General features: G+C 69.7%; 103 protein-coding genes, 2 tRNA genes and 1 pseudogene (2 of these 106 only partly in view). 52 read left to right on the forward strand and 54 right to left on the reverse strand.

Annotated features, from left to right (window positions below; all coding sequences use genetic code 11):
- From AC1HIL_RS27705 to AC1HIL_RS27715, 3 genes are all read right to left on the reverse strand, one after another.
- Positions 1-85, reverse strand: partial view of a taurine ABC transporter ATP-binding protein gene (locus AC1HIL_RS27705; RefSeq protein WP_057595008.1) — the 5' portion only. Its footprint begins 704 nt before the window's first position; the window shows 85 of its 789 coding nt (coding positions 1-85); the start codon lies at positions 83-85; the stop codon falls past the left edge of the window.
- Positions 86-111: 26 nt separating this feature from the next.
- Positions 112-1,128, reverse strand: coding sequence for a taurine ABC transporter substrate-binding protein (tauA, locus tag AC1HIL_RS27710; RefSeq protein ID WP_057595009.1), 1,017 nt, complete (start codon positions 1,126-1,128; stop codon positions 112-114).
- A 307-nt stretch (positions 1,129-1,435) separates the two neighbouring features.
- Positions 1,436-2,587, reverse strand: coding sequence for an IS481 family transposase (locus AC1HIL_RS27715; RefSeq protein WP_479670522.1), 1,152 nt, complete (start codon positions 2,585-2,587; stop codon positions 1,436-1,438).
- A 656-nt stretch (positions 2,588-3,243) separates the two neighbouring features.
- On the opposite strand from AC1HIL_RS27715, the gene AC1HIL_RS27720 reads away from it, so the two are divergent.
- The 4 genes from AC1HIL_RS27720 to AC1HIL_RS27735 all read left to right on the forward strand — a co-directional run bounded on the left by AC1HIL_RS27720 (position 3,244) and on the right by AC1HIL_RS27735 (position 5,303).
- Complete coding sequence (locus AC1HIL_RS27720) at positions 3,244-3,759, forward strand: N-acetyltransferase family protein (protein WP_479670523.1); 516 nt, start codon at positions 3,244-3,246, stop codon at positions 3,757-3,759.
- Positions 3,760-3,798: 39 nt separating this feature from the next.
- A complete protein-coding gene (locus AC1HIL_RS27725; protein WP_057597764.1) occupies positions 3,799-4,077 on the forward strand; it encodes a DUF2277 domain-containing protein in 279 nt (92 codons plus the stop codon).
- Positions 4,078-4,223: 146 nt separating this feature from the next.
- Positions 4,224-4,625: a GFA family protein gene (locus AC1HIL_RS27730; protein WP_057597766.1), complete on the forward strand. Its 402-nt coding sequence runs from the start codon at positions 4,224-4,226 to the stop codon at positions 4,623-4,625.
- Between the two features lie 51 nt (positions 4,626-4,676).
- Positions 4,677-5,303: a LysE family translocator gene (locus tag AC1HIL_RS27735; RefSeq protein WP_057597767.1), complete on the forward strand. Its 627-nt coding sequence runs from the start codon at positions 4,677-4,679 to the stop codon at positions 5,301-5,303.
- Between the two features lie 4 nt (positions 5,304-5,307).
- Here the strand turns inward: AC1HIL_RS27735 and AC1HIL_RS27740 are convergent, their stop codons facing one another.
- On the reverse strand, positions 5,308-5,529 hold the full coding sequence (locus tag AC1HIL_RS27740) for a hypothetical protein (protein ID WP_057597769.1): 222 nt from the start codon (positions 5,527-5,529) through the stop codon (positions 5,308-5,310).
- 340 nt (positions 5,530-5,869) lie between these two features.
- Between AC1HIL_RS27740 and pbpC the strand changes: the two genes are divergently transcribed.
- From pbpC to AC1HIL_RS27770, 6 genes are all read left to right on the forward strand, one after another.
- Positions 5,870-8,167, forward strand: a complete 2,298-nt coding sequence (gene pbpC, locus AC1HIL_RS27745) for a penicillin-binding protein 1C (RefSeq protein ID WP_057597771.1) — start codon at positions 5,870-5,872, stop codon at positions 8,165-8,167.
- Positions 8,164-9,660 carry a TPM domain-containing protein gene (locus tag AC1HIL_RS27750; protein ID WP_479670524.1) on the forward strand — a complete coding sequence of 499 codons (1,497 nt, stop codon included), beginning with the start codon at positions 8,164-8,166 and terminating at the stop codon, positions 9,658-9,660. The genes pbpC and AC1HIL_RS27750 overlap by 4 nt, the downstream gene beginning before the upstream one ends.
- Positions 9,661-9,757: 97 nt before the next feature.
- Positions 9,758-10,474 carry a FadR/GntR family transcriptional regulator gene (locus AC1HIL_RS27755; RefSeq protein ID WP_479670525.1) on the forward strand — a complete coding sequence of 239 codons (717 nt, stop codon included), beginning with the start codon at positions 9,758-9,760 and terminating at the stop codon, positions 10,472-10,474.
- Positions 10,471-11,781 carry a CynX/NimT family MFS transporter gene (locus AC1HIL_RS27760; protein WP_413762708.1) on the forward strand — a complete coding sequence of 437 codons (1,311 nt, stop codon included), beginning with the start codon at positions 10,471-10,473 and terminating at the stop codon, positions 11,779-11,781. The genes AC1HIL_RS27755 and AC1HIL_RS27760 overlap by 4 nt, the downstream gene beginning before the upstream one ends.
- 182 nt (positions 11,782-11,963) lie before the next feature.
- Entirely contained in the window at positions 11,964-12,359 is a 396-nt protein-coding gene (locus AC1HIL_RS27765) for a hypothetical protein (protein WP_057595271.1), read from the forward strand.
- Between the two features lie 129 nt (positions 12,360-12,488).
- Entirely contained in the window at positions 12,489-14,483 is a 1,995-nt protein-coding gene (locus AC1HIL_RS27770) for a putative bifunctional diguanylate cyclase/phosphodiesterase (RefSeq protein ID WP_422096241.1), read from the forward strand.
- Between the two features lie 3 nt (positions 14,484-14,486).
- Here AC1HIL_RS27770 and AC1HIL_RS27775 read toward each other — a convergent pair whose 3' ends face one another.
- The 3 genes from AC1HIL_RS27775 to AC1HIL_RS27785 form a co-directional block, all read right to left on the reverse strand.
- Positions 14,487-15,014: an ATP-binding protein gene (locus AC1HIL_RS27775; protein WP_261215766.1), complete on the reverse strand. Its 528-nt coding sequence runs from the start codon at positions 15,012-15,014 to the stop codon at positions 14,487-14,489.
- Between the two features lie 7 nt (positions 15,015-15,021).
- Positions 15,022-15,336: a hypothetical protein gene (locus tag AC1HIL_RS27780; protein ID WP_057595273.1), complete on the reverse strand. Its 315-nt coding sequence runs from the start codon at positions 15,334-15,336 to the stop codon at positions 15,022-15,024.
- A gap of 74 nt (positions 15,337-15,410) precedes the next feature.
- The gene (locus AC1HIL_RS27785; RefSeq protein WP_057595274.1) at positions 15,411-16,568 is read right to left on the reverse strand and encodes a porin; all 1,158 of its coding nucleotides are present in this window, start codon (positions 16,566-16,568) and stop codon (positions 15,411-15,413) included.
- Between the two features lie 177 nt (positions 16,569-16,745).
- On the opposite strand from AC1HIL_RS27785, the gene AC1HIL_RS27790 reads away from it, so the two are divergent.
- From AC1HIL_RS27790 to AC1HIL_RS27800, 3 genes are all read left to right on the forward strand, one after another.
- Positions 16,746-17,417 carry a nuclease-related domain-containing protein gene (locus AC1HIL_RS27790; protein ID WP_479670526.1) on the forward strand — a complete coding sequence of 224 codons (672 nt, stop codon included), beginning with the start codon at positions 16,746-16,748 and terminating at the stop codon, positions 17,415-17,417.
- A 65-nt stretch (positions 17,418-17,482) separates the two neighbouring features.
- A complete protein-coding gene (gene bamA / locus AC1HIL_RS27795; RefSeq protein WP_413762704.1) occupies positions 17,483-19,882 on the forward strand; it encodes an outer membrane protein assembly factor BamA in 2,400 nt (799 codons plus the stop codon).
- A 5-nt stretch (positions 19,883-19,887) separates the two neighbouring features.
- Positions 19,888-20,571, forward strand: coding sequence for a response regulator (locus AC1HIL_RS27800; RefSeq protein ID WP_057595277.1), 684 nt, complete (start codon positions 19,888-19,890; stop codon positions 20,569-20,571).
- Between the two features lie 3 nt (positions 20,572-20,574).
- Here the strand turns inward: AC1HIL_RS27800 and AC1HIL_RS27805 are convergent, their stop codons facing one another.
- Together AC1HIL_RS27805 and AC1HIL_RS27810 are read right to left on the reverse strand one after the other, a co-directional pair.
- Positions 20,575-20,886, reverse strand: coding sequence for a hypothetical protein (locus tag AC1HIL_RS27805; RefSeq protein WP_057595278.1), 312 nt, complete (start codon positions 20,884-20,886; stop codon positions 20,575-20,577).
- Positions 20,883-21,035 carry a hypothetical protein gene (locus AC1HIL_RS27810; protein WP_479670527.1) on the reverse strand — a complete coding sequence of 51 codons (153 nt, stop codon included), beginning with the start codon at positions 21,033-21,035 and terminating at the stop codon, positions 20,883-20,885. Before AC1HIL_RS27810 ends, AC1HIL_RS27805 begins: the two co-directional genes overlap by 4 nt.
- Before the next feature lie 167 nt (positions 21,036-21,202).
- Between AC1HIL_RS27810 and AC1HIL_RS27815 the strand changes: the two genes are divergently transcribed.
- A complete protein-coding gene (locus AC1HIL_RS27815; RefSeq protein ID WP_261215747.1) occupies positions 21,203-22,777 on the forward strand; it encodes an ATP-binding protein in 1,575 nt (524 codons plus the stop codon).
- A gap of 7 nt (positions 22,778-22,784) precedes the next feature.
- Positions 22,785-23,495 carry a response regulator gene (locus AC1HIL_RS27820; protein WP_413762702.1) on the forward strand — a complete coding sequence of 237 codons (711 nt, stop codon included), beginning with the start codon at positions 22,785-22,787 and terminating at the stop codon, positions 23,493-23,495.
- Between the two features lie 9 nt (positions 23,496-23,504).
- Here AC1HIL_RS27820 and AC1HIL_RS27825 read toward each other — a convergent pair whose 3' ends face one another.
- On the reverse strand, positions 23,505-24,287 hold the full coding sequence (locus AC1HIL_RS27825) for a hypothetical protein (RefSeq protein WP_057595281.1): 783 nt from the start codon (positions 24,285-24,287) through the stop codon (positions 23,505-23,507).
- A gap of 98 nt (positions 24,288-24,385) precedes the next feature.
- On the opposite strand from AC1HIL_RS27825, the gene AC1HIL_RS27830 reads away from it, so the two are divergent.
- Complete coding sequence (locus tag AC1HIL_RS27830) at positions 24,386-25,783, forward strand: coniferyl aldehyde dehydrogenase (protein WP_479670528.1); 1,398 nt, start codon at positions 24,386-24,388, stop codon at positions 25,781-25,783.
- A gap of 274 nt (positions 25,784-26,057) precedes the next feature.
- A complete protein-coding gene (locus AC1HIL_RS27835; protein ID WP_261215741.1) occupies positions 26,058-26,840 on the forward strand; it encodes an SDR family oxidoreductase in 783 nt (260 codons plus the stop codon).
- A gap of 1 nt (position 26,841) precedes the next feature.
- Here AC1HIL_RS27835 and cynS read toward each other — a convergent pair whose 3' ends face one another.
- Together cynS and AC1HIL_RS27845 are read right to left on the reverse strand one after the other, a co-directional pair.
- On the reverse strand, positions 26,842-27,285 hold the full coding sequence (gene cynS / locus AC1HIL_RS27840; protein WP_479670529.1) for a cyanase: 444 nt from the start codon (positions 27,283-27,285) through the stop codon (positions 26,842-26,844).
- A gap of 179 nt (positions 27,286-27,464) precedes the next feature.
- Positions 27,465-27,896: a nuclear transport factor 2 family protein gene (locus AC1HIL_RS27845; protein WP_057595284.1), complete on the reverse strand. Its 432-nt coding sequence runs from the start codon at positions 27,894-27,896 to the stop codon at positions 27,465-27,467.
- A 126-nt stretch (positions 27,897-28,022) separates the two neighbouring features.
- On the opposite strand from AC1HIL_RS27845, the gene AC1HIL_RS27850 reads away from it, so the two are divergent.
- Positions 28,023-28,631, forward strand: coding sequence for a TetR/AcrR family transcriptional regulator (locus AC1HIL_RS27850; protein WP_479672447.1), 609 nt, complete (start codon positions 28,023-28,025; stop codon positions 28,629-28,631).
- Here the strand turns inward: AC1HIL_RS27850 and AC1HIL_RS27855 are convergent.
- Entirely contained in the window at positions 28,609-30,270 is a 1,662-nt protein-coding gene (locus tag AC1HIL_RS27855; protein WP_057595285.1) for an L-lactate permease, read from the reverse strand. The two genes, AC1HIL_RS27850 and AC1HIL_RS27855, sit on opposite strands and share 23 nt — an antisense overlap.
- A 257-nt stretch (positions 30,271-30,527) precedes the next feature.
- Between AC1HIL_RS27855 and AC1HIL_RS27860 the strand changes: the two genes are divergently transcribed.
- From AC1HIL_RS27860 to AC1HIL_RS27880, 5 genes are all read left to right on the forward strand, one after another.
- A complete protein-coding gene (locus AC1HIL_RS27860; RefSeq protein WP_057595286.1) occupies positions 30,528-31,412 on the forward strand; it encodes a LysR substrate-binding domain-containing protein in 885 nt (294 codons plus the stop codon).
- 180 nt (positions 31,413-31,592) lie between these two features.
- Entirely contained in the window at positions 31,593-32,750 is a 1,158-nt protein-coding gene (locus tag AC1HIL_RS27865; RefSeq protein WP_479670530.1) for an alpha-hydroxy acid oxidase, read from the forward strand.
- A gap of 151 nt (positions 32,751-32,901) precedes the next feature.
- Complete coding sequence (locus AC1HIL_RS27870) at positions 32,902-34,242, forward strand: MFS family transporter (RefSeq protein ID WP_422096236.1); 1,341 nt, start codon at positions 32,902-32,904, stop codon at positions 34,240-34,242.
- Between the two features lie 169 nt (positions 34,243-34,411).
- The gene (locus tag AC1HIL_RS27875; protein WP_296735370.1) at positions 34,412-34,894 is read left to right on the forward strand and encodes a type VI secretion system amidase effector protein Tae4; all 483 of its coding nucleotides are present in this window, start codon (positions 34,412-34,414) and stop codon (positions 34,892-34,894) included.
- The gene (locus AC1HIL_RS27880; protein WP_422096235.1) at positions 34,891-35,121 is read left to right on the forward strand and encodes a hypothetical protein; all 231 of its coding nucleotides are present in this window, start codon (positions 34,891-34,893) and stop codon (positions 35,119-35,121) included. The genes AC1HIL_RS27875 and AC1HIL_RS27880 overlap by 4 nt, the downstream gene beginning before the upstream one ends.
- A gap of 198 nt (positions 35,122-35,319) precedes the next feature.
- On the opposite strand, the gene AC1HIL_RS27885 is transcribed toward AC1HIL_RS27880, so the two are convergent.
- Genes AC1HIL_RS27885 through AC1HIL_RS27895 form a run of 3 tightly spaced genes read right to left on the reverse strand, consistent with a single transcriptional unit; the run spans position 35,320 to position 40,419 of the window.
- Positions 35,320-36,312 carry a tripartite tricarboxylate transporter substrate-binding protein gene (locus AC1HIL_RS27885; protein WP_479670531.1) on the reverse strand — a complete coding sequence of 331 codons (993 nt, stop codon included), beginning with the start codon at positions 36,310-36,312 and terminating at the stop codon, positions 35,320-35,322.
- Between the two features lie 40 nt (positions 36,313-36,352).
- Positions 36,353-37,723, reverse strand: coding sequence for an alpha/beta hydrolase family protein (locus AC1HIL_RS27890; RefSeq protein ID WP_261215785.1), 1,371 nt, complete (start codon positions 37,721-37,723; stop codon positions 36,353-36,355).
- A gap of 2 nt (positions 37,724-37,725) precedes the next feature.
- Positions 37,726-40,419 carry a tannase/feruloyl esterase family alpha/beta hydrolase gene (locus AC1HIL_RS27895; RefSeq protein ID WP_479670532.1) on the reverse strand — a complete coding sequence of 898 codons (2,694 nt, stop codon included), beginning with the start codon at positions 40,417-40,419 and terminating at the stop codon, positions 37,726-37,728.
- A 216-nt stretch (positions 40,420-40,635) separates the two neighbouring features.
- Here AC1HIL_RS27895 and AC1HIL_RS27900 point away from each other — a divergent pair, with 216 nt between their 5' ends.
- Positions 40,636-41,568: a LysR substrate-binding domain-containing protein gene (locus tag AC1HIL_RS27900; RefSeq protein ID WP_413762697.1), complete on the forward strand. Its 933-nt coding sequence runs from the start codon at positions 40,636-40,638 to the stop codon at positions 41,566-41,568.
- Positions 41,565-42,560, forward strand: coding sequence for a Bug family tripartite tricarboxylate transporter substrate binding protein (locus AC1HIL_RS27905; RefSeq protein WP_057595295.1), 996 nt, complete (start codon positions 41,565-41,567; stop codon positions 42,558-42,560). The genes AC1HIL_RS27900 and AC1HIL_RS27905 overlap by 4 nt, the downstream gene beginning before the upstream one ends.
- A 27-nt stretch (positions 42,561-42,587) precedes the next feature.
- Here the strand turns inward: AC1HIL_RS27905 and AC1HIL_RS27910 are convergent, their stop codons facing one another.
- The 3 genes from AC1HIL_RS27910 to AC1HIL_RS27920 all read right to left on the reverse strand — a co-directional run bounded on the left by AC1HIL_RS27910 (position 42,588) and on the right by AC1HIL_RS27920 (position 44,368).
- Complete coding sequence (locus AC1HIL_RS27910) at positions 42,588-43,148, reverse strand: putative glycolipid-binding domain-containing protein (RefSeq protein WP_057595296.1); 561 nt, start codon at positions 43,146-43,148, stop codon at positions 42,588-42,590.
- A gap of 69 nt (positions 43,149-43,217) precedes the next feature.
- Entirely contained in the window at positions 43,218-43,496 is a 279-nt protein-coding gene (locus AC1HIL_RS27915; RefSeq protein ID WP_479670533.1) for a contact-dependent growth inhibition system immunity protein, read from the reverse strand.
- 23 nt (positions 43,497-43,519) lie between these two features.
- A complete protein-coding gene (locus AC1HIL_RS27920) occupies positions 43,520-44,368 on the reverse strand; it encodes an RNase A-like domain-containing protein (protein WP_057598104.1) in 849 nt (282 codons plus the stop codon).
- A 420-nt stretch (positions 44,369-44,788) separates the two neighbouring features.
- On the opposite strand from AC1HIL_RS27920, the gene AC1HIL_RS27925 reads away from it, so the two are divergent.
- Both AC1HIL_RS27925 and AC1HIL_RS27930 read left to right on the forward strand, forming a co-directional pair.
- A complete protein-coding gene (locus AC1HIL_RS27925) occupies positions 44,789-45,979 on the forward strand; it encodes a Y-family DNA polymerase (RefSeq protein ID WP_422098185.1) in 1,191 nt (396 codons plus the stop codon).
- Between the two features lie 4 nt (positions 45,980-45,983).
- The gene (locus AC1HIL_RS27930; RefSeq protein WP_479670534.1) at positions 45,984-46,670 is read left to right on the forward strand and encodes a TIGR02117 family protein; all 687 of its coding nucleotides are present in this window, start codon (positions 45,984-45,986) and stop codon (positions 46,668-46,670) included.
- Positions 46,671-46,806: 136 nt separating this feature from the next.
- On the opposite strand, the gene AC1HIL_RS27935 is transcribed toward AC1HIL_RS27930, so the two are convergent.
- Positions 46,807-47,859 (reverse strand): purine-nucleoside phosphorylase, encoded by a 1,053-nt coding sequence (locus tag AC1HIL_RS27935; protein ID WP_479670535.1) that lies wholly within the window; start codon positions 47,857-47,859, stop codon positions 46,807-46,809.
- 134 nt (positions 47,860-47,993) lie between these two features.
- Here AC1HIL_RS27935 and AC1HIL_RS27940 point away from each other — a divergent pair, with 134 nt between their 5' ends.
- Positions 47,994-49,298, forward strand: a complete 1,305-nt coding sequence (locus tag AC1HIL_RS27940; protein ID WP_057592923.1) for a DNA topoisomerase IB — start codon at positions 47,994-47,996, stop codon at positions 49,296-49,298.
- Here the strand turns inward: AC1HIL_RS27940 and AC1HIL_RS27945 are convergent.
- From AC1HIL_RS27945 to yaaA, 11 genes and pseudogenes are all read right to left on the reverse strand, one after another.
- Positions 49,244-49,921, reverse strand: a complete 678-nt coding sequence (locus tag AC1HIL_RS27945; protein WP_057592922.1) for a hypothetical protein — start codon at positions 49,919-49,921, stop codon at positions 49,244-49,246. The two genes, AC1HIL_RS27940 and AC1HIL_RS27945, sit on opposite strands and share 55 nt — an antisense overlap.
- 187 nt (positions 49,922-50,108) lie before the next feature.
- Positions 50,109-50,288, reverse strand: coding sequence for a DUF3606 domain-containing protein (locus tag AC1HIL_RS27950; RefSeq protein ID WP_203204764.1), 180 nt, complete (start codon positions 50,286-50,288; stop codon positions 50,109-50,111).
- A gap of 131 nt (positions 50,289-50,419) precedes the next feature.
- The gene (locus AC1HIL_RS27955) at positions 50,420-51,121 is read right to left on the reverse strand and encodes an arylmalonate decarboxylase (protein ID WP_057592920.1); all 702 of its coding nucleotides are present in this window, start codon (positions 51,119-51,121) and stop codon (positions 50,420-50,422) included.
- Positions 51,122-51,304: 183 nt separating this feature from the next.
- Complete coding sequence (locus AC1HIL_RS27960) at positions 51,305-52,312, reverse strand: Bug family tripartite tricarboxylate transporter substrate binding protein (protein ID WP_479670536.1); 1,008 nt, start codon at positions 52,310-52,312, stop codon at positions 51,305-51,307.
- 3 nt (positions 52,313-52,315) lie between these two features.
- The gene (locus AC1HIL_RS27965; protein ID WP_261215690.1) at positions 52,316-53,470 is read right to left on the reverse strand and encodes a mandelate racemase/muconate lactonizing enzyme family protein; all 1,155 of its coding nucleotides are present in this window, start codon (positions 53,468-53,470) and stop codon (positions 52,316-52,318) included.
- A 101-nt stretch (positions 53,471-53,571) separates the two neighbouring features.
- Positions 53,572-54,459, reverse strand: a complete 888-nt coding sequence (locus AC1HIL_RS27970; RefSeq protein ID WP_057592917.1) for a LysR family transcriptional regulator — start codon at positions 54,457-54,459, stop codon at positions 53,572-53,574.
- Positions 54,460-54,604: 145 nt separating this feature from the next.
- A tRNA-Gly gene (locus AC1HIL_RS27975) sits at positions 54,605-54,680 on the reverse strand.
- 85 nt (positions 54,681-54,765) lie between these two features.
- Positions 54,766-55,644: an NADPH-dependent 7-cyano-7-deazaguanine reductase QueF gene (gene queF, locus AC1HIL_RS27980; protein WP_057592916.1), complete on the reverse strand. Its 879-nt coding sequence runs from the start codon at positions 55,642-55,644 to the stop codon at positions 54,766-54,768.
- Positions 55,641-56,537, reverse strand: coding sequence for an alpha/beta fold hydrolase (locus tag AC1HIL_RS27985; protein WP_479670537.1), 897 nt, complete (start codon positions 56,535-56,537; stop codon positions 55,641-55,643). The genes queF and AC1HIL_RS27985 overlap by 4 nt, the downstream gene beginning before the upstream one ends.
- Before the next feature lie 22 nt (positions 56,538-56,559).
- Positions 56,560-57,405 (reverse strand): 2OG-Fe(II) oxygenase, encoded by an 846-nt coding sequence (locus tag AC1HIL_RS27990; RefSeq protein ID WP_057592914.1) that lies wholly within the window; start codon positions 57,403-57,405, stop codon positions 56,560-56,562.
- Positions 57,406-57,445: 40 nt separating this feature from the next.
- Positions 57,446-58,232 (reverse strand): annotated as a pseudogene (yaaA, locus tag AC1HIL_RS27995) (peroxide stress protein YaaA).
- A gap of 130 nt (positions 58,233-58,362) precedes the next feature.
- On the opposite strand from yaaA, the gene AC1HIL_RS28000 reads away from it, so the two are divergent.
- Both AC1HIL_RS28000 and galU read left to right on the forward strand, forming a co-directional pair.
- Entirely contained in the window at positions 58,363-61,272 is a 2,910-nt protein-coding gene (locus AC1HIL_RS28000; RefSeq protein ID WP_479670538.1) for a valine--tRNA ligase, read from the forward strand.
- Between the two features lie 146 nt (positions 61,273-61,418).
- Complete coding sequence (galU, locus tag AC1HIL_RS28005) at positions 61,419-62,309, forward strand: UTP--glucose-1-phosphate uridylyltransferase GalU (RefSeq protein ID WP_413762688.1); 891 nt, start codon at positions 61,419-61,421, stop codon at positions 62,307-62,309.
- Positions 62,310-62,386: 77 nt separating this feature from the next.
- Here the strand turns inward: galU and AC1HIL_RS28010 are convergent, their stop codons facing one another.
- From AC1HIL_RS28010 to cysM, 3 genes are all read right to left on the reverse strand, one after another.
- Positions 62,387-62,614: a sulfurtransferase TusA family protein gene (locus AC1HIL_RS28010; RefSeq protein ID WP_057592910.1), complete on the reverse strand. Its 228-nt coding sequence runs from the start codon at positions 62,612-62,614 to the stop codon at positions 62,387-62,389.
- Between the two features lie 2 nt (positions 62,615-62,616).
- A complete protein-coding gene (locus tag AC1HIL_RS28015; protein WP_479670539.1) occupies positions 62,617-63,198 on the reverse strand; it encodes an NUDIX domain-containing protein in 582 nt (193 codons plus the stop codon).
- 75 nt (positions 63,199-63,273) lie between these two features.
- Positions 63,274-64,182 (reverse strand): cysteine synthase CysM, encoded by a 909-nt coding sequence (gene cysM, locus AC1HIL_RS28020; RefSeq protein ID WP_057592908.1) that lies wholly within the window; start codon positions 64,180-64,182, stop codon positions 63,274-63,276.
- 129 nt (positions 64,183-64,311) lie between these two features.
- On the opposite strand from cysM, the gene AC1HIL_RS28025 reads away from it, so the two are divergent.
- A tRNA-Leu gene (locus AC1HIL_RS28025) sits at positions 64,312-64,396 on the forward strand.
- A 49-nt stretch (positions 64,397-64,445) separates the two neighbouring features.
- Here AC1HIL_RS28025 and AC1HIL_RS28030 read toward each other — a convergent pair.
- On the reverse strand, positions 64,446-65,378 hold the full coding sequence (locus AC1HIL_RS28030; RefSeq protein WP_261215678.1) for an SDR family oxidoreductase: 933 nt from the start codon (positions 65,376-65,378) through the stop codon (positions 64,446-64,448).
- A 64-nt stretch (positions 65,379-65,442) separates the two neighbouring features.
- Between AC1HIL_RS28030 and AC1HIL_RS28035 the strand changes: the two genes are divergently transcribed.
- Together AC1HIL_RS28035 and AC1HIL_RS28040 are read left to right on the forward strand one after the other, a co-directional pair.
- Positions 65,443-66,507: a CDP-6-deoxy-delta-3,4-glucoseen reductase gene (locus AC1HIL_RS28035; RefSeq protein WP_422096221.1), complete on the forward strand. Its 1,065-nt coding sequence runs from the start codon at positions 65,443-65,445 to the stop codon at positions 66,505-66,507.
- A gap of 73 nt (positions 66,508-66,580) precedes the next feature.
- Positions 66,581-67,564: a Bug family tripartite tricarboxylate transporter substrate binding protein gene (locus tag AC1HIL_RS28040; RefSeq protein WP_209547380.1), complete on the forward strand. Its 984-nt coding sequence runs from the start codon at positions 66,581-66,583 to the stop codon at positions 67,562-67,564.
- 85 nt (positions 67,565-67,649) lie between these two features.
- Here AC1HIL_RS28040 and AC1HIL_RS28045 read toward each other — a convergent pair whose 3' ends face one another.
- The 8 genes from AC1HIL_RS28045 to AC1HIL_RS28080 form a co-directional block, all read right to left on the reverse strand.
- On the reverse strand, positions 67,650-68,426 hold the full coding sequence (locus tag AC1HIL_RS28045) for an ABC transporter ATP-binding protein (protein ID WP_057595015.1): 777 nt from the start codon (positions 68,424-68,426) through the stop codon (positions 67,650-67,652).
- A gap of 1 nt (position 68,427) precedes the next feature.
- Entirely contained in the window at positions 68,428-69,204 is a 777-nt protein-coding gene (locus tag AC1HIL_RS28050) for an ABC transporter ATP-binding protein (protein WP_057595043.1), read from the reverse strand.
- 17 nt (positions 69,205-69,221) lie between these two features.
- Positions 69,222-70,430 (reverse strand): branched-chain amino acid ABC transporter permease, encoded by a 1,209-nt coding sequence (locus tag AC1HIL_RS28055; protein ID WP_057595016.1) that lies wholly within the window; start codon positions 70,428-70,430, stop codon positions 69,222-69,224.
- A gap of 14 nt (positions 70,431-70,444) precedes the next feature.
- On the reverse strand, positions 70,445-71,374 hold the full coding sequence (locus AC1HIL_RS28060) for a branched-chain amino acid ABC transporter permease (protein WP_057595017.1): 930 nt from the start codon (positions 71,372-71,374) through the stop codon (positions 70,445-70,447).
- A 241-nt stretch (positions 71,375-71,615) separates the two neighbouring features.
- Positions 71,616-72,908 (reverse strand): replication-associated recombination protein A, encoded by a 1,293-nt coding sequence (locus tag AC1HIL_RS28065; protein ID WP_057595018.1) that lies wholly within the window; start codon positions 72,906-72,908, stop codon positions 71,616-71,618.
- A 28-nt stretch (positions 72,909-72,936) separates the two neighbouring features.
- Entirely contained in the window at positions 72,937-73,575 is a 639-nt protein-coding gene (gene lolA, locus AC1HIL_RS28070; protein WP_296740949.1) for an outer membrane lipoprotein periplasmic chaperone LolA, read from the reverse strand.
- A 155-nt stretch (positions 73,576-73,730) separates the two neighbouring features.
- Positions 73,731-76,166: a DNA translocase FtsK gene (locus AC1HIL_RS28075; RefSeq protein ID WP_261215669.1), complete on the reverse strand. Its 2,436-nt coding sequence runs from the start codon at positions 76,164-76,166 to the stop codon at positions 73,731-73,733.
- Positions 76,167-76,302: 136 nt separating this feature from the next.
- Positions 76,303-76,977 (reverse strand): Crp/Fnr family transcriptional regulator, encoded by a 675-nt coding sequence (locus AC1HIL_RS28080; RefSeq protein WP_479670540.1) that lies wholly within the window; start codon positions 76,975-76,977, stop codon positions 76,303-76,305.
- 188 nt (positions 76,978-77,165) lie between these two features.
- Here AC1HIL_RS28080 and trxB point away from each other — a divergent pair, with 188 nt between their 5' ends.
- The 3 genes from trxB (at position 77,166) to rpmG (ending at position 78,780) form a co-directional block, all read left to right on the forward strand.
- Complete coding sequence (gene trxB / locus AC1HIL_RS28085) at positions 77,166-78,125, forward strand: thioredoxin-disulfide reductase (RefSeq protein ID WP_057595022.1); 960 nt, start codon at positions 77,166-77,168, stop codon at positions 78,123-78,125.
- Positions 78,126-78,361: 236 nt separating this feature from the next.
- Positions 78,362-78,595 carry a 50S ribosomal protein L28 gene (gene rpmB, locus AC1HIL_RS28090; RefSeq protein ID WP_028251282.1) on the forward strand — a complete coding sequence of 78 codons (234 nt, stop codon included), beginning with the start codon at positions 78,362-78,364 and terminating at the stop codon, positions 78,593-78,595.
- Between the two features lie 11 nt (positions 78,596-78,606).
- Complete coding sequence (gene rpmG / locus AC1HIL_RS28095) at positions 78,607-78,780, forward strand: 50S ribosomal protein L33 (RefSeq protein ID WP_007830291.1); 174 nt, start codon at positions 78,607-78,609, stop codon at positions 78,778-78,780.
- A gap of 142 nt (positions 78,781-78,922) precedes the next feature.
- Here rpmG and AC1HIL_RS28100 read toward each other — a convergent pair whose 3' ends face one another.
- The 3 genes from AC1HIL_RS28100 to AC1HIL_RS28110 form a co-directional block, all read right to left on the reverse strand.
- Complete coding sequence (locus tag AC1HIL_RS28100; protein ID WP_057595023.1) at positions 78,923-80,137, reverse strand: DesA family fatty acid desaturase; 1,215 nt, start codon at positions 80,135-80,137, stop codon at positions 78,923-78,925.
- A gap of 133 nt (positions 80,138-80,270) precedes the next feature.
- Positions 80,271-81,542 carry an RsmB/NOP family class I SAM-dependent RNA methyltransferase gene (locus tag AC1HIL_RS28105; protein ID WP_057595024.1) on the reverse strand — a complete coding sequence of 424 codons (1,272 nt, stop codon included), beginning with the start codon at positions 81,540-81,542 and terminating at the stop codon, positions 80,271-80,273.
- A 27-nt stretch (positions 81,543-81,569) separates the two neighbouring features.
- Positions 81,570-83,423, reverse strand: a complete 1,854-nt coding sequence (locus AC1HIL_RS28110) for a M48 family metallopeptidase (protein WP_057595025.1) — start codon at positions 83,421-83,423, stop codon at positions 81,570-81,572.
- A 70-nt stretch (positions 83,424-83,493) separates the two neighbouring features.
- On the opposite strand from AC1HIL_RS28110, the gene AC1HIL_RS28115 reads away from it, so the two are divergent.
- On the forward strand, positions 83,494-83,733 hold the full coding sequence (locus AC1HIL_RS28115; RefSeq protein ID WP_057595026.1) for a DUF1653 domain-containing protein: 240 nt from the start codon (positions 83,494-83,496) through the stop codon (positions 83,731-83,733).
- Between the two features lie 15 nt (positions 83,734-83,748).
- On the opposite strand, the gene AC1HIL_RS28120 is transcribed toward AC1HIL_RS28115, so the two are convergent.
- Both AC1HIL_RS28120 and purN read right to left on the reverse strand, forming a co-directional pair.
- Entirely contained in the window at positions 83,749-84,018 is a 270-nt protein-coding gene (locus AC1HIL_RS28120) for an I78 family peptidase inhibitor (protein WP_479670541.1), read from the reverse strand.
- Positions 84,019-84,100: 82 nt separating this feature from the next.
- Positions 84,101-84,697, reverse strand: a complete 597-nt coding sequence (gene purN, locus AC1HIL_RS28125) for a phosphoribosylglycinamide formyltransferase (protein ID WP_057595028.1) — start codon at positions 84,695-84,697, stop codon at positions 84,101-84,103.
- 185 nt (positions 84,698-84,882) lie between these two features.
- Between purN and AC1HIL_RS28130 the strand changes: the two genes are divergently transcribed.
- From AC1HIL_RS28130 to AC1HIL_RS28145, 4 genes are all read left to right on the forward strand, one after another.
- Positions 84,883-86,064: an acyl-CoA dehydrogenase family protein gene (locus AC1HIL_RS28130; protein WP_261215643.1), complete on the forward strand. Its 1,182-nt coding sequence runs from the start codon at positions 84,883-84,885 to the stop codon at positions 86,062-86,064.
- A 12-nt stretch (positions 86,065-86,076) separates the two neighbouring features.
- On the forward strand, positions 86,077-87,192 hold the full coding sequence (locus tag AC1HIL_RS28135; protein ID WP_413762681.1) for an acyl-CoA dehydrogenase family protein: 1,116 nt from the start codon (positions 86,077-86,079) through the stop codon (positions 87,190-87,192).
- Positions 87,193-87,286: 94 nt separating this feature from the next.
- Positions 87,287-88,666, forward strand: a complete 1,380-nt coding sequence (locus tag AC1HIL_RS28140; RefSeq protein ID WP_479670542.1) for an alpha/beta fold hydrolase — start codon at positions 87,287-87,289, stop codon at positions 88,664-88,666.
- Positions 88,667-88,682: 16 nt separating this feature from the next.
- Complete coding sequence (locus AC1HIL_RS28145; protein ID WP_413762679.1) at positions 88,683-89,468, forward strand: enoyl-CoA hydratase; 786 nt, start codon at positions 88,683-88,685, stop codon at positions 89,466-89,468.
- A 4-nt stretch (positions 89,469-89,472) separates the two neighbouring features.
- Here the strand turns inward: AC1HIL_RS28145 and AC1HIL_RS28150 are convergent, their stop codons facing one another.
- Positions 89,473-90,033: an HNH endonuclease gene (locus AC1HIL_RS28150; protein WP_057595044.1), complete on the reverse strand. Its 561-nt coding sequence runs from the start codon at positions 90,031-90,033 to the stop codon at positions 89,473-89,475.
- Positions 90,034-90,201: 168 nt separating this feature from the next.
- On the opposite strand from AC1HIL_RS28150, the gene AC1HIL_RS28155 reads away from it, so the two are divergent.
- From AC1HIL_RS28155 to AC1HIL_RS28200, 10 genes are all read left to right on the forward strand, one after another.
- Positions 90,202-91,314: a bifunctional riboflavin kinase/FMN adenylyltransferase gene (locus tag AC1HIL_RS28155; protein WP_057595033.1), complete on the forward strand. Its 1,113-nt coding sequence runs from the start codon at positions 90,202-90,204 to the stop codon at positions 91,312-91,314.
- A 122-nt stretch (positions 91,315-91,436) separates the two neighbouring features.
- Positions 91,437-94,289 (forward strand): isoleucine--tRNA ligase, encoded by a 2,853-nt coding sequence (gene ileS / locus AC1HIL_RS28160; protein WP_479670543.1) that lies wholly within the window; start codon positions 91,437-91,439, stop codon positions 94,287-94,289.
- Positions 94,289-94,801, forward strand: a complete 513-nt coding sequence (lspA, locus tag AC1HIL_RS28165; RefSeq protein WP_093355750.1) for a signal peptidase II — start codon at positions 94,289-94,291, stop codon at positions 94,799-94,801. Before ileS ends, lspA begins: the two co-directional genes overlap by 1 nt.
- 155 nt (positions 94,802-94,956) lie before the next feature.
- The gene (locus tag AC1HIL_RS28170; protein ID WP_057595036.1) at positions 94,957-95,976 is read left to right on the forward strand and encodes a LacI family DNA-binding transcriptional regulator; all 1,020 of its coding nucleotides are present in this window, start codon (positions 94,957-94,959) and stop codon (positions 95,974-95,976) included.
- A gap of 51 nt (positions 95,977-96,027) precedes the next feature.
- The gene (locus tag AC1HIL_RS28175; RefSeq protein WP_057595037.1) at positions 96,028-97,041 is read left to right on the forward strand and encodes an ABC transporter substrate-binding protein; all 1,014 of its coding nucleotides are present in this window, start codon (positions 96,028-96,030) and stop codon (positions 97,039-97,041) included.
- Between the two features lie 15 nt (positions 97,042-97,056).
- Positions 97,057-97,908, forward strand: coding sequence for an ABC transporter permease (locus AC1HIL_RS28180; protein ID WP_412179952.1), 852 nt, complete (start codon positions 97,057-97,059; stop codon positions 97,906-97,908).
- 7 nt (positions 97,909-97,915) lie between these two features.
- Positions 97,916-98,716 (forward strand): ABC transporter permease, encoded by an 801-nt coding sequence (locus AC1HIL_RS28185; RefSeq protein ID WP_479670544.1) that lies wholly within the window; start codon positions 97,916-97,918, stop codon positions 98,714-98,716.
- Positions 98,706-99,779, forward strand: a complete 1,074-nt coding sequence (locus AC1HIL_RS28190; RefSeq protein ID WP_479670545.1) for an ABC transporter ATP-binding protein — start codon at positions 98,706-98,708, stop codon at positions 99,777-99,779. The genes AC1HIL_RS28185 and AC1HIL_RS28190 overlap by 11 nt, the downstream gene beginning before the upstream one ends.
- Positions 99,776-100,639 (forward strand): phosphodiesterase, encoded by an 864-nt coding sequence (locus tag AC1HIL_RS28195; protein WP_296741004.1) that lies wholly within the window; start codon positions 99,776-99,778, stop codon positions 100,637-100,639. The genes AC1HIL_RS28190 and AC1HIL_RS28195 overlap by 4 nt, the downstream gene beginning before the upstream one ends.
- 93 nt (positions 100,640-100,732) lie before the next feature.
- A complete protein-coding gene (locus tag AC1HIL_RS28200) occupies positions 100,733-102,394 on the forward strand; it encodes a Na/Pi cotransporter family protein (RefSeq protein ID WP_057595041.1) in 1,662 nt (553 codons plus the stop codon).
- Between the two features lie 128 nt (positions 102,395-102,522).
- Here the strand turns inward: AC1HIL_RS28200 and AC1HIL_RS28205 are convergent, their stop codons facing one another.
- The 5 genes from AC1HIL_RS28205 to AC1HIL_RS28225 form a co-directional block, all read right to left on the reverse strand.
- Complete coding sequence (locus AC1HIL_RS28205; RefSeq protein ID WP_413762712.1) at positions 102,523-103,653, reverse strand: IS481 family transposase; 1,131 nt, start codon at positions 103,651-103,653, stop codon at positions 102,523-102,525.
- Between the two features lie 645 nt (positions 103,654-104,298).
- The gene (locus AC1HIL_RS28210) at positions 104,299-105,948 is read right to left on the reverse strand and encodes a rhodanese-related sulfurtransferase (protein WP_479670546.1); all 1,650 of its coding nucleotides are present in this window, start codon (positions 105,946-105,948) and stop codon (positions 104,299-104,301) included.
- Positions 105,945-106,577 carry a cysteine dioxygenase family protein gene (locus AC1HIL_RS28215; RefSeq protein ID WP_479670547.1) on the reverse strand — a complete coding sequence of 211 codons (633 nt, stop codon included), beginning with the start codon at positions 106,575-106,577 and terminating at the stop codon, positions 105,945-105,947. The genes AC1HIL_RS28210 and AC1HIL_RS28215 overlap by 4 nt, the downstream gene beginning before the upstream one ends.
- A complete protein-coding gene (locus AC1HIL_RS28220; protein ID WP_479670548.1) occupies positions 106,574-107,554 on the reverse strand; it encodes an ABC transporter substrate-binding protein in 981 nt (326 codons plus the stop codon). The genes AC1HIL_RS28215 and AC1HIL_RS28220 overlap by 4 nt, the downstream gene beginning before the upstream one ends.
- Positions 107,551-108,786, reverse strand: coding sequence for an acyl-CoA dehydrogenase family protein (locus AC1HIL_RS28225; RefSeq protein WP_479670549.1), 1,236 nt, complete (start codon positions 108,784-108,786; stop codon positions 107,551-107,553). The genes AC1HIL_RS28220 and AC1HIL_RS28225 overlap by 4 nt, the downstream gene beginning before the upstream one ends.
- A gap of 141 nt (positions 108,787-108,927) precedes the next feature.
- Between AC1HIL_RS28225 and AC1HIL_RS28230 the strand changes: the two genes are divergently transcribed.
- A protein-coding gene (locus AC1HIL_RS28230) for an LLM class flavin-dependent oxidoreductase (protein ID WP_479670550.1) crosses the window boundary here: on the forward strand, positions 108,928-109,833 show its 5' portion. It continues 216 nt past the right edge of the window; only the first 906 of its 1,122 coding nucleotides appear in the window; it begins with the start codon at positions 108,928-108,930; its stop codon lies off the right edge, out of view.

A 109,833-nucleotide genomic window follows, 5' to 3' on the forward strand; every position in this document is an offset into this window, starting at 1 on the left:
GCAGGTTGACCGGCGCGAGCGCCTGCAGGGTGCCGCCCTTGACGGCGTAGTTGACCGTGAGGTCGCGGATGTCGAGCGTGGGCATGGGCTTTTTTGTTTACCGGGCCGCGCTCACTTGGCCGCCAGGGCCTTCTCGACGTAGGTGGTGGTCACGTAGGCCGAGTAGTCGGGCTTGACCTCCTGCACCCGGCCCTGTTCCTTGAGGAACACCGCCGTGTTGGCCATCGCCTTGGCCGCGCCGCCGCCGAGCCAGGTCGGCGAGAGCTGCTCGGACAGGGTCGGGAAGCTGTAGAGCGCCATCGCCGGGCCCACGTCCTGCGGATTGGCCTTGGTCCACTTGGCCATTGCCTTGGTCTGCGGCGAGTCGGGCGTCCAGCTCTTGCCCGAGGCCTTGTACTCGTCGTTGGCACGGTTGAGCGCCTTCACGAACGCCACCATGAAGGCCTCGTTCTCGGCCGCCCACTTGGCGTTGACCACGATGCCCTCGAAGGTCGGCGCGCCGCGCTTGCCGATGCTGCCCGAGGTGGCGATCACCTTGCCGCTGGAGCGGATCTTGGAGAGCACCGGGTCCCAGATGAAGGTGGCGTCGATGTCGCCGCGCTCCCAGGCCGCCGCGATCTCGGGCGGGCGCATGTTCATCACGTTGACCTTCTTCGCGTCCACGCCGTCCATCTTCATCGCGGCCATGAGCTGGTAGTGGGCGGTGGAGACGAAGGGCGTGGCGACCTTCTTGCCCGCGAGGTCCTTGAGGCTCGCGATGCCCGAGGCATTGCGCGCCACCAGCGCCTCGGCGTCGGCGATGTCGGCCGAGATCCAGAACAGCTTGATGTCCTGCCCCTGGCTGGCCGCGGCCGTGAGCGGGCTGGAGCCGGTCTCGCCCATCTGCACGTCGCCCGAGGCCATGGCGCGGATCACGTCGCCGCCGCCCGAGAACATGCGCCAGTTGATCTTGTAGCCGGTGGCCTTCTCGACCTCGCCCGACTCCATGACCAGGCGCAGCGGGACGAGCATGTCCTGATGGGCGAAGGTGAGCTCCTTGGCCTTCTGGGCGAAGGCGGTGCCGGTGGTGGCCAGCATGAGCAGCGCTGTGGCTGCGATTGCACGGTGCAGGGATCGACGCGTGTTCATCCGGGTTCTCCTTGTCTGTTGCGGGCGGCGCTGGCCGAGGCTTCGGGGCGAGGGGTACTGTGCATGGTTGGGGGTGGGGTGCAAAGTGCCAGGGGTGGGAGGGGGGAGGTGCCAGTGGACTGGGACTTACCCTTGTTTGGTGCCTTGGGGCACGGGGGAGGTGCGCTTTTTGTTTTTGGGTTGTTTTCTTTGGTGAGGCTGTTGGCCGGGTCTCGCCCCGGCGGGCGAGTCACTTTCTTTTGCTTCGCTGTATGGACCGGGGACCTGGGTAACAGGTGTGCGCGGACATGGGAAACACGTTGTCAGGTTAAGGCTTCGTGGGGATCGATTTCAAGTCGATCTGCATGAATGGGTGGTGGCAGAACAGCACGTTGAAGCGCCCGTCGTGCGCGGGATCTGCCCGGAACGCGATGGGCAGCTTGAGCAGGCAGTTGGGTACCTTGAGCCTGTGGCCTCGGAAGTTGGCTTCCCCGTTGTGCTTGACGGCGACCACCGTGTCGCCGCGCTCGTACTCGATGGGCGGCAAGTGCTTCGGATAGGGTCTTGGGCTGACCGTATAGCGCTTGGCCGGGGTGAGCAGACCCAGCGCATCGTGCGGGCGCTCATGGTTGTAGATGCCGCGCCAGCGCTCGAAGGCTGCCTGGGCCTGGTTCAGATCGCTGAAGCTGCGTCCTGCGAGCAGCTCGGCCTTCAACGAGCGATGGAAGCGCTCGATCTTGCCGTTGGTCTGTGGGTGGTACGGCGCGCTGTGGCTGACGCGGATGCCCAGCCTGATGAGCCACACGCTCAGCTCGGACAGGCCGTGCTCGGGCTGGCGCGGAGCGCCCCAAGGCGCACCGTTGTCGGAGTTGATGCGAACCGGCAGCCCATAGCGGCTGAAGGCCTGCACCAGGTGGGGTCGAACGCTATCTATGCCCACGCTCGCACAGGCCTTCAGGGCCAGGTTGAAGCGGGAATGGTCGTCCAGCAGGGTCAGGGGATAGCAACGAGCCGTGGCCATGCCGAAGTCGCCCTTGAAGTCGATCTGCCACAAGGCGTTGGGGTGTTCGTGCTCGAAGCGATGCCAGTGTTCGCTGGCCAGGCTGGCCTCGGGCGTGATGAGCCCGTGGCGATGCAGGATGTTGGTCACGGTGCTGGGGGCGGGAACGTCGCTCATGCCCAAGTCGGCCAGTCGGCGGGCGATCTTGCGTCCGCCCCAGGTGGGATGTGCGTGGCGCAGCTCGATGACGGCCTGCTCGAGTTCGTGAGGGCTGCGCGTGGGCGAGTTCAGCGGCCGCGTGCTGCGCGGGGTACATGCCTGGGCGATACCCTGCTGCGCATAGCGCTTGAGCAGCGCATAGCCGGTCTTGGGGCTGATGCCGAATCGCCGGCACAGCTCACGCCGATTGGCTCCGTCTTGCAGGGCCAGTTCCACGAACTCTCGCTTGGTGTCCATCAGGTCTCTCGGCTGCCAGGGCATAGGGCACTTCCTCGGGCGTATCGACCCAGAAAGTGTTTCCTATGTCCGCGCACACCTGTTACCCAGGTCCCCGGTCCATACATCTCGCCAAGAGAAAGTAACCAAAGAGAAGGCGACCCCGCTGTCTGTGTCCCTCCGCTTCGCTGCGGGCAACCTGCGGTGCTCGGAGAAAGCGGGGGGCCGCAGAACTCGCTCCACTTCGTTGCGCTCAGACAGCTGCGGCCCTTATCCCGCTTTCTCCTGCGCTCCTCGGCACAGCCAGAGGGGATCAGGGTCAACGCGCCAGGGCGCGTCCTTGTGTGGGGCGGTGAGGGTGCAAAGGCCCTGGGTCTTCTTCCACCTGGGCCGAGCGAAGCGATGGCCCGACCCACCCCCTCTGGCTGCGCCGAGGAGCGCAGCGGTTCGCGGATAAGGGCTCGCAGCTGTTTGAGCGGAACGAAGTGGAGCGAGTTCTGCGAGACCCCGCGAAACGCGAGCACCGCAGGTTGCCCCGGAGCGCAGCGCAGGGGTCGCAGACAGTGGGGTCGCCTTCTTTTGCTTACTTTTCTTGGCGAGACAAGAAAAGTGAGTCGCCCGCCGGGGCGAGTCCCGGCCGACAACCTCAACAAGAAGAGCACCGTCACACAACCAAGACCGCTGGCAAACTGCCCCACACCATGCCTCAAGCCGTCATCCTCCCCGCAGAAGCGCATCACTACCCTTCCCTCCACCAGACCCTCGACACGGTGGCCCGAGAAAAAAAGTACCTGGCCCTCACCGAGGCCCCGCCCTACGACTCGACCACCGACTTCTACCGCCACCTGCGCGCCACCCACTCCCCTCACTTCGTAGCCGTAGAAAACAACCAGGTCATAGGCTGGTGCGACATCGCCCCCACCTTCGGCCAGACCCGCGCCCACGCAGGCACCCTCGGCATCGCGATGCACCCCCAGGCACGCGGCCGCGGACTCGGTCCGCAGCTGCTGCGCACCGCCATCGAAGCCGCCTGGCTCAGGGGCCTCACCCGCATCGAACTCACGGTGCGCGACGACAACCTCCCCGCCAAGGCCCTCTACGAACGCTTCGGCTTCCAGCACGAAGGCCTGCAACGCCAGGCGATGCGCGTCGACGGCATCTACCACGACGTCCACGCCATGGCCCTGCTCGCCACCGAGGCCACCGCGCCCCACTAGACTGCTCCGTACCCGACAAGAGCCCGGAGACACGACACCATGTGCAGGAGCATCAAGACCCTCTACAACTTCGAGCCGCCCGCCACCGAGCAGGAGATCCGCGCCGCGGCCCTGCAGTTCGTGCGCAAGCTCAGCGGCTTCAACGTCCCCTCGCGCGCCAACGAGGCCGCGTTCGAACGCGCCGTCGAGGAAGTCAGTGCCAGCGCCGCGCGGCTGCTCGAATCGCTGGTGACCACGGCCGAGCCGCGGGACCGCGAGATCGAGGCCGAGCGCGCCAGGGCCCGCTCGGCCGCGCGCTTCGGCACGCAGCTTTCCTGACCGCCACCGGCGCACGCGCCCGAGCCCGCCGCGTTCGGCCTTTGCCGCGCACGGTTTTTGCGCCTGCCGCGGCGCAGGTCCAAAAGGCCTTTGGTATCGTGCCTTGCAAGCCGAAACACATTCCAGAAGACGCGGACATCGACCGAATGAGAAAGACCTATATCGGAGGCTGCCACTGCGGCGCCGTGCGCTTCGAAGCCGACATCGACCTGAGCCTGGGCACGCTGCGCTGCAACTGCGCGATCTGCACCCGCACGCGCTTCTGGCCAGCCATCGTCGAGCCCGGGGCCTTCCGCCTGCTCGAGGGCGAATCCGAGCTCAGCGAGCAGATGCTCGACACCCGCAACAGCCACTACATCGTCTGCAAGCTCTGCGGCGTGCGCTCCTTCGGCGTGGGGCATTCGCCCGAGACCGGCGCCCATGCCTACGGCGTGAACGTGACCTGCCTCGACGACGTGGACCTCGACGACCTCGTCAACTCGCCGCTGCAGTACGTGGACGGCCACCGCGGCACCTGGCACGTGGCGCGCACGGCCATCGATCCCTGAGACGACGATCAACAGACAGACAGACAACCACAATCCACAGGAGACACCCTCATGCCTTTCGAACTCTGGCTCGCCTTCGTGGCCGCCTCGGCTGTGCTGCTGGTCATTCCAGGTCCGACCATCCTCACGGTGATCAGCTACTCGATGTCGCACGGCCGCCGCGCCAACGTGCCGCTGGTGGCCGCGGTGGCGCTCGGCGACTCGACCGCGCTGGTGGTGTCGCTGCTGGGCCTGGGCACGCTGCTCGCGGCCTCGGCCTTCTGGTTCAACGCGGTGAAATGGGTGGGGGGGCTGTACCTGCTGTACCTGGGCATCAAGCTGCTGCGCGCGGGCGTGTCGAGCGCCGAGATCGCGACACCGGAAGCACCCGCCTCGCGCTGGCGCCTGTTCGCCAACACCTACCTGGTGACGGCGCTCAATCCGAAGGGCATCGTGTTCTTCGTGGCCTTCCTGCCGCAGTTCATCAGCCAGAAGGCCGCGGTCGCGCCGCAGATGTGGGTGCTGGCGCTGACCTTCGTCGCGATGGCCACGCTCAACGCCACGCTCTACGCGGTGTTCGCGGGCTCGGCGCGGCGCCTCCTGTCGTCGCCGCGCGCGCAGCGCCGCTTCAACCTCGGCGGCGGCGCATTGCTGAGCGCCGCGGGCCTGTGGGCGCTGATGGCGCGCCGGCCGGCCTGATCGCTCAGTTGCGCGTCGGATCGCCGGGGCGGCGGTCGTAGCGGTTGGGCACGCCATCGCCGTCGCGATCGCGGTCGTAGCGGTTCGGCACGCCGTCGCGGTCACGGTCGCCGTAGCCGGCGCGCGGCGGCGGCGGACGGTCGTAGCCGGGGGCGACGACGCAGCCGGCCAGCACGGCCGAGGCCGACAGCACGACGGCCAGGGTGGCGAGTCTGTTGTTCTTCATGATGCATCTCTCCTTGGAATGGTTGTGGAACACCGCACCGGCTTGCCTCTGGGCGCCGCGGCGGTAGCGCATTGAAGGCCACGCAGGTCGGGCCGCGATGTCGCGATGGCTGCGCCTCGGTGAAGTCTTGTGACCGGATGTGGCCGCTGCCGCAGACTGTGAACGACCCACCCGCCTTCGGTATGGCGGCGCGCCCCGCGTCCGTGGGTAGGCGCATGCCGCGCGGCACGGGTTCGAACTTCCGTCTACATCTTTCGGCAGGACGGCAGCCCGATGCGCATGGCCGAGAATGGCTGCCGCTTTCCAGCCCCGCGCATTCCCCGCGCGCACCCCTGCCCTGATGCCGACGCCCATCGCCCTGTTTCATTCCCCCGCGCTCCCGCGCCTCACGCTGGCGCTCGCCGCGCTGATGCTGACGGCGCAGGCCGCATGGGCCGTGCCGAGCTTCGAGGAGGTGAAGCGCGACTTCCGCTCGTCCGACACCGCTGTGCTCGACCGCAACGGCGAGCTGCTGCAGCGCGTGCGCACCGACGCCAGCGTGCGGCGCGGCCAGTGGACGGCGCTGGCCGACATCTCGCCGGCCTTGCGCACGGCGATGGTGCTCAGCGAGGACCGGCGCTTCTACGAGCACAGCGGCGTCGACTGGCGCGCGGTCTCGGCCGCGGCCTGGGGCAACCTCTGGAACACGCGCACGCGCGGCGCCTCGACCATCACGATGCAGCTCTCGGGCCTGCTCGACGAGGACCTGCGGCGCGGCGGCGGCGGCCGCAGCCTGACGCAGAAGCTCGGCCAGACCGTGGCCGCGACCCAGCTCGAGCGCCAGTGGCGCAAGGACCAGATCCTCGAGGCCTACCTCAACAGCGTGCCGTTCCGCGGCGAGATCGTGGGCATCGACGCGCTCTCGCGCACGCTGTTCGGCAAGGCGCCGAGCGGCCTCGACGCGCGCGAGGCCGCCGTGGCCGCCGCGCTGGTGCGCGCGCCCAACGCGCGGCCGGCCCTGGTGGCGCAGCGCGCCTGCGAGGTGCTGCGCACCATGGAGCCGCAGCGCAAGGCCGACTGCGAGGCGCTCGACATGTTCACCAGCGCCGCGGTGCAGCGGCGCGCCTTCGAGGCCAGCGAAGGCATCGCGCCGCATGCCGCGCGGCGCGCGCTGCGCCAGGCGCGCGAGGGCCGCGAGCCCGGGCAGGAAGACACGCCGCCGGGCGAAGCCAGGGCGGCGGCGAAGGACACCGGCGACGGCAGCGTGCGCACCACGCTGCGCGCGCCGCTGCAGCGCTTCGCGCTCGGCACCCTGCAGCGGCATCTGCGCGAGCTGCGCGGCCGGCACGTGGAAGACGGCGCGCTCGTGGTGCTCGACAACGCCACCGGCGAGGTGCTGGCCTGGGTCGGTTCCTCGGGGCCGCTGAGCCAGGCGGCCGAGGTCGACGGCGTGATCGCGATGCGCCAGCCGGGCTCGACGCTCAAGCCGCTGCTCTACGGCCAGGCGATCGCCGAACGGCGGCTCACCGCGGCTTCGCTGATCGAGGACTCGTCGGCGCAGATCAACACCGCGAGCGGCCTCTACATCCCGCAGAACTACGACCGCCGCTTCAAGGGCCCGGTGTCGGCGCGCACCGCGCTCGCGGCCTCGCTCAACGTGCCGGCCGTGCGCACGCTGGTGATGGTGTCGCCCGAATCCTTCGCGCGCGGGCTGCGCGCGGCCGGCCTGCCGCTGCGCGAGAGCGGCGACTACTACGGCTACAGCCTCGCGCTCGGCAGCGCCGAGGTCACGCTGCTGTCGCTGACCAATGCCTACCGCATGCTGGCCAACGGCGGGCGCTACGGCACGACCACGCTGCTGGCGCCGGCGGCGCCCGACAAGTCGAGGAAGACCACCGCCGCCACCGCGAAGAGCCCCCCGGCGCCGGTGCTCGACCCGCGCGCCGCCTTCATCGTCGGCGACATCCTGTCCGACCCCAACGCGCGCACCCGCACCTTCGGCCTCGACAGCATCCTCTCGACCCGCTTCTGGAGCGCGGTGAAGACCGGCACCAGCAAGGACATGCGCGACAACTGGGCGGTGGGCTGGTCGCAGCGCTACACGGTCGGCGTGTGGGTCGGCAACGCGAGCGGCGAGTCGATGTGGGACGTGAGCGGCACCAGCGGCGCGGCGCCGGTCTGGGCCGAGGTCATGCGCTTCCTGCACGCGCGCGAGCCGAGCCGGGCGCCCGCGCCGCCGCCGGGCCTGGTGCGCACGCACATCGACTTCGGCCCCGGTCCCGACGGCAATGCGCTCGAGGCCGCGCGCGACGAATGGTTCGTGCAGGGCACGGAGCAGCCGCTGTTCGCGCTCGCGAACGAACCCGGCGCCGCGGGCACGGCCGCCATCGCGCGCATCACCGCGCCGGCCGACGGCACGATCATCGCGCTCGATCCCGACATCCCGCCGCTGCGCCAGCGCGTGCGCTTCGAATCGGAAGGCCGCGGCGTGCAATGGCGCATCGACGGCAAGCACTTCGCGCGCGGCAACAGCGCGCAGTGGCTGCCCTGGCCGGGCCGCCACCTGATCGAGCTGGTCGATGCGGGCGGCAAGGTGGTGGACCAGCGCCGGCTCGAGGTGCGCGGCGCGGGCGTCGTGACGAAGAGCGCCCAGCGATGAAGGCGACGACCCCGAACTTCCGGCCCGGCCTGCACCTCTGGCTCTGTCTGGTGCTGCTGTTCGCCGCGGTATTCGGCGCGCAGGCCAAACCCGTGCCCGTGCCGGCGATGAAGTCGCGCGTGATCGACCAGAACAAGACGCTCGACGCCGCGCAGGCCGAGGCGCTGCGCGAGCGCATCGCCGACATCGAGCGCGAGACCCGGGCCCAGCTCGCGGTGCTGATCGTGCCGACCACCGGCGAGGACAGCATCGAGCAATACGCCACGCGCGTGTTCGCGCAGTGGAAGCTCGGGCGCAAGGACGAGGACGACGGCGTGCTGCTGCTGGTGGCGATCCGCGACCGGCGCATGCGCATCGAGGTCGGCCGCGGCCTCGAGGGCCGCATCACCGACATCCAGGCCGCGCGCATCATCGACCAGGAGATGACGCCGCGCTTTCGCGCCGGCGATTTCGATGGCGGCCTCCATGCCGCGGTCGACGGCATCGCGCAGCTGATCCGCGGCGAGCCGATGGCCATGGCCCAGGAGCTGCCGCTGATCGATCCGGGCGAGCCCGTCGAATCGACGCCGCCCGAGCCGCGCGGATGGCACGTCACGCCCGAGGGCTGGGCCTTCTTCGCCGTGATCGGCTGGTCGGCGCTGGTCGGGCTCTGGCAGAGCCGGCAGAAGAAAAGCGCGGCCGAATTGCGCACCGACGCCGAGCAGCTCGCGCGGCGGCGCGCGCGCCAGGCGCGCAGCAACGCACGGCGCGCGACGAAGCGCGCGCGCCGCGCGCAGGCCGGCGTCGCGGCCGAGCTGGAAAGCGCCTCGGCCCTTGCCGCGGCCGCGCCCGGCAGGACGCTGCGGCGCTGGCCCTGGACCTTCGGCGCGCTCGCGGTCGCGCCGGTCGCCGCGGCCGCCACGCTCGGCGAACCGATGTTCGCGATCGCGCTCGGGATGATGCCGGTGCCGATGGGCTTCGGCATCGGCTATGGCTGCGGCCTGTGGCGCACCATGCGCCTCGTCGTCGCCGGCATCGCGCTGCTGATCGCGGGCGTGGCGGTCGTGGGCCAGCAGCTGGGCTGGGAGCGCGTGGGCTGGTCGCTGCTCGGCATGCTGGCGCTGGGCGCGGCCGTGCTGGTCGGGCTGCTGATCGTGACCGGCATGCGCAAGGCCTGGGGCAGGGGCGTACGGAGCTTCGTCACGCGCTGGATCGTGGTGTGCGTGCTGGTGGGCCTGTTCGTCGGGATGGCGCACGACGAGCTCGAGCCGCAGCTGTTCCTGCTCGTGCTGGCGGCCGTCACGGTGGTGGCGCTGCTCGTGGCCTTCTTCCCGGCCGACGGCGGCGGGGGCGGCGGGCACGGCAACGACTACGGCGACAGCGGATGGGGCAGCAGCAGTTCCTCGTCCTCCTCTTCGTACGAGTCCTCGTCCTCCTCGTCGTCGGATTCGTCGTCGTCCTCGTCGGACTCGGGCGGCTCGAGCAGCGGCGGCGGCGCCTCGGGAAGCTGGTAGCGGACCCGGGGGAACGCCCCGGCCCAAGCCCCTCCCGCCACAAGGCCTACCGACCCTCGGCCACAATTCATCCGATGATTCAATGAATTAGCGCCTCATGCTAGCCCAAGCCCCCCGCACCTCCCTGGTCGAAGCCGCCGCCAACGGCATCCGCGCCGAGATCTCCGCCGGCCGCTGGCCCGTCGGCGCGCGCATCCCCATCGAGCCGCAGCTCGCCCAGTTGCTCGGCGTGAGCCGCGGCACCGTGCGCGAGGCCGTCAAGACGCTGGTCTCGCGCGGCCTGCTCGAGGTGCGCCAGGGCTCGGGCACCTATGTGCGCTCGGGCTTCGATCCCGGCGCCAGCCTGCAGAAGCTGCGCCTGGCCAGCCTGCTCGACCAGTTCGAGGTGCGCTGCGCGCTCGAGGTGCAGGCCGCGCGGCTGGCCGCGCTGCGCCACACGCCCGAGGACCTGCGCCAGCTCCACGCCCTGCTCGACCGCCGCGGCACGCCCGCGCCCGACGACGGCGGCAAGGCCTTCATCGAGCGCGACCTCGCCTTCCACCTGGCCATCGTCGACATCGCGGGCAACCTCGCGCTCGCCGAGACGGTGCGCTTCATCGGCGGCTACATCAAGGACACGATCGCCAGCACCATGGGCACGCTGCTGCCCGAGCCCGACGACGCCGCGCACCGCGCCGTGGTCGAGGCCATCGCCAGCCGCGACCCCGAGCGCGCCGACGCCGCCGTGCGCGCCTTCATGACGCCCATGATCGCGGCCCTCGCCGCCGGCTCCGACACCCCCACCGGCGCCCCGCGCGCGCCGTCCCGTCCATGACCGCCACCAGCACCTTCCCTTCCGCCGCCACGGCCACCCTGCGCCACGCGCCCGCCGCCGAGGCCGGCCAGCTGCTGATCGACGCCGAGATCGACAGCCAGCCCGCGCCGCCGCCCACCCCGGCACCGAGCCGCGGCCGCCGCATCCTGCTGGGCGCCAGCGTGGTACTGATCGCCTTCAACCTGCGGCCGGTGTTCGCCAGCCTCTCGGTGGTGTTGCCCGAGATCGTCCGCGCCACCGGCCTGTCGGCCACCGCCGCCAGCCTGCTGACCACCCTGCCCGTGCTGTGCCTGGGCCTGTTCGCGCCGCTCGCGCCCGGCCTCGGCCGGCGCTTCGGCACCGAGCGCACGCTGCTGGGCTGCATGGCGCTGATCCTGGTCGGCACGCTGCTGCGCGGCACCGGCAACGTGCCGCTGCTGTTCCTCGCCTCGGCGATCGCCGGCAGCGGCATCGCGGTCGCCAACGTGCTGCTGTCGGGGCTGGTCAAGCGCGACTTCGCCGGACAGGCGGCGCTGATGATGGGCCTCTACACCATGGCCGTGTGCGGCGGCGCCGCGAGCGCGGCCGGTCTCACGGTACCGATCGAGCATGCGCTGGGCGGCGGCTGGACCGCGGCGCTCGCGGTCTGGGCGCTGCCGGCCGCGCTGGTCACGCTGCTGTGGGCGCCGCAGGCGCTGGCGCGCAAGCCTATCGCCAGCGAATCGGGCTTCACCGTGCGCGGCCTGTGGCGCGACCGGCTGGCCTGGCAGGTCACCTGCTTCATGGGGCTGCAGTCCGCGCTGGCCTACATCGTCATGGGCTGGCTCGCGCCGATCCTGCGCGAGCGCGGCCTGGCCAGCGACGTCGCGGGCTACGTGGTCTCGGTCTCGGTCATCACGCAGGTCGTGACCTGCCTCGTGGTCCCCGCGCTCGCGGTCCGGCTGCGCAACCAGATCGGCCTGGCGGTGGCGCTCGCGCTGCTCACCGTGGCCGCCATGCTGGCCCAGCTGTTCGCCCCGCTCGGCGGCGTGTGGGTCTGGGCCGTACTGCTGGGCATCGCGCAGGGCGGCACTTTCGCGCTGGCGCTCACCATGATCGTGCTGCGCTCGCCCGATTCGCACGTGGCGGCGCACCTGTCGGGCATGGCGCAGGGCGTGGGCTACGTCATCGCGGCCTTCGGCCCGCTGCTGGCCGGGCTGCTGCACGGCTGGACCGGCAGCTTCGGCGCCGCCTCGTGGCTGTTCGTCGCGGTCGGTGTCGCGCTGGTGATCGCGGGCATCGGCGCGGGCCGCACCCTGCACGTGGGCGCGGTCACGGTACCACGCTAGCGTGGTGCTGGCGCGACGCGGTACCCGGGTCCGCGCGCGCCTACAGCAAGAAGCTCGCGCGTCCGAAGGGCGATGGGTCCGGAGCATGAGAAACTTCGTCCCATGCCGACGGTCAGACTGCGGCCCCAAGCAGGCACCGCCCCGATCCACCCGCCTCACGGCTTCTCTTCGACGAGCGCACCATGAAGAAACTTGCCGCCCTGGCCTTGCTGGGCCTGATCCAGACCGCCCCCGCGCTGGCCCAGCGCGACATGGACGTCTATGAAGCCGACCGCCGCTACTGCGCGAGCGGCCGCTCGGGCATGGACTTCCACTCCTGCATGGACCGGCTGCGCTTCGACCGCCAGCGCGACCGCGACCGCTGGGAACGCGAGCGCTGGGAACGCAGCCGCGACGACCGCAGCCGCTGGGAATACGAACAGCGCCAGCGCTATGCCGCGCCGCCGCCCCCGCCGGTCTACCGCGGCGAACCGCCGAAGCTCAGCGACATGCAGCAGCGCGCGCTCGACAACTGCGTCCTGCTCGCACCGCGCGACCAGCCGCGGTGCCGCGCGACCGTGATGTCGACGGTGCGCTGAAAAAGCGTGCCGTTGCGCTTGCTTTCCCGCGCGCGGTGACCCCGAGGGGACCGCGCAGGCCGCCCGCGGCGGCCGTGCCGCGCTGCGCGATGCGGCGGACCGGTGCATGATGCGTCGCCGATCCATTCCATGAACGCCTCCTCCCCTCCGCAGGAAGAAGAAACCGCCGGCTCGCCCGACGGCCTCGCGCTGTCGCGCATGGTGCGCACCGAGCAGATGCTGGCGGTGCGCCGCAGCGTGCTCGCCGCGATCCCGGTCAACCTGGTGCTGAGCCTCACGGTGGCGCTGCTGGCCCACCACTCGGAGCTGACCGCGCTCGGCCTGGCCTGGCTCGCGCTCTCGCTGGCCGTCAACGTCACGCGCATCTTCGTCTGCCGCCGGCCCTTCGTGCCCGCGCCCAACGCCGACGGCACCGATCCCTCGGTCGACCACGAGCTGCGGCTGGCCTGGCTGTTCGCGCTGCTGTCGGGCTCGGTCTGGGCCCTGATCCCGATCCTCTGCGAGGGCTACACCTCGCCCGAGACCCTGTTCTACCTGACCGTGGTCTGCGGCATCTGCGCCGGCTCGGTCACCTACGGCATCGCCTACGCGCCGGTGCCGGTCAGCTTCATCACGCCGGCCCTGCTTTCCGTGATGGGCTGCCTGGTCTGGGCCGGCGGCTTCGACCGCCTGATGCTGGCCGCGATGGTGCTGGTCTATCTCGCGGCGCTGATGCGCGCGGCGCTGCAGAGCGCACGCGGCTTTCGCGAAGGCAGCCGGCTCAAGAACGAGGCCGTGTCGATGGCCGCGCGCCTGCGGCAGTCGCATGCGCTGTCACTCGAATCGACGCGCCAGCTCGCCTTCCGCGTCGCGCACGACGCGCTCACGGGCCTGCTCAACCGCGAGGGCTTCACGCAGGCCTCGAGCCTGCGCATCGATGCCGGCGGCAAGGAGCGCGAGCACGGCCTGCTGATCCTCGGCATCGACGGCTTCAAGGCCGTCAACGACGCCTTCGGCCACAAGATGGGCGACCGCGTGCTGCAGGACGTGGCGCAGTGGCTGCAGCGCGAGCTGGCCGGTCGCGACGCCATCCTGGGCCGCTGGGGCGGCGACGAGTTCGCGGCCCTGTTCGTCGCCGGGGATGGCGGCCCCTCGCCCGAGCAGGTGGCGCAGGCGCTGATCGAATCGATCGCCTCGGCCACCGCGCAGTACGGCGGCAAGCTGAGCGCGAGCGTGGGCCTGTGCGTCGAGCGCGGCGTGCCGATCGCCGACATGCTGAGCTCGGCCGACGAGGCGCTGCACGAGGCCAAGCGCGCGGGCCGCAGCCGCTGCCGCCGCTTCGACGAGGCCCTGCGCGAACGCCTGGTGACGCGGCGCGACGTGGAGCGCGACCTGCCCGCCGCGGTCGCCTCGCGCGCCATCGGCGTCTGGTACCAGCCGATCCTGGCCGACGGCGGCCGCCGGCTGCACAGCCTCGAGGCGCTGCTGCGCTGGCAGCATCCGCGCCATGGCTGGATCCCGCCCGAGGACGTGATCCGCGCGGCCGCGAGCACCGGCCTGGCCGAATCGCTGCTGCGCCACATCCTGGCCGAGATCTGCGTCGGGCTGCAGGAGCTCGCCGCGGCCGACCCGCGCTTCGAGGCCGTGCCGGTGGCGATGAACGTGTCGCCGCGCGAGATGTCGCAGCTCGCGCTCGACCGCATCGTGCTCGGCGAGATCGCGCGCCACGGCATCGGGCCGCACCGCATCCAGATCGAGATCACCGAGGAGATCGCGCTCGACACCTTCGCCGCCAGCGCGCGGCTGCATGCGCTGGCCGACGCGGGCGTGGCGATCGTGGTGGACGATTTCGGCGTCGGCTATTCCTCGCTGGCCTCGCTGCGCAGCAAGTACGTGCGGCAGGTCAAGATCGACCGCAGCTTCATCTTCGGGCTGGCCGCCTCGCCGGGCAACCGCGTGCTGGTCGAATCGGTGATCCGCCTCGGCCATTCGCTGCGCATCGACGTGGTGGCCGAGGGCGTGGAGACCGTCGAGGAGCTCGAGGCGCTCAATGCGCTCGGCTGTCCTCTGATGCAGGGCTACCACCTCGCGCGGCCCGGACCGCTCGACGTGATCGTGCCCTGGGCCCGGCGCCTGCCGGGCTGAGCCTCAGCGCGAGGCCGGGCCGCCGTGCAGCGGCAGCCGCAAGGTGAGTCCGAGCGGACCGCCCGCGTGCGAGGCCGCATAGAGCCGCCCGCCCAGGCCGGCCGCGATGCGCTCGCAGGCCCGCAGCGGCGCCGCGCCGACATCGCGCCAGTGCACCACCGCCTGCGTGCCCTCGATGCGCGCATGCACGCGCGGCGCGGCGCCCGTCGAGGCCGAGGCGGCCTGCGCAGCCACTTGCGCGAGCAGCTCGCGCAGCTCGCTCTCCACCGCCAGCACGGGTACGGCCTGCGACGGCAGTTCGACGGCGGCGCGCGGCAGCGCCGCGCCGAGCAGCGCGCGCAAGTCGTGCACCGCGCTGCGGCCGAACCGCTGCAGGGCCTCGTCGCGCGCGCGTGCCGCGGCCTCGCGCGCCCGCGCACCGTCGCGCAGGTTCGCGACCAGCAGCGAGCCCATGAGGCCGAACACGCCCGCGAAGCCGAGCCCGATGACGCTCGCGATGGCGAAGCCGAGGTTGCCGGTCTGCATGGCCATGCCGGTTTCAGCGCGGCGCGCCCGGCCGGTATTCGAGCGAGCCCGAGGGCGTGCGCTCGCAGCGGCCCGCGAGCGCGTCGCCGCGCGGGCCCGGCGGCACCGGCCGCGCGCCCTCGGGCTCGCCCTCGCACATGTCCCAGGCAGGCAGCGCGCGCGTGTTCATCGCGCCGGGCAGCGCCATGTGCAGGGGCATCGGCGGCGGCGGACCTTCGCCCCGAAAGGCCGGCGGCGGGCCGTAGGGCATGGGCGGCGGCAGCACGATGCAGCCGCCGAGGCTGGCCACGGCGAGCGCGCCGGCCAGGTGCTTGATACGCAAGGTCATGAAAGCTTCTCCTCTTCTTTTTCTGCATTCGCGCAGGACCCGCGCGCCGCGAGGCACGCGGGCGCGCGGCGGCGTCAGAACGCGTGGCGGATGCCGAAGTCGTAGCCGGTCGAGGACTTGGGCAGGCCGGTGTAGCCCACGCCCGTGCTGCCGTAGCCGGTGGTGCTGGCGGCCGTGAGGCTGCCGGTGTAGGCCGCGTCGTTGCGGTTGCTCACGCGTGCCACGGTGGCGTAGAGCGCGGTGCGCTTCGACAGGTTGTGCACGTAGCCCAGCGCGAGCTTGTTGACGCGCGGATCCTCGCCGTAGAGGCCGGTGGCGCCCTCGTTGTAGCGCACCGCCGAATACGAGGCGCGGATCAGGCCCGGGCCCACCGGCACGGTGGCGCCGATCAGGTAGCCCTTGTAGCTGTCGTGCGTGTTGGTCAAGCCGGTGTCGAACTTGTTCTGCACGTTCGAGAGCTCGCCGAACAGCTTGACCGGGCCGAAGTCGTACGAGGCGCCGAGGTTCACGGTCTGCACCTTGCGCGTGAGCGCGGTGGTGTCGACCGCCACGTTCTGGCCCGCGGCCAGCGCGACGTCGAGCGGCCCGTTGGCATAGCCGAAGCGCCCGCCGATGTAGCGGCCCGCGCTGCTGCTGGTGGCGGCCGTGAGGTCGGTGGCGCTGGTGCGCACGTTCTCGTTCAGGCTGTACTGCACCTGGCCGTAGAAGCCGCCGAGGTTGGGCGGCAGGAAGTACGCGACCATGTTGCTGGCGCGCGCATAGTTGCTGTTGCCGATGCCCGTGCTGCCGCCCACGGTGCTGATCACGTTGGTGCCCGAGCCGTTGGTGCCGAAGGGATCGAACACGGTGTCGTTCCAGAAGGTGGCCGTGTAGTCGCGGCCCAGCCGCACTTCGCCGAAGCCGCCCGAGAGGCTCACGGTGGAGCGCCGGTTGAAGTTGGCGATGCCGGTCGCGCCGTCGTCGTTGGTGATCGGTGCCTCGAGCCAGAAGCTCGCGGCCAGCCCGCCGCCCAGGTCCTCGGTGCCCCTGAAGCCGATGCGGCTGGAGTTGTAGCCCGAGTTGGCCAGGCTCCATTGGCTCTGCTTGCTGGTGATGCCGGTGATCGCGTTGCGCGAGGTGGCCGACTGGTAGCTCACGCCGGCGTCGACGACGCCGAACAGGGTGACGGACGATTGGGCACAGGCCAGGCCGGTGACGGTCAGCGCGGCCAGGGCCGTGAGGGATTTCTTCATTCAGGTTTCTCCGGTTTCGGCGCTCTTCATCGAGCGGCCGGAACGGATGCTCCCGTCCAAATTCGGAGGAATCTGGTGCATGGGGGCGAATGTTGTTTTTGCGCGCAATCCCCGATCGCTCGCCTTACCAGAAGTCTCCCAAAAGCCAGGCAATGCTCGCGCTCTGAAGGAGCCACCATGACCATCGCATTGCAAAGCAACCTCGCCGCCTCGCTCGGCGTGCAACAGCTCGCCAACGCATTCCGCCCCGCGTTCGAGCACCTGCGCATTCTTCGCAACCTGATCATCCCGATGCCCGAGGGCTGCGCGGTGCGCACCGCGCGCATCGACGCGGTGGTGGTCTGCGAGACCGGCATCTACCTGTTCGAGATCAAGGCCTGGCGCAACGCCTTCGTCTACCGCAAGAAGTCGGACCAGGCGCCGCCGCGCTGGTTCCTGCGGCTGCAGGGCTGCAACCGCGCGCGCGAGGTGAAGGACCCGGCCTGGCAGGGCGGGCGCAAGACCACGCAGCTGCGCAGTCTGCTGCCCGACGACCTGCGGCTGCAGTACTTCGTGCTGCTGCCCTGCGAGGGCGTGGAGCTCGAGGGCGTGATGCCCGCGGCCGTCATCACGCAGCAGGACCTGCCCTATATCGCGCGGCTGGTGCGCAACAACGGCCGCACCGCGCGCAGCTATCCGCTGCTCGACGCGCAGGCGGTCGAGCGCACGGTGCAGCGGCTGCTCGAGATCCAGGGCGACCTCGACCTGGAGGAGCACCTGCGCAACTGCCGCGCCTGCACCGGCCCCGGCATGCGGCCCTCGCTCGCGGCCCCGGGCTGGCTGTCCGCCAACGCCATCGGACTGCAATAAAGGAGAGAAAGTGAACTCGGCGCGGCGTCCCAAATTTCTCCGACATTGGACGAAACCATGCGCCGATGAAATCTCCGAAGTCCCTCGCGGGCCTGGCGCTGCTCGCCGCGCTGATCGCACCTTCCACCCGGGCCGCCGAGCCCTTCGCCGTGCAGGACATCCGCCTGGAAGGCCTGCAGCGCGTGGAGGCGGGCACCGTCTTCGCGACCCTCGGCCTGCGCGCCGGCGATACCTACAGCGACGAACGCGGCAGCGAAGCGATCCGCGCGCTGTTCGCGCTGGGCCTGTTCAAGGACGTGCGCATCGACGTCAGCGGCCGCGTGCTGGTGGTGATCGTCGAGGAACGCCCGACCATCGCCGACGTCGACTTCACCGGCACCAAGGAATTCGACAAGGCGGCGCTGCAGAAGGCGCTGCGCGAGGTCGGGCTGGCCGAGGGCCGGCCCTACGACAAGGCGCTGGCCGACCGCGCCGAGCAGGAGCTCAAGCGCCAGTACCTGGGCCGCGGCCTCTACAACGCGCAGGTCGTCACCACCGCCACGCCCACCGAGCGCAACCGCGTGAACCTGAGCTTCGGCGTGACCGAGGGCGAGCCCGCGCGCATCCGCGAGGTCCGCATCGTCGGCGGCAGGGATTTCAGCGAGAGCACGCTGCTCGACCTGTTCGACCAGGACAGCGGCGGCTGGCTCAGCTGGTACACCAAGTCGAACCAGTACTCGCGCGCCAGGCTCGACGCCGACCTCGAGACCCTCAAGAGCTACTACATCACGCGCGGCTACCTCGAGTTCCGCGTCGACTCCACCCAGGTCGCGATCTCGCCCGACCGCCAGGACCTCGCGATCACCGTCAACATCACCGAAGGCGAGAAGTTCACGGTGGCCGGCGTGAAGCTCGCGGGCGACTACCTGGGCCGCGACGATGAATTCAAGACCCTGGTCACGGTCCGGCCCGGCGAGCCCTACAACGGCGAGCAGGTCGCGGCCACCACCAAGGCCTTCACCGACTACTTCGGCACCTTCGGCTATGCCTTCGCGCGCGTGAAGGCCGAGCCCGAGATCGACCGCGCACGCCACCGCGTGACCATGGTGCTGCGCGCCGAGCCCGCGCGCCGCGCCTACGTGCGGCGCATCCACATCGGCGGCAACGCGCGCACGCGCGACGAGGTGATCCGCCGCGAGTTCCGCCAATACGAGGGCGCCTGGTACGACGGCAACAGGATCAAGCTCTCGCGCGACCGCGTGGACCGGCTGGGCTTCTTCACCGACGTGAACGTCGAGACGCAGGAGATCCCCGGCTCGCCCGACCAGGTCGACATCGCGGTGACGGTGGCCGAGAAGCCCACGGGCTCGCTGCAGCTCGGCGCCGGCTATTCGTCCACCGACAAGATCTCGCTGAGCTTCGGCATCACGCAGGAGAACGTGTTCGGCTCGGGGAACTACCTGGGCCTGCAGGTCAACACGAGCTCCTACAACCGCACGATCTCGGTGACCGCCACCGATCCCTACTTCAGCAAGGACGGGATCTCGCGCACCTTCAACCTGTTCCACACCACCACCCGCCCCTACTACGAGGCCGACGGCAACTACAAGCTCGCGAGCGACGGCGGCTCGGTGCGCTTCGGCATCCCGGTCGGCGAACTCGACCGGATCTACCTGGGCATCGGCGTGGAGCGCTATGCGTTCACGCCCGGCAGCAACGGCAGCTACACGCTGGTCGACGGCTCCTATGTCTACACCGCGACGCCGCAGGCCTACCTCGACTACTTCCAGTGCACCGGCACGGCGCCGAGCGTGAGCTGCGCCAACCGCAACGTGGTGGCCTTTCCGGCCACGCTGGGCTGGTCGCGCGACGACCGCGACAGCGCGCTGATCCCGACCCGGGGCCGGCTGCAGAGCGCGAACCTCGAGGTCGGCGTGGGCGGCGCGCTGCGCTACCTCAAGAGCAACTACCAGTACCAGCAGTACTTCCCGCTGTCCAAGCAGTACACGCTGGCCTTCAACGGCGAGCTCGGCTATGCGCGCGCGCTCGGCGACTCGGCCTTTCCGATCTTCAAGAACTTCTACGCGGGCGGGCTGGGCTCGATCCGCGGCTTCGAGCAGAACTCGCTGGGGCCGCGCGACGCGGTGACCGAAGGCGCGCTGGGCGGCACGCGCAAGGCGATCTTCAACCTCGAGTTCAGCACGCCGTTCCCGGGCGCGGGCAACGACCGCTCGCTGCGGCTGTACAGCTTCCTCGACGCGGGCAACGTGTTCGCGAGCCGCACGGCCAGCATGAGCGATGCGCAATGGAAGGCGCAGAACAGGTTGCGTGCCTCGGCCGGCCTGGGCATCAGCTGGATCTCGCCGCTCGGGCCGTTGCGACTGGCCTATGCGGTGCCGCTGCGCTACCAGAAGGAGGACACGGCCAACGGCATCGCGGCCGACCGCACGCAGCGGCTGCAGTTCCAGATCGGCACCGCGTTCTGAGCGCCATGGCCCGCATCCTGCTGGTGGAAGACGCGCGCCACGACAGCGCCGCCGCGCTGCACGGCCTGCTGCACGCGGCCGGCCACGAGGTCGAGCGGATCGGCGACGGCGCGGCCGCGCTCGAGCGCATCCTGCAGGCGCCGCCCGCGCTCACGCTGCTCGAGGTGGCGCTGCCGCGCATCGACGGCCTGCGGGTGCTGGAGGCCGTGCGTTCGCTGAGCGACCATCCGATCATCATGCTGACGGCGCGCACGCGCGAGGCCGACCGGCTGCGCGGGCTCGACCTCGGGGCCGACGACTACGTCTGCAAGCCCTTCTCGCCGCGCGAGGTGGTGGCGCGCGTGAACACGGTGCTGCGCCGCCATGCGCAGCGCCGGCACGCGGCGCGGCCCTCGGCGGCCGTGGCCTTCGATGACGCCGGGGGCGGGGCGCGGCTCGAGGGCCGGCCGCTGGCGCTGACGCGGCGCGAGCTGCTGCTGCTGCGCGCGCTCTCGGGCGACCCGGGCCGGGTGTTCAGCCGTTCGACGCTGCTCGAGGCCGCGTTCCCCGAGGCGCTCGAGGTGAACGAGCGCGCGGTCGACGGCCACATCAAGAACCTGCGCCGCAAGCTCTCGGCCGCGGCGCCCGCGCACGACTGGATCCGCTCGATCTACGGCGTGGGCTTCAGCTTCGCGGAGCGGCCGGCCTGAACTTCAACGGGCCTGGTAGCGGCAGGCCCCCGCGCCGCGGCGCGCGCCCGGCTTCGGCGCGGCGGGACTGTAGCTGTCGAAGGGCTGGCCGGGCCGGGGACGGGCCTGCTGCGGCAGTGCCGCGCGCTCGATCTCCATGATCGGCGCGAGCGTGGAGACCGGCGTGCGGCGCACCGTGCCGCGCCCGCCGGTCTCGGGCGGGCACTCGTCGCGCACCGCGACCACCGTGCCGGCCGCGAGGCCGCAGAAGGCCAGCGCGCCCGCCAGGCGCTGCATGCGCTTGCCGCGGCGCTCGGCGGGCGCGGCAAGGCTCACGTCGACTCCTCCCCGAGGGCCGTGCCGCCGACCACGCAGGGCCGCGTGGCGCGGCCCTCGGCCCAGTGGATCGCGAAGATCCAGGCGGGGGCGAACAGCCCGAACAGCGCGAGGAGCGCGAGCCACAGGAGGTCGATGCACGGTGTCATGGCAGCCATCGTGCGTGCCGATTCGGGAGAAAAATGGGAGATGGGCCCTCCCAGATTCCTCCACATTTGGCGGTCATGATCGGCGGCTTGCCGATGACGCTCCCGTCCGCCCTGCCCGCGCCACCCGCGTCGCCTGTCGCAGAATGCGGCCCTCACCTCCCGAGACCATGCCGCGCCTGCGCCTGACCCTCTCCCGCAAGATCTTCCTCGCGCTCGCCGCGCTGCTGATCGTGCTGCTGCTGAGCTTCGCAGGGCTGTCGATCCTCGCGCTGCAGCGCGGCCTCGGCGCCTACGTGGCCGAGATCGAGATCCGCCGCATGGACTGGCTCTCGCAGCTGGTGCTCAAGCACTACGTGCTCAATGGCGACTGGAAGAGCCTGCGCGACAACGACGAGGCCTGGCACCGGCTGCAGATGGGCCGCGTGGCGACGGTGCTCGACAACGCGAGCACGCCCGACGACCGCCGGCTGCCGCCCTGGTACGAGTACCGCACGCGCGGCGCCCCGCCCGAGGGCTCGGCCGACAACGGCCCGCCGCCGATGCCGCCGGGCCAGCTCGAGCTGCTGCCGCGGCGCGCGGCGCCGGCGATGCCGCCGCCCTTCTTCTTCGCCGATCCGCGCGCGATGGCCGACTCGATCTACCAGCGGCTCGCGGTGCTCGACGCGCAGGGTGCGCGCGTGGTGGGCGCGACCATCGACCCCGAGAACGCGGCGCGCCTGCCGATACGGCGCGGCCGGGCCGTCATCGGCTACCTCGCGCTGGCGCCGCTGCAGGGCCTGGAGAGCGAGGCCGACCGCGCCTTCCTGGCGCGGCAGTCGGGCGTGATCGTGCTCACGGGCCTCGCGGGCCTGGTGTTCGCGCTGGCGCTCTCCTACCTGCTGGCGCGGCGCTGGTTCAAGCCGGTCGACGACCTGACGCAGGCGGCGCAGGACGTGGCGCGCGGCCGGCTGTCGACGCGCGTGGTGGTGCAGGGCTCGGACGAGCTCGCGCTGCTGGGCAAGACCTTCAACGACATGGCGCAGCGGCTCGACACGGTGGAGGCCTCGCGCCGCGCCTGGCTGGCCGATGCCGCGCACGAGCTGCGCACGCCGCTGGCCGCGATGCGCGCCGAGATCGAGGCGCTGCAGGACGGCGTGCGCACCTTCGACGAACGCACGGCGCTGCGGCTGCACCGCCAGGTGATCCGGCTCGGCCAGCTGGTGGACGACCTGCGCAGCAGCATGCGCGCGCCGCAGAGCGACCTGCCGACCACGACGGTGTATCCGCTGTCGCTGCTCAAGGAGGCGCTGGACCACACGCGCGACCGCTTCGCGCAGCGCGGCATCGCGGTCGACCGGCGCGCCATCGACCTGATCGCGGCACGCAAGCAGCCGGCGATCGAGGGCGACGCGCACCGGCTGCACCAGGTCTTCATGAACCTGCTCGAGAACACGCTGGCCTACACCGACCCCGGCGGCGTGCTGCGCATCGACGTCACGGTGGAGGGGCCGTGGACCGGCCACAGCCTCACGCTGCTGTTCGACGACAGCGCACCGGGCGTGCCCGAGAGCGAATTGCCACGCCTGTTCGACCGCCTGTTCCGCGGCGAGACCTCGCGCAGCCGCGAGCACGGCGGCTCGGGCCTGGGCCTGTCGATCTGCCGCACCACCATCGAGGCGCATGGCGGCACCATCGACGCCTCGCCCTCGCCGATGGGCGGGCTGCGCGTCACCCTCACCCTGCCGCTGGCCACTTCACCATGAGCCGCCCATGACCCGCATCGTGATCGTCGAGGACGAAGCCGACATCGCCTCGGTGGTGCAGGACTACCTGCGCCACGCGGGCTACGAGACCACGCATTTCGCCGATGGCCAGAGCGCCCTCGAGAGCATCGTGGCCGCGCCGCCCGACCTGACCCTGCTCGACATCATGCTGCCGCGGCTCGACGGCATCGAGGTGCTGCGGCGCGCACGCGAGCACACGGCTCATCCGATCATCATGCTGACGGCGCGCATCGAGGAGGTCGACCGGCTGCTGGGCCTGGAGCTCGGCGCCGACGACTACGTCTGCAAGCCCTTCTCGCCGCGCGAGCTGGTGGCGCGCGTGCGCGCGGTGCTGCGTCGCGCCGCGCCGGGCCTGTCCGACCCGGGAGGGCCGGGGCGCGCCGCGACCGACGCGGCGCCCGGGCTGGTGCTCGACGACGTGCACTGGCGCGCCTCGCTCGAGGGCACGCCGCTGAACCTCACGCGGCGCGAGTTCGGGCTGCTGCAGGTGCTGTCGCGCCATCCGGGGCGCATCTTCTCGCGCGCGCGGCTGCTCGAGCTGGCCTACGACGACACGGTGGACGTGACCGAGCGCGCGATCGACAGCCACGTGAAGAACCTGCGCCGCAAGCTCGGCGCGGTGACGCCCGGGCACGACTGGATCCGCTCGGTGTACGGCGTGGGCTTCGCGTGGGAAGCACCGCCGCCCGCGGACTGAGCCGCCCCGCTACTGCGGACCGCCGCAGAAGGGCACGGCCGAGGTGTCGGCCGCGGTGAAGCGCATCGTGCTGGCGCGCCGCGCGCTGCGCGGCTTGTTCGCGGGCCATTCGCTCTCGGTCCAGCTGAAGCTCCAGCCATAGGCGGCGCCGGGCCGCGCGGCGTCGGCATAGGCGATGCGCAGGCTGCCGGCGGTCTCGTCGTGGCAATGCGGCGAGGTCTTGTATTCCTTCTCGGAGAAGCAGGCGCGGATCATCTGCGAGCACCAGAACGGGATGTCCTCGTAGGCGGCCCTGGCGCCGGCCGGGTCGCCGTCGATCGGCACGAAGTCGGCCACCACGAAGCTGGCGCCACCGCCCGAATACATGTCGCTGAAGGCGCTCTGCACCGCGACCGCCCAGCGGCCGTCGGCCAGCGGATAGAGCGCGGGCGCGAGCGAGCGCTGCGCCTCGCGGCCGCCACCGAGCTTCGAGGGCGTGCCCTGGTAGGCCGAGAAGTCATGCAGCCGCTGCAGGCGCCAGCTTCCGTCCGCATTTCTCTGGACGCGCGCCATGGCGAGCGGCTTCACCGACAGCACCACGTACTCGCCCTCGGCACTGCCGCGCGGCCGGTAGAGGCCAAGCTCGCCGGCGTTGCAGGACGTCGAGAGCAATGCGCACAACGTGGGGCGCCATTGGGCGTCGACCGATTCCGGCTTGGCGACGCGGTCGAAGACCTGGGCTGTGGGGGCGGCGATCGCTGCCGTTGCGGCGAGGAACGAGAGCGCGGCGATGGCGGGACGGATGAAGGGCATGGGGCGATCTTAGGGCTGGCTTGCTGCGGTTCGGGGTGCGGGCGGTTCGACGACCGGCATACTTGCCGCCGCCCTTCCCCCGACACGCCGAGGCCTCCATGACCCCAGAGCTGCGCCCCCTCTTCGACGCCCAGCGCGCCGCCAGCCTGCGCGACCAGGCCCCGCCCTGGAGCGTGCGCGCCGACCGCCTGCGCCGGCTGCGCGCGCTGGTGCGCGAGCACCGCGCCGCGATTGCCGCGGCGATCAGCGCCGACTTCTCGAACCGGCCGCGCCAGGAGACCGAGCTGGCCGAGGTCTTCCCCACGCTCGAGGGCATCGACCATGCGCTGCGCCACGGCAAGCGCTGGATGCGCGTGCGCCGCCGCAGCACCGGGCTGTGGTTCAAGCCCGCGTCCTCGCGGCTGATGCCGCAGCCGCTCGGCGTGGTCGGCATCGTCGTGCCCTGGAACTACCCGCTGTACCTCGCGGCCGGGCCGCTCACGGCCGCGCTGGCCGCGGGCAACCGCGCGATGCTCAAGCAGTCGGAGTACACGCCGCGCTTCGCCGAACTGTTCGCGCGGCTCGTGGGCGAGGCCTTCGCGCCCGACGAGATCGCGGTGGTCAACGGCGACGCCGAGGTCGCGCGCGCATTCGCGAGCCTGCCCTTCGACCACCTGCTGTTCACCGGCTCGACCGAGGTCGGCCGCCACGTGATGCGCGCCGCGAGCGAACACCTGACGCCGGTCACGCTCGAGCTCGGCGGCAAGTCGCCGGCCATCGTGGGCCGCGGCGCCGCCTTCGACAAGGCGGTGGAGCGCATCCTCGTGGGCAAGACGCTCAACGCCGGCCAGACCTGCATCGCGCCCGACTACGTGCTGGTGCCGCGCGAGCAGCAGGCGCGCTTCGTCGAGACCGCGCGGCGCGTGTTCGCCTCGCTCTACCCCGACCTGGGGCGCAACACCGACTACACCAGCATCGTGAGCCCGCGCCATTTCGCGCGGCTCGCGTCGCTGGTGGACGAGGCCCGGGCGCAGGGGGCCGCGGTGGAACGGCTGGGCGACGCGCCGGCCGATGCCGCGTCGCGGCGGCTGCCGCCGGTGCTGCTCACCGGCGTGGACGACGGCATGCGCGTGATGCAGGAGGAGATCTTCGGCCCCGTGCTGCCGCTCGTGCCCTACGACACGCTCGAGGAGGCCATCGGCTACGTCAACGCCCGGCCGCGGCCGCTCGCGCTCTACCTGTTCGAGAAGCAGCGCGCGGACATCGACCGCGTGCTGGCCCGGACCGTGGCCGGCGGCGTGACCGTCAACGACACGCTGTTGCACATCGCGCAGGACGACCTGCCCTTCGGCGGCGTCGGCGCGAGCGGCATGGGTGCCTACCACGGCGAGTTCGGCTTCCAGACCTTCTCGAAGATGAAGCCGGTGTTCCACCAGTCGGGCCTCAACGGCCTCGGCCTGTTCAAGCCGCCCTACGGCAAGACCTTCGAGCGCATGCTGAAGCTGCTGGCGCGCTGAGGCCGCCACCGCGGCCGCGAAGGATCGGGCAAGAACCGGCAAACGCAGGGCCGGAAACGGCCAGCCCCGAAGCGCCCGCGCACCGAAGATGGGCCCATGCGAGAAGAAAGTTCGCCTGCCAGCCGGTGTCGCCGGCGCGACGCCCTTGTTTCGGAGAAAAAGGCAAGAACCGCGTTCGATCCGGATAACGCCCGAGGCGGCAGCGGCGCGACACTTCCAAGCATGCCGGGAGCCCCTTGGCAACCGTGCATCCCCCAAGCATGAGGAGTTATCCATGACCGCAATCCAGGACAAAGTCGTTCTCATCACCGGCGCGAGCAGCGGCATCGGCGAAGCGACCGCGCGGCTGCTCGCGCGTCGCGGCGCGCATGTGGTGCTCGGTGCGCGCCGCACCGACCGGCTCGCGGCGCTCGCGGCCGAGATCCGGGCCACCGGCGGCTCGGCGAGCTTCCAGCGGCTCGACGTCACGCTGCGCCCCGAGATGGAGGCCTTCGCCGAACTGGCGCTCGAGCGCCACGACCGCATCGACGCGCTGGTCAATGCCGCGGGCGTGATGCCGCGCTCGCCGCTGTGGATGCGCAAGATCGAGGAGTGGGAGCTCATGATCGACGTCAACCTGCGCGGCGTGCTGCTCGGCATCGCGGCCGTGCTGCCGACCATGCAGGAACAGGGCTGGGGCCACATCGTGAACCTCGCGCCGGTGTCGGTCACGGGCGTGACGGCCGAGTCGGCCGTCTACCACGGCACGCAGTACGCGGTGGACGCGATCTCCGAGGGCCTGCGCCAGGAGCATGCGGGCCGCGTGCGCGTGAGCGTGCTCCATCCCGAACTCGCGCCGCCGGGCGATCCGCGCCTGGAGCGCATCGCGGCGGGCCTGGCGGGCGAACGCATGTCGACGCGGCGGCGCCTGCTGGCGCCGGCCGACGCGGTGGCGCGTTCGATCGCCGGCGCGATCGAGGGCGGCTACTACGCGGCGCATCCCGTGCCCGCGCTGCTGCGCTCGCCGGGCGGCCGCTCGGACAGCGCGCCCGAGGAGCCGGCCGAGTACGCCTTCTGATTCAGTAAGCCTTGTAGGGCAGGAACTTGCCCGAGAGCACCACGTTCACGCGGTCGCCCTTGGGATCGGGCTCGCGCTGGATGTCCATGCTGAAGTCGATGGCGCTCATGATGCCGTCGCCGAACTCCTCGTGGATCAGTTCCTTGATGGTGGTGCCGTAGACGCTGACGATCTCGTACCAGCGGTAGATCAGCGGATCGGTCGGCACCGCCGAGGGCAGCGAGCCCTTGTACGGCACCACCTGCAGCCACTTCTGCTCCTCGGCGCTGAGGCCGAAGATGCGCCCGACGATCCTGGCCTGCTTCTCGTCGAGCGTCATCTGGCCGAGGCAGGCGGCGGTGGTCCATTCCTTCGAGAGGCCGAGCTTCTTCGCGACATCGGCCCACTGCAGGCCCTTGGCCACCTTGGTGGCGATGATCTTCTCGGTGACGTCGTTGCGGTTCATGGTTGGCTTGCTCCTGTGGTGTGCATGGGTACAAGCAACAGGCATGCCGAAAAACACGGGCAGCCGAACGCAGAGGTCGCGAAGGTTGCGCAGAAGTCGCAGAAGAAAACCACCAAAGGGTTCTGCTTCTGCGGCTTTCGCGTTCCTTTGTCTTCCTTCTGCGTTCGGCTGTCCGTGTTTCAGGCGCGTTCCCAGCGGAACTTGCGCTCCGACTCCGCGATGGGCTGGTCGTTGATGCTCGCGTAGCGCCGCTGCATCAGGCCGTTGGGCGCGAACTCCCAGTTCTCGTTGCCGTGGCTGCGGAACCAGTGGCCCGAGTCGTCGTGCCATTCGTACTCGAAGCGCACCGCGATGCGGTTGTCCATGAAGGCCCAGAGCGTCTTCTTCAGGCGGTAGTCGAGCTCGCGCACCCACTTGCGCTGCAGGAACTGCACCACCTGCTCGCGGCCGTTGACGAAGTCGGCGCGGTTGCGCCATTCGGTGTCGGGCGTGTAGGCCAGGCTCACGCGCACCGGGTCGCGCGTGTTCCAGGCATCTTCGGCGGCCTGGACCTTCTTGAGCGCGGTCTCGAGCGTGAACGGGGGCAGCGGCGGGCGGGATTCGGATTCCATGGCGGTCTTTCGGTGAAGAGGAGAAGGTTGGAAAAAGGCAGAGGCGGTGTAGCCCGGCCGCAATGTGCCACATGTAGACAGACCTGTCTACATGGCGACGGGAGTGCCTACAATCGCGCCATGGACCTGGACCTTTCCGCCCTGCCCGCGCGCGAGCGCATCCTGCTCACGGCGCACGACCTCTTCTATGCCGACGGCATCCGCGCCACCGGCATCGACCGCGTGATCGCGGCCTCGGCCGTGACCAAGGTCACCTTCTACCGCCACTTCCCCTCGAAGGACGACCTGGTGCGCGCCTTCCTCGACCACCGGCATGCGCGCTGGATGGCCTGGTTCGTCGATGCGCTGGGGCGGCGCGGCGCGCACGAGCGCAGCGGCGACGCGCAGGCCCTGCTGCTGCTGGCCGAAGTGATGGCCGAATGGTTCGCCGACCCGGTGTTCCGCGGCTGTGCCTTCATCAATGCCGTGGCCGAGGTCGGCGGCAGCGTCGAAGGCGCGGCCGAGCGCGCGCGCGATCACAAGCGCGAGATGGTCGAGGTGATCGCCGACCTGCTCCCCGCCACGCTGCCGCAGCGCATGGCGCTCGCGCAGGCCGCCGCCATCGGCATCGACGGCGCGATCGTCAAGGCGCAGATGGGCGGCGCCGAGCTGGTGCGCGAGGCGGTCGAGGACCTGCGCCGGCTGCTGCGCGCGCTGGCCGACGCCGCGGCGCCTACTTCACCACCATCGCGGTGAACGGCCACACATAGGCCTGCAGGGTCACGAGGATGCCGACCAGGCAGGCCAGCGCGATCGAGTGGAAGAACACGTAGCGCAGGATCTCTCCCTCGTGGTTGAACCAGCGCGTGGCGGTCGAGGCCACCACGATCGACTGCGCATCGATCATCTTGCCCATCACGCCACCCGAGCTGTTGGCCGCGCCCATGAGGTTGGGGCTCAGCCCGAGCTGGTCGGCCGCCACCTTCTGCATGCCGCCGAACAGCACGTTCGAGGCCGTGTCGGACCCCGTGAGCGCCACGCCCAGCCAGCCCATCAGGGTGCCGAAGAAGGGATACAGCACGCCCGTGTTGGCGAAGGCCAGGCCCAGGGTGGTGTCGAGCCCCGAGTAGCGCGTGAGCGTGCCCAGCGCGAGCATCAGCACGATGGTGAGCAGCGAGAACTTCACCAGCCACAGCGTGCGGCCGTAGGCGGCCACGAGCTGGACCGGGTTGTACTTCATGACCAGCCCGCCCACGAGCGCCGACACCAGGATGCCGGTGCCGGTGGCCGAGAGCAGCAGCAGCTGGTAGACCGCGCCTTCCTTGGTCGGCTTGGGCACCACCGGCGCCACCTTCTCGATCATGTTGTGCAGCCCCTCGATCGGGAAGTTGGGCGCGAAGATGCCGTTGAGCCAGGTCTTGACCGCGGGCAGGCCCCAGATGAACACGAACACCGTGAGGATCAGCCACGGGGTCCAGGCCCGCACCACCGCGGCGGTGGGATGCCTGGTGGGCGCACCCACCGGCGCGGCCTCGCCGCCGTCGGCCTCGTGGCCCTTGAGCGAGACCGAGGTCCAGACCTTGGCGGGCCTCCACACGCGCAGGAACAGCACCAGGCAGACCATCGAGACGATGGCCGCGATGATGTCCACCAGCTCGGGACCGATGAAGTTCGACACCAGGTACTGCGGGATCGCGAACGAGACACCGGTGACCAGGATCGCCGGCCAGATCTCCCACATGCCCTTGCGGCCCGCGAAGGCCCAGATCAGCCAGAACGGCACCAGCACCGAGAAGAAGGGCAACTGCCGGCCGATCATCGCGGTGACGGCCATCAGGTCGTAGCCGTGCACCTTGGCCAGCGTGATCACCGGCGTGCCGAGCGCGCCGAAGGCCACCGGCGCGGTGTTGGCGATCAGCGAGAGCCCCGAGGCCGCGAGCGGCGAGAAGCCCAGCCCGATCAGGATGGCGGCCGTGACCGCCACCGGCGTGCCGAAGCCGGCCGCGCCCTCGAAGAAGGCGCCGAAGGCGAAGGCGATCAAAAGCAGCTGCAGCCGCCGGTCCTCGGTGATGCCGGCGATGGAGTCCTGCAGCACCTGGAAGCTGCCGTTCTGCTGCGTGAGCTGCTGCAGGAAGATGATGTTGAGCACGATCCAGCCGATCGGCAGCAGCCCGGTGATGCCGCCGAGGAAGGCGGCCTTGCCCGCCATGTCGGCCGGCATGCCGAAGGCGAAGACCGCGATCGCCAGCGCGCTGAGGAGGCCGAGCCCGGCCGCGAAGTGGGCCTTGACGTGCAGGAGGCCGAGGCACACCAGCATCACCACCACCGGTATCGCGGCGAGCGCCGTCGATACCACCATGTTCCCGAACGGGTTGTAAACCTGCTGCCAAACCATGTGTCTGTCTCCGTACTGTTGGTATTCGATGTGACGGATGCGCTGCAACACACTGCGATCGCTCAAGCCTCCTTTGCCGTTTCTCTCCTCTGCACTGCACTGCGGCGCGGCGAAACGAAGCGCCGGGGCGGTCGGGCCCGCGGCGCTTCGATACCATCGTACGCCCGCAACCCCCGCGGCGCACCACCTGCGGACAACCGTGGGCCGGCCCGCCCCCTCGGGTACAACCTCCTTCTACGCACTGCCTTCGCACCTTCATGGCTTCCACGCGCCTCCCCTCGACCCAGGGCCTGCTCGCCTTCGAGGCCGTCGCGCGCCTGCGCAGCGTGAACCTGGCGGCCGAGGAGCTCAGCGTGACGCCCAGCGCCGTGAGCCACCGCATCCGCCAGCTCGAGTCGCAGCTCGGCCTGCGCTTCTTCGCGGGCAGCGACTTCAGCCTCAGCGCCGACGGCATCGTCTACCTGGCGCGGGTGCGCGAGGCCATCTTCGCGCTCGAGCAGGTGCCCGGCCGCGAGGCCGCGCCCAACACCCGGCGGCTGCGCGTGGCCGTCACGCCCACCTTCTCGCGCCAGATCCTGATGCCGCAGCTCGCGCGCTTCTGCGAGGCCCATCCCGAGGTCGAGCTGGTGATGCAGGTGACGGCGCCGATGCGCGAGAACGCGCTCGACGAGGCCGACATCGAGTTGCGTTTCGGCGCCGGACCGTTCCGCCAGCGCGAGTTCCTGCAGTTCCCGGCCGATGCGCTCACGCCCGTGTGCAGCCCGGCCTACCTGAAGCGCCACGGCCCGTTCGAGGGCTTCGCCACCCGGGCCGAGGTGGAGCGCGCCCAGCTGCTGCGCACCCCGCTCGAGAACTGGCGCATCTGGTTCGCGGCGCACGGCATCGGCCTGCCCGAGCCCGCCAGTGGCGCCCAGTTCACCGACCTGGGCCTGCTGCTCGAGGCGGCGGCCGAAGGCCTGGGCGTGGCGCTGATGCGGCTGCACCTGGGCCGCGCCTGGATCGACGGTGGCCGGCTGGTGCGGCTGTCGCCGGTCAGCGTGCCCTCGCCCAACCACTACTTCCTGTGCTGGCGGCCCGGTGCGCTGGAGCGGCCCGAATGCGCCGCGTTCGTGGCCTGGGCGCGGCAGTCGCTCGAAGGCTGAGCCGGGCGCCTGAATTCTTTTCAGATCGCCGGCCAGCGTTTTTCAGCCCGGCCGGGCCCCGCCGAAGCCACACTCACGGCGCCGCGCGTTGCGCTGCGGGAGGGGCTGCTGCCCAATAATGGCGGCGGCCCGGCCCCCAGGCCCGCCCACGACAACAACCCGTTCCACAGGAGACTCCCCGTGCCCGACCTTTCCAAGATCACCTGCATCGAAGACCTGCGGGTGGTCGCCAAGCGGCGCGTGCCGAAGATGTTCTACGACTACGCCGACTCCGGCGCATGGACCGAGAGCACCTACCGCGCCAACGAGAGCGACTTCCAGAAGATCAAGCTGCGCCAGCGCGTGGCGGTCAACATGGAGGGCCGCTCCACCCGCACCACCATGATCGGGCAGGACGTGGCGATGCCGGTGGCGATCGCGCCCACGGGCCTCACGGGCATGCAGCACGCCGACGGCGAGATCCTGGGCGCGCTCGCGGCCAAGGCCTTCGGCATCCCGTTCACGCTCTCGACCATGAGCATCTGCTCGCTCGAGGACATCGCCGAGAACACCGGCCGCCATCCGTTCTGGTTCCAGCTCTACGTGATGAAGGATCGCGACTTCATCGAGCGCCTGATCGACCGCGCGCGCGCGGCCAACGTGTCGGCGCTGCAGCTCACGCTCGACCTGCAGATCCTCGGCCAGCGCCACAAGGACATCAAGAACGGCCTGACCACGCCGCCCAAGCCCACCATCAAGAACCTGCTGAACCTCGCGACCAAGCCGCACTGGTGCCTCGGCATGCTGGGCACCAAGCGCCGCACCTTCCGCAACATCGCGGGCCATGCCAAGGGCGTGAAGGACCTGTCCTCGCTGTCCTCGTGGACCGCCGAGCAGTTCGACCCGGCGCTGAACTGGGGCGACATCGAGTGGATCAAGAAGCGCTGGGGCGGCAAGCTGATCCTCAAGGGCATCCTCGACGCGGAAGACGCGCGGCTGGCCGCGAACAGCGGCGCCGACGCGCTGATCGTGTCGAACCACGGCGGACGCCAGCTCGACGGCGCGCCCTCCTCGATCAGCGCGCTGCCGGCCATCGTCGATGCCGTGGGCCGCGACATCGAGGTCTGGATGGACGGCGGCATCCGCAGCGGCCAGGACGTGCTCAAGGCACGCGCCCTCGGTGCCCGCGGCACGCTGATCGGCCGCAGCTTCCTCTACGGCCTGGGCGCCTACGGCCAGGCCGGCGTGACGCGCGCGCTGCAGATCATCCACAAGGAACTCGACGTGACCATGGCGTTCTGCGGCCACACGAGCATCGACACGGTGGATTCGGGGATCCTGCTGCCGGGCACGTTCTAGCAGGTCCGCGCCAGGGGCACGGGCCGCGCGCAAGGCCACGTCGGCGATAGGCCGATGCGGCACCCGCTGACACGACCCGGCCGTCGTGCGGCGCAGAATGGTCCGGCAACAACAACACGGCCGCCGGCCCGTTCGGTGGCCCACAGGCACCATGAGCGCGACCACGCCCCTCCAGGCCGGCCCGGCAAGCCCGGCGGCCTCCGCATCCCCACCCCACTACAGCGCGGAAGAGAAGCGCCACCGCGTGTTCGCGATCATGGCGGCCTCCTCGGGCAACCTGGTCGAGTGGTTCGACTTCTACGTCTACGCGTTCTCGGCGCTCTATTTCGCGCCGGCCTTCTTCCCCAAGTCCGATCCCACCGCGCAGCTGCTCAACACCGCCGGCGTGTTCGCGGCCGGCTTCCTGATGCGGCCGATCGGCGGCTGGCTGTTCGGCCGCATCGCCGACCGGCTCGGGCGCAAGACCTCGATGCTGATCTCGGTCACGATGATGTGCGGCGGCTCGCTGGTCATCGCCTGCCTGCCGACCTACGCGGCCATCGGCGCCTGGGCGCCGTTCCTGCTGTTGATGTGCCGGCTGTTCCAGGGCCTGTCGGTGGGCGGCGAATACGGCACCACCGCCACCTACATGAGCGAGGTCGCGCTGCGCGGGCAGCGCGGCTTCTTCTCCTCGTTCCAGTACGTCACGCTGATCGGCGGCCAGTTGCTCGCGGTGCTGGTGATCGTGGTGCTCGAGCAGTTGCTCAGCGAGGCCGAGCTCAAGGCCTGGGGCTGGCGCATCCCGTTCGTGATCGGCGCCATCGCCGCGGTGGTCGCGCTGCTGCTGCGCCGCACGCTGCACGAGACGCAGAGCGACGAAGCGAGGAAGAACAAGGAGGCCGGCAGCATCGGCGGCCTGTTCAGGCACCACACGCCGGCCTTCCTCACCGTGCTGGGCTACACGGCCGGCGGCTCGCTGATCTTCTACACCTTCACCACCTACATGCAGAAGTACCTGGTGAACACGGTGCACCTGCCGATCAAGACCGCGAGCTACGTGATGACCGGCGCCCTGTTCGCCTACATGTGCATGCAGCCGCTGTTCGGCGCGCTGTCGGACCGCATCGGCCGGCGCAACAACATGCTGCTGTTCGGCGGCCTGGGCGCGATCGCCACCGTGCCGATCCTCACCGCGCTGCAGCACACCACCAGCCCGTTGCTGGCCTTCGTGCTGATCATCGTGGCACTGGCCATCGTGAGCTTCTACACCTCGATCAGCGGCATCGTGAAGGCCGAGATGTTCCCGCCCGAGGTGCGCGCGCTCGGCGTGGGGCTGGCCTACGCGGTGGCCAACGCGATCTTCGGCGGCTCGGCCGAGTACGTGGCGCTGGGCCTGAAGTCGCTGGGCCACGAGTCGGCCTTCTTCTGGTACGTGAGCGCGATGATGGTGATCGCCTTCCTCGTGAGCCTGCGGCTGCCGAGACAGGCCAGCTATCTGCACCACGACCATTGACCTACTTGCGCGATCCGGCGGCGCGCGGCTAAACCATTCCGCGTAGGACGAGGCGACGTCTCGCCTCGCGGCACACGATCGTGGCACGCCACGGGTTGCTCCACGTGGCATCTCTGGTTAGTCTGCTCCGCGGCCCTATCGGCGGGCCAGCAGAACAACCAGGGAAGCCATGCCAGTTTCGTTCGCGGCCCTGTGGGCCAACCATCCCACCATCAAGGGCGACGCGCCCTTGCTCGACAAGGACGTCTACAAGGACCAGTGCGCGATCAACCTCGCCGCAGCCTTCATGCGCGCGGGCGTCTCCTTCGACCGCTTTCCCGGCACCTTCTCGTGGCAGGCCGACAAGCCGAAGTACCCGATCCGCGCGCAGGAGTTGGCGAACTGGTTCAGCCAGTCCCAGGGCGGCCTGATGCATCGGGTCGAGAAGTACGAGGGCAAGGACGGCTTCGAGAAGATCGCGGGCCGCAGCGGAGTCATCTTCATCCAGAACTACTGGGGGCCGGGCCGGCAAGGCGACCACATCGATCTCTGGAGCGGCGCCAGGCTCACCGATTTCTCGTCCTGGTTCCGCGTTCACATGGGCATTTCGTGGGAAGGCCTGATGACCGACTACCGCAAGGCCTCGGCCATCTGGTTCTGGTACGTGCCATGAACCGCCTCAAGCACCTCGCAGCCATCGTGGCCGGCGCGCTCATCGTCGGCTTCCTGTTCTACAAGCTCATCGGGCCTGCGGGCCAGTGGTACGAACTCCATCACGCACGCAATGACGGCGACCTGGGCACGCTCTACATGGTCGCGCTCGGCGTGCAGTGCGTGTCGATCGTCGTGGGCGGCTGGCTCGGCAGCCGCGTCTACCGGTGGCTGCGGCGCGGGTCCTGAGGGTTCCGGCTATCCCCGGCATGAGGATTTCCAAACCCGCGCCGAGGCGATGCGCGGCACCATGGAGCCTCAGCCAGGAGAACCACCATGACGCTCATCAGGAACCTCAGAAAACTCGTCGGCGGCGCCATCTCGCTCGCGGGCGCCGCGGTGCTGATCTCGCAGCACCTCTGACGCACCGCCCACAGCCCGCGGCGCTCAGTCCGCGTACACCCCCGCGGCCTTGATGATCGGGCTCCACTTCGCGATCTCGGCCGCCACGAACTTCTTGTGGCCCTCGGGCTCGATGCGCCCGTCGGTCGCGACCACGGCGCCCAGCGCTTCCTCGCGCTTGATGAAGTCGGCGTCCTTCAACGCGGCCTTCAGGGCTTCGTTGAGCTTCTTCTGGATCGCCGCCGGCGTGCCCTTGGGCGCGTAGAGGCCGTGCCAGATCGTGACCTGGAAGTCCTTCAGGCCCGACTCCTGCAAGGTGGGCAGGTCCTTGAGCAGCGGCGTGGTCAGGCGCTTGGGCGAGGTCACGGCATAGGCCTTGACCTTCTTGGCCTCGATCTGCGGCGAGGTGTTGGTGGTCTGGTCGCACAGCAGGTCGATCTGGCCGCCGATCAGGTCGGTGATGGCCGGCGCCGTGCCCTTGTAGGGCACGGTCGTCATCTCGGTCTTGGTGGCGCTCTGGTAGAGCAAGCCGCACAGGTGCGAGGCCGAGCCCACGCCGGCGTTGCCGATGTTGATCTTTCCCTTGTTGGCCGACACCCACGAGGACAGCTCGGCGTAGTTGTTGGCCGGCAGGCTGGGCTTGGCGATCAGGGTCATCGGCACGTCGTTGACGATGCCCAGGTACTCGAAGTCGGTCTCGACCTTGAACGGCACGTTGCGCACCAGCGTCGGCACGGTGGCCATGGCGATGTGGTTGAGCAGCAGCGTGTAGCCGTCGGGGGCCGCGCGCGCCACCTGGGCCGCGCCGATCGAGCTGCCCGCGCCGGGCACGTTGTCGATGATCACGCTCGCGCCGCCCAGCGGCTTGCGCAGCGCCTCGGCGAGGTCGCGCGCGACGCGGTCGGTGGGGCCGCCGGCCGCGAAGGGCACGACGATGGTGACGGGCTTGCCCGCCGGGAAGTCCTGCGCCTGCGCGGGGAGCGCGCAGGCGGCGGCCACCGTGGCGAGGGCGAAGGCGAAAGCGAAACGCTGGGTCATGGAGTCTCCGGGTATTGAAAGGTCGAATACGAAAAGAGGATCAGGGCGCGCGCGCCGGCACGCGGCTCTCGAGCGGCGGCGGCTGCCAGGCCGGCTGGATGTGGCAGCCGTTCCTGCCGTCGGTGTCGTAGCGCGGCATCAGCGCGGCGCAGCGCTGCGCGAGACCCGCGGGCGTGGGCTTCTCGCCCTTGTCGATCCAGTCGAGCAGCGCGGCGAACAGCGCCGGGTACTCCGAATCGCTGAGGTAGCTGTGCTCGCGCTCGTCGCTGAAGCTCTGCACCAGCAGGTCGCCGGTGCCGGCCGCGTCGCGGATGCGGCGGTAGGCGTTCTCTAGCTCGACGAAGGCGGTCGGGTCGTGGATGGCATGCAGCCCCACGGTGGGCAGCGCGGTGCGGCCCGTGGGCTGGCTGTCGGCCGCGAGCGCGCCCTGGGCCTGCGGATCGGCCGCGTAGCGCGGCACGCCGGCGTTGAGCGCGGCCGCCTCGGCCGGCGCCGCGGCATAGCTCACGCCGACATTGCCGAAGGGATTGCGGCCCTGCAGCCGCAGCTGCGTCAGGTCCTGGAACAGCCAGGTGGCCCAGTTCAGGTGGCCGACCAGCGAGCGCTCGGGAATCTTCACCGCGGTGAGGATGGTCTTGAGCCGCGCGGCCTGCTCGGGCGTGCGCTGCGCCGCGGGCAGGCCCACGCCGGTGCACTCGCGCACGCGCTCGGCCAGCTCCTTGCGCGTGAGCTTCGCGTCGAGCGGCAGGCCCTGCCACAGCGGGTACTGCGGCTCGTCGGGCTTCGGATGGTTGCGGCAGACGTACTGGTAGACCACACGCAGGTCGAGCCGGAAGTCGTAGGCGCTGTTGCCGCCGCCGAGCACGCCGCTGGTCAGCAGCAGGCCGTCGTAGGGCCCCTTGGCGCCGCCGGCCGGCGCATAGAGCTCGGCCGCCTTCGCCGCCACGCCCGCGCCATAGCTCTGGCCGTGCAGCAGCGTGCGGCGCGGCTCGCCGAAATGGCGCACGAAGAGCTGGCGCAGGCGCTCGGTGTCCTCCGCCGCCATGGTCACGCCGTAGCCGCCGCGCCGGTAGGTGGAACCGGCCCAGGCATAGCCGGCCTTCACGGTGACGGCCCAGCGCTTGAGGTCCTCCTCGCTGCGCTCGAGCTTGGGGGGCCCGGTTTCAGGGCCGCCGTGCGCGTGCATCACGAGCACGCCGCGGTTCCAGTCCCTGGGGATCGCGATCCAGTAGAGCGCGCCCGTGCCGTCGGCACCGGTGTAGCAGCGCGCGCCCTCGGGGACCGGGGCCGGGCAGATGGCGGCGCGCGGTCCTTCGACGCGCGCGGCCTGCGCCGGCAGCGTGGCGAACAGGGCGGCGGCCGCGGTCAGCGCCGCCGCGAAGGCGGGGCGTGCCCGCCGCTCGAGATGCATCGTCAATGGCGTACTCCGAGTTGCAGCGCCGCGCTCGTGCCCGCGCCGGACACGAAGCCGAGCACGCCGCTGTTGAAGAGGAAGTGGTCCGGCGCACCGAGGCTGGATTCCACCACGCCCGGCACCGGCTTGTCGTAGCTCAGCGTCGCGGTCGTGCCCGCGAGATTGAAGCCGGTGCCGGCCACGGTGGCCGCGGCGTTCTCGCCCTTCACGCTGGCCATCACGTAGCTGCCGTCGGCCGCGCCCGCGGTCAGGCTCAGTTGCGTCGCGTGCAGGCGCAGGCCGAAGCTGGTGGCCGATTCGCGCACCAGGTGCATCGGCACCGCGGCGCCGTTCACCAGGCCGATCACCATCGAGCCGGTGAGCGTGCCGCCGGTGGTGGTGGCGCCGCCGGTCGGCGCGGTGGTGCGCAGGTCGAAGGCATTGCGCGTGCCGTTCCAGGTGATGTAGCCCTTCTCGGTCTCGGTGCAGTTGGCGTCGTAGACCATGAAGCTGCCGGCATTGCCGGCCGCGCTGCGGCAGTACTGGAAGGTGCCCGCGTTGCGCAGCCGCACCGCGCCGGCGTAGGCCACGGCGCCGCCGCTGCCCTGCTGCACGCCGACCGTGTTGAAGATGTTCGCGACCGGGTTGAACACCGCGGGCGAGGCCGAGTTCTCGAAGGTGTTCTGGAACGCGAGCAGCGGTGCGAAGCCGCCGCCGCTCGGCGCGTTCACGCCGCCCAGCAGCACGCCGCCCGGCGCGAACGCGAACGCCGCGCCGCTCTCGCCGCTGGTGTAGCTGCACTGCCCCTGCGACACCAGCGTGCCGCTGCGCGTGGTGCCGGCGGTGCGCTGCAGGCTGGCATCGACGGTGACGGTGTAGGCCATGGTGGCCGGGTCGATCTTCACGCTGAGTTCCTCGCCGAAGCTGTCGCCGCCCTTGTAGGTGGCAACGGCCGCGGGCAGGTTCGGGCAGGCCAGCGGATCGCCGACCTCGGTCACGCAGCTGTAGTTGACGGCCGCGTCGAGGCTGCCGCTGCCGCGGTACTTGGGCCAGGCCGGGAACTGGCACAGCGGGCGGGTGCGGCCGTAGGTGCCGGCCACCGCGTCCACCGCCACGCCGGTGGCGGGCGCGAGGCCGCCCTCGACCCAGCCCTCGAGCGCCGCGAGCGAATCCCAGTTCGGAATGAACACGCCGGTGCCGTGGCCCATGCCGGGCACGGTGTAGAAGCGCACGTTCTGGTCGACCGAGGCCTGGCCCACGGTGGCGATCAGCTGCTTGTAGTAGTCGATGGTCGAGTTCGGGCTGATCACCTCGTCGGCCAGGCCGTGCAGCATGATCAGCTTGCCGCCGTGCGCGAAGAAGGGCGCGAGGTCCGGGTTGGTGGCGTCGGTGAGATTCGACACCTCGGTCACGCGCGCGGCGTAGGCGCCGGGGTTCAGCGGATCGAAGGTCAGCGTGTCGAAGCCCTCGATGCGCGTCACGAAGTACTTCACCCACTGGTCGCCGGTGACGTACATGTTGGCGTCGGCCGAGGTGGCCGGGTTGGCCGGCACCTTGCGCGTGCCGAGGTCGCGCGTGGTGTACGGGCCCGCCACCAGCGCGCCTTCGAGCAGGTTGTAGCCGCCCGCGCGCTTCACGCCGTTGCCCAGCGCGTAGCTCGTGAACTCGAGCGGCGACTCGATGGTGCGCACGGTATCGAGCTGCGCGTCGGACAGGCAGCCGTCGCCGGTGTCGGTGCCGCCGGTGCAGCGCAGCGAGGCGAGGATCTGCGTGTTGAGCTGGCGGCAGCTCTCGACGTTGCTCACGATGCCGTCGGCCGCGCCGTCGAGCTTGTCGCAGGCCTGCAGCACGGTCCGCTGCACCAGCAGCGTCTTGGCCACGTTCATCCAGCCCGCGCCGCCGTTGTTGTAGAGCGCCCGGCCCACGGCCACGTTCGATAGCCGCGTGCCCGTGTAGTTGAGCGCGGGCTCGTTGGCGATCACGCCGTCGTAGTCGAGCGGCCAGCGCTGGATGTAGCTCAGCGCGTCGCGCCCGCCGGTCGAGGTGCCGAGGAAGTAGGCCTTCTTCGGCTTGCTGCCGTAGCGCGCGAGCACCAGCGCCTGCGCCACGTCGCGCGTCTTCTTGAGCGACTGGCCACCGTAGTTGGCGAGCTGCTCGTCGTTGGCGGCGAAGCGGCCGTCGGTGATGCTGCTGGCCTGGTGGCCCGAATCGTCGCCATAGGTGGCGTAGCCCAGCGCGAGCGGCGCGGGCTTTTCGCGCGGGCCGAAGCGGATCACCTCGGTGCCGTCGATCAGCACGCCGTCGAAACCACCGCCGCCGAAGTGGATGGTCTTCTGGTTCCACTTCTCGGGCAGGTTCAGCGCGAAGTTGATCAGCTGCGAGTTCGGGTCCACCGGCTGGATGGTGCCGCGCACGCGGCAGTAGTCGCCGTAGTTGTTGCCGGCATCGCCCGCGGCCACCGCGGTGGCGCTGGTCACGGTGGCGCCCTGCGTGGGCAGGCTGATCTGCGAGGCGGCCAGGGTCATGCCGGCGAGTTCGGCGCAAGCCTTCGCGGTTTGTGCCGGCGGCGGGTTGACGGGCGGGTTGCCGCCGTCGCCGCCATTCGCCGGCGGGTTGACGGGCAGGAACGGAAAGCCGCCGCCCCCTCCTCCGCCGCCACCGCAGGCGGCCAGGATCAGCGAGAGGCCCAGCGCGGTGGCACCGGCGCGCAGCATGGAGGGAAGGCCGGGTCGGGTCGGCACGGATGTCGGCAAGGGGCGCGATGGGCGCATGGTCTTTGTCTCCGGAACACGGCCTCGCGGGGCCGTTCATTGAAAGTTGCCCCGCGGCCGCGACAAAAAACGCATCGGCTCGAAGGGGCGGCCGGACGATAGAAGCAGCCTGACCTGGGGTCAAATAAAATAAAAAGGCACTTTCGATATGAAAAAAATATGGAGATAAGACCGCTGCGCTACTTCGTGGCCGTCGCCGAGACCGGCCACATGACGCGCGCCGCCGAGCGCCTGGGCATCCAGCAGCCGCCGCTGAGCCAAGCCATCAAGGCGCTGGAACGCGAACTCGGCGTGCTGCTGTTCAAGCGCCATCCGCGCGGCGTGGCGCTGACCGACGCCGGCCGCCAGTTCCAGGCCGAGGCGCTGCGCATGCTGCAGGACATGGACGCGATGCGGCAGCGCATGGCGCGCGTGGCCAGCGGCCAGGCCGGCAGCCTGGCCGTGGGCTTCACCAGTTCGGCCGCGGCGCACCGCTTCGTGCCCGAAGCCTTGCGCGCGTTCCGCCGCGAGTACCCCGACGTCGAGCTGCAGCTCAGCGAGAACAACGCCGCCGAGATCACCGAGGCGCTGGCCGCGGGCCGCGTGCACTGCGGCCTGCTGCGCGTGCCGGTCGACCGGCCCGCCGGCCTGGCGTTCGAGACCCTGCTGCGCGAGCCGGTGCTGGTGGCGATGCCCAGCGACCACCGTTTCGCCACCGCGCGCAGCCAGCGCGCGGCGTCCCGCCCGCTGCCGCTGGCGAAGCTCTGCGAGGAAGACCTGATCCTGGTGCGCCGCCCCGGCGCGCCCGGCCTCTATGCCGAGCTGCTCGCGCTGTGCCATGCCAAGGGCCTGCGCCCGCGCGTGGTGGCCGAGGTCGAACGCATGATGACCAACCTCAACCTCGTGGCCGCGGGCGTCGGGCTGTCGGTGGTGCCGGCCTCGATGACCGGCGTGCACGCGCACGCGATCGCCTATGCGCCGCTGGCCGATGGCGGCGCGCTCGACGCGCCGCTCACGCTGGTGTCGCGCGCCGACGAGGACAACCTGCCCGCGCGCCGCTTCGCCGCGCTGCTGCGCGGCCTCGCGGCCGGCGACGCGAAGGGCCGGCCATGACGCGGGCGCTGCATCGCCGCCTGCTGCTGGGCGCGGGCGCGTCCTTCGTCGGGCTCGCCGCGCTGGGCCTGTCGCGCGCCGGCGCGGCATCGGCCTGGCCCAGCCGGCCGGTGCGGCTGATCGTGGTCTACCCGCCGGGCGGCGTCAGCGACGGCATGGCGCGCGTGCTGGCCGAGCCGCTGGCGCAGTCGCTCGGCGTGCCGGTGCTGATCGAGAACCGGCCCGGCGCCGGCGGCAGCGTGGGCATGGACGCGCTCGCGCGCGCCGTGCCCGACGGCCACACGCTGGCCTTCTCGGCCATCAGCCCGCTCACCTTGCATCCGCTGCTCGCGCGCGTGGCCTACGACCCGCTGCGCGCCTTCGTGCCGGTGGCCAGCCTGATGCGCACGCCCGTGCTGGTGGTCGGCACCCAGGCCTTCACCGGCCGCGGCTTCGGCGACCTGATCGCGCAGGCGCGCGCCCATCCGGGCGCGGTGCGCTGGGCCAGCTCGGGCGTAGCCACCATCGGCCACCTGGTGCTCGCGCAGGTGCGGGTGCAGAGCCGCACCGACATCACCCACATCCCCTACCAGGGCGGCGGGCCGCAGCTCAACGACGCGCTGAGCGGCCAGTTCGAGGTGCTGTCGACCAACGTCGCGGCGCAGCAGCTGCAGTACATCGAGAACGGCCGCTTCCAGGCGCTCGCGGTCGGCGCGCCGCGCCGCATCGAGGCCCTGCCCGATGTGCCGACGCTCGCCGAGCTCGGCTACGAACGCGCCAACCGCGATTCGCTGTTCGGCCTGTTCGCGCCGGCGCACACGCCGCAGCCCGTGGTGCAGCGGCTCAATGCCGAGATCCAGCGCCTGCTGCGCGGCGAGACGCTGCGGCTTCGGCTGCGCGAGGCCTACAACCTGCCGGCCGGCGGCAGCAGCGAGGACTTCGCGCGCGAGATCGCGCAGGACCGGCGGCGCAACCGGGCGCTGGTGGCGGGGGATCGCTCGCAGTTCGATTGAGGCCGCATCGCGCGGCCGGGGCACTGCTCAGGCTTCGGCGACCCAAAGTCCCGGATAGTCGTGCACGAAGCCATCGGCCGTGACGCCCAGCACCGCCTCGTAGTCGAAGCGCTTCGCCACGTAGCGGTAGGCGTTGTCGCCGCGGCGCTCGTAGCGCTGCATCAGCTCGCCCAGCCCGCCGCCATCGAGGTCGATCCAGGCCGCGGGCGCGTCCGCGCCTTCGCCGTCCGACAGGCTGAGGCGGCGCAGCTGCAGCAGGTTGGTCGCGGGCGTGAAGCCCAGGTCGAGGTCGACGCAGTGCGAGAGATCGGGCACCGGCTCGTCGTTGAGCTTCCAGCGGCCCTGCGCGTCGCGCGTGATCGAGAGGTCGACCGTGCTGTCGCCGAGCCAGCCGCGCACCGTGCCCCATTGCGCATGCCAATGCAGGTCGCAGCGCACGCGGTAGTGCAGCTGCGCCACGCGGCCGTCCTCGGCGCGGAAGGCCGAGGCGCCGTCGAGCTGCCAAGCGCTGGCGTTGCGTTCGAGACGGCAGGCATCGTGGCCCGGAACGTCGAGCCTGCGCCAGAGAATGGAAGCGACGGTTTGCATGGGGCGGATGATGGCTCCGGCCGTGGGCCCGCGCAAGCCTTGGCCTTATGCCGCGATGGGAGGCCGTGCCTACTGCACCGCCGCCAGCACGCGGTCGAAGAACTCCGCCGCCGTACGGCCGAAATCCTCGGGCAGGTAGTCGCGCTCGAAGTCGCGCGCGAACGCGGCCTCGATGTCGTCGTGCGAGCCCCGGTAGTCGGCGATCTCGGCACGCAGCGCGGCCAATTCGGCCGGGGTGCTCGATTCGCGGTACGAGGCCATGATCTCGGCGCCGGTCTCGCCGAAGAGGATGTCGGCGTCCTGGCCGAAATAGACCTTGGTCAAGTGGTCGATCAGTTCGAATCGCATCGTGGGATTTGTGGTGCTGGCTGTCAGAACGGATGGGCGGTGAGGATGTAGAAGGGCTTGCCGTTGTAGGCCTTCATGTTGAGGGTCACGCGCACCTTGGTGAGCTGGCTCACGGCCGTGCTGCCGCGCTGCACGCCGATGCCGACCACGGTGCCGATGTCGTGCTCGAAGGCCACCGGCTTGGAGCCCACCTGCGCCGAGCGCGACCAGGCGCGGATCGCGCGCGCATTGACGCGCACGGTCTGGCTGATGGCCGACTCGGCGGTGGCGAGATCGAAGAAGGACGAGGACTTCTGCAGGCTGGGCTTCTTCGCGAAGCGGTCGAACAGGTCCTGCGCCGACTTGCCGACGTGCTCGCGGATGGTGTGGCCGCCGGCCTTGGAACCGGCCACGCCCTCGTGCTCGATGAGGCGCACCGGCTCGAGCTTGAAGCGGCTCGCGCGCACCGCGATGACGCGCGACGCGGCCAGGCCGCCGGCCACGAACAGCGGCACCGCGACGTCGACCGCGAGCCCCACCTGCGCGCCGGTCTCGGGCGAGGCGCCCATGGCCTGCGCGGCGGCATCGGCCGTCATGGAGGTGGCGGTGCGCTGCGAGCGGCCGGTCCAGACCTGGCGCGCGGCGGTGGCGGTGACGTCGCTGCCGTGGGCGCCGAGCACCACGCAGCCGACCTTGCTCGCCATCGTGGGCTCGGGCGCGACGCACAGCACGCCCGCGCCGACCAGCTCGAGCACGCCGCCGACCAGCGCCGCGGTGCCCCAGAGCCGGTTGCTGAGGCTCGCCGACTCGGGCACGTCCTCGCCACCGAGCACCGCCGCCATCTGCACCGGCGTCAGCGCGACCGAGAGGCCGCCTTCCTCGTCGTCACCCATGGCGCATTCCTTTCCCTAGAACGTGTTCATGATCTTTTCATGGTGCCCGCAAGGCAGCAAAGCGTCGCAATCTAGGCGCGCGCCGCAGTCCAGGCTGATGCCTGGACAAGGTGCGCAACGACGAGTGCGGCGCTTTGCTGCCTTGCCCTTCGGGTTGCCCCGCAAAGCTGGCATCTGCGGCGTTGCAAATGCTCGCCGGGCCACCAGCCCGGCTGCGCTTTGCGCCTTGCACCTGCCAGCTTTGCGGGGCAACGGGCACCATGAAAAGATCATGAACACGTTCTTGGTCCTCGCGGGGGATTGAAATTCCGATGCATTCTTGCACGGCCCGGGCGAACATCGGCGCAGCGCGAGACAATCGTTACCGTGAGTTCCAAGCCTGCCGCCACGCCCCCGATCCGCCGCATCGCCCACCTCGACATGGACGCCTTCTACGCGTCGGTCGAGCTGCTGCGCTATCCGCAGCTCAAGGGCCTGCCGGTGGTGATCGGCGGCGGCCGGCGCAGCGTGGACGAAGCCATCCGCCACCTGCCGCCCGGCGGCACGCTGGCCGACATCCCTGTCGATGCCTTCGCGCGGCTCAAGGACTACGTGGGCCGCGGCGTGATCACCACCGCCACCTATCCGGCGCGGCAGTTCGGCGTGGGTTCGGCCATGGGGCTCATGAAGGCCGCCAAGCTGTGCCCGCAGGCGATCCTGCTGCCGGTGGACTTCGAGGAGATCCGCAAGTACTCGCGCGGCTTCAAGTCGATCATCACCGAGATCGCGCCGCTGATGGAGGACCGCGGCGTGGACGAGGTCTACATCGACTTCACCGAGGTGCCCGGCGGCCAGCGCGAAGGCGGGCGCACGCTGGCGCGGCTGATCCAGAAATCGATCTTCCAGGCCACCGGCCTGACCTGTTCGATCGGCGTGGCGCCCAACAAGCTGATCGCCAAGATGGCGAGCGAATTCAACAAGCCCAACGGGATCTCGGTGGTCTACCAGGACGACATCGAGACGCGCATCTGGCCGCTGCCCTGCCGCAAGGTCAACGGCATCGGGCCCAAGGCCGACGAGAAGCTCAAGCGCCTGGGCATCGAGACCATCGGCCAGCTCGCAGCCTGCGAGCGCGGCTGGCTGGTCGACCACTTCGGCAAGTCCACCGGCGCCTGGATGCATGAGGTGGCGTGGGGCCGCGACGATCGCCCGGTGGTGACCGAGAGCGAGCCGGTCTCGATGAGCCGCGAGACCACCTTCGAGCGCGACCTGCACGCGGTGCGCGACCGCGCGGAACTCGGCGAGATCTTCACACGGCTGTGCGAGAAGGTCGCCGAGGACCTGCGGCGCAAGGGCTACGTGGGCAAGACCATCGGCATCAAGCTGCGCTACGACGATTTCAGGATCGCCACGCGCGACCAGACCATCGACCGTTTCACCGACGATGCGAAGACCATCCGCCGCACCGGCGGCCTGTGCCTGAAACGCGTGCCGCTCGAACGGCCGCTGCGCCTGCTCGGCGTGCGCGTGGGCGCGCTGGCGCGCGCGGGCAGCCCCGAGGCGCTGGCACCGGCCGGCGGCGCGCAGCGTTCGGCCGCCGCGCCCGAGTCGGCCACCGCCTCGCTGTTCTGACGGCATGGCCTTCATCGCACGCTGGCTGCGCCGCTTCTCGCTGCTGCTGCTCGGCCTCGTGGTGCTGATCGCGCTCTATGTGGGAACGGCCTTCGCGCTGGTGTTCTGGCCCAGCCATGCGAAGACCGCCGCGCCGGCCACGCCCTACGTCGAGGCCTGGGTGCTGAGCAACGGCGTGCACACCGACTACGTGTTCCCGGTGCGCTCGGCGCTGATCGATTGGCAGAAGCTGTTCCCGCTCGCGGACTTCCCGGCCGTGCCGCCCGGTGCCGAGTACGTGGCGCTGGGCTGGGGCGACCGCGAGTTCTACCTGCACACGCCGACCTGGGCCGACCTCACGGTCTCGCGCGCGCTGGGCGCGCTGTCGGGCCGCAACCGCGCGCTGCTGCATGTGAGCTATCTGCGGCGCGACCAGTTCGGGCCCGGCGCGTTCCGGCTGCCGCTGTCGATGCCGCAGTACCTGCGCCTGATCGAGCATGTGCGCGGCACCCTGCCCGCGGGCCAGGCGACGGCCATCGCGGGCGCGCACTACAACGCGCAGGATGCCTTCTACGAGGCCAACGGCGCCTATCACCTGTTCGAGACCTGCAACACCTGGACCGGCCGCGGCCTGCGCCGCGCGGGCGTGACGGTCAGCCGCTGGACGCCGTTCGACTTCACGGTGACGTGGCATCTGCAGCGGGTGCCTTGAGCGGCTGGAAATACGGGCAGCCGAACGCAGAAGTCGCGAAGGTTTCGCAGAAGGAAATCCAAAGGAAATTCTTCTGCGACTTCTGCGCTTCTTTTGTCTTCCTTCTGCGTTCGGCTGTCCGATCCCGATCCCGCTTTCAGCGCCGAGGCACCCCGCCCGCCCACTGCCCCCAGTTCGCCACGATGTGGTCGACCATGCGCGTGCCCACCAGCGCGATGTTCTCCACCGTCTCAGCGAAGCCGCCGGCCGTTTCGCCGGGCGCGGGGTCGAGATGCTGCAAGGTGGTCTCGTTCGGGTTGCCCTGGTCGAAGTTGACCGCGCCGCGCAGGCTCATCACGCGGTCGGTGCCGTGGGTGCGCTGGATCACGAGCGTGATCGCGGCGGCTTCCATCTCGGTGATCACGTAGTCGTCGGCACCGTAGAGCTTCGCGATGTACTGCGCCTGGTTCGACATGCCGGGGCCGTGGAAGAAGGTGTCGCCCGTCATGTGGGTGCCGGTGCCGACGAAGGGCGCGCGGCGCGCCGCGGCATCGGGATAGCGCAGCCGGTAGCTGCGCGCCGATTCGGAATCCTTGAGCGGCGTGTCGGCCGTGAGCTTCATGGCCCAGCCGACGAGGTCGGGGTTGAGCTTGAAGCGGCGGTACGACTCGTAGCCCTTGCGCGGCATGAAGGTGGGCTCGCCGGGCTTGTTCTCCTCGGGCGCCCAGCGGTGGCCGAGGTCGTAGTCGACCAGCCAGGTGGCCCAGCTGACCTCGCCGATGGTGCCGCGCGAGGGCGGCGTGCCGGCCACGCCCGAGATCACGTAGTAGGCCTGCGAGAAATCGAACTGCGGGTTCAAGAGGATCGCCTGCATCGAGGCCGAGGAATTGACCTTGCCCATGCCGAGCACCGCGCCGCAGACGCCGTCGGCATTGCAGTAGACGGGCTGCAGCGCGCCGGGCACGGCCATCGGCTTCGCGCCCTTCCAGTAGCGCTCGTACCAGTGCTGGAACTCGCCCGCGCGGTCGCCCGTGTTCTGGCCGATCTCGAACATGGCGGCGACGAACACCTTCACCTTCACGGGCAGTTCGGCGCGGGCCTCGGCGCCGGGCGCGGGCGGCATGGTGGCGGCGCTGGCGGCACCGGCCAGCAGCGCGGCGGCGGCGAGTGCAGCGAGGCGGGCGAAGCGCAGGGAGGGGGAAGAGGGCATGGGTGGACTCCGTGGATTCGAGGATGAGGGCAGGACACGCAAGCGCGGCCATCGCACCGGCGGCGCTCGCGGCGTCCTACAGCCGCGCATTGTCGGCGCTGGCACAACAGGCCTGTCTACACCACGCAACCACCATGCCGGACACAGCATCCTCCGCGAGACGGCCTCCGTCCAAGCCCACGCCGATCGCGAACGGGCTGGTCTACGTGAACCCCGACATGCCGGGCATCCGGCGCCTGCGGCATGGCGCGAAGTTCCGCTACCGCGACGCGCGCGGCCAGTGGGTGCGCGACGCGGACGAGCTCTCGCGCATCCGCATGCTGGCGATACCGCCGGCCTACGACGAGGTGTGGATCTGCCCGCTGCCCAACGGCCACCTGCAGGCCACCGGCCTCGATGCGCGCGGCCGCAAGCAGTACCGCTACCACGCCGACTGGCGCGCGCTGAAGGACGAGACCAAGTTCGACCGGCTCGAGGCCTTCGCGCGCGCGCTGCCGCGCATCCGCGCGCGGGTGCAACGCGACCTGCAGGCCGGCAAGGGCACGGGCGCGCCGGCCCGGGCGCAGGTGCTGGCCGCGCTGGTGCGGCTGCTCGACACCACGCTGATGCGCGTGGGCAACGAGGAGTACGCGAGCAGCAACGGTTCCTACGGCCTCACGACGCTGCGCAACCGGCATGCGGCGGTGAAGGGCGCGGCGCTGCGGCTGCGCTTTCGCGGCAAGAGCGGCGTGATGCACGAGGCCACGCTCGAGGACCCGCGCGTGGCGAAGATCGTGCGCGGCTGCCAGCAACTGCCGGGGCAGGCGCTGTTCCAGTACGTGGGCGAGGACGGCGAGCCGCACAGCGTCTCGTCGACCGACGTCAACGACTACCTCGGCGAGGCGGTCGAGGGCCAGAAGGGCCTGGGCGGCGAGCGCTTCACCGCGAAGGACTTCCGCACCTGGCACGGCACGGTGCAGGCGCTCGAACTGACGCGGCTGGCCTGCGAGCCGGGCCGGGTCGCCTCGGACGGCAGCCGCTACACCGCGAAGGACATCCTCGCGACCGTGGCGCGCCAGCTCGGCAACACGCCCGCGGTCTGCAAGAAGGCCTATGTGCATCCCGCGGTGCTGTCGCTGGGCAGCGCGCTCGCGAGCACCGAGGCCGATGCCGCCTCGGCCCTGCTCGAGCGCATCGCGGGACGCCGCAGCGCGCGGCCCTCGCGCGGGCTGCATGCGGCGGAGCGCCGGCTGCTGGCCTTCCTGCAGGCACACCGGCGCGAGCTCCAGGCCGCGACGCGGCAGCGCAAGAGCGCGAAGCCCGCATCGGGCCCGGCGACATCCCCGGGAACATCGAAGCACGCGCCGCTGGCGGTGCGCAAGGCCGCGCCAGCGCGGCCGCGTGTTCAGCCCGCGCCGAGCGAGAAGCGCACGCTGTCGCGCTCGAGCGCGATGCGGTAGCCGAGGTCCTCGGCCAGGCTCTGCAGCGCGACCGCGTCGATGGCCAGCGCGCGCGGCGCGCGGTGCGCATCGAGCACCGGATTGACGGCGCTGGCCTCGCGCGGCAGTGCCGCGAAGCGCAGGCCTTCGGCGCCGTCCGCCTCGATCCGGATCGCGCCGGCTTCGGGCGCGCCGTCGTGCAGGTAGCCGAGCGCGCCGAGGAACAGGTAGCGCAGCGCGGCCGCCGCGGGCCAGCGCTTGTCGTCCTCGCCGGCGGCGAGCGCATCGTCCACATCGAGCGACACGCCATGCAGGTCGAAGGCCGCGCGCATCAGCGCGACGCAGCGCGCCACGAGCGCGGCGCGCGTGATGCCGTCGTCGGTGGTGGCCAGCTCCCAGTCGCGCAGCGACCGGATGCCTTCGACCAGTTCGGACACCTGGCCGTCGACCAGGCCCATGCGTTCTTCGCTGGCGGCGCGATCGATGGTCTCGGCGGCGAGCTGGCGCTTGAGCATCAGCAGCGCCATGCGGATCACCGACACCGGCGCCGCCATGTCATGGCGCAGCGCGGGCAAGGCGCGGGTCAGGAGTTCGTGGCGCACGCCGGCGGCGATCCAGCTGCGCGCTCCGGGAGAGGTCTTCATCGCGCCGCGGCTCCGGCCGCGGGGGCGGCATGTGGATGGCGATGCCCGGAGGTCGGGCCGGCGAGGGAGGCGATGAGGAGGGGGAAGTTCAAGGGAGATGTCCCGGTGCGAGGCAAGCGACAGAGTATCGGCCGCGCCTCGCCGCCCGGGTGTAGGAACCTGCCTACGCAGGTTCGCTCGCTGGCGATCAGGGCTTGCCGAGGTAGGTCCGCACGTCCTTGACCTCGACGCCGGCCGCCGCGACGGCCGAGCGCAGCTGCGCCTCGGTCACGCCCAGGGTCTGGGTCCAGTAGCGCATCTCGTGCGCCTCGTTCACGTTGATGCGCGAGCGGTCGGGTTGCCCGCGTTGGCTCAGGTCGTCTGCCATGGTGCTGTCCTCCGGGATGGTTCAGGGAATGGACAGCAGACTGAGTCCGTTCGATGACCGCGACGGAAAGACCGCAGCGCGTCCCCGTGCAGGACATGTCCGAAGCCGGGCGGGACGCGCGCGTTTTTCGCTCAGTCGAACAGGCGGCCGTTGCCCGGCGAGCGCGCATCGAGCCCGGCCTTGCGCACCAGGTCGCGGAAGCCCGCGGGCGAGCTCGAGACCACGGGCACCTTCAACACCGATTCGAGTTCGCGCACGGCATCGAGCGTGACGAGGCCGCCGCAGGAGATGAGGATGCCGTCGGCGCCGGGCCGCGCTTCGAACACGCGGCGGCCCAGGTCCACGAGCACCTGCGTGCCGACCTGGCCGACCGCTTGCACATCGGAGATCGACAGGCCTTCGATGGCCAGCGCTTCGAAATCGCTCTGTTCGAGGTAGCGCCGCAGCTGCACGTTGACCTCGTCGATGTAGGCGGTGGCCACGGCGACGCGCTTCACGCCGAGGCTGCGCAGTCCCTCGACGATGGCGTTGCTCATGGTGGTGCAGGGCAGGCCGGTGGCGCGCGACATCTCGACTTCGAGTTGCCGGTTGAAGGCGGCGCCGCGGAAGAAGCTCAGCGAGGTGCCCATGAGGGAGATGGCGCTGACGCCCTCCTCCTTGAGTTCCAGCGCCTTGCCGATCACCGAGTCGATGACCTCGGTGTAGCCGCGCGTCGAGATTTCTCCGAGGCCGAGGCCGCGTGCGCTGAAGCGGATGCGGGTGCCGTAGAGAAGCGGGCCGTCGATGGGGACTTGGCCTGCTTTCGGGGGGACTATGAGGCCCAGGTGGGTCATTTTTGGTTGCCTTCGGTTTTGGGGTTCGGGGTGCGCAGCGGTGGTGCGGGCGGTTCAACGACCGGCGCGTCCAGGCTCACGCCGATGGGGTACTCCCCGCAGCGAAATCAAGGAGGAGCCGAAGGCGGGGGACATTCGCGGAGGGGAGTATCCCGTCGGCGTGAGCCCGCCCCGGACAAGAAATCACCCCCCATCCGCCACGATCCGCTGCTCCGTGATGATGCGTTTCCACCGCACCGTCTCCTCGGCCATGTCCTTGCCGAGTTGCGCCGGCGTGGCATACGCCCGCAGGGTGCCTTGCGCCGCCGCGGCAGTCCCGGCATCGGGCGCATCGAGCACGGTCTTCACGGCGGCTGAGAACCGGTCGACGATCTCGTTGGGCGTTCCAGCAGGTGCGAGCACGAAGATGCGCGGCGCCACATCGAACCCCGGCAACGCATCGGCCAGCGGCGCGATGTTCTCGGCCCCTTCGAGCTTCGCGCTGTTCATCAACGCCACCGCGCGCAGCTTGCCGGCCTTGGACTGCGCCATCGCCGCCGTGGCGCTGACCACGCCGATCGGCACCTGGCCGCCGATCACGTCCGGCACGATCTGCGCGGCGCCGCGATACGGCACATGCACCACGAAACTGCCGGTGGACTGCTTGAGCATCTCGAAGCCCAGGTGCTGCACCGTGCCCACGCCCGAGGTCGCGAACGAGAAACGGCCCGGGTTCGCCTTGAGCTGGGCGACGAACTCCGCCGGCGTCTTCGCGGGGAAGTCGTTGCCCGTGACGATCATCAGCGGCGAGACGAAGGCGCCGGCCACCGGCTTGAAGCTGGTGAGCGGATCGATCGCGATCTTCGGCTGCAGCAGCTTGGCGATCAGCAAGGCGCTGTCGCCCATCATCAGCGTGTAGCCATCGGGCGGCGCCTTGGCGACGAAGTCGGCCGCGATGAGACCGGTGGCGCCGGTGCGGTTCTCCACCAGCACCTGCTGGCCCAGCACCGCGGGCAGGCGCGCGCTCAGCAGGCGCGCCACGGCATCGACGCCGCCGCCGGCCGAATAGCCGACGATGAGGCGGATCGGCTTGTCGGGGTACTTCTGGGCCCAGGCCATGGGCGTCGCGAGCAGGCCCGCAAGGCCGAGGGCCGTTGCGGCGCGCAGTGCGAGACGACGCGAGCGAAAGATCGTGGGTGTTGTCGTCTTCATCGTTCAGGCCTTGCCCTTGCCGCGCGAGGTCGGCAGCTTCGCGAGTTCGCGCACGCGCTCGGCGTTGGGCGCGAAGCCCAGGCCCGGCGTCTCGGGCAGCGTGAGCCAGCCCTGATCGGGCACCGGCAAGCCGTCGAAGATCTGCTGCAGCATCTTCACCGCCACGTAGTGGTACTCGACCAGCCCGCCGTTCGACACCCCCGCATGCAGGTGCATGTTGTGGAAGGGCCAGGCGCCGCCGTTGTCGATCGGCACGTTGAAGGCCTGCGCCATGCCCGCGATCTTCAGGCACTGCGAGTAGCCGCCCGAGATCGTCACGTTGGGCTGCAGCACATCGGCCGCCTGGTTCACCAGCAGGTCGCGGAAACGGAAGGCCAGGCCCTCGTTCTGGCCGCAGGCCAGCGGGATGCTCGTGCGCGCGCGCAGCTGGGCCATCTGGCGCACGTCGTTCTGCGTCAGCGGCTCCTCGAAGAAGCTGATGCCGTAGGGCTCGATGCGGCGTGCGAGCTCGCTCGCATGGAACAGGTCGAGGCCGCAGTTGGCGTCCACATAGAGCTTCACCTCGGGGCCGACCGCCTCGCGCACCGCGGCGACGCGGCGCACGTCCTCGGCGATCACCTCGTCGATCGGCCGCGGCTCGTCGCGGCGCGCGAGCGCATGGCCGCCGACGGTCATCTTCAGCCGGCGAAAGCCCTGCTCCACCCACAGTTTGGCGGCGGCCGCGAGCTGGTCGCGCTCGAAGAAACCGAAGCCGAAGGTCGCATACACCGGCACCCTGGCGCGCGCGCCGCCGAGCAGGCGCCACAGCGGCTGGCCCAGTGCCCTCGCCTTCAGGTCCCACAGCGCGATGTCGAGCGCGGCGATGGCATGGCTCGCGTAGCCGGTCTGGCCGCGCGGCGACAGCAGCCAGTAAAGCTTGTCCCACAGGCGCTCGGTGGCCATCGGGTCCTCGCCGATCAGCGCCGGGCCGGCCACCTCGCGCACCGCGGCGGCGACGATCTCCTCCTCGGTGATGGCGGTCATGCCGTGGCCGACGAGGCCGGTGTCGGTCTCGATCTCGGTCAGGCACAGCGACAGCGAGGTCTTCTTGTCGAGACCCAGCACGTCGATGGCGACGGGAATGTTCAGCGGCGTGGCGCTGACGCGAACGATCTTCAAAATTGTCTCCTTCGTTGTGCGCGCATCTTTGCGCGCGCCCCGGTGGAGAACAATTCGTTTTTGGCGGGAGCGAGGCTTCGCGCGGCGCGAAGCCTCGTGCTTCAGTCGGGCCGGCTCAGGTGTTCCAGCACCGAGCGCGCGGCCACCGTCAGGTCCTGCTGCCGGCGCACGCACAGCAGGTGGCGGCGCACGGCCCAGGGGGCATCGAGCTTGAGGCAGCGCAGCTTGAGGATCTGCAGCTGCGGCAGGATGGCCGCATAGGGCAGCACGCCGATGCCCGCGCCCTGCTCCACCATGCGGCACACCATGTCGAAGCTGCCGACCTGCATGCGCACCTTGAGCGGCACCTGCGCCTCGAGCGCGGCGCTCAGCAGCACGCGGTGCAGCGCCGTGCCTTCGCGCACCACGATGTGCTCGTGGCGCAGCACCTCGTCCGCGCCGATGCGCTTGCGCCGGCCCAGCGGATGGTCGCGCGCCACCACCACGGCCAATTCGTCGCTGCGGTAAGGCAGGCATTCGAGCGGATCGGCCGGCGTGTTGCCCTCGATCACGCCGATGTCGGCCAGGCCGGCCTGCACCGCCTTCACCACCTCGGTGCTCGCGCGCTCCTGCAGATCGATCTTGAGCACCGGATGCAGCCGCAGGAAGGAGCCGATCTGCGCCGGCAGGAACTGCGCGATGGTCGAGGCATTGGCCGTGATGCTCACCACGCCCGCCACGCCGTTCTGGAAGTCGTCGAGCTCGGCGCCGAGCCGGTCCATGGCCGAGAGCACGGCGCGCGCATGCAGCAACAGGCCATGGCCGGCGGACGTGAGCGTGACGCCGCGCGCATGACGTACCAGGAGCGGCAGCCGCGCGCGCGCCTCGAGGTCGGAGATGCGCTTGCTCGCGGCCGCGAGCGCGAGGTGGCAGCGCTTGGCGCCCTCGCTGATGCTGCCGTGGTCGGCCACGGCCACGAACAGGCGCAGCGAGCGGGTGTCGGGGGTCATGCGGGCAGGATGCCACAGGGGCCGGGCCGCCCCTCGCGAGCGGCCGCGGAAAAAGAAAAAGGCCGCTGGGGACAGCGGCCTTTTCTTTCGTCTTCGCTTGCGTTCTGCGGCGGGTCTTGCGGACCCTTCGAAGAAGCAAAAAATTTGGAGCGGGAAAAGAGTCTCGAACTCTCGACCTCAACCTTGGCAAGGTTGCGCTCTACCAACTGAGCTATTCCCGCGAAGCCTCAGATTATATGCCCCAAAAACGCCATTTTCGAATCCGGGCAAAAAAATCTTCAAAAAACTTCGACGACACCGATCCGCCTACTGGCGCGCCGTGCGCACGTTGGCCGGCAGCGCCTGCGGCCAGCTGGTGCGAAACGGGTTGATGTCGAGCCCGCCGCGCCGCGTGTAGCGCGCGTACACCGCGAGCTTGGTCGGGTGGCAGTGCTTCCAGATGTCGGTGAACATGCGCTCGGCGCAGGGCTCGTGGAATTCGTTGTGGTTGCGAAAGCTCACGATGTAGGCGAGCAGCCCGGCCTGGTCGATCGGCGGGCCGCTGTAGCGGATCTGCACGCTGCCCCAGTCGGGCTGGCCCGTGACCAGGCAGTTGCTCTTGAGCAGCCGGCTGGTCAGCGTCTCGGTCACCGGCACCTGCGTGGCGTCGCTCGAGAGCAGCTCGGGCGCGGGCTGGTAGTGCGTGCACTCGATGTCGAGCCGGTCGAGATCCAGGCCGTCGAGCTCGTGCACCGGCTCGCGGTCGAACAGCTCGGGCGCGACCAGCTTCACGCCGATGCCCGCCGCGCGGTCGCTGCCGCGCCACAGCGCCTCGGCCAGGTCGGTGCGCAGGCGTTCGCGCACGGCCTCGGCGTCGGCGAAGGCGGTGTTGTTGAAGCTGTTGAGGTAGAGCTTGAAGCTCTTGCTCTCGATGATGTTGGGCGTTTCGCAGGGCACGGTGAAGTGCGCGATCGCGAGTTGCGGCTTGCCGCGCGGGTTGAGCCAGCTCAGCTCGAAGGCGGTCCAGAGGTCGGCGCCGAAGAAGGGCAAGGCGCCGGCCGCGATGCCCATGGCCTCGCGCTGGGTGGCGCGGGCGATCGGGAACAGCAGCGTGGGGTCGTAGCGGTCGGCGTAGGCCGAGGCGCGGCCGAGCTGGGACTGCTCGGGCGTGTTGGGGTTGGGGGTGTGGGAGGCGTCGTGGCTCATGGATGGCGGGATGGCGTCGCGTTCAGGAACGGGACGATGTGTCTGGCAAGGATGGCGCAGACCTCGGGCGGGAGGTCGTGGCCCATGCCGGGAATGGGCACGAACTGCGCGCCGGGGATGCGGCGCGCCGTGTCCTGGCCGCAGGCGATCGGCACCAGCGCGTCGGGCTCGCCGTGCAGCACCAGGGTCGGGCACTGGATGCGGCCCAGCAGTTCGGGGCGCTCGGTGTCGGCGCCGATGGCGAGCATCTGGCGGAACATGCCGGCCGGATGGTAGGCACGGCGCATGGCGAAGCGCAGGCGCTCGGCCAGCGCCTCGCCGGTCTGCGGATAGGCCGGGCTCTGGATCAGGCGCAGCAGGCGGATGCTGTGCGCGATCAGCTCGTCCTCGCCACGGCCCAGCGGGCGCCGCAGCAGCATCGCGGCCACCTCGCGGCGCGGACCGGGCAGGCCGCGCGCGCCGCTCGAGCTCATGATGCTCACGAGGCTCTGCACGCGCGTGGGCGCGGTCGCGGCCATGCGCTGCGCGATCATGCCGCCCATCGAGGCGCCGACCACGTGCGCCTGCGCGATGCCCAGCGCGTCGAGCACGCCCAGCGAATCGGCCGCCATGTCCTGCAGCGTGTAGGCCGAGCGCACCGGCAGGCCCAGGCGCAGCCGGATGCTCTCCCAGACGATGTTGCCCACGCCCTTGTGGTCGAAGCCTTCGCTCAGGCCGATGTCGCGGTTGTCGTGGCGCAGCACGCGAAAGCCGGCGTCGACCAGCGGCTGCACGAAATCGCGCGGCCAGGCCACGAGCTGCATGCCCAGGCCCATCACCAGCAGGATCACCGGCCGGCCCTCGCCGCCGGTGTCGTCGACTTCGATCTGCAATCCGTTGGCCTGGACCTTCATCGCGGCTTTCTTGTGTTGCGGGCTAGCGGAACTCGCGTTCGCGCAGCCACTTGGTGGCGACCCACTTCTCGCCCGCGACCACGGGCGCGCCGCCGTGCAGCGTGCGGGTGGCGGGATCGGGATGGTCGTAGCTGAAGAACACGCCGGTGCCGCGCACCGGCGCGACCTCGAGGCCGACGTCGGGGAAGGTGGTGGCGCCGCCCTTCTCGGGCTCCTGCAGGTACATCACCAGCGTGGCGACGCGCTGGCCGCCACGCTTGAGGATGGTGGGCGTGCCGGGCTCGCCGGGATCGAAATAGTCGTAGTGCGGCCGGTACTGCGCGCCGGGCGCGTAGCGCAGGATCTGCAGCCCCTCGCCGAACTCCAGCGGCCAGCGCAGCAGCAGCGCCAGGCGCTGCTCGAGCCGCTGCACGGTCTCGTTCTCGCCGCGCTCGAAGAACATGCCTTCGCTGGTGCGGTCGACGTTCAGCACCTCGCCGCCGGTCTTGGTCTCGACCGTGAGCGAGCGCGCGAGCCGCACGCGCGCGGCCGCGATCAGCGCCTCGCACTCCTCGGCCGACAGCAGGTTGCCGAAGACGATCACGCGCGGGTGCTTCATGGTCTGCAGCACCTGCACGCGGCGGTCGCCGGCATCGATGTACAGCGGCGAGCCCTCGAGGTCGGGGCCCGGCATCGAGGTGCGCGGCGGCAGCGCCGACGCGGCCCTGGATTCGGGAAAGCCGGCCTCGAGCTGGGCCAGCGCGATGTCGGTGGCGGCGTCGTGCCAGCCGGCCGCGCGCATCGAGGCGCGCAGCGCGGGCACCGAATGGCCGGCCGCGAGCTGGCTCACCAGCCAGTCGCGCAGTTCGGGACTCACGGCCTGCGTCATGCGCGCGCTCCGGTTGCCTCGCCTGCTTCCCTCACATCATTCATACGAGTTTTCTCCTGAAGACCAGCCGTTCGGCCGTGGACACCTGGGCGTCGAAACCATAACCCTCGAGATCGAATTTTTCCAGCGCCTTGGGCGTGGCCACGCGGTGCAGCACGGCCCAGCGCGCCAGCAGGCCGCGCGCGCGCTTGGCGAAGAAGCTGATGACCTTGTAGCGGTCGCCCTTCCACTCCTCGAACACGCATTCGACCACACGCGCCTTGAGCGCCCTGGTGTCGACGGCGCGGAAGTACTCCTGCGAGGCGGCGTTGATCACCACCGGCGTGCGGTCGGCCGCCAGCCGCTCGTTGAGGTGCTCGGCGATGCGCGCGCCCCAGAAGGCATAGAGGTCCTTGCCATGCCGGTTGGCCAGCGCGGTGCCCATCTCGAGCCGGTAGGGCTGCAGCCGGTCGAGCGGGCGCAGCACGCCGTACAGGCCGCTGAGGATGCAGACGTGGTCCTGCGCCCAGTCCAATTGCGCGGGCGTGAACGAGCGCGCGTCGAAGCCCCCGTAGACGTCGCCGTCGAAGGCGAAGGCGGCCTGGCGGGCGTTCTGCCCGGTGCTCTTGGGACGCCAGGCGGCATAGCGCGCCACGTTGAGGGCCGAGAGCTTGTCCGACAGGCGCATCAGCTCGGAGATTCTGCTGCGGCGACTTCTCGCGCAGCAGCTTGATCAGTTCGACCGAGGGGCCCTTCGGGCTCTCGAAATGGGGTTGGGTGGCGGGAACTTCGGCGGGGACCGGGGTGTCGTAGTCGAGCGACTTGGCGGGAGAGAGCAGGAACAGCATCGCGGAATTATCTGTTGGCCCGCCCGCCCCTTGCGGCGCCGGTAAAATCGTCGACCTTCCCTGCCTCCGCGCGGCCCGCGGCCCGTACGACCTGCGTACCGGCGCCATGGCCGCATTGCCCCAAGCCCCCATGAGCGAACCCACCACACCCACCGCCCAACCCGGCCTCGAGAGCCTTTCCAAATCGTTCGAACCCGCGGCCCTCGAGGCGCACTGGGGTCCCGAATGGGAAAAGCGCGGCTACGCGCACGCGGGCTGGCGCGGCACCGGGAAGCCGAAGGCCGACGCCGGCGCGTTCTCGATCCAGCTGCCGCCGCCCAACGTGACGGGCACGCTGCACATGGGCCATGCGTTCAACCAGACGATCATGGACAGCCTCACGCGCTACCACCGCATGAAGGGCGACAACACGCTGTGGCTGCCGGGCACCGACCACGCGGGCATCGCGACCCAGATCGTGGTCGAGCGCCAGCTGCAGGCGCAGAACATCAGCCGCCACGAGATGGGCCCGACGCCGCAGGAGGCGCGCAAGAACTTCATCGCCAAGGTCTGGGAGTGGAAGGAACGCAGCGGCAACACCATCACCCAGCAGATGCGCCGCATGGGCGACACCGTCGACTGGAGCCGCGAATACTTCACCATGGACGAGAAGCTCTCGCCCGTGGTGATGGACACCTTCGTCAAGCTCTATGAAGAGGGCCTGATCTACCGCGGCAAGCGCCTGGTGAACTGGGACCCGACGCTCAAGACCGCCGTGAGCGACCTCGAGGTCGAGAGCGAGGAAGAGGACGGCTGGCTCTGGCACATCGCCTACCCGCTGGAAGACGGCTCGGGCACGCTCACGGTGGCCACCACCCGGCCCGAGACCATGCTCGGCGACACGGCCGTGATGGTCCATCCGGAAGACGAGCGCTACAAGGCGCTGATCGGCAAGCAGGTGCGCCTGCCGCTGGTCGACCGGCTGATCCCGGTGATCGCCGACGACTACGTCGACAAGGCCTTCGGCACCGGCGTGGTGAAGGTCACGCCCGCGCACGACTACAACGACTATGCGGTGGGCCAGCGCCACCAGCTCGAGACCATCGGCATCCTCACGCTCGACGCGACCGTCAACGACAACGCGCCCGAGAAATACCGCGGCCTCGACCGCTTCGTGGCGCGCAAGGCCGTGGTGGCCGACCTCGACGCGCTGGGCCTCTTGGTCGAGACCAAGAAGCACAAGCTGATGGTGCCGCGCTGCGCGCGCACCGGCGCCATCGTCGAGCCGATGCTGACCGACCAGTGGTACGTGGCCATGACCAAGCCCGGCGCCGACGGCCAGTCGATCGCGCAGAAGGCGATCGACGTGGTGCGCTCGGGCGAGGTGCGCTTCGTGCCCGAGAACTGGATCAACACCTACAACCACTGGATGGAGAACATCCAGGACTGGACCATCTCGCGCCAGCTCTGGTGGGGCCACCAGATCCCGGCCTGGTACGACGACGAGGGCAATGTCTACGTCGCGCGCAGCGAGGAGGAAGCCCAGGCCAAGGCGCCCGGCAAGACGCTGCGCCGCGAGGAGGACGTGCTCGACACCTGGTTCTCCGCGGCCCTGTTCCCGTTCTCGACGCTGGGCTGGCCGAACCAGGGCACCGAGCCCACGAGCGACTACAACCTCTACCTGCCCTCGAGCGTGCTGGTCACGGGCTACGACATCATCTTCTTCTGGGTCGCCCGGATGATCATGATGACCAAGCACTTCACCGGCCGCGTGCCGTTCAAGGACGTCTACATCCACGGCCTGGTGCGCGATGCGCAGGGCAAGAAGATGAGCAAGTCCGAGGGCAACGTGCTCGACCCGGTCGACCTGATCGACGGCATCGAGCTGCCCGAGCTGCTCGACAAGCGCACCCAGGGCCTGCGCAAGCCCGAGACCGCGCCCACGGTGCGCAAGAACACGCAGAAGGAATTCCCCGAGGGCATCCCGGCCTTCGGCGCCGACGCGCTGCGCTTCACCTTCGCCTCGCTGGCCTCGCTGGGCCGCAGCATCAACTTCGACAGCAAGCGCTGCGAGGGCTACCGCAACTTCTGCAACAAGCTGTGGAACGCCACCCGCTTCGTGCTGATGAACTGCGAGGGCCAGGACTGCGGCCTCAAGGAGCACACGAAGGAAGAGTGCAAGGTCGGCGGTCCGGCGCACGGCTACCTGAAGTTCAGCCGCGCCGACTACTGGATCGTCTCGCAGCTGCAGCGCGTCGAGGCCGAGGTCGCCAAGGGCTTCGAGGAGTACCGGCTCGACAACGTCGCCAACGCGATCTACCAGTTCGCCTGGGACGAGTTCTGCGACTGGTACCTCGAGATCGCCAAGGTGCAGATTCAGACCGGCGACGATGCCCAGAAGCGTGCCACGCGCCGCACGCTGATCCGCACGCTCGAAACCCTGCTGCGCCTCGCGCATCCGGTGATCCCGTTCATCACCGAGGAGCTGTGGCAGAAGGTCGCGCCGGTAGCGGGCCGCACGGGCGAATCGGTGATGGTGGCGGCCTATCCGCAGAGCCAGCCCGAGCGCATCGACGAGGCCGCCGAGGCCCACGTGGCGCGGCTCAAGGCGCTGGTGGACGGCTGCCGCACCCTGCGCGGCGAGATGAACGTCTCGCCCGCGCTGCGGCTGCCGCTCTATGCCGTGGCCGACGACGCCGAGGGCGCGGCCTTCCTGCGCGAGGCCGCGCCGGTGCTGCAGGCGCTCGCCAAGCTCAAGGAAGTGCGCGTGTTCGACGACGAGGCCGCCTGGGCCGCGGCCGCCGAGGCCGCGCCGGTGGCCGTGGTCGGCAATGCCCGCCTGTGCCTGCACATGGAGATCGACAAGGTGGCCGAGCGCGCGCGCATCGGCAAGGAGATCGCCCGCATCGAGGGCGAGATCGCCAAGGTCAACGGCAAGCTCGGCAACGAGGCCTTCGTGGCCAAGGCGCCGCCGGCCGTGATCGAGCAGGAGCGCAAGCGCCTGGCCGACTTCACGGCCACGCTGGAGCGCCTGCGCGACCAGCTTGTGCGCCTCGGCTGACATACGGGCTTGTCCGCAGGCCGGTAGGATGGGTGGCCGATGCAGAATCGGCCGGGCGGCGGACCGGTTCCGCCGCCGCAGTTCCGGACGGCCCCCGCGGCCCTCACTCCTTCCTTCATCCTGAACGAACCGACACCGAATTGCCCATGTCCACCTCCCCGACGCGCATCCGCAAGGCCGTATTCCCCGTTGCAGGCTTCGGCACCCGCTTCCTGCCGGCCACCAAGGCCCAGCCCAAGGAAATGCTGCCGGTGGTCGACAAGCCCCTGATCCAGTACGCCGTCGAGGAAGCCTATGCCGCGGGCATCCGCGACATGATCTTCGTGACCGGCCGCAACAAGCGCGCGATCGAGGATCACTACGACACCGCCTACGAGCTCGAGAGCCAGCTCGAGGCCAGCGGCAAGGATGCGCTGCTGAACATCGCACGCTCGGTGATGCCCGACGACATGACCTGCTCCTACGTGCGCCAGCCGCGCATGCTGGGCCTGGGCCACGCGGTGCTGTGCGCCGAGCACCTGGTGGGCAACGAGCCCTTCGCCGTGCTGCTGGCCGACGACCTGATGGTCGGCCCCACGGGCGGCGAACCGGTGCTGGCCCAGATGACCGCCGCTTTCGCGCGCCTCGGCGGCTCGCTGCTGGCGGTGCAGGAAGTGCCGCTCGAGCACGTGAAGCGCTACGGCATCGTGGCCGGCGACGCCATCGAGGACGGCCTGGTCAAGGTCAACCGCATGGTCGAGAAGCCGAAGCCCGAGGACGCTCCCTCGCGCCTGGGCGTGGCCGGCCGCTACATCCTCACGCCTGGCGTGTTCGCCGAGATCCGCGAGCAGCCCAAGGGCGCGGGCGGCGAGATCCAGCTCACCGACGGCATCGCCGCGCTGATGAAGAAGGAATCGGTCTACGCCTATTCGTACAAGGGCGTGCGCTACGACTGCGGCAGCAAGGAAGGCTTCCTGCAGGCCAGCGTGGAACTGGCGCTCGCGCATCCGGAAGTGGGCGGGCAGTTCCGCGAGTATCTCAAGAGCCTGAAGCTCTGAACCGGGTCGCTCCAAATCGAAAGGCCGGGCAGCGATTCCCGGCCTTTTTGCTTTTCGATGCCGTGTCGCGCGCGGCCTCAGCGCCGCTTCAGCACGTGGATGAAGTCGGTGCCGACCGTCTGCTGTTCCATCAACGCATTGCCGGTCTGGCGCGCGAAGGCCTGGAAGTCGCGCACCGAGCCGGGGTCGGTCGAGACCACGCGCAGCAGCTGGCCGCTGGCCATGTCGTTGAGCGACTTCTTGGCCTTGAGGATGGGCAGCGGGCAGTTGAGCCCGCGGGTGTCGATTTCGCGGTCGACGTCCATGCTCAGGCTCCCTTGCCGGTGGGCGGCTCGGGCGGCAGGTTCAGGCCGCGGCGGCGTTCCTCGTTCTCGGCCGCGGTGAAGAACACCGGCTCGTGGCCGCGCGTGCGCAGCCAGTCGGCCAGCGCATAGCCCGTGCCGGCGGGCCAGCACTTGAGGTCGGGCAGGTCGTAGAGGCGGTAGTCGACCAGCTCGGGCGAGAGCCTGACCTCGCCATCGGCCACCACGTGGTAGGCGATGATGACCTGGTTCATGCGCTGGAAGTCGTAGGCGCCGATGATCTTCGTCGCGCTCACGTCGAGGTTGGTCTCTTCCTTGACCTCGCGCGCGATGCCTTCCTCGGGCGTCTCGCCGGCCTCCATGAAGCCGGTGATCAGCGCGAACATCTTGCCGGGCCAGGCCGCGTTGCGCGCCAGCAGCACCTGGCCGCGGTATTCGACGATGGCGGCCAGCACCGGCGTCGGATTGTTCCAGTGCGTGTGGCCGCAGTTGGGGCAGCGCAGGCGCTCCTTGGGACCGCCGTCTTCCATCAGCGCGATCCATTCGAGCGGCGTGGCGCAGGCCTGGCAGAACTTGGGATGGGGCATGGGGTGGCTCTTGTTCTTTCTTGTCTCGTTCCGGGAAACCGCCGGCGCGCCGCGTGGCGCACCGGGGTGCTGGCATCAGGCGGGGAAGACGCCGGTCGACAGGTAGCGGTCGCCGCGGTCGCAGACCACGAACACGATGGTGGCGTTCTCGACCGTGTTGGCGACCTGCAGCGCCGCCCACAGCGCGCCGGCGGCCGAGATGCCGCCGAAGATGCCCTCCTCGCGCGCGAGGCGCCGGCACATCTCCTCGGCATCGTCCTGGCTCACGCTGATCTCCTGGTCGACACGGCTCGGGTCGAAGATCTTCGGCAGGTATTCGGCCGGCCACTTGCGGATGCCGGGAATGCGCGAGCCCTCGGCCGGCTGCGCGCCGACGATGCGGATCGCGGGGTTCTTTTCCTTCAGGAAGCGTGACACGCCCGTGATGGTGCCGGTGGTGCCCATGGCGCTCACGAAGTGCGTGACCTTGCCCTGGGTGTCGGCCCAGATCTCGGGGCCGGTGGTCTCGTAGTGGATGCGCGGGTTGTCGGGGTTGGCGAACTGGTCGAGCACGCGGCCCTTGCCCTGCGCCACCATCTGCTCGGCGAGGTCGCGCGCGTATTCCATGCCGCCGCTCTTGGGCGTGAGCACGAGCTCGGCGCCGAAGGCCTTCATGGTCTGGGCGCGCTCGATCGAGAGGTCCTCCGGCATGATCAGGACCATGTGATAGCCCTTCACGGCCGCTGCCATCGCGAGCGCGATGCCGGTGTTGCCCGAGGTGGCCTCGATCAGCGTGTCGCCGGGCTTGATCTCGCCGCGCTCCTCGGCGCGCTTGATCATCGAAAGCGCCGGACGGTCCTTGACCGAACCGGCGGGGTTGTTGCCCTCGAGCTTGCCGAGGATCACGTTGTTGCGCCGCGCGTTCTCTTCGGCGTTGATGCGCTGCAGCGCGACCAGCGGCGTGCGGCCGATGGCGTCTTCGATGGTGGGGTACTTGTGGGTCATGACTGCGTCCGGTCGGCCGCGCGGAAGGCGCTGGTTGCCGCCCCGGAGGGTAGCGGATATGCAAAAGAATCAGCTTCGGGACGGTTCATCATTCCACTGTGCCATAATTTTGGGCTTCCTTCCTGCCGTGCCCGGGTGGTGAAATTGGTAGACGCAGGGGACTCAAAATCCCCCGCCGCAAGGCGTGCCGGTTCGATTCCGGCCCCGGGCACCACACACGGCGCCTTCTTTTCCGGTGTCCTTCGCGGACTCCGCCTCCCCTCTCAGATTCCCTCGCGCAGCCCGGTATGCACCGTCGGATGCGCGAGCCGCACGCGCAGCTCGCGCTTGAGCCGCGTGTTGTCGAGCCGGCGCGATTCGCCCATGAAGCTCAGCAGCTGCAGCGGCAGCTGGCGTTCGGCCTCCTCGCGCGCCACCCGCGGCGGGCGCGGCATGCCGTAGAGGTCGGCCGCGAGGTCGATGTAGTCGCCCATGCGCAGCTCGGTGTCGTCCGAGGCATGCACGATGCGCTGCGGCCGGCCGCGGAACAGCGCCGCGATGCAGGCGCGCGCGAGGTCGTCGGCATGGATGTGGCTGGTGTAGACGTCGTCCTCGCGCCGCAGCACCGGCGTGCCGCGCTGCAGCCGCTGGCGCGGCGTGCCGCCTTCGCGGTCGGGCGCGTAGATGCCCGGGATGCGCAGGATGCTGGCGCGCACGCCCGTGCTGCGGCCGAACCAGCGCACGGCGCGCTCGGCATCGACGCGCCGATGGCTGCGCGGCGTGTCGGGGCGCACGGCGCGGGTCTCGCTCACGCGCGCGCCACCGCAATCGCCATAGACGCCGCTGGTCGAGCCGTAGACCAGCGCGTCGGGCAGCGCGCGCAGCCGCAGCGCGCGCACCAGCGCGGCGGTGCGCTGGTCTCGCCACCAGGCCGAGCCGCTGTCGCGCGGCGGCGGCGCCAGGTGCAGCACGCGCGTGCCCAGCGCCGACAGGCGCCGCAGGGTCTTCGGATCGTCGAGATTGCCGATCAGCGGCCGGATGCCCGCGGCGCGCAAAGCGCTCACGCGCTCGGCCGAGGAGGTGAGCGCCACCAGCGACACGCGCCCGCGCAGATCGCGCGCCACGCGCTGGCCGACGTCGCCGCAGCCGACGATCAGGAGACGCGTCCGGCGAAAGCGCGCCGGCAGCGCGCCGGAGGGGCTATGGATTGAAGGCAAAATTCGGGTTCCCTTTTCTTTTTCAGCCCCCATGTAACGGGCTGATCCAAGCCGAAGAATACCGATGACTGTTGCAGCGCCGCATGAGGCGGGCTTTTCCATCACCGTCGAACCCAGCGGCCGCCATTTCGTGGCGCAAGGCGACGAAACCATCCTCGCGGCCGGCATCCGCCAGGGCATCGGCCTGCCCTATGGCTGCAAGGACGGCGCCTGCGGCTCGTGCAAGTGCCGCAAGCTCTCGGGCGAGGTCGAGCTCGGCCCGCACCAGAGCAAGGCCCTGAGCGCGGAAGAACAGCTCGCGGGCTTCGTGCTGACCTGCTGCGCCCGCGCGCGCAGCGACGTGGTGCTCGAATCGCGCCAGGTGACCGAGGCCGGCGCCCATCCGATCCGCAAGATGCCGGTGCGGGTGCTCGCGCTCGCGCGCAAGTCGCACGACGTGATGCAGCTGCGCCTGCAATTGCCGGCCGGCGAGCCGCTGCAGTTCTACGCGGGGCAGTACGTGGAATTCATCCTGCGCGACGGCGCGCGCCGCAGCTACTCGATGGCCAATGCGCCGCACACGCTGGGCGAGCCGGGCACGGGCATCGAGCTGCACCTGCGCCACCTGCCGGGCGGCAAGTTCACCGACCACGTGTTCCTCACCATGAAGGAAAAGGAGATCCTGCGCATCGAGGGCCCCTACGGCAGCTTCTTCCTGCGCGAGGACTCGGACAAGCCGCTGATCCTGCTGGCCTCGGGCACCGGCTTCGCGCCGATCAAGGCGCTGCTCGAGCACATGAAGTTCAAGGCCATCGACCGCCCCGCCACGCTCTACTGGGGCGGCCGCCGGCCCGAGGACCTCTACATGGACGACTGGGTGCGCGAGCAGCTCGCGCAGATGCCGAACCTGCGCTACGTGCCGGTGATCTCCAACGCCACGCCCGAGGACAACTGGACCGGCCGCACCGGCTTCGTCCATGCCGCGGTGCTGGAAGACTTCGCCGACCTCTCGGGCCACCAGGTCTATGCCTGCGGCGCGCCGATCGTGGTGGACTCGGCCAAGCGCGACTACGTGGCGCTCGCGGGCCTGCCCGAGGAAGAGTTCTTCGCCGACGCCTTCACCACCGAGGCCGACAAGGCACTGCCCTGAAGCCGGTGGCCCGGCGCGCCGGCTAGGGATAGCCACGCTGCGGCCGCCGCGCGGCGCGCCGACAATCCGGGGCATGACAACCCGCAAGACCTTCCTCGCCACCCTCGCCCTCTCCACGCTCGCCCTGGCCACCGGCGCCCCCGCCCTGGCCCAGCAGCAGCGGCCGATCCGCCTCGTCGTGCCCTACGCGGCCGGCGGCCCCATCGACGTGACAGCGCGCGCGCTGGCCGAACGCGTGCGCGACACGCTCGGCGGCCCGGTGATCATCGACAACAAGCCCGGCGCGGGCGGCAACATCGGCGCCGACATCGTCGCCAAGGCCGCGCCCGATGGCCTGACCATCGGCATCGCCGCCACCGCCACCAACGCGGTGAACCCCTGGCTCTACAGCAAGATGCCCTTCAACGCGGCGACCGACTTCGCGCCGATCACGCAGATGGTCCGCGTGCCCAACGTGCTGGTGATGAACGCGGAGACCGCGCAGCGCCTGAAGATCGCCACGCTCAAGGACCTGATCGCCTACGCCCGGGCCAACCCCGGAAAGCTCAACTACGGCAGCGGCGGCAACGGCAGCGCCGGCCATCTGGCGGGCGAGATGTTCAAGAAGGCCGCCGGCATCTTCGCGGTGCACATCCCCTACAACGGCGGCAACCCGGCGCAGTTGGCGCTGGTGTCGGGCCAGGTCGACTTCAACTTCGACAACCTCGCCACCGCCGCGCCCAACATCCGCTCGGGCAAGCTCAAGGCGATCGCCGTGACCACCCTGCAGCGCAGCAGCGCCCTGCCCGAGGTGCCGCCGGTGTCGGACACGCTCAAGGACTTCTCGATCGACACCTGGTGGGGCCTGGTCGCGCCGGCCCACACGCCGCCGGACGTGATCGCCAAGCTCAACCATGCCTTCGTCGACGCGCTGAACGCGCCGGAGACCAAGTCGCGCTTCGCGCTGCTGCTGGCCGAGCCGGTGGCCAGCACGCCCGCGCAGTTCGGCGCCTTCATGAAGAGCGAACTCGGCAAGTACGAGCAGGTGGTGAAGGCCACGGGCGCGAAGGTCGACTGAGCTCGCACCCACAAGACAAAGGGCGGCCGGTGCCTCGCACCGCCGCCCTTTTTTTTGCGTGGCCTCGAAAGGCCCGCCGTGCCGCTTACTCGCCCAGGTACGCCGCGCGCACCTTCGGATCGCTGAGCAGCCCCTTGGCATCGCCCGACATGGTGATCAGGCCCGACTCCATCACGTAGCCGCGGTCGGCCAGCTGCAGCGCGCGGTTGGCGTTCTGCTCGACCAGCAGGATGGTCACGCCCTGCGCGGCCACGGCCTGCACCACCTCGAAGATCTTGTCGCACATGATCGGCGACAGGCCCATGGTGGGTTCGTCGAGCAGCAGCACCTTGGGGCGCGCCATCAGCGCGCGGCCCATGGCCAGCATCTGCTGCTCGCCGCCCGACATGGTGCCGGCCAGCTGGTCCTTGCGCTCGCGCAGCCGCGGGAAGGTCACGAACACGCGCTCCATGTCGCTCGCGATGCCGGCCTTGTCCTTGCGGATGTAGGCGCCGATCTGCAGGTTCTCGGTGATCGTCATGCGCGTGAACACGCCGCGGCCCTCCGGCACCATCACCAGGCCCTCGCCCACCAGGTCCCAGGCGCCGCGGCCCTTGATGCTGCGGCCCAGGAACTCGATGTCGCCCGCGCCCGCGGGCAGCGTGCCGGTGATCGCCTTCATGGTGGTGGTCTTGCCGGCGCCGTTGGAGCCGATCAGCGAGACCAGCTCGCCCTCGCGCACCTCGAAGTCCACGCCCTTGACGGCCTGGATGCCGCCGTAGCCGACCTTCAGGCCGCTGACCTTGAGCAACACCTTGCCCGCGGCCTTTCGTTGCGAAGCGCCCGCCGCGACTTCCTCTTGGGTTTGCACTGCTGCGCTCATCTCAATGTCCTCCGGTGCCGAGGTAAGCCTCGATCACCTTTTCGTTCTTCTGTACATCCGCCGGCGTGCCTTCGGCGATCTGCTTGCCGTAATCGAGCACCGTGACGCGGTCGCACAGGCCCATGATCAGCTTCACGTCGTGTTCGATGATCAGGATGGTGCGGTCGTCGCGGCGGATGCGGTCGATCAGCTCGCGCAGCTGGACCTTCTCGGTCATGTTCATGCCGGCCGCGGGCTCGTCGAGGGCGATGAGCTGCGGGTCGGTGGCCAGGGCGCGCGCGATCTCGAGGCGGCGCTGGTCGCCGTAGCTCAGCGTGCGCGCCTTGTAGTCGGCGAACTTGCCGATGCCCACGTAGTCGAGCAGTTCCTGCGCGCGCTGGGCGATGGCCTTCTCCTCGGCCTTGAAGGCGCCGGTGCGCAGCATCGCGCCGACCACGCCGGAGCGGGTGCGGATGTGGCGACCGACCATCACGTTCTCGAGCGCCGTCATTTCGGCGAACAGGCGGATGTTCTGGAAGGTGCGCGCGATGCCGGCCTTGGCCACCTCGTGCACGGCCGTGGGCTGGTAGGGCTTGCCGGCGAGCTCGAAGCTGCCGCTGTCGGGCGTGTACAGGCCGGTGATGACGTTGAAGAAGGTGGTCTTGCCGGCGCCGTTGGGGCCGATCAGGCCATAGACCTGGCCGCGCTGGATGGTGATGCCGACGTCCGAGAGGGCCTGCAGGCCGCCGAAGCGCTTGGAGATGCCGCGGACGTTGAGGATGGTGTCTGCCGTGCTCATGGGATGCGTCTCCTGGCTCACGGATTGATCGACATGGAACGCGAGGCGCCACCGGGCACTTCGTCGGCCGGCGAATCGACGCCGGGCGCGTGGGTCTGCAGCGAGCCGGGCGCGACCGCAGCATGGGCCGGGTCGACCGCCGCGGCGCCCTTGCGCTGCAGCGTCTTGCCATGCTCGGGCGAGGGCCACAGGCCGCGCGGGCGCACCAGCATGATGACGATCATGGCCAGCGCGATGAACAGCTGGCGCAGGATGGAGGCGTCGAGGCGGCCGTCTGTCAGCGCCTGCAGCGGGCCGGCGACGTAGCGCAGCACCTCGGGCAGGGCCGCGAGCAGCACGGCGCCCAGGATCACGCCGGGCAGGTGGCCGATGCCGCCGAGCACGACCATGGCGACGATCATCACCGACTCCATGAGGCTGAACGACTCGGGCGAGACGAAGCCCTGGAAGGCCGCGAACATCGCGCCCGACACGCCGCCGAAGCTCGCGCCCATGCCGAAGGCCAGCAGCTTCATGTTGCGGGTGTTGATGCCCATCGCCTTGGCGGCGATCTCGTCCTCGCGGATGGCCATCCAGGCGCGGCCGATGCGCGAGACCTGCAGGCGGTGCGAGATCACGATGGTGACCACCACCAGCGCGAGGAACAGGTAGTAGTACAGCGTGACCGAGGAGATCGTGAAGCCGTCGAACTTCCAGGCCTTGCCGAGGTCGAGGCCCCAGAACTTGATCGAGTCGATCGAGGTGATGCCCTTGGGACCGTTCGTGATGTTGATCGGCTGGTCGAGGTTGTTCAGGAACACGCGGATGATTTCGCCGAAGCCCAGCGTCACGATCGCGAGGTAGTCGCCGCGCAGCTTCAGCGTGGGCGCGCCGAGCAGCACGCCGAGCAGCGCGGCCAGCACGAAGGCCAGCGGTATCACGATCAGCAGCGAGGTGTGCATGCCGTTCGGGAAGGTGGCCTTGAACCACTCGAAGGTCTCGGACAGGTGGCCCGAGCCCATGAGCGCGAACAGGTAGGCACCGACCGCGAAGAAGGCGACGTAGCCCAGGTCGAGCAGGCCGGCGTAGCCGACCACGATGTTCAGGCCCAGTGCCAACAGCACGTAGAGCAGTGCGATGTCGGCGATGCGCACCCAGGCATTGCCCTGGCTTTGCAGCAGCAGCGGCAGCGCGAGCACGGCGATGACGCCGACAAGGTAGAGCGCGAGGTTCTTGCTGTTCTTCATGATGGCAAGTTCCTTCAGGCGCGGTCGGCCACGCGTTCGCCGAGCAGGCCGGCGGGGCGCAGCGTGAGCATCACGATCAGCACGATGAACGCGAAGATGTCGCTGTAGTTGCTGCCGAGCACGCCACCCGTGAGGGTGCCGATGTAGCCCGAGCCGATGGCTTCGATGAGCCCCAGCAGGAGGCCGCCGACGACCGCTCCCGCGAGGTTGCCGATGCCGCCGAACACGGCCGCGGTGAAGGCCTTGAGGCCGGGCAGGAAGCCCATCGCGTGCTGCGCGATGCCGTAGTTGGAGGCGTACATGACGCCCGCGATGGCCGCGAGCACGGCACCGATGATGAAGGTGGCCGAGATGACCATGTCGGGGCGGATGCCCATCAGCGCAGCCACGCGCGGGTTCTCGGCGGTGGCGCGCATCGCGCGGCCGAGCTTCGTGTAATTGACCAGCCACATGAGGATGGCCAGCGAGACCGCGGTGACGCCGAGGATCATCACCTGCGTCGGCGAGATGACGGCGCCGGCGATGTGGATGGGGTCCGAGGGCAGCAGCGTCGGGTAGGCCTTGTTGGTGGGCTTCCAGATGATCATCGCCAGCGTCTGCAGCAGGATCGACATGCCGATGGCGGTGATCAGCGGTGCGAGCTTGGGTGAGTTGCGCAGCGGCCGGTAGGCCACTTTCTCGATCACGAAGTTCAGCGTGGCGGCGACGACGCACGCGATGACCAGCGCGATGATCAATATCAGCCAGCCCGGCGTGCCGGGCATCGACGACTGCATGAGCCCGATGATGGACCAGCTCGTGAGCGCCCCCACCATGAGCACTTCACCGTGCGCGAAATTGATCAGATTGATGATGCCGTACACCATGGTGTAGCCCAAGGCTATCAAGGCGTACATGCTGCCGAGAACCAGACCGTTGATGATCTGCTGCAGCAAGATGTCCATAAAGAAGATTCCTCTGTGTTGCACCGTTGCGGGGTGCCATTCACCCACCGTGGCACCGGTTTGGCGCCTTGGCTTGACAAGCAAAAAACCAGCCAGCATGTGGTGGCTGCCGATTTAGTGGGCGGGATTGTAGTCACGGGCCAGCGCCGATTTGGTGCGCATCGACGGGGGTTTACCCGCTGACGTCATGCGCTTTGCGCTTGTATCCATGCACGCCTTGCGTGCACGCCGCAAGGGCGTATCAGTCGCCCTGTTCGGCGTTCCGGCGGCGCAGTTCGCGCAGCTTCTCGCCGATGCGGATCTCGAGTCCGCGATCGACCGGTTCGTAGAAGACCTGACCCTGCAGGCCATCGGGCAGGTACTGCTCGCCGGCCGCGAAACCGCCCTCCTCGTCGTGCGCGTAGCGATAGCCCTTGCCGTAGTCGAGCTCCTTCATGAGCTTGGTCGGGGCATTGCGCAGATGCATGGGCACGGGCCGCGTGCTGTCCTTCTTGACCAGCGCGCGCACCGCGTTGTAGGCCGTGTAGACCGCGTTCGACTTGGGCGCCATCGCGAGGTAGACCACGCACTGGGCCAGCGCCAGTTCGCCCTCGGGCGTGCCCAGGCGCTCGTAGACCTCGGCCGCGTCGAGCGCGAGCCGCAGCGCGCGCGGATCGGCCAGGCCGATGTCCTCGCTCGCCATGCGCACCAGCCGGCGTGCCATGTAGCGCGGATCGGCGCCACCATCGAGCATGCGCACGAACCAGTAGAGCGCGGCATCTGGATCGCTGCCGCGCACCGACTTGTGCAGCGCGCTGATGGTGTCGTAGAACTGCTCGCCGCCCTTGTCGTAGCGCCGCATGCGCTCGCCGAGCACGCGCAGCAGCCATTCGTCGCCGATGGCCTCGAGCTTCTCGGCGCGTGCCGCGACGGCCAGCGTTTCGAGCGTGTTGAGCAGCCGGCGCGCATCACCGTCGGCATAGGCGATCAGGCGCTCGAGCGCGGCGTCCTCGATGGCGGGCAATGCGTCGATGGCCTGCGCCTTCGCGACGATCTGCTTGAGGTCGGCTTCGCCGAGCGACTGCAGCACATACACGGCGGCCCGCGAGAGCAGCGCCGAGTTGACCTCGAACGACGGGTTCTCGGTGGTGGCGCCGATGAAGGTGAAGAGGCCCGACTCGACGTGCGGCAGGAAGGCGTCCTGCTGGCTCTTGTTGAAGCGATGCACTTCGTCGACGAAGACGATGGTGCGCCGCTGCTCGAGCCCGTCGCGCGCAGCGGTCGCGCGCTCGACCGCCTCGCGGATGTCCTTCACGCCGCCGAGCACCGCGCTGATGCTCAGGAACTGCGCATCGAAGGCATCGGCCATCAGGCGCGCGATGGTGGTCTTGCCGGTGCCGGGCGGGCCCCAGAGGATGCACGAATGCGGCTGGCCCGACTCGAAGGCGATGCGCAGCGCCATGCCGGGCCCGAGCAGGTGCTGCTGGCCGATGACTTCGCCGAGCGTGCGCGGACGCAGGCGCTCGGCCAGGGGTTGATGCGAGCTGACGGCCAAGGACGAAACGTTCGGGTGAGAGTGTGGATTACTGCTTGACGACGTCCGCGCCGGTGGGCACCTTGAAGTCGAAGGTGGCGGCGGGCAGCGCGGGATTGACCTCGACCTTGCTGAACTTGAGCACCGAGCGCTGGCCGAAGCTGTCGAGGATCTCGAGCGCCGCGAGCGCGTCGCCCTGGAAGCCGACCTGCACGTTCTGCAACTGGCCATCCTTGTTCTTCGGCGTGGCCTTGACCCATTGCAGGCCGTCGCGCTCGGGCACCGCCTCGAGCGCGAAGTCGGCCTGCAGCGCACGCAGGTCGGGCGCGGCGGCGATCAGGGCCGCGGGCGTCGAGCCCAAAGCCTGTGCCTGCGCGCGCTGCGTGACCTGGTTGAGGTCGGCATCGTAGAGCCACAGCGTCTTGCCGTCGGCCACGATGCTTTGCGCGAAAGGCTTCTTGTAGTCGAACTTGAAGCGGCCGGGCCGCTGGAATTCGAAGGTGCCGCTCGAGGTCTTGACGCGGCCGGCCTGGCCGTCGCGCGGCGGCGCGGTCACGGTCTGGGTGAAGTCGGCGCGGCCGGACTTGGCGGACTTGACGAAAGCCTCGAGGCTTTCCATGCCGCCGGCCCATGCATGGGCACCGCACGCGAAAAGAAGGCCCGCGAGGAGCCAGGGACGAGTCTTCATTCTTTCAAACCTTCGAAGCTGAACACCGCATCGACCTTACCCCGGCGGCCATGGCCGTCCTTGTAGGGCTTGATGAAGATTTGCAATGGGCAGCGAGCTTGTGCAAGCCGTATCTCAACACGTAACGGAACGGACACGGAATCGCGTGGGCGCGCCTATTCGGCGCGCGCGGGCACGAGGATCTCGCGCTGGCCGCTGCCGCTCATGGCGCTCACCAGGCCGGCCTTCTCCATGTCCTCGACCAGCCGCGCCGCGCGGTTGTAGCCGATCTTCAGGTGGCGCTGCACCAGCGAGATGCTGGCCTTGCGGTTCTTGAGCACCACCTCGACCGCCTGGTCGTACATCGGGTCCTTCTCGCTGTCGCCACCGCCGCCGAGCAGGTCGCCGTCACCGTCGCCGTCGACCGTGCCGCCTTCGAGCACGCCCTCGATGTAGTCGGGCTCACCCTGGCTCTTCAGATAGGCCACCACGCGGTGCACTTCCTCGTCGCTCACGAAGGCACCGTGCACGCGCACCGGCAGGCCGGTGCCGCTGGGCATGTAGAGCATGTCGCCCATGCCGAGCAGCGCCTCGGCGCCCATCTGGTCGAGGATGGTGCGGCTGTCGATCTTGCTCGAGACCTGGAACGCAATGCGGGTCGGGATGTTGGCCTTGATGAGGCCGGTGATCACGTCGACGCTAGGGCGCTGCGTGGCCAGGATCAGGTGGATGCCTGCGGCGCGCGCCTTCTGCGCGAGGCGGGCGATCAGCTCCTCGATCTTCTTACCGACCACCATCATCAGGTCGGCCAGCTCGTCGATCACCACCACGATGTGCGGCTCGCGGCGCAGCGGCTCGGGGTCGTCGGGCGTGAGGCTGAAGGGGTTGTAGATGAACTCCTCGCGCGCCTTGGCCTCGTCGATCTTGGTGTTGTAGCCCGCGAGGTTGCGCACGCCGAGCTTGCTCATGAGCTTGTAGCGGCGCTCCATCTCGGCCACGCACCAGTTCAGGCCGTGCGCGGCCTGGCGCATGTCGGTGACCACGGGCGCGAGCAGGTGCGGGATGCCTTCGTAGACCGACATTTCCAGCATCTTGGGGTCGATCATGAGCAGGCGCACGTCGCGCGCCTCGGCCTTGTAGAGCAGGCTCAGGATCATCGCGTTGATCCCCACCGACTTGCCCGAACCGGTGGTACCGGCCACCAGCACGTGCGGCATCTTCGCGAGGTCGGCGACCACGGGGTTGCCGATGATGTCCTTGCCCAGGCCCATCGTGAGCATCGACTTGCCCTCGTTGTAGACCTGCGAGCCGAGGATCTCGCTGAGCTTGATCGACTGGCGCTTGGCGTTCGGCAGTTCGAGCGCCATGTAGTTCTTGCCCGGGATGGTCTCGACCACGCGGATCGACACCAGCGAAAGCGAGCGCGCGAGGTCCTTCGCGAGGTTGACGATCTGCGAGCCCTTGACGCCGGTGGCGGGCTCGATCTCGTAGCGCGTGATGACCGGGCCGGGCGAGGCGAGCACGACGCGCACCTCGACGCCGAAGTCCTTGAGCTTCTTCTCGATCATGCGCGAGGTCATCTCGAGCGTGTCGGAGGAGACGGTCTCCTGGCGCGCCTGCGCGGCATCGAGCAGGTCGACCTGCGGCAGCTTGTTGTCGGGCAGTTCCTTGAACAGCGGCTTCTGGCGCTCCTTGGCGACACGGTCGCTCTTGGGCACCTCGGTCATCGCGGGCTCGATCTGCACCGGCGGCGATGCGGGGCGGCGCTTGGCGCGCGGCTCGATGCGCAGGTCGTCCATGTCGGGCACGGCGGTGGACTGATGCTCGCCATCGATCGAGGGCTCGACGGCACCGCGCGGCACATAGGCCGGCTCGTCGTCGACCTCGGCGCGGCGCTCGCGCACGGCCTTCTTGCCCAGTGCGATGTCGGCGGCGACCTCGCGCTTCTCGCGCCGCGATTCGAACAGCGAATACACGCGCGCGCCGATGCGCTCGGCGATCTGGCTCCACGAGAAGCGGAACACCAGCGCCGAACCGATCACGCCGCCGGCGATGGCCACCAGCGCCGAACCCGTGAAGCCCATCCAGCGCACGCTCGCGGGACCGACCAGCAGGCCGATGGCGCCGCCGCCCGAGCCGGGCAAGTGCGACTCGAGCCGGTACAGGCGCGACCACTCGAGCATGGTGCTCGCGCACAGCAGCAGCACGAGCCCGAACCAGAAGGCCAGGCGGCTGCGGTTGAAGCGGCCGCGCGGCGCGGGATCGCCCTGAGGGCCCTCCTCTCCGCCGCGCATCCAGCTCGCGAGCGAGGACAGCCAGGCGCGCAGCCCGGCTGCCAGGCACCACCAGACCGAGTAGCCGGCGAGGAAGTAGCTGCCGTCGGCCACCCAGGCGCCGATGCGGCCGCCCCAGTTCTTGATCTCGCCGCCGGTGCCCGAGGTCGACCAGGCCGCATCGGAGGGCGTGAAGCTCAGCATGGCGAGCAGCCAGAACAACAGCGCCGCGAAACCGGCGATCAGGGTGATCTCGTGGGCGAAGCGCATGGCCCGCACACGCACGGGCGCACCTTCGCCGGCCGTGGAAGAGTGAAGCGTATTGAGCGAATAGGTCATGAAATACTGGCGGCCAGACCGGCGGGACGCGGGTCTGGCGGCACGAACACTACAACGAAAAGGGCCGCGGCTATTCTGCCGCGTCCACGGGCCGCGGCAGTTTCGCTCACACCTTCTTTCACGCCCTCGCGCCGGCTCAGGCCAGCGACAGCAGGCGCTCCTTGACGATCATCGAGCCGTCCTCGAGGGTCTGCACGAAACCGCGCTCCTCGAGATCCTTCATCACGCGGCTCACCATCTCGCGCGAGGCGCCGACCATCTTTGCGAGGTCCTGGCGCGAGATCTTCTCGCGCACCTTGAGGTTGCCGGCGCCGTCGTCGACCGCGAACTCGAGCAGCGAGCGCGCGACGCGGCCGTAGACGTCCATCAGCGCGAGCGACTCGATCTTGCGGTCGGCATGGCGCAGGCGCTGCACCAGGCCGCGCATGATGTTGTAGGCCATCGAGGAGTTCTCGGGCAGGCAGCGCGCGAAGGCTTCGCGGCCCAGCATCAGCACGTCGCACTGGATCTCGGTGCGTACCGTGGCCGAATGCGGCTCGTCGTCGATCAGGCTCATCTCGCCCAGATAGTCGCCGGGATGCAGCGTGGCGAGGATGACCTCGCGGCCGCGGCTGTCGGCACTGGCCACGCGCGCTCGCCCGGTCAGGATGATGTAGAGCGCATCGGACTTCTTGCCCTGCTCGACCACGACCTCCGCGCGCTTGAAGCGCTTCTTGATGATCGCATCCGCAATGCTTGCGGACTGCGAAGGAGTCAGCGACGCGAACAGCGGAACGCGCCGGAGCAATTCAAGGTTGGACAGCATCGACATTCATTCAATCCCTGGTACCGCGCGCTCCTGCGGTCGGGCCATCGGCGCGCCGATGGATTACTACAATCGCGCGCATTGAAAACACCGTGCACTCGGTGGTTGATCCGAGCGGCGATACTCCCCATGTATCGCTACCACCCTCAAAATGTACACGCTGAATCAGCGCAATTCCTAGGTTTTTACGCACCATGTCCGCTTCCCAACATGCCAAGGTTTTAATTCTGGGCTCAGGTCCCGCCGGTTATACGGCTGCCGTTTATGCGGCGCGTGCAAATCTTCAGCCTTTGCTGATTACCGGCATGGCCCAGGGCGGGCAATTGATGACGACCACCGAGGTCGACAATTGGCCTGCCGATGTGCATGGCGTGCAGGGGCCCGACCTCATGCAGCGTTTCCTGGAGCACGCCGAGCGCTTCAAGACGCAGATCGTGTTCGACCACATCAACAAGGTCGACCTGAGCAAGCGCCCCTTCACGCTCACCGGCGACAGCGGCACCTACACCTGCGACGCGCTCGTGATCGCCACCGGTGCGTCGGCCAAGTACCTGGGCCTCGAATCCGAACAGAAGTTCATGGGCCGCGGCGTGTCGGGTTGCGCCACCTGCGACGGATTCTTCTATCGCGAGCAGGAAGTCTGCGTGATCGGCGGCGGCAATACGGCGGTCGAGGAAGCGCTTTATCTTTCGAATATCGCCAAAAAAGTAACGCTGGTGCATCGCCGCGACAAATTCCGCGCGGAACCCATCCTGATCGACAAGCTTCATGAAAAAGAAGCCGAGGGAAAAATCGAGTTGAAAGTACACAATACGCTCGACGAAGTTCTGGGCGACGATTCCGGCGTGACCGGCATCCGCATCAAGAACACGCAGACCGGCGCGACCGAACAGATCGACCTCAAGGGCTGCTTCATCGCGATCGGCCACCACCCGAACACGGACATCTTCCAGGGCCAGGTCGACATGAAGGATGGCTACATCGTCACGCGTTCGGGCCTGCAGGGCTTCGCCACCATGACCAGCGTGCCGGGCGTGTTCGCCGCCGGCGACGTGCAGGATCACATCTACCGCCAGGCCATCACCAGCGCCGGCACGGGCTGCATGGCCGCGCTCGATGCGCAGCGCTTCCTGGAGCAGGACGGCACGCTCTGAGTCGCCAAGCTCCTCGACGAGGCGGGCCTTGCGCCCGCCTTTTTCATGGCCCCGCCTTCGGTTTCCCTGCCGGTCCGCCAAAAGGGCTATAATCCAAGGCTTTGCCGAAATCGCACCCTCCTGGGTGCCAGCGGCAATCCGGGGTACCGCCACCCGTTTCTGGCGAGGTCAAGCTGCAAAACACCCTCGGCCACTGCCGTCGAGCCGGTGCCAGCTGTTCAAGAAAGAGTGTCCTCATGGCACGCGTATGTGAAGTCACGGGCAAGGGCCCGATGGTGGGAAACAACGTTTCTCACGCCAACAACAAAACCAAGCGCCGGTTCCTGCCGAACCTGCAATACCGTCGTTTCTGGGTCGAAACGGAAAACCGCTGGGTTCGCCTGCGTGTTTCGAGCGCTGCCCTGCGCCTGATCGACAAGAACGGCATCGACGCCGTGCTCGCAGACCTGCGTGCACGCGGCCAAGCTTAAGGAGCTGAATCATGGCAACGAGCAAAGGCGGACGCGAAAAGATCAAGCTGGAATCCACCGCGGGTACCGGCCACTTCTACACGACCAGCAAGAACAAGAAGACGATGCCTGAAAAGATGTCGATCATGAAGTTCGACCCCAAGGCACGCAAGCACGTCGAATACAAGGAAATCAAGCTGAAGTAATTCAGCCTGAATTCTTTCTAAAAAGCCCGCAGCGCAAGCCGCGGGCTTTTTTATTTGTCTGGAATTTCGATCAACGGGCAAATGCGACGGGCACAAAAAAGCCGGCCACGAGGCCGGCTTTTTGACGAGAGAAAAGGCTCCCTCAGGCGCGTGCCGAGCGCAGCCGCGTCGAGAACTCGCGCAGGCCCGCAATGCCGCTGGCTTCCGCGCGATGGCACCAGGCCGCCAGGTCGGCCGCCAGTTGCTCGCGCGAGTGCGAGGTGTTGAGCCAGAGCTGGCGCAGTTCTTCGCGCATGGTCGCCATCTTGTCGAGCACCGGGTGGGCGGCACGGGCCTGCACCACGTGCGAGCGGGCCGAGGCGGGCACCTTGTCGTCGTCGCGGTGCATCCAGCGCTTGGCGGCCTTCAGCGCCGAGAGGTCGGCGCCCTTGCTCTTGAGCGCGGCGATTTCCTCCTGCGTGGCGCGGCGCATCTCGCGCGCGAAACCGGCCATCACTTCGTAGCGATTGGCGATCACGGCCTCGAGCGTCTTCTCGTTGGCCACGGGCTGGATGTCGCCGATCAGCATCTTCGGCGGCACCTTCTTGACCTTGGCCCAACCGATCTTCTGCATCATCTGGATGTAGATCCAGCCAATGTCGAACTCGTACTTCTTGACCGAGAACTTGGCCGAGGTCGGGTAGGTGTGGTGGTTGTTGTGCAGCTCTTCGCCGCCGATGATCAGGCCCCAGGGCATGATGTTGCGGCTGGCGTCGGGCGCCTCGAAGTTGCGGTAGCCCCAGTAGTGGCCGATGCCGTTGATGATGCCGGCGGCGGTGATCGGGATCCACAGCATCTGGACCGCCCACACGGCCATGCCGAGCGTGCCGAACAGCGCCAGGTTGAGCACCAGCATCAGGCCCACGCCCTGCCAGCTGTAGCGCGAATACAGGTTGCGCTCGATCCAGTCGTCGGGCGTGCCGTGACCGTAGCGCTCCATCGTTTCCTTGTTCTTCGACTCCGCGCGGTAGAGCTCGGCGCCGCGCCAGAGCACTTCCTCGATGCCCTTGACCTGCGGGCTGTGCGGATCTTCCTCGCTCTCGCACTTGGCGTGGTGCTTGCGGTGGATCGCGACCCACTCCTTCGTCACCATGCCGGTGCCGATCCAGAGCCAGAAACGGAAGAAATGCGACGGGATCGGACCGAGGTCCATCGCCCGGTGCGTTTGCGTCCGGTGCAGGAAGATCGTCACGGCGGCGATCGTGATGTGCGTGGTGACGAGCGTGTACAGCACGATCTGCCACCAGGTGAGATCCCACAGGCCGTTTCCGAGCCAGTCGATGGCCGCGCTCAGGATGGCGGAGTCAGGAAGCAACATTGAGTCAGGTACTCCATAACCGCACGAAGGTGCGGCTTCCAGGTAACTCGCAATTTTAAAGCCGGGGGTCAGGAATCACTCACCTTTCACCCCATGGTTTGCGCAGATTTACCCTAACTTTGGAGCCCCGTACCTATTTGCGGTTCCACACGGCGGCAAAGAAACCGTCGGTGGCGTGCAGATGGGGCCACAGGCGCAGGTAACGCCGTCCGTCGGCGCCGCCCGCGACCAGGCTGTCGCCCTGCTCCACCTTGAGGCCCTGCAGCAGTTCCGCCGCGTCCACGGGCACGAAATCGGGATTCGCGGCGCCGAAAGCCTCCGCGATGGCCTCGTTCTCCTCGGGCAGCACGCTGCAGGTGGCGTAGACCAGCCGCCCGCCCGACTTCACGAGCCGGGCCGCGCTCTGCAGGATCGCCGCCTGCTTCACGGTCAGTTCTTCCACCGATTGGGCCGATTGGCGCCATTTGAGGTCCGGATTGCGCCGCAGCGTCCCGAGCCCCGAGCACGGCGCGTCGACCAGCACGCGGTCGATCTTGCCCGCCAGCCGCTTCACCCGGTCGTCGCGCTCGTGCGCGATGGCGGCGGGATGCACGTTCGAGAGCTTGCTGCGCGCCAGCCGGGGCTTGAGCGCGTCGAGGCGGTGCGCCGAGGTGTCGAAGGCGTACAGCCGCCCGGTGTTGCGCATGCCCGCGCCGATCGCGAGCGTCTTGCCGCCGGCGCCCGCGCAGAAATCGACCACCATCTCGCCGCGCTTGGCATCCAGCAGCAGCGCCAGCAGCTGCGAACCCTCGTCCTGCACCTCGATGGCGCCGCGCACGAAGGCATCGAGCTTGGTCAGCGCGGGCTTGCCTTCGAGGCGCAGGCCCCAGGGCGAATACGGTGTTGCTTCCGATTTGATAGCAGCCTTGGCAAGCTCCGCCTTCACATCGGCTCGCTTGTCGTGCAAGGAATTGACGCGCAGGTCGAGCGGCGCCGGCTGCTGCAGGCTCCGGACCAGCGGCCAGAAGCCGTCGCCGAGCTGGCTCTTGAGCGGCGCCACCAGCCATTCGGGCAGGTTGTGACGATGGCGTTCGAGCAGGTCGGCCTCGCTGACCGCGTCGCAGTTGTCGAGCCAGCGCTTCTCGGTGTCGTTGAGCGCGCTCTTGAGGAAGTCGCGCGGGCCGTGGAAGCCCAGGATCGCCATCCGGCGCTCCTTCGGGCCGCTGCCCGAGGGCGAGAGGTGATCGAACAGCAGCTTCTTGCGCAGCACGGTGTAGACCGTCTCGGCCAGGGTGGCGCGCTCGCGCGGACCGAACTCGCGGTGGTCGCGGAAGAAGCGCGAAACCACCTGGTCGGCGGGATGATCGAATTTCAGGACCAGGCCGACCAGATCGGCGGTGGCCTCCAACAGGGCTTTGGGGTGCATGCCCCGATTGTCTCAGCCGCCGTCGCCTCAGGCGCCGCGCGTCCAGACCGGACCGAAAGCCTGCCGCTCGATGTCCGCCAAGGTCGGCGAATGCCCGGCCCACAGCACCAGGGCCACGCCGGGCAGGCTCAGCGTCTGCTCGAGCTGGCGGCACAGCTGCCAGCGCTCCTCGTCGTCCAGGCCCGGCAGCTCGACGAAGACGACGAAGGCGCGCCGCCACGGAAACTCGCGCAGGTTCTTGCGCACCAGCCAGGCGCGCGACACCGGCAGGTTGCGCACGAGGTCGGCCCGCAGCTCGTCGAGCTCGTGTTCGTTGAGGTCGTGCCGGCCGATCTGGGCGAAGCACGGCGTCTCGGTCAGTTCCTCCCAGGCGCGCGCCTCGGCCTCCTCGGCCTCCTTCAGGCGGCCGCGCCAGTGCTTGAGGCCCGCCTCGTCGTGCGGGCCGGCATCGGGGTTCTCGAGCACCGCCACCGCATTGCGCGCCGCCCACCAGCGGCTGGCGGAGCCCGATTCGTGCAGCCGCTCGAGCACCGCGAGCCGCGCCTCGCGCTCGGTCGGCGGAATCATCTGCGCCAGGCCGCGCAAGGCACCCGGATGCTCGGGCGCGATCCGCAGCGCGCGCTCGTAGTGCTCGCGCACGGGCGCCGAGGTGTCGAGGCGGCGCTCGGCATCGGCCCACTCGACCCACTCGTCGGGCGTATTGCGCTCGCCGCGCGCCGCCAGCACGGCGATGCGCTCGCGGATGCGCGAGCGGTGCGCGTGATGCTGCTTCCAGTCGGCGGCATGGGCCTGGCGCCACTGGGCGTCGAAGTGCGCGATCCAGCGCGGGCCGTCGACCAGCATCTCGAGCGCCGGCCGCTTCGACCAGGCCGGCACCGTCGCCTTCTGGCGCAGCGCCTCGAGCCGGTCGCGCAGCACCGGATGGGTGTCTTCCAGGTCGCTGACGCGGCGCATCGCCTCGCGCAGCGCCTGGCGCGCGAACTCCGGCCCCGGCGGCGTCGCGACGCATTCGCGCAGCCCCGCGAAGGGCCCCGGCGGCAGCGGCTCGCGCTCGGCCCGGGCCCAGTGCCAGGGCCAGAACTCGTTCGCGTACCAGCTGGCCTTGATCGAGATCTCGGTCAGCGCCGCGGCCGCCACCGAGGTGCCGAGCAGCCGGCCCGAGATGCGGTCGGCCTCGTACTCGTCCTGCCGCGCGAGCGCGAAGGTCTTGGCCGCGAAGCGCGGGAAATACCAGCGGAAGAAGGCCTGCGAGACGATCGCCATCACGCCTTCGTTGCGCTGCAGGTTGGCATCGAGCTTGAGCCACGACAGCCGCGTGCGGTAGATCCAGGCGCTGAGCTTGCCGTGGTTGCCGCGCAGGTGGCCGTACTCGTGCGCGAGCACCGACAGCAGCCGCCGCCGGTCGAGCATCATCAGGAGCGGCAGCCCGATGCTCAGCGAATTGACCGCGCCGCCGAAGAGCCCGAAGCGCGGCACCTGGCGGATGCTGGCGTTGAAGTCGTCGTCGAGGTAGACATGGTGGACCGGCGGCCCCTTGATCTTGCCGCGGATGCGGTCGAGCGCCTCGAACAGCTGGGGCGCGTCCTCGCGCGAGAGCTCCAGGCCATGCGGCTCGTCGAAGCGCACCCACAGCGCCCGCACGGTGGCCCACAGCAGGCCCAGGCCGAACAGCAGCAGCCAGCCGCGCGAGACGCTGAACCCGCCGTCGCCGAGCGACACGGCGACCCAGACGATCAGCCCCATCGCCAGCCCGAGACAGGCCAGCACCCACAGATAGCCCAGCGCCGCGAACGCCGCCACGCCGCGGCGGTAACGCGCGCTGTCCTCCGCGCTGGCATGCTCGCTCAGCCGGACGAGGTGGACAAAATCAGCGCGATCCATTCCGGTACTTCCGCCGGCCCCGGCATGCCTGCCGGCGGCCCCGACTCCTGACAAAGAAAGAAACGACCCCGTGACCGACGACGACCTGCCGCCCCTGATCGAAACCCCGCCGGGCCGCTACCGCCACTACAAGGGCGGGGAATACGAGGTGCTGGGCACCGTGCGCCACAGCGAGACCCTGGAACCGATGACGCTCTACCGCGCGCTCTACGGCGCCCGGGGCCTGTGGGTACGTCCGGCCGCGATGTTCGGGGAAACCGTGGACATCGATGGCCGGCCGCAGCCGCGCTTCGCGCGGATCGACGGCTGAAGCGGCACGGACCGCTCAGCCGCAGCGGACGTCGGTCACCCGGTTGCGGGCATCGACGTCGAGGTTCAGGCGCCCGCCATCGAGTTCGGTGGTCGCGGCATCGCCGGGCTTGAGCACGCGCACCGTGCCGGCGCCCGCGCGCACCTTGGCGGCGGCTTCGAGCTGCGGCGTGAGCTGCTGGCCCACGGCGAAACGGGCACCGTCGGCTCCGCACTGGAACACCGGGGCGGGCGGCGGCGCCGGCGCGGCGGGCGGCGGCGGGGCCGGAGTGGCACAGCCTGCCATCAGGGCGGCACCGGCGATCGTGGACAGTAGCGATTGGGTTTTCACTGCGACTCCCGAAAACCCGCGAATATAAACAAGTTCTTTACGGATTGTGTCCTGATGTATCCATCAGCCACTGGGCGATGGCGCGTGGATACAACTGGTGCTCCTGCGCGAGCACCCGGCCGGCGAGCGTCGCCGCCGTGTCGTCGGACAGCACCGGCACCACGGCCTGGGCCAGGATCGGGCCATGGTCGAGCTCGGTCGTGACTTGGTGCACCGTGACGCCCGCCACCTTGCAGCCCGCATCGATCGCTCGCTGGTGGGTGTGCAGGCCCGGAAACGCCGGCAGCAGCGAGGGATGGATGTTCACCAGCCGCCCGGCATAGCGCTCGACGAAACCGGGCGTCAGGATGCGCATGAAGCCCGCGAGCACCACCAGTGCCGGTGCGTGCGCGTCGACCGCCGCGGCGAGCGCCTGGTCGAAGGCTTCGCGGCTCTCGAAATCCTTGTGCGGCACCACCGCGGTCGCGATGCCCTGCGCCCGGGCCAGCGCCAGGCCGCCCGCCTCCGCCTTGTTGCTGACGACGGCGGCGACGCGGGCGCCGAAACGCTCGGCCCAGCGGTCGCGCGCCGCGGCGCGCACGATGGCCTCCATGTTGGAGCCGCCGCCGGAGATCAGGATCACGATGTTCTTCATGGGAGGCGGGATTATCCGTGCCCGCCAAGGTGCCCTTTTCCGGCCCGCCCCTTGCCGCGCGAGGTCCGCGCACCCAGACTTGTCGCCGCGCGGACAGCGATTTGCAGCACGACCGTGCTAAAACTCATGGCTCCGGAGACACGCCGCGTCTGCGGTGCACCGACGATCAACACAGCGAGGCACGCATGGATTTGAGCTTCACGCCCGAAGAACAGCAGTTCCGCGAAGAGATTCGCGCATGGGTCAAAGAAAACCTTCCCAAGGAAATCTCCACCAAGGTCCACAACGCGCTGGAACTCACGCGCGACGATATGCAGACCTGGGCCAAGATCCTCGGCAAAAAGGGCTGGCTGGGCTACGGCTGGCCCAAGGAATTCGGCGGTCCCGGCTGGACCGCCGTGCAGCGCCACCTGTTCGAGGAAGAGACCGCGCTGGCCGGCGCGCCGCGCATCGTGCCCTTCGGCCCGGTGATGGTGGCCCCGGTCATCATGGCCTTCGGCAGCCCCGAGCAGCAGAAGCGCTTCCTGCCCGGCATCGCCAGCGGCGAGGTCTGGTGGAGCCAGGGCTACAGCGAACCGGGCTCGGGCTCCGACCTCGCCTCGCTCAAGACCAAGGCCGAACGCCAGGGCGACAAGTACATCGTCAACGGCCAGAAGACCTGGACCACGCTCGGCCAGTACGGCGACTGGATGTTCAACCTCGTGCGCACCAGCAGCGAGGGCAAGCCCCAGACCGGCATCAGCTTCCTGCTGCTCGACATGAAGTCGCCCGGCGTCACCGTGCGCCCGATCAAGCTGCTCGACGGCGGCCATGAAGTCAACGAGGTGTTCTTCGACAACGTCGAGGTGCCGGCCGAGAACCTGATCGGCGAGGAGAACAAGGGCTGGACCTACGCCAAGCACCTGCTCTCGCACGAGCGCACCAACATCGCCGACGTCAACCGCGCCAAGCGCGAGCTCGAGCGCCTCAAGCGCATCGCGAAGACCGAGGGCGTGTACGACGACGCCCGCTTCCGCGACGAGATCGCCAGGCTCGAGGTCGACATCGTCGCGCTCGAGATGATGGTGCTGCGCGTGCTGTCGGCCGCCACCTCGGGCAAGAACTCGCTCGACGTGGCCGGCCTGCTCAAGATCCGCGGCAGCGAGATCCAGCAGCGCTACAGCGAACTGATGATGCTCGCGGGCGGTCCGTATTCGCTGCCGCTGATCCGCGAAGCCATGGCCGCCGGCTGGCAGGGCAACTTCCCGGGCGGCAACCCGGCGCTCGCGCCGCTGTCGTCGACCTTCTTCAACATGCGCAAGACCACCATCTACGGCGGCTCGAACGAAGTGCAACGCAACATCGTCGCGCAGACGGTGCTGGGCTGAGGAGACAAAGACATGGATTTCAATTTCACCGACGACCAGGAACAACTGCGCGACGCCGTCCGCAAATGGGTCGACAAGGGCTATGACTTCGAGCGCCGCCGCGGCATCGAGGCCAAGGGCGGCTTCTCGCGCGAGGCCTGGGACGAACTGGCCGAGCTCGGCCTCGGCGGCCTCTACATTTCCGAGGACGACGGCGGCCTGGGCATGGGCCCGGTGGCCGGCATGGTCGTGATGGAAGAACTGGGCCGCGGCATCGTGCTCGAGCCCTTCGCGCAGACGCTGATCGCGGGCGCCGTGCTCGGCGGCTACGCGGGCGACGCGCTCAAGAAGGCCTGGCTGCCGCGCATCGCGGGCGGCGAGGCCATCGTGGTGCTGGCCTACCAGGAACGCAAGGCGCGCTACCGCCTCGACGTCTGCGAAGCCCAGGCCGTGAAGGCCGGCGAAGGCTGGAGCCTGACCGGCGCCAAGAGCCTGGTGGCCATCGGCGACCAGGCCGATGCCTACCTCGTGCCCGCCCAGGCCGACGGCAAGATCGCCCTGTTCCTGGTCGAGCGCAGCGCCAGCGGCGTGGAAGCGCGCGGCTACGGCACGCAGGACGGCAGCCGCGCCGCCGAGGTGGTGTTCGACAAGGCCGACGCCACGCTGGTCACGGCCGATGGCCTCGCGGCCCTCGAATACGCGGTCGACGTCGGCATCGCCGCCACCTGCGCCGAAGCGGTGGGCGTGCTCGACAAGACGCTGGACGTGACGGTCGACTACATGAACCAGCGCAAGCAGTTCGGCGTGGTCATCTCGAGCTTCCAGGCGCTGCGCCACCGCGTCGCCGACATGAAGATGCAGCTCGAGCTCGCGCGCTCGATGAGCTACTACGCCACGCTCAAGCTCAACGCCCCCGCGGCCGAGCGGCGCCAGGCGCTGGCGCGCGCCAAGTACCAGCTCGGCGTGTCGATGCGCTTCGTGGGCCAGAACTCGGTGCAGCTGCATGGCGGCATCGGCGTGACCGACGAATACATCGGCAGCCACTACTTCCGCAAGCTCACGCAGCTCGAGATGAGCTTCGGCGACAGCTTCCACCACCTGGGCGAGGTGTCGGCGCGCATGCAGGACACGGCCGGCGTCTTCGCCTGACGCCGCTTTTCTCTTAGCATCCAGCGCCCGCCCGCCTTCGCGCCGGCGGGCGTTTTTCATTCGGAACGGCCGCCGCCACGCAACCACAACGACCATGCCATCCCGCCGCACCCTCCTCCTCGGCGCACCGCCGGTCCTCGCCGGGCTGCTCGCCTCTCCCGCCCTCCTGTTGACCGCCTGCGCCAACGCGCCGACCGCCATGCCCTCGCTCGCCGACCGCCCGCCCATCGTCTTCGTGCACGGCAACGGCGACTCGGCCGCGCTGTGGCAGACCACGCTCTGGCGCTTCGAGTCGAACGGCTGGCCGCGCGAGCGGCTGTTCGCCTTCGACCAGCCCCTGCCGCTGGCGCGCGACGACGACGGCGTGGCCCAGGCCGGGCGCAGCTCCACGGCCGAATCGGCCGCCTTCCTCAAGGAACGGGTCGAGCAGGTGCTGCGCGCCACCGGCGCGGCCAGGGTCGTGCTGATCGGCAACTCGCGCGGCGGCAACACCATCCGCAACTACGTGCAGAACGGCGGCGGCGCGGCCGTCGTCAGCCACGTGGTGCTCGGCGGCAACCCGGCGCACGGCATCTGGGCCGTGCCGGGCCTGCGCGAGAACAACGAGTTCTCGGGGCTGTCGCCCTTCATGCGGCAGCTCAACGCGCCCAAGGGCCCGAACGGCGACGAGGTGACGCCCGGCGTGAAGTGGCTGACGCTGCGCTCGGACAACAACGACAAGTACGCCCAGCCCGACGGCCTGTGGATCGGGTCGCCCGGCAAGCCGACGAACATCGGCTTCGACGGCCCGGCGCTCAAGGGCGCGACCAACATCGTGCTGCCGCGGGTCGACCATCGCGAGACCTCGTTCTCGCCCGCTGCGTTCGCGGCGACCTGGCAGTTCCTCACCGGCGAGGCGCCGCGCAGCCCGGAGATCGCGCACGAGGCCAACGTGGTGCTCGACGGCCGCGCGATCGGCGCGGAGAACCAGTCGCTGGCCGGCGCGCAGGTGCTGGTGTACGCGGTCGATCCGGCCACCGGCCGGCGGCTCGGCGAGCCCGTGCACCGCAAGACCATCGGCGCCGATGGCCGCTGGGGACCCTTCAGCGCGCGCCCCGATGCGGCCTACGAATTCGTGCTCGACACGCAGGCCAGCGTCACCCACGTCTACCGCAGCCCGTTCCCGCGCGGCAGCAGCCTCGTGAACCTGCGGCTCGACCCGATCGTGCCAGCCGACGGCAGCGCCAACGCGGTCGCCGTCTTCACGCGGCCGCGCGGCTACTTCGACGCCCAGCGCGACACCATGCGCTTCGACGGCCAGAGCCCGCCGGCCGGCGTTCCGCCCAAGGGGGCCGGCGTGTCGAGCTCGCGCCTGCGCGACACGGGCGCCGGGCCGCAGCGCGCGGTCACTGGCGAGTTCAACGGCGAGCGCCTCACGGGGCTCACCTGGCCGGCGGCCCAGCGCCATGTCACGGTGCTGGAACTGACCTACTGAAGAAAGGCGGCATGCGATGAACGACAGCTCTCCCTTCGTGCTCGAGGCCCGCGACGCCCGCGGCGTGGTCACGCTCACGCTCAACCGCCCGGGCGCGTTCAATGCGCTGTCCGAGGGCATGCTGGGCGCCCTCGAGGACGCCATCGCCGGCATCGCGGCCGACGACACGGTGCGTGCCGTCGTGATCGCGGGCGCCGGCAAGGCCTTCTGCGCCGGCCACGACCTGAAGGAAATGCGCGCCGCGCCCGCGCTCGACTACTACCAGCGCCTGTTCGCGCGCTGCGGCGAGATGATGCTGTCGCTGCAGCGGCTGCCGGTGCCCGTCATCGCGCGCGTGCACGGCATCGCGACCGCCGCGGGCTGCCAGTTGGTGGCGGTGTGCGACCTCGCCGTGGCCTCGAGCGAGGCGCGCTTCGCGGTCAGCGGCGTCAACGTCGGGCTGTTCTGCGCCACGCCGAGCGTCACGCTGTCGCGCAACCTCGGGCGCAAGGAAGCCTTCGAGATGCTCGTCACCGGCGAATTCATCGGCGCCGAGGAGGCGCGCGAGAAGGGCCTGGTCAACCGCGTGGCGCCGCCGGACCAGCTCGATGCCGCGCTCGAGGCGCTGCTGGCCAGCATCGTCGCCAAGCCGCGCACCGCGCTGGCGCTCGGCAAGGCGCTGTTCTACCGGCAGCTCGAAACGGGCATCGCGCCGGCACTGGCGGACGCCAGCCAGACCATGGCCTGCAACATGATGGATGCGAGTGCGCTGGAAGGCGTGCAGGCCTTCATCGAGAAGCGCCCGCCTTCCTGGAAAGCCTGAGCAGCTAGCTGTCGTGCAGCCGCGAACTCTGCGGCAGGTGCGCCATCAGGAACTCCATCTGGTCCGCCAGGATGCGGCGGTTGCGCAGGATGAAGTCCTCCCAGAGGCTGGGCACGTAGGGCGCGTAGAGCAGCGGCATGTTGGCCTGCTCGGGGGTGCGGCTGCTCTTGCGGTGGTTGCAGGGCTTGCAGGCCGTGACCACGTTCATCCAGGTGTCGATGCCGCGCTGCGCGAACGGAATGATGTGCTCGCGGGTCAGCTCGTCTTCGTGGAAGTGGCCGCCGCAGTAGGCGCAGACGTTGCGGTCGCGCGCGAACAGCTTGCTGTTGGTGAGGCCCGGACGCTGGGTGAAGGGGTTGATGCGCGGCACGCCCTTGGTGCCGATGATGCTGTTGACGGCAATCTGCGACTGCTCGCCCGTCATCGCGTTGTGGCCGCCGCGGAACAGGGCCACCTGGCCGCCAGCCTCCCAGCGGACTTCGTCCGCTGCATAGTGGATCACCGCCTGTTCGAGCGAAATCCACGACTGGGGCAGCCCTTGGGCCGACAGCTTCAAGACCTTCACCACACGCCTCCTCGACAGAACGAAAGAAACACGGAGAGACCCGGGACACGGAGCGCGTCGGCGACCTCGCGGATCGGCGCACTGCGTCACAATATACCGGCTTTGTGACAAAACGGCCTGATGAGCCCATTCGGCGGGCGACAGGCGCTATCAAAAAGATATTCACCCATGCAGGTTTTCCGCGGCTTCCGGCACCCGGGCGTGGCTCCGGCCTGCGCCTTGACCATCGGCAATTTCGACGGCGTCCACCGTGGCCACCAGGCCATGCTGGCGCTCCTGCAGACCGAGGCGCGGCAGCGCGGCCTGCCGAGCTGCGTGCTGACCTTCGAGCCCCATCCGCGCGACTATTTCGCCGCACTCGCGAAGAAGCCCGAGCTGGCCCCGGCGCGCATCGGCACGCTGCGCGACAAGCTCGGCGAGCTGGCCGCCTGCGGTGTCGCGCAGACCGTGGTGCTGCCCTTCGATGCCCGGCTGGCCTCGCAGTCGCCCGAGGAATTCATCCAGAACGTGCTGGTCGACGGCCTGGGCGCGCGCTACGTGCTGGTGGGCGACGACTTCCGCTTCGGCGCCAGGCGCGCGGGCGACTACGCCATGCTCGACGCGGCCGGCGATGCCCGCGGTTTCGACGTCGCGCGCATGAACAGCTACGAGATATCGGACCCTCACGCGCGGCTTCGCCCCGCTGCCCCCCGAGGGGGTGCGCCCGTCTTGGGGCGGCCCGGCGACGGGCACGGCCTGCGCGTGTCGAGCTCGGCCGTGCGCGAGGCGCTGGCCGAAGGCCGCATGGCCGATGCCCAGACCCTGCTGGGCCGGCCCTACGCCATCTCGGGCCACGTGGTGCACGGGCGCAAGCTGGGCCGCGCGCTCGGCGCCTCGGCGCCGGGGCAGGACGACGGCTTCCGCACCCTCAACCTGCGCTTCAAGCACTGGAAACCGGCGGCCAGCGGCATCTTCGTGGTGCTGGTGCATGGCCTGTCCGAGCGGCCGCTGCCCGGCGTCGCCAACCTCGGCGTGCGGCCCTCGCTCGACCCGAACGACGTCAATGCCGGCCGGGTCCTGCTCGAGACCCATTGCCTCGAGTGGCCCTCTCACCTGGGCGCCGAAGGGGCCTACGGTAAAATCGTGCGCGTGGAACTGCTGCACAAATTGCACGACGAATTGCGCTACACCAGCCTCGAAGCCCTCACCGCGGGCATCGCGAAGGATGGACGCGACGCGCGTGCCTTCTTTGCATCCACCCACGCAGAAACCCACCGCCAGACCACGCGCGATCGAATTTAGCCCTGCACGCCCCGTGCTGCCGCCCTTCGACAAGCTCAGGGCGAACGGCTTTTCTTCCGCACCGACGCCCTTTGTGCCGTTCGGGCTGAGCCTGTCGAAGCCCACTGTTTCGCACCCCCAACATGTCTGACGCTGCCGCCCCCACCGATTACCGTTCCACGCTGAACCTGCCCGACACCCCCTTCCCGATGCGCGGCGACCTGCCCAAGCGCGAACCGGGCTGGGTCAAGGAATGGAACGACGCCGAGCACGGCACCTACCACCGCCTGCGCCTGGCCCGCCGCGGCGCGCCCAAGTTCATCCTGCACGACGGCCCGCCCTACGCCAACGGCCAGATCCACATGGGCCACGCGGTGAACAAGATCCTCAAGGACATGATCACCAAGGCGCGCCAGCTCGAGGGCTACGACGCGCTCTACGTGCCGGGCTGGGACTGCCACGGTCTGCCGATCGAGAACGCCATCGAGAAGCAGTTCGGCCGCAACCTGAGCCGCGACGAGATGCAGGCCAAGAGCCGCGCCTACGCCACCGAGCAGATCGCGCAGCAGATGGCCGACTTCCAGCGCCTGGGCGTGCTCGGCGAATGGGACCATCCCTACAAGACCATGGACTTCGCCAACGAGGCCGGCGAGCTGCGCGCGTTCAAGCGCGTGATCGAGCGCGGCTTCGTCTACCGCGGCCTGAAGCCGGTCTACTGGTGCTTCGACTGCGGCTCGTCGCTGGCCGAGTTCGAGATCGAATACGCCGACAAGAAGAGCCAGACCATCGACGTGGCCTTCAAGGCGCACGAGCGCGAGAAGGTGCTCGCCGCCTTCGGCCGGCCCGATGCGCTGGGCGACGTCTTCGCCGTCATCTGGACCACCACCGCCTGGACCATCCCGGCCAACCAGGCGATCAACCTCAACCCCGAGCTCGAGTACGCGCTGGTCGACACCGAGCGCGGCCTGCTGATCCTGGCCGCCTCGCTGGTCGAGATGTGCATGACGCGCTATGCGCTCGACGGCAAGGTGATCGCCACCGTCAAGGGCGAGGCGCTCGGCGGGCTCGAGTTCGAGCATCCGCTGTACGACGTCGACGCGGGCTACCGCCGCCTGTCGCCGATCTACCTGGCCGACTACGCCACCGCCACCGACGGCACCGGCCTGGTCCACTCCTCGCCCGCCTACGGCCTGGACGACTTCAACTCCTGCGTCGCCCACGGCCTGTCCTACGACGACATCCTGAACCCGGTGCAGGGCAACGGCAGCTACGCGCCCGATTTCCCGCTGTTCGGCGGCCAGAACATCTGGAAGGCCGTGCCAGCGATCATCGCCGCGCTGCGCGACGCCAACCGCCTGCTGACCACCGAGACCATCAGCCACAGCTACCCGCATTGCTGGCGCCACAAGACGCCGGTGATCTACCGCGCCGCGGCCCAGTGGTTCATCCGCATGGACGAGGGCGAGGGCGTGTTCACCAAGGACAAGGCGCCCAAGACGCTGCGCCAGACCGCGCTCGACGCGATCGAACAGACCAGCTTCTATCCGGAGAACGGCAAGGCCCGCCTGCACGACATGATCGCCGGCCGGCCCGACTGGTGCATCAGCCGCCAGCGCAGCTGGGGCGTGCCGATCCCCTTCTTCCTGCACAAGGACTCGGGCGAGCTGCATCCGCGCACGATGGAGATCCTCGACCAGGCCGCCGACATCGTCGAGAAGGGCGGCATCGAGGCCTGGAGCCGCGTGACGGTCGAAGAGATCCTCGGCGCCGAGGACGCGCCGAGCTACACCAAGAGCACCGACATCCTCGAGGTGTGGTTCGACTCGGGCTCGACCTTCTATCACGTGCTGCGCGGCACCCACCCCACGGTGCACCACGAGACCGGCCCCGAGGCCGACCTCTACCTCGAAGGCCACGACCAGCATCGCGGCTGGTTCCACTCGTCGCTGCTGCTGGCCTGCGCGCTCGAAGACCGCGCGCCGTACAAGGGCCTGCTCACGCACGGCTTCACCGTCGATGCCAAGGGCATCAAGATGAGCAAGTCGCTCAAGAACGGCATCGATCCGCAGGAGATCAGCAACAAGCTGGGCTCGGAGATCATCCGCCTGTGGGTGGCCGCGAGCGACTACTCGGGCGACATCGCGGGCGACGACAAGATCCTCGCGCGCGTGGTCGACGCCTACCGCCGCATCCGCAACACGCTGCGCTTCCTGCTGGCCAACACCAGCGACTTCGACGTCGCGAAGGACGCACTGCCGCTTTCGGAGCTGTTCGAGATCGACCGCTACGCGCTCGCGCGCGCCGCGCAGTTCCAGGACGAGATCCTCGCGCACTACAAGGTGTACGAGTTCCACCCGGTGGTCGCCAAGCTGCAGATCTACTGCTCGGAAGACCTCGGCGGCTTCTACCTCGACATCCTGAAAGACCGCCTCTACACCACCGCGCCCGGCTCGCGCGCGCGCCGCAGCGCGCAGACCGCGCTGTGGCACATCGCGCAGGCGATGCTGCGCTGGATGGCGCCGTTCCTGAGCTTCACGGCCGAGGAGGCCTGGAAGATCGTCGGCACCGGCCAGGCCGGCGACTCGATCTTCACCCAGACCTACAGCCGCTTCGACGCACCCGACGAGGCGCTGCTCGCCAAGTGGAGCCGCATCCGCGAGATCCGCGACGCGGTGAACAAGGAGATCGAGACGGTGCGCGCCGAGGGCCAGGTCGGCTCCTCGCTGCAGGCCAACCTGCGCGTGACGGCTCCGGCCGAGGATTTCGCGCTGCTGGGTTCGCTCGGCGAGGACCTGAAGTTCGTCTTCATCGCCTCGGCGATCGAGCTGGCCGCGGGCGAGGCGCTGGCCACGGCGGTCGTGCCGAGCACGGCGCAGAAATGCGAGCGCTGCTGGCACTACCGCGACGACGTGGGCCACGATCCGGCCCATCCGACGATCTGCGGGCGCTGCACCAGCAACCTGTTCGGCGCCGGCGAATCGAGGAGCTTCGCCTGATGGCCGCCACCCGCACCGTCTCGGCCTCGCGCTCGCGCGGCGCCGGCATCTGGCCCTGGCTCGCGCTGGCGCTGATCATCGTGATCATCGACCAGTTCACCAAGACGCTGATCCTCGGCTACTACAAGCTCGGCGACGCCACCTACGTCACCAGCTTCTTCAACGTCGTGCGCGCGCACAACACGGGCGCGGCCTTCTCGTTCCTGGCCGACCATTCGGGCTGGCAGCGCTGGCTGTTCACCGGCATCGGCGTGGCGGCGGCCGTGTTCATCGTCTGGATGCTGAAGTCGCACGCGGGCCAGAAGCTGTTCTCGTTCTCCATGGCCTGCATCCTGGGCGGCGCCATCGGCAACGTGGTCGACCGGATGATGCACGGCTACGTGGTGGACTTCCTGAGCTTCCACGCGGGCGGCTGGTACTTCCCGGCCTTCAACGCGGCCGACAGCGCGATCACGCTCGGCGCGATCTGCCTGATCCTCGACGAGATCCGAAGGGTGCGGCGCGGCAAGTAGCGGCCCACCGTCTTTTTTTGCTCCCTCGAAGGGCGCGCCGGGAATCCCGGCGCGCCCTTCGCGCATTCGGGCGCACGGGTTTTCATCGATCCCGCGCTGTCATGGCGGGGTCATACTGCCGCGGTCCAATGTAATCGATTACATAGCACCTACCCATGAGCATCCAGGCAGTCGCGGCCAAGGCCGGCGTTTCCGTCGCCACCGTCTCGCGCGTCTTCAATTTCCCCGACAAGGTCAGCGGCGCCACGCGCGACCTGGTCGAGCGCGCGGCACGCGAGCTGAACTACCTGCCGAATGCCAGCGCCCGCACCCTGCGCACCCAGCGCAGCCGCGTGCTCGGCGTGGTGCTGCCCACGCTGCTGAACCCCACCTTCGCCGAATGCCTGCAGGGCATCGCGCAGGCGGCCGTGGCCGGCGGCTACGCGATCATCCCGGTCACCACCGGCTACAAGCTCGACGAGGAGGAGCGCGCGGTCCACATGCTCCTGGCCGGCAATGTCGACGGCCTGATCCTCGTGGTCTCCAACCCCTCGACCTCGAAGGCGCTCGAGCGGCTGCGCGCCCAGCGCGTGCCCTACGTGCTGGCCTACAACCGCCATCCCGCGCATCCCTGCGTCACGGTCGACAACGAGGCCGCCGTCGCCGACGCGGTGGCGCGGCTGGTGCTGCTGGGCCACCGGCGCATCGCGATGGTCAGCGGCACGCTGGCGGCCTCCGACCGCGCGCAGCAGCGCTACCGCGGCTATCAGAAAGGCATGGCCGATGCCGGCCTCAAGCCGCAGCCGCTGGTCGAGGTGCCTTTCGTCGAGAGCGCGGTCGAACGCCTCGCGCGGCTGCTGCAGCTGCGCCACCGGCCCAGCGCGCTGGTCTGCTCGAACGACCTGCTCGCCATCCGCAGCATTCGCGCCGCGCACCGCAGCGGCCTGGCCGTGCCGGCCGACCTCAGCGTGATCGGCTTCGACGGCATCGCGCTCGGCGAGGACCTCACGCCCGCGCTCAGCACCATCGCGCAGCCCAACAGCGACATCGGCCGCCACGGCGTCGAGCTGCTGATCCAGGCCATGGCCGGCGGCGGCGCGCTCGACGCCGACGCCAGCCTGCTGCTGCCCCACGTGTTCCGCGACGGCGAATCGTGCGCCGCCGCGCCCGACGGCGACCCGGGCGACATCGCCTGACGCCCCTTTTCTCCCGACCGCTTCAACCCACCCGCCACAGGAGCTTCTCCCATGTCCTCTCCCTTGCGCCGCATCGCGCGCCTCGGCCTGCTCGCCGCCGCGCTCGTCGGCGGCAGCGCCGCCTTCGCGCAGACCGCCATCTGCTACAACTGCCCGACCGAATGGGCCGACTGGGGCACCCAGCTGAAGGCCATCAAGGCCAGGACCGGCATCACCGTGCCGCCCGACAACAAGAACTCGGGCCAGTCGCTCGCGCAGATGGCGGCCGAGAAGGCCAGCCCGGTGGCCGACGTCACCTACCTCGGCGTGACCTTCGCGGTGCAGGCCGCCAAGGACGGCCTGGTCGAGCCCTACAAGCCGGCCGCCTGGAAGGACATCCCCGACGGCCTCAAGGACCCCGCCGGCAACTGGTTCACCATCCACTCGGGCACGCTGGGCTTCATGGTCAACGTCGACGCGCTCAAGGGCAAGCCGGTCCCCAAGTCGTGGGCCGACCTGCTCAAGCCCGAGTACAAGGGCCTGATCGGCTACCTCGACCCGGCCTCGGCCTTCGTCGGCTACGTCGGCGCGGTCGCGGTCAACGAGGCGCGCGGCGGCACGCTCGACAACTTCAAGCCGGCCATCGACTACTTCAAGGCGCTGCAGAAGAACGAGCCGATCGTGCCCAAGCAGACCTCGTACGCGCGCGTGCTCTCAGGCGAGATCGCGATCCTGCTCGACTACGACTTCAACGCCTACCGCGCCAAGTACAAGGACAAGGCCAACGTCGCCTTCGTGATTCCGAGCGAAGGCACGCTGGCCGTGCCCTACGTGATGAGCCTGGTGGCCAAGGCGCCGCACGCGGCCGACGCCAAGAAGGTGCTGGACTTCACGCTGTCCGACGAGGGCCAGGCGATCTGGGCCAAGGCCTACCTGCGCCCGGTGCGCGCCGGCGCGATGCCCAAGGAGATCGAGGCCCAGTTCCTGCCCGCGAGCGACTACGCGCGCGCCAAGAGCGTGGACTACGGCCGCATGGCCGCGGCGCAGCGCGCCTTCTCCGACGAGTACCTGAAGGAAGTGCGCTGAGCCGCACCGCATGAGATGACGCAGGCCACCGCCACCATGCCCCCGGACGGCGCCGCCGGCGCCTGGACCCCGCGCTGGCGGCTGCTGGCCTGCGCCCTGCCCGCGGCCGCCTTCTTCGCGGCCTTCTGGCTGCTGCCGGTGGTGCGGCTGCTCGCGCTGCCCGCCGACAAGGGCTGGGCCACCTACTTCGCCGTGCTGACCGACGCGCGCTACCTGCAGAGCATGGCCAACACCGTGCTGCTGTCGGCGGCGGTCACGCTGGCCACGCTGGTGCTCGGCGCGGCGGTGGGCATCTACCTCGCGCGCCATGCCTTCCGGGGCCGGCGCGTGCTGCTGTCGCTGCTCACGCTGCCGCTGTCCTTTCCGGGCGTGATCATCGGCTTCTTCGTGATCCTGCTCGGCGGCCGCCAGGGCGTGGTGGCGAGCCTGAGCGATGCCCTCATCGGCGAGCGCATCACCTTCGCCTACGGCCTGCTCGGGCTGTTCCTGGCCTACCTGTATTTCTCGCTGCCGCGCGCCATCGCCACCTACGCGGCCGCGGCCGAGGCCATGAACCTGCAGCTCGAGGAGGCCGCGCGCTCGCTCGGCGCCTCGCGGCTGCGCGTGGCGCGCGACGTGTGGATGCCCGAGCTCGCCCCCACCACCCTGGCCTGCGGCGCGATCCTGTTCGCGACCTCGATGGGCGCCTTCGGCACCGCCTTCACGCTCGCGAGCAAGTTCGAGGTGATCCCGATCACCATCTACAACGAGTTCACCAACTACGCGAACTTCGCGCTCGCGGCCTCGCTGTCGATCGCGCTCGGCCTCGTGACCTGGCTGGTGCTGTTCGCCGCGCGCCGCTTCGGCGCGAACCCCGTCGCACGCTGAGGCCGTCATGCGAACGAACACCCGGCCCCAGGCCCCTTTCCTGCTCGCGATCACGCTGGTCGTGAGCCTGTTCATGATCGCGCCGATGCTGCTGTCGGTGATGGCCGGCCTGGTCAACAACTACAGCACCGGCCTGAAGAGCGGCCTCACCCTGCGCTGGCTCGGCGAGGTGTGGGAGAACTACGGCGGCACCGTCGGCTGGTCGCTCGCGCTGGCCGCGGCCTGCGTCGCCTGCACCGTGCTGCTCGGCGTGCCCTGCGCCTATGCGCTGGCGCGCAGCCGCTCGCGCGCGGCCCATGTCTTCGAGGAACTTCTGACCCTGCCGGTCGCGGTGCCGGGCCTAGCGACCGCGCTCGCGCTGATCCTCGCCTACGGCCAGCTCACGGCCTTCCGCCAGAGCTTCGCCTTCATCCTGGTCGGCCACGTCGTGTTCACGCTGCCCTTCATGGTGCGCACCGTGAGCTCGGCCTTCCAGCGCCACGAGCTGCTCGCGCTCGAGGAGGCCGCGCGCACGCTCGGCGCGAGCTTCCGCCAGCGTTTCATGGGCATCCTGGTGCCGGCCGTGTTCCCCGCCATCGTGGCCAGCAGCCTGATGGTGTTCACGCTCTCGGTGGGCGAGTTCAACCTCACCTGGATGCTGCACACCCCGCTCACGCGCACCCTGCCCGTGGGCCTGGCCGACAGCTATGCCTCGATGCGCATCGAGATCGGCTCGGCCTACACGCTGGTCTTCTTCGCCGTCATCCTCCCCGTGCTCTGGGGCCTGCAGTACCTCGCCCACCTGATCCAGAAACGCCATGGAACTTGAACGCGTCCCCATCGACATCGCCCACTGCGCGAAGACCTACGCCGACGGCACGCGCGGCCTGCAGCCCACCGACCTCCAGGTGGAGGCCGGCGAGGTGCTGGCGCTGCTCGGCCCCTCGGGCTGCGGCAAGACCACGCTGCTGCGGCTGATCGCGGGCCTGGAAACGCCCGACGCCGGCAGCCGCATCGCCTTCGGCGGCCAGGACGTGACGCAGCGCCCGGTCGAGCAGCGCGGCGTGGGCATGGTGTTCCAGAGCTACGCGCTGTTCCCGCAGATGACGGTGGCGGCCAACATCGGCTATGGCCTGCGCATCCGCGGCGTGGCGCCCGCCGAGGAGCAGCGCGCCGTCGGCGAACTGGTCGACCTGGTGCGCCTGGGCGGCCTCGAGAACAAGCGCCCGGCCGAGCTCTCGGGCGGCCAGCGCCAGCGCGTGGCGCTCGCGCGCGCGGTGGCGGTGCGCCCGCGCGTGCTGCTGCTCGACGAGCCGCTGGCCGCGCTCGACGCCAAGCTCAAGGAGTCGCTGCGCGACGAGCTCGCCGAGCTGCTGCGGCGGCTGCACATCACCGCCGTGCACGTCACGCACGACCAGCAGGAGGCGCTGGCCATCGCCGACCGGCTCGCCGTGATGCAGGCCGGGCGCATCGTGCAGGTGGGCCGCGGCGAGGACCTCTACCGCGCGCCCTCCCATCCCTTCGTGGCCGAGTTCCTCGGCCGCGTGAACCGGCTCGAGCGCGCGCCCGAGGCGCTGCGCGACGATGTCGTGCGGCTCGGCGGCAGCGCCCTGCCCTGCCCCGGCGCCTGGCGCGACCGCGCCATGCTGCTGGTGCGCCCCGAGGACATCGAGGTCGGCCCCGCGCAGCCCGCGCGGCCCGGCTGGGGCACCGCCACGGTCGAGCGCCGCACCTTCCTCGGCGACCGCGTGCAGTTGCAGCTGCGCGTGGCCGACCAGCCACGGATGCTGCTGGCCGACACCGCGCGCGACACGCCCTACGGCATCGGCGATGCCGTCGCCCTTCGCATCCACCCCGACCGATTGATGAGCCCGCAGGACACCCGCGCATGACCGCCACGACCCACGACACCTTCCTGGTCCAGCTCACCGACCTGCACATCCGCGAGCCGGGCCGGCTGGCCTATGGCCGCATCGACACCGCGCCCTACCTCGCGCGCGCGGTGCAGTCGGTGCTCGCGCTGCGGCAGGCGCCCGACGCGGTGGTCATCACCGGCGACCTCACCGACTTCGGCCGCGCCGCCGAGTACGAGCACCTCGCGCGCCTGCTGGCCCCGCTCGAGGCGCGGGGCATCCCCGTCCACCTGATGCCCGGCAACCACGACGACCGCGACCAGCTGCGCCGCAGCTTCCCCGGCCACGCCTACCTCGGCGACGGCGGCGACAGCGACGGCTTCGTGCAGTACGCGTTGAACGTCGGGCCGCTGCGGCTGATCGCGCTCGACACCGTGGTGCCCGGCGCCAGCCATGGCGCGCTGTGCGAGAAGCGGCTGGCCTGGCTCGAGGCCCGGCTCGGCGAGAGCCGGCGCGAGCCGGTGGTGGTCGCGATGCACCATCCGCCGTTCCAGACCCTGATCGGCCACATGGACGAGATCGGCCTGCTCGAGGGCGCCGCGGAACTCGAGGCCCTGATCGCGCGTCATTCCAATGTGGAACGCGTGATCTGCGGCCACCTGCACCGCGCCATCGACGTGCGCTTCGGCGGCACCCTCGCCTCGACCGCGCCCGCGCCCGCGCACCAGGTCTGCCTCGACCTCGCGCCCGACGCGGCCTCGGCCTGGACGCTCGAGCCCCCGGGCTTCCGCGTGCATGCCTGGTCGCCCACGACCGGCCGGCTGGTCACGCACCTCGCGGCCTCCGGGCATTTCGAGGGGCCGTATCCCTTCCACGACAACGGCGCGTTGATCGACTAGGACCCAGGCTGGCCTGCTCCGGCCACATGTGGAGAATGGGGGGTCGACGCAAAACCGAAACAGAACGAAAAGAAAGGATCAAGCCCGACACCCATGAAGCATCTTCTGAACCTGCTGGCGGCCGTCGCCCTGCTGGTGTGGGGCACGCACCTCGTGCGCACCGGCGTTCTTCGCGTGTTCGGCGCCAACCTGCGCAAGATCCTCGTGCAGAGCATGCGCAACCGATTCACGGCCGCCCTCTCGGGCATCGGCGTCACGGCCCTCGTGCAATCGAGCACCGCCACCTCGCTGATGACCTCCTCCTTCGTCGGCCAGGGCCTGATCACCCTGCCCGCGGCGCTGGCCGTGATGCGCGGCGCCGACGTGGGCACGGCGCTGATCTCGGTGCTGTTCTCCGCCGACCTGTCCTGGCTCTCGCCGATGTTCATCTTCGTGGGCGTGGTGCTGTTCATCAGCCGCCCGGCCAGCGTGGCGGGCCGCATCGGCCGCGTCTTCATCGGCCTGGGCCTGATGCTCCTGGCCCTCCAGCTGGTGGTCGAAGCCACCGAGCCGCTGTTCTCCTCGCAGGCGGTGCGCGCGGTGCTGGCCTCGCTCAACAGCGACGTGCTGCTCGAGATCACCATCGGCTCCGTGCTCGCGATCGCCTCGTACTCGAGCCTCGCGGTGGTGCTGCTGGTGGCGACCATGGCCAATTCGAACGTGGTGCCGCTCGACGTCGCGCTCGGCCTGGTGCTCGGCGCCAACCTCGGCAGCGGCCTGCTCGCGGTGCTGACCACCGCCAAGTCGGCGATCCCCGTGCGCCAGGTGACCATCGGCAACCTGCTGTTCAAGGCCCTGGGCGTGGCGGTGGTCGCGCCCTTCGTCGGCCTCTGGCTGCGCTACGTGCAGCCGCAGCTGCCGACGCCCACGCATGGCGTGGTGCTGTTCCACCTGGCCTTCAACATCGTGATCAGCATCGGCTTCATCGGCCTCACGCAGACGGTGGCGAAGCTGGTGACGCGCATGCTGCCCGAGCCCGCGCCCTCGGCGGCTTCGCTGCGGCCGCACCACCTCGATCCCTCGGCGCTGTCGACGCCGACGCTCGCGATCTCCAATGCCGCGCGCGAGGCGCTGCACCAGGCCGACATCGTGGAGACGATGCTGATCGGCGTGCTCGACGTGATCCGCCGCAACGACCTCAAGCTGGCGCAGGAGCTGCGCCAGCTCGACGACACGGTGGACGAGCTCTATTCGGCGATCAAGTACTACATGACGCGCATCTCGCGCGAGGCCCTCGGCGAGGAGGAGAGCCGGCGCTGGACCGACATCATCAGCTTCACGATCAACATGGAGCAGATCGGCGACATCATCGAGCGGGTGATCCAGGACGTGGAGGACAAGAAGATCAAGCCGCAGCGCAACTTCTCGGAAGCGGGGATGGCGGAGATCGTCGAGCTGCACGGGCGGCTGGTGGCGAATCTGCGGCTGTCGATGAGCGTGTTCCTGAACGGGAATGTTCGGGATGCGCAGAAGCTGCTCGAGGAGAAGGCTCGGTTTCGGGATCTGGAGCGGGCTTATGCGACGACGCACCTGGATCGGTTGTCGGATCGGACGACGTTGAGCATCGAGACGAGTTCATTGCATATCGATCTGATCAGCGATTTGAAGCGGATCAATTCGCATATCTGTTCCATTGCTTATCCGATCTTGGAGTCGGCTGGGGCTTTGGCGCCTTCTCGGCTGAAGGAGTCTCGGTTGGGGAAGATCGAGGGGTAATGGTCTTTTTTAGGCAGTAGGCCGGGTCTCGCCCCGGCGGGCGACTTACTTTCTTTGTCTCGCTGTATGGACCGGGCACATGGTGGACAGGTGTGCGAGGACATGGTGGACACATTCTGCATGGTGGCTCAGGCCTCGCGCAGGTCGATCTCGCGCAGCTTGTGGTGCACGAAGTAGACGTCGTAGCAGCCCTCTCGCCCGGGCTGCGCGCGCAGCGCGATCTCGTGGTCCTTGAGTGCTGCGGACACCTTGAAGCGCTTGCTCTTGAAGCGCACCTCCCCCAGCCAGCCGACCTTCACCACCGTGTCGTTCGGGCCGTACTCGAGCGGTGGCAGCGTCCTCGGATAGGCCCTCTCGCTGGCGCGATACCGGCTCGCCGGGGTGTTCATGCCCAGCGCCTGGTGCGGGCGCTCATGGTTGTAGATACGCCTCCAGCGATCGAACTGCTGCTGTGCCTGCGCCAGATCCTGGAAGCTGCGCCCGGCCAGCAACTCCGCCTTCAGGCTGCGATGGAAGCGCTCGTCCTTGCCGTTGGTCTGCGGGTGATAGGGGCTGCTGAAGCTCACCCGCACGCCCAGGCGGATGAGCCACAGCGCGAGTTCGCTGAGCTGGCCCGGCTCGCGCGGACTGCCCCAGGGTGCGCCGTTGTCCGCATTGATGCGCACCGGCAGACCGTAGCGGGAGAAGACGTCCTGCAACTGCTCCTTCACGCTGGCCGTTTGCTGGCGGGCACAGGCGCGCAGGGCCAGGTTGTAGCGAGAGTGGTCGTCCAGCAGCGTCAGCGGATGGCAGGGCCCCGCTGCGGTGGACACGTAGCCCTTGAAGTCGATCTGCCAGAGGCTGTTGGGCGCCTCGTGCTCGAAGCGCTGCCAGGCGGTGGCCGCACTGCTGGCCTGGGCGCTGATGAGGCCGTGGCGCTTGAGGATGGAGTTGACGGTGCTCGGAGCCAGGCAACCCTGTCCGAGGTCGCTCAGGCGCCGTGCGAGCTTGCGTGCGCCCCAGGCAGGGTGCTGCTGGCGCAGCGAGACGATGGATTGTTGAAGTTCGGGCGAGGTCTCGCCGGGGCTGTGGTGCGGGCGGCGACTGGCATCGCCCAGGCCGGCGGCACCCAGCGTAGCGCTGCGTGCGAGCCATTTGTAGCCGGTCTGTGGGCTGATGCCGAAACGCCGGCACAGCTCACGCCGGTTGGCGCCTTCCTGGCGTGCCAGGGCAACGAACTCTTCTCTCAGGCTCATGGTGTCTCGGGTGCTCCAGGGCATGGTCGTCTTCCGATCGGGCGATACGCCCGATGGTGTCCACCATGTCCTCGCACACCTGTCCACCATGTGCCCGGTCCATACATCTCGCCAAAGAAAGTAAGCAAAGAAAGGCGACCCCGCTGTCTGTGTCCCTCCGCTTCGCTGCGGGCAACCTGCGGTGCTCGGAGAAAGCGGGGGTCCGCAGAACTCGCTCCACTTCGTTGCGCTCAGACAGCTGCGGCCCTGATCCCGCTTTCTCCTGCGCTCCTCGGCACAGCCAGAGGGGACTAGGGTCAACGCGCCATGGCGCGTCCTTGTGTGTGGGGTGTGCGGGTGCGTAAGCCTTGGATCTTTCACCCAGGCCGAGCAACGCGAAGGCCCGTTGGGCTTGCTCGGCCTAGCGTAGCGATGGCCCGCTCCACCCCCTCTGGCTGCGCCGAGGAGCGCAGCGTTTCGCGGATCAGGGCTCGCAGCTGTTTGAGCGAAGCGAGTTCTTTCTGCGAGACCCCGCGAAAAGCGAGCACCGCAGGTTGCCCGGAGCGAAGCGGAGGGTCGCAGACAGTGGGGGCGCCTTCTTTTGCTTACTTTTCTTGGCGAGACAAGAAAAGTGAGTCGCCCGCCGGGGCGAGTCCCGGCCAACAGCCTCAGCAAAAAGCCACCCCAAATTCAGACCACGACAAACCGATGCGTCCCATCCCGCCCCAACTGCTCGACCAGCCCAAACTCCCAATCCAGATACCCCTGCATAGCCTCCACGGAAGCCGAGGTCCCTTCATAAGGCCTCCGATACCGATCAGTCCTCTCACTACCCAGGCGAGTCTCACCAGCCTCGGAAGGCAGCCCGGCAGAAAACCAGGCCGCATTCCCGCCACGTAGCACGAGCACTTCCACATCCAGCTCCCCACGCGAATCGAGCCACTCCCTCAGATCCGAAGCCGCATACCGAGCCAGCAAACTGCTCCCACAAGTCAGCACATAGCGCCGAGCCAAAGGAATGACGCCAGCCACCGCATCCAAGAGCTGCGCCCGAATCGCAAACCACGCCCCCGGCACATGCCGCTTCACGTAATTCGCACTGGCCGTCACATCGATCACCGCGGTCGATGAAGCATCCCCGTCGAGCAACCGAGCCAGGTCCAGCGGCTCGATCTCTCCAACGGCCCGAGCCACTTCCGGATACACAGCGGCCAGAGCACCGCGTTCGCTCAACGCATCAGCAGCAGGCACAGGCTCCACCACATAGACCTCCCACCCCATCTGTGCCAGCCAGGACGCAGACATCGAAGCCCGCACCCCATCGTCATCCGCCAGCACGATCCGCGCATGCCGCACCGGCACCTGGTGATCCGTCTCCTGCACCAGCTGCCCGCCGGGCGCGCCGGCAAAGCCGGGAAGATGACCCGCCGCGTATTCCTCGGGCGTGCGCACATCGAAGCGATAGACCGTCCGCCCCGCCTCCTCGAGCGCGTCCACGGCATCGACGGCCACCCACCGCACCCCCGCCTTCTCCGCCACGCGCCGCGCATCGGCACGCGCCTGCGAACGATGCGCATCGCTCACCGCCTCGGGCGCACGCCGCACCGCCCCATGGTCGAGCACCTGCCCCGCGAGCTTCCACCCGATCGTGCCGTTGCGCAGCGCGGCCACGGGATTGGGAATGCCGGCATTCACCAGCGACTGCGTACCGATGATGCTGCGCGTGCGCCCCGCGCAATTGACGATCACGCGCGTGGCCGGATCGGGTGCGAGCTCGCGCACGCGCAGCACCAGTTCGGCGCCCGGCACGCTGGTGGCGCCCGGGATGCTCATGGTCTGGTATTCGTCGAAGCGGCGCGCGTCGAGCACGACCACGTTGGCGCGCTCGTCGATCAGCGCCTTCACCTCGGGCGCCGAGAGCGAGGGCGTGTGGCGCTCGTGCTCGACCAGTTCGCCGAACGATTTGCTCGGCACGTTGACGTCGCGGAACAGCTCGCCGCCGGCCGCGCGCCAGCCCTCGAGGCCGCCCTCAAGCAGGTGCACCCGGGTGTAGCCGAGGCCGGCGAGCCGCCGCGCGGCCAGCGGCGCGAGGTCGGTGCCGCGGTGCTCGCCGAACAGCACGATCAAGGTGTCGCGGCGCGGGATGCGGCGCCAGGCCTCGATCTCGATGCGCGACAGCGGCAGGTTCGCGGCCCACAGCGGATGGGCCTGGGCGAAGGGGTCTTCCTCGCGCACGTCGAGCAGCGCGATCTCGGCGCCGGGCGTGAGCAGGCGTTCGCGCACGGCGGCGAACGAGAGGACGGGGAAGGCGGAGGTGGCTTGGAGCGTGGCGTCGGTCATGGCGTGGTGGCGGGCGGGACCGCCCGGAGTTCGGCGGACCGGTCCCAGAGATTGGGCAGCAGCGTGTTGGTGTAGCCCGAGACAAAGGGCTTGCGCCCGCCCTCGGCCGGGTAAGTATGCCGCCGCACCGCGCCGATGTTGGCGCCATAGACATGGATACTGATCGACACGCGGTCCGCATGCGCGTTGTGCACGCGGTGCAGGTCGCCGACGGTGGGCGACACGGCCTCGACATCGCCTTCGTCGAGCCGCACCGCATCGCCCACGGGCCGCGCCTGGCCGTCCTCGCCGAAGGCATGGGGCTGGCTGTACTCGGCGCCGCGCAGCATGCCGATCAGGCCCCACACGGTGTGGTCGTGCACCGGCGTGGCCTGGCCCGGTCCCCAGACGAAGCTCACGACCGAGAAGCGCTCGGTGCTGTCGGCATGCAGCAGGAACTGCTGGTAGCGCGCGGGGTCGGGCTGCGCGAAGGCCTCGGGCAGCCAGTCGTCGCGCGCCACCAGCCGGCGCAGCAGCGCACCGCCCTCGGCGAGGATGGCGCGCTCGTCGGGCCGGCCGTCGAGCAGGCGGCCGAAATCGACCACGAACTCGCGCAGCGGCGTGATCGATGCGGGAACGGCGGCGCTCACGCCGCGCGCTTCCAGAGCTGGGTGTCGGAGATCGCGCGCACGTCGACGCGCACCGGCAGGATGCCGTCGCGCGCGGAGCGGTCGGCCACGGCCTGCAGCGCCACGATGTCGGCTTCGCTCACCGGCCGCGCGGCCACCGAGGCGCGCGCGGTGATGAGCCGGGCCGATTCGATCGGCAGCCGCGTGAGCTGGCTGTAGGCCTGCGCGTAGGCCTCGGGATTGGCCAGCGCCCAGTCGCCCGCGCGGCCCAGCCGGTCGAGGAACTGCACGATGGCGGCGCGCTTGGCGGGATCGGCCAGCGAAGGTTCGCTGGCGGTGATGAAGCCCAGCGCGGTGTTGATGCCGCGGCCGTCGCGCAGGATGCGCCCGCCCTGCTGCAGCGCGATCGTGTAGTAGGGATCGAAGATGGCCCAGGCGTCGATCTGGCGCGAGGCGAAGGCGGCCGCCGCATCGGTCGGCAGCACGAACTTCACCGTGACCTCGTCGCGCCGCACGCCGGCCTCCTCGAGCGCGCCGTAGAGCTGGTACTGCGAGATGCTGCCGCGCGCCGACGAGACGACCACGGTCTGGCCGCGCAGCTCGGCCACGCTGCGCAGCTTCGAATCGGGCTGCACCACGATGCCGAGCGAGTCGGCCTTGCCGACGCGCGTGGCGACGATCTTCAGCGGCGTCCTGCCGACGGCCGCGGCGAGCACCGGCAGGTCGCCGGCCATCGCGGTGTCGACCGCCGCGCTGCGCTGCGCCTCGAACAGCGGCGCGGCGCCCTGGAAATTGGCCCAGCGGTAGGCGAAGGGCGCGCCCTCGAGTGCCTTCGAGGCCTCGAACAGCGAGCGCAGGCCACCGGCCTGGTCGCCGAGCACCAGCGAAGTCTGCGGCTGGGCCCAGCCGCGCAACGAGGCCGTGGCCGCGATGGAGAGCGCCGCGCCCTGCTGGAGCCAGCGGCGGCGCGATGCCTTGGAAAACAGCAGGTCGGTCATGCGGCGGCTCCCGTCGACAGCAGCGCGCGCTTGCCCGCGCCGACCAGGATCGCGTCGTTCTGCGGCGTGTGGATGCGGCTGCACAGCACGTCGCGGTAATGGCGCTCGAGCGGGTTCTGGCGCGCGAGGCCATGGTTGCCCGTGAGCTGCAGCGCGAGCTCGACGGCACGCACCGCGTTGCCGGTGACGGTGTGCTTGAGCAGCCCGCTGTCGACCGCCGATGGCGTGCGGCCGCCGTCGACGGCCTCGCTGGCCGCGTCGAGCAGCACGCGGCTGGTGCGCAGCAGCGCCTCGATCTCTCCCACCGTCTCCTGCACGCGCGGCAGGCTCGAGAGCGGCGCGCCCAGGCTCCCGGGCGCGCGCTGGTTGAGGAAGCCCACGAGCCAGTCGCGCGCCGAACGAGCGACCGCGTCGTACAGGCTGCCCAGCAGCACCACCATCCAGGCCTGCTGCGAGGCCTGGGCGTCGATGTCGGTCTGGCTGCCGGCATCGGGCGCCCAGTCGGCCGGCGCGCGCAGGTCCACCGCATGGTCGAGCGGGATCGCGACGTTCTCGAACACCACCTCGTGGCTGCCCGAGGCGCGCAGGCCCAGGTGGTCCCAGCTCGCGATCACGCGCACGCCCTCGGCATGGCGCGGCACCAGGAACACGCCGGTGCGCGGCGCGGGCTCGTCGGTGCGGGCCCACACGGCGAGCCAGCCCAGGCCCTCGATGCCGGTGGTGTAGAGCTTGTGGCCGTCGATGCGCCAGCCCTCGCCATCGCGGCGCGCCACGGTGGCGGGCAGGCCGCCGCGCGCGGGCGAGCCGAGCGCAGGCTCGACGCGCAGCGCATTGATCAGCGCGCCATGCTCGACCGCGTCGCGCACCACGCGCTCGCGCAGGTGCTGCGGCCAGCGGCTGTCGCCGCGCGCCAGCCCATGGTGCTGCAGGTAGGTCATGGTGAGGATCAGCGCGGTGGCGGGCTCGCCGCGCGCCACTGCGGCGATCACCTGCCGCGCCGACGCGAGCGTGGCGCCGCCGCCGCCGAAGGCGCTCGGCGCGACCAGTCCGATGAGGCCGTGCGATTGCAGCGCCTCGAAGTTCTGCGCGGGAAAGGCGCCGCTGCGGTCGTGGTCGGCGGCGGTGCTCGCGAAGCGCGCCGTGAGGCTGGCCAGCAGCGCGGCGTCGGGCAGGCCGGAGGAATCGCGGGAATTCAGGCCGGCCGCGGACCGGCGCAGGGGGATGGCGCTCATGGTCCCGGCACGTTAGCGAGCCCCAGTGCGCGCGAAAACGACGCATCGCGCATATCCAAACTCGTTTTTCTGCGTTCGCATCGGCGGCGCGGCTGGTTAGTTTCGCGGTGGTCCCGCCCCTCCCACCATCGCACACACACCATGAGCCAGAACCCCACCGACAACGGCGTCGAATTCATCGGCATGATCCAGGGCCAGAAGGTCTCGGAGATCCATGCCGCCCAGGGCCCGGCGATCGACCGCGACTACGTGCGCGCCTTCGCCCAGGCGCACGAGCAGGCCGGCTTCGACCGCGTGCTGGTGCCGCACCACTCGACCGGCCCCGATGCCACGCTGACCGTGGCCTACGCGGCCTCGGTCACCGAGCGCATCCACTTCATGCTCGCGCACCGCCCGGGCTTCGTGGCGCCCACGCTGGCGGCGCGCCAGTTCGCCTCGCTCGACCAGTTCAGCGGCGGACGGCTCGCGGTGCACTACATCTCGGGCGGCTCCGACGACGAGCAGAAGCGCGACGGCGACTGGCTCGACCACGACCAGCGCTATGCGCGCACCGACGAATACCTCGAGCTGCTGCACAAGGTCTGGCAGGCCGACAAGCCCTTCGACCACGAGGGCGCGCACTACCGCGCGCTCAACGCCTTCTCGGAGGTCAAGCCGCTGCAGACGCGCAACGGCCGCCCGCACGTGCCGGTGTATTTCGGCGGCGCCTCGGAAGCCGCGATCCCCGTGGCCGGCAAGTACGCCGACGTCTACGCGCTGTGGGGCGAGTCGCTCGAGCAGGCGCGCGAACTCACGACCCGCGTGCGCGCCGAAGCCGCCAAGCACGGCCGCGGCGTGCGCTTCTCGGTCTCGTTCCGCCCGATCCTGGCCGAGACCGAGGAGCAGGCCTGGGCCCGCGCCGACCACATCCTGGCCGAGACGAAGCGGCTGCGCGTGGTGCAGGGCTACAACCGCGGCGGCCCGCAGCAGAGCGAGGGCGCCAGGCGCCTGCTGGCCGCGGCCGGACAGGGCACGCGGCTCGACAAGCGGCTGTGGACCGCGGTCGCG

This window comes from Variovorax sp. ISS6 (genome assembly GCF_056523145.1).

What these genes read in the sequence shown, in the direction of transcription:
- cysM (WP_057592908.1), bottom strand. Translation starts at nt 64,182, where the DNA reads ATGACCCACAAGTACCCCACCATCGAAGACGCCATCGGCCGCACGCCG.
- AC1HIL_RS27810 (WP_479670527.1), bottom strand. Translation starts at nt 21,035, where the DNA reads ATGACACCGTGCATCGACCTCCTGTGGCTCGCGCTCCTCGCGCTGTTC.
- cynS (WP_479670529.1), bottom strand. Translation starts at nt 27,285, where the DNA reads ATGAACCGCAACGACGTCACCGAGAAGATCATCGCCACCAAGGTGGCC.
- AC1HIL_RS27920 (WP_057598104.1), bottom strand. Translation starts at nt 44,368, where the DNA reads ATGGGTGACGACGAGGAAGGCGGCCTCTCGGTCGCGCTGACGCCGGTG.
- AC1HIL_RS27990 (WP_057592914.1), bottom strand. Translation starts at nt 57,405, where the DNA reads ATGACGCAGGCCGTGAGTCCCGAACTGCGCGACTGGCTGGTGAGCCAG.
- AC1HIL_RS27825 (WP_057595281.1), bottom strand. Translation starts at nt 24,287, where the DNA reads ATGCCCTTCATCCGTCCCGCCATCGCCGCGCTCTCGTTCCTCGCCGCA.
- rpmG (WP_007830291.1), top strand. Translation starts at nt 78,607, where the DNA reads ATGGCAACGAGCAAAGGCGGACGCGAAAAGATCAAGCTGGAATCCACC.
- tauA (WP_057595009.1), bottom strand. Translation starts at nt 1,128, where the DNA reads ATGAACACGCGTCGATCCCTGCACCGTGCAATCGCAGCCACAGCGCTG.
- AC1HIL_RS28105 (WP_057595024.1), bottom strand. Translation starts at nt 81,542, where the DNA reads ATGCACCCCAAAGCCCTGTTGGAGGCCACCGCCGATCTGGTCGGCCTG.
- AC1HIL_RS28045 (WP_057595015.1), bottom strand. Translation starts at nt 68,426, where the DNA reads ATGAGCGCAGCAGTGCAAACCCAAGAGGAAGTCGCGGCGGGCGCTTCG.
- AC1HIL_RS27935 (WP_479670535.1), bottom strand. Translation starts at nt 47,859, where the DNA reads ATGCCCTCTTCCCCCTCCCTGCGCTTCGCCCGCCTCGCTGCACTCGCC.
- AC1HIL_RS27905 (WP_057595295.1), top strand. Translation starts at nt 41,565, where the DNA reads ATGACGCGGGCGCTGCATCGCCGCCTGCTGCTGGGCGCGGGCGCGTCC.
- queF (WP_057592916.1), bottom strand. Translation starts at nt 55,644, where the DNA reads ATGAGCCACGACGCCTCCCACACCCCCAACCCCAACACGCCCGAGCAG.
- AC1HIL_RS27880 (WP_422096235.1), top strand. Translation starts at nt 34,891, where the DNA reads ATGAACCGCCTCAAGCACCTCGCAGCCATCGTGGCCGGCGCGCTCATC.
- AC1HIL_RS27925 (WP_422098185.1), top strand. Translation starts at nt 44,789, where the DNA reads ATGGACGCCTTCTACGCGTCGGTCGAGCTGCTGCGCTATCCGCAGCTC.
- AC1HIL_RS27950 (WP_203204764.1), bottom strand. Translation starts at nt 50,288, where the DNA reads ATGGCAGACGACCTGAGCCAACGCGGGCAACCCGACCGCTCGCGCATC.
- AC1HIL_RS27960 (WP_479670536.1), bottom strand. Translation starts at nt 52,312, where the DNA reads ATGAAGACGACAACACCCACGATCTTTCGCTCGCGTCGTCTCGCACTG.
- AC1HIL_RS27815 (WP_261215747.1), top strand. Translation starts at nt 21,203, where the DNA reads ATGCCGCGCCTGCGCCTGACCCTCTCCCGCAAGATCTTCCTCGCGCTC.
- rpmB (WP_028251282.1), top strand. Translation starts at nt 78,362, where the DNA reads ATGGCACGCGTATGTGAAGTCACGGGCAAGGGCCCGATGGTGGGAAAC.
- bamA (WP_413762704.1), top strand. Translation starts at nt 17,483, where the DNA reads ATGAAATCTCCGAAGTCCCTCGCGGGCCTGGCGCTGCTCGCCGCGCTG.
- AC1HIL_RS27750 (WP_479670524.1), top strand. Translation starts at nt 8,164, where the DNA reads ATGAAGGCGACGACCCCGAACTTCCGGCCCGGCCTGCACCTCTGGCTC.
- AC1HIL_RS28145 (WP_413762679.1), top strand. Translation starts at nt 88,683, where the DNA reads ATGAACGACAGCTCTCCCTTCGTGCTCGAGGCCCGCGACGCCCGCGGC.
- AC1HIL_RS28015 (WP_479670539.1), bottom strand. Translation starts at nt 63,198, where the DNA reads ATGCCCCATCCCAAGTTCTGCCAGGCCTGCGCCACGCCGCTCGAATGG.
- AC1HIL_RS28110 (WP_057595025.1), bottom strand. Translation starts at nt 83,423, where the DNA reads ATGGATCGCGCTGATTTTGTCCACCTCGTCCGGCTGAGCGAGCATGCC.
- AC1HIL_RS27900 (WP_413762697.1), top strand. Translation starts at nt 40,636, where the DNA reads ATGGAGATAAGACCGCTGCGCTACTTCGTGGCCGTCGCCGAGACCGGC.
- AC1HIL_RS27720 (WP_479670523.1), top strand. Translation starts at nt 3,244, where the DNA reads ATGCCTCAAGCCGTCATCCTCCCCGCAGAAGCGCATCACTACCCTTCC.
- AC1HIL_RS27830 (WP_479670528.1), top strand. Translation starts at nt 24,386, where the DNA reads ATGACCCCAGAGCTGCGCCCCCTCTTCGACGCCCAGCGCGCCGCCAGC.
- AC1HIL_RS28185 (WP_479670544.1), top strand. Translation starts at nt 97,916, where the DNA reads ATGCGAACGAACACCCGGCCCCAGGCCCCTTTCCTGCTCGCGATCACG.
- AC1HIL_RS28060 (WP_057595017.1), bottom strand. Translation starts at nt 71,374, where the DNA reads ATGGACATCTTGCTGCAGCAGATCATCAACGGTCTGGTTCTCGGCAGC.
- AC1HIL_RS27740 (WP_057597769.1), bottom strand. Translation starts at nt 5,529, where the DNA reads ATGAAGAACAACAGACTCGCCACCCTGGCCGTCGTGCTGTCGGCCTCG.
- AC1HIL_RS27730 (WP_057597766.1), top strand. Translation starts at nt 4,224, where the DNA reads ATGAGAAAGACCTATATCGGAGGCTGCCACTGCGGCGCCGTGCGCTTC.
- AC1HIL_RS28040 (WP_209547380.1), top strand. Translation starts at nt 66,581, where the DNA reads ATGACAACCCGCAAGACCTTCCTCGCCACCCTCGCCCTCTCCACGCTC.
- AC1HIL_RS28190 (WP_479670545.1), top strand. Translation starts at nt 98,706, where the DNA reads ATGGAACTTGAACGCGTCCCCATCGACATCGCCCACTGCGCGAAGACC.
- AC1HIL_RS27820 (WP_413762702.1), top strand. Translation starts at nt 22,785, where the DNA reads ATGACCCGCATCGTGATCGTCGAGGACGAAGCCGACATCGCCTCGGTG.
- AC1HIL_RS28135 (WP_413762681.1), top strand. Translation starts at nt 86,077, where the DNA reads ATGGATTTCAATTTCACCGACGACCAGGAACAACTGCGCGACGCCGTC.
- AC1HIL_RS27800 (WP_057595277.1), top strand. Translation starts at nt 19,888, where the DNA reads ATGGCCCGCATCCTGCTGGTGGAAGACGCGCGCCACGACAGCGCCGCC.
- AC1HIL_RS27985 (WP_479670537.1), bottom strand. Translation starts at nt 56,537, where the DNA reads ATGAAGGTCCAGGCCAACGGATTGCAGATCGAAGTCGACGACACCGGC.
- AC1HIL_RS28055 (WP_057595016.1), bottom strand. Translation starts at nt 70,430, where the DNA reads ATGAAGAACAGCAAGAACCTCGCGCTCTACCTTGTCGGCGTCATCGCC.
- AC1HIL_RS27845 (WP_057595284.1), bottom strand. Translation starts at nt 27,896, where the DNA reads ATGGAATCCGAATCCCGCCCGCCGCTGCCCCCGTTCACGCTCGAGACC.
- AC1HIL_RS28050 (WP_057595043.1), bottom strand. Translation starts at nt 69,204, where the DNA reads ATGAGCACGGCAGACACCATCCTCAACGTCCGCGGCATCTCCAAGCGC.
- galU (WP_413762688.1), top strand. Translation starts at nt 61,419, where the DNA reads ATGTCCACCTCCCCGACGCGCATCCGCAAGGCCGTATTCCCCGTTGCA.
- AC1HIL_RS27735 (WP_057597767.1), top strand. Translation starts at nt 4,677, where the DNA reads ATGCCTTTCGAACTCTGGCTCGCCTTCGTGGCCGCCTCGGCTGTGCTG.
- AC1HIL_RS27885 (WP_479670531.1), bottom strand. Translation starts at nt 36,312, where the DNA reads ATGACCCAGCGTTTCGCTTTCGCCTTCGCCCTCGCCACGGTGGCCGCC.
- AC1HIL_RS28075 (WP_261215669.1), bottom strand. Translation starts at nt 76,166, where the DNA reads ATGACCTATTCGCTCAATACGCTTCACTCTTCCACGGCCGGCGAAGGT.
- AC1HIL_RS28210 (WP_479670546.1), bottom strand. Translation starts at nt 105,948, where the DNA reads ATGACCGACGCCACGCTCCAAGCCACCTCCGCCTTCCCCGTCCTCTCG.
- AC1HIL_RS28225 (WP_479670549.1), bottom strand. Translation starts at nt 108,786, where the DNA reads ATGAGCGCCATCCCCCTGCGCCGGTCCGCGGCCGGCCTGAATTCCCGC.
- AC1HIL_RS27715 (WP_479670522.1), bottom strand. Translation starts at nt 2,587, where the DNA reads ATGCCCTGGCAGCCGAGAGACCTGATGGACACCAAGCGAGAGTTCGTG.
- lspA (WP_093355750.1), top strand. Translation starts at nt 94,289, where the DNA reads ATGGCCGCCACCCGCACCGTCTCGGCCTCGCGCTCGCGCGGCGCCGGC.
- AC1HIL_RS27790 (WP_479670526.1), top strand. Translation starts at nt 16,746, where the DNA reads ATGACCATCGCATTGCAAAGCAACCTCGCCGCCTCGCTCGGCGTGCAA.
- AC1HIL_RS28000 (WP_479670538.1), top strand. Translation starts at nt 58,363, where the DNA reads ATGAGCGAACCCACCACACCCACCGCCCAACCCGGCCTCGAGAGCCTT.
- AC1HIL_RS28175 (WP_057595037.1), top strand. Translation starts at nt 96,028, where the DNA reads ATGTCCTCTCCCTTGCGCCGCATCGCGCGCCTCGGCCTGCTCGCCGCC.
- AC1HIL_RS28195 (WP_296741004.1), top strand. Translation starts at nt 99,776, where the DNA reads ATGACCGCCACGACCCACGACACCTTCCTGGTCCAGCTCACCGACCTG.
- AC1HIL_RS27875 (WP_296735370.1), top strand. Translation starts at nt 34,412, where the DNA reads ATGCCAGTTTCGTTCGCGGCCCTGTGGGCCAACCATCCCACCATCAAG.
- AC1HIL_RS27945 (WP_057592922.1), bottom strand. Translation starts at nt 49,921, where the DNA reads ATGAAGACCTCTCCCGGAGCGCGCAGCTGGATCGCCGCCGGCGTGCGC.
- AC1HIL_RS27910 (WP_057595296.1), bottom strand. Translation starts at nt 43,148, where the DNA reads ATGCAAACCGTCGCTTCCATTCTCTGGCGCAGGCTCGACGTTCCGGGC.
- AC1HIL_RS28035 (WP_422096221.1), top strand. Translation starts at nt 65,443, where the DNA reads ATGACTGTTGCAGCGCCGCATGAGGCGGGCTTTTCCATCACCGTCGAA.
- AC1HIL_RS27835 (WP_261215741.1), top strand. Translation starts at nt 26,058, where the DNA reads ATGACCGCAATCCAGGACAAAGTCGTTCTCATCACCGGCGCGAGCAGC.
- AC1HIL_RS27725 (WP_057597764.1), top strand. Translation starts at nt 3,799, where the DNA reads ATGTGCAGGAGCATCAAGACCCTCTACAACTTCGAGCCGCCCGCCACC.
- AC1HIL_RS27870 (WP_422096236.1), top strand. Translation starts at nt 32,902, where the DNA reads ATGAGCGCGACCACGCCCCTCCAGGCCGGCCCGGCAAGCCCGGCGGCC.
- AC1HIL_RS28220 (WP_479670548.1), bottom strand. Translation starts at nt 107,554, where the DNA reads ATGACCGACCTGCTGTTTTCCAAGGCATCGCGCCGCCGCTGGCTCCAG.
- AC1HIL_RS27760 (WP_413762708.1), top strand. Translation starts at nt 10,471, where the DNA reads ATGACCGCCACCAGCACCTTCCCTTCCGCCGCCACGGCCACCCTGCGC.
- AC1HIL_RS27765 (WP_057595271.1), top strand. Translation starts at nt 11,964, where the DNA reads ATGAAGAAACTTGCCGCCCTGGCCTTGCTGGGCCTGATCCAGACCGCC.
- AC1HIL_RS27930 (WP_479670534.1), top strand. Translation starts at nt 45,984, where the DNA reads ATGGCCTTCATCGCACGCTGGCTGCGCCGCTTCTCGCTGCTGCTGCTC.
- AC1HIL_RS28080 (WP_479670540.1), bottom strand. Translation starts at nt 76,977, where the DNA reads ATGTCGATGCTGTCCAACCTTGAATTGCTCCGGCGCGTTCCGCTGTTC.
- AC1HIL_RS27970 (WP_057592917.1), bottom strand. Translation starts at nt 54,459, where the DNA reads ATGACCCCCGACACCCGCTCGCTGCGCCTGTTCGTGGCCGTGGCCGAC.
- AC1HIL_RS28205 (WP_413762712.1), bottom strand. Translation starts at nt 103,653, where the DNA reads ATGCCCTGGAGCACCCGAGACACCATGAGCCTGAGAGAAGAGTTCGTT.
- AC1HIL_RS27955 (WP_057592920.1), bottom strand. Translation starts at nt 51,121, where the DNA reads ATGACCCACCTGGGCCTCATAGTCCCCCCGAAAGCAGGCCAAGTCCCC.
- purN (WP_057595028.1), bottom strand. Translation starts at nt 84,697, where the DNA reads ATGAAGAACATCGTGATCCTGATCTCCGGCGGCGGCTCCAACATGGAG.
- AC1HIL_RS27915 (WP_479670533.1), bottom strand. Translation starts at nt 43,496, where the DNA reads ATGCGATTCGAACTGATCGACCACTTGACCAAGGTCTATTTCGGCCAG.
- AC1HIL_RS27855 (WP_057595285.1), bottom strand. Translation starts at nt 30,270, where the DNA reads ATGGTTTGGCAGCAGGTTTACAACCCGTTCGGGAACATGGTGGTATCG.
- AC1HIL_RS27940 (WP_057592923.1), top strand. Translation starts at nt 47,994, where the DNA reads ATGCCGGACACAGCATCCTCCGCGAGACGGCCTCCGTCCAAGCCCACG.
- AC1HIL_RS28120 (WP_479670541.1), bottom strand. Translation starts at nt 84,018, where the DNA reads ATGGCAGGCTGTGCCACTCCGGCCCCGCCGCCGCCCGCCGCGCCGGCG.
- AC1HIL_RS27780 (WP_057595273.1), bottom strand. Translation starts at nt 15,336, where the DNA reads ATGACCTTGCGTATCAAGCACCTGGCCGGCGCGCTCGCCGTGGCCAGC.
- trxB (WP_057595022.1), top strand. Translation starts at nt 77,166, where the DNA reads ATGTCCGCTTCCCAACATGCCAAGGTTTTAATTCTGGGCTCAGGTCCC.
- AC1HIL_RS27755 (WP_479670525.1), top strand. Translation starts at nt 9,758, where the DNA reads ATGCTAGCCCAAGCCCCCCGCACCTCCCTGGTCGAAGCCGCCGCCAAC.
- AC1HIL_RS28170 (WP_057595036.1), top strand. Translation starts at nt 94,957, where the DNA reads ATGAGCATCCAGGCAGTCGCGGCCAAGGCCGGCGTTTCCGTCGCCACC.
- AC1HIL_RS28010 (WP_057592910.1), bottom strand. Translation starts at nt 62,614, where the DNA reads ATGGACGTCGACCGCGAAATCGACACCCGCGGGCTCAACTGCCCGCTG.
- AC1HIL_RS28130 (WP_261215643.1), top strand. Translation starts at nt 84,883, where the DNA reads ATGGATTTGAGCTTCACGCCCGAAGAACAGCAGTTCCGCGAAGAGATT.
- AC1HIL_RS27860 (WP_057595286.1), top strand. Translation starts at nt 30,528, where the DNA reads ATGGCTTCCACGCGCCTCCCCTCGACCCAGGGCCTGCTCGCCTTCGAG.
- AC1HIL_RS27890 (WP_261215785.1), bottom strand. Translation starts at nt 37,723, where the DNA reads ATGCATCTCGAGCGGCGGGCACGCCCCGCCTTCGCGGCGGCGCTGACC.
- AC1HIL_RS28155 (WP_057595033.1), top strand. Translation starts at nt 90,202, where the DNA reads ATGCAGGTTTTCCGCGGCTTCCGGCACCCGGGCGTGGCTCCGGCCTGC.
- AC1HIL_RS27895 (WP_479670532.1), bottom strand. Translation starts at nt 40,419, where the DNA reads ATGCTGCGCGCCGGTGCCACCGCGCTGGGCCTCTCGCTGATCCTGGCC.
- AC1HIL_RS27785 (WP_057595274.1), bottom strand. Translation starts at nt 16,568, where the DNA reads ATGAAGAAATCCCTCACGGCCCTGGCCGCGCTGACCGTCACCGGCCTG.
- AC1HIL_RS27775 (WP_261215766.1), bottom strand. Translation starts at nt 15,014, where the DNA reads ATGGCCATGCAGACCGGCAACCTCGGCTTCGCCATCGCGAGCGTCATC.
- ileS (WP_479670543.1), top strand. Translation starts at nt 91,437, where the DNA reads ATGTCTGACGCTGCCGCCCCCACCGATTACCGTTCCACGCTGAACCTG.
- AC1HIL_RS28100 (WP_057595023.1), bottom strand. Translation starts at nt 80,137, where the DNA reads ATGTTGCTTCCTGACTCCGCCATCCTGAGCGCGGCCATCGACTGGCTC.
- pbpC (WP_057597771.1), top strand. Translation starts at nt 5,870, where the DNA reads ATGCCGACGCCCATCGCCCTGTTTCATTCCCCCGCGCTCCCGCGCCTC.
- AC1HIL_RS28140 (WP_479670542.1), top strand. Translation starts at nt 87,287, where the DNA reads ATGCCATCCCGCCGCACCCTCCTCCTCGGCGCACCGCCGGTCCTCGCC.
- lolA (WP_296740949.1), bottom strand. Translation starts at nt 73,575, where the DNA reads ATGAAGACTCGTCCCTGGCTCCTCGCGGGCCTTCTTTTCGCGTGCGGT.
- AC1HIL_RS28180 (WP_412179952.1), top strand. Translation starts at nt 97,057, where the DNA reads ATGACGCAGGCCACCGCCACCATGCCCCCGGACGGCGCCGCCGGCGCC.
- AC1HIL_RS27770 (WP_422096241.1), top strand. Translation starts at nt 12,489, where the DNA reads ATGAACGCCTCCTCCCCTCCGCAGGAAGAAGAAACCGCCGGCTCGCCC.
- AC1HIL_RS28200 (WP_057595041.1), top strand. Translation starts at nt 100,733, where the DNA reads ATGAAGCATCTTCTGAACCTGCTGGCGGCCGTCGCCCTGCTGGTGTGG.